Raw genomic sequence first — 115,343 nt, 5'->3', positions numbered from 1 at the left:
CATATCACCTCGAAAGGAAAGCAGTTGCTGGAGCTCGTCCCGGAAGATTTGCAATCGCCGACGCTGACAGCCCAGTGGGAGCTGAAGCTGGGGTCGATCGCCAAAGGCAAGCTGAACAAGCAAGCGTTTATCGGCGAGATGAAGAGCTATGCCAAAACCGTCGTTCAGGAAATCAAGAATAGCGACAAGAAATTCCGCCACGACAACCTGACCCGCAGCAAATGTCCGGAGTGCGGAAAGTTCATGCTGGAGGTAAACGGGAAAAAAGGCAAGATGCTCGTCTGTCAGGACCGGGAATGCGGCCACCGGAAAACAATCGCCAAGGTGACGAATGCGAGATGCCCGCAATGCCACAAAAGGCTGGAGCTGCGGGGCGAGGGAGAAGGCCAGACGTTCGTCTGCGTCTGCGGCCACCGGGAGAAGCTGTCGACCTTTAACGAGCGGCGGAGCAAGGAAAAGAACACCAAGGTGTCCAAGCGGGAGGTAGCGAAGTTTTTGAAGGAGCAGGAAAAGGAAGCCGACGGCATGATGAATACGGCACTCAAAGACGCGCTTGCCAAGCTGAAGCTGGACAATTAATGATTCATTCGCAACGATCGCGATCAGTAATCGTTTGCTATCGGTGATAATGGAGTGGCCTTATGTATTTGTGAGGCCACTTTTTCTGTTTTTTGACGCGGCTTAACAAAACTGAGACGATTCTTCAACACCAGCTTAACAATCGGTTGGTACGATCATCTTGCAACCAATCATTTGATACCGACTGTACGCGGGTTGAGACGAGGAGAAAGCCCCCATACAGGAATAGCGTGGAGAAAAGACAGACCTGGCTTTTGCAGGGATGTTTATCTGTGCTATTGCTGCATGGGGGCATTTTGCGTACAGCCGATGCTGTCACGGAAAGGAGCAGGCGGGAGGCTTTGCTGGACACAACGTTGTTTGATGCGTATTTCTTTGACCTGGATGGGACGGTCTTTCTCGGAGACCGGCTGCTTCCCGGAGCGGCAGAGACACTCGCGGGGCTGCGCGTAAGCGGCAAAAAAGTGATGTTTCTGACCAACACCTCCGTCCAGACGCGGGAGGGCTGTCAGGTGCGCCTGCACAAGCTGGGCGTAGACGCGGAGCTGGAGGAAATCATGACGGCCGCCTATGCCGCAGGCCTGTACTTGAGAGAACAGGAAGCCCGGCCGCGCGTGCTGATCATCGGCGAGTCTGCGCTGAAAGAGGAAGTGGATGGCTTTCAAATTGAGCAGGTGCAAAATCCAGCGGAGGCGACGCATGTACTGGTCGGCATGGACCGCGCGTTTACATATGCGAAGCTGCAGGCCGCGATGGAAGCCGTCAGCAGCGGCGCCCGGCTGATCGTCACCAATCCCGACCCGGTCTGTCCCGTTCCCGGCGGCTCCATTCCCGATACAGGAGCGCTGGCAAAAGCAATTGAGACCGCCAGCGGCAAGAGCGCCTGGGCGATGATCGGCAAGCCTTCCGCCTTTTACGCCGAGAAGGTGCTGGCGAAAGCAGGGCTGTCAGCGGAACGGTGCCTGATGGTAGGGGACCGGCTGGAAACGGACATCCTCCTCGGACGAAAAAGCGGCATGAAAACGGCCCTCGTCTTGACGGGGGTAACGGACAGATGCGCTGCTGAATCCCCAGAAATTGTTCCGGACTACATCCTGCCGACGATTGGGCAGTTGTTTTCGATTGCGGGAACCGGAACGGGAGCCGTTTCATGACGGCTTAACAGGACCTTTACACAAACCAAATTATTCCTTCGCAAGCGATTGCTATGATGGGAGGGGCATGCAGAGAACGATGGAGCACAAGAGCAGAGATAAGGGGGGAGAGACATGGCCGAAGTAGAATTGCGGCGCATTTGCAAAACGTTTGACCGGCAAACGGTCGTCCACGAGGTGAGCGCCCTGATTGAGCCGGGCGAGTTTTTCGTCCTGGTGGGTCCCTCGGGATGCGGCAAGTCGACCACACTGCGCATGATTGCCGGATTGGAGGATATCAGCTCCGGGGAGCTGCTGATCGGGGGAAAACAGATGAATCACGTCCCGCCGAGCGGCCGGAGCATCTCGATGGTGTTTCAAAACTACGCCTTGTACCCGCATTTGACGGTGAAAGAAAATATTTTGTTCGGCCTGAAGGTGCGCAAGGTGGACAAGCAGGAGCAGGCCAAAAGGCTTGCGCATGCAGCAGAAATGCTGGGGATCTCTCAGTTGCTGCAGCGAAAGCCGCGCGAGCTGTCCGGCGGGCAGCGCCAGCGTGTAGCGCTCGGGAGGGCGATCGTCAGCCAGCATCCGATTTGCCTGATGGACGAGCCGCTGTCCAATCTCGATGCCAAGCTGCGGGGCCACATGCGCACGGAAATCCGCCAGTTGCAGCAGGAGCTGGGGATCACGATGATCTACGTTACGCACGACCAGGTGGAGGCAATGACGATGGGGGACCGGATGATGGTGCTCCGCGACGGGCAAGTCCAGCAAATCGGCCGGCCTTTGGACGTGTACAACCAGCCGGCCAATTTGTTCGTCGCCGAATTCACCGGCTCCCCTCCGATGAACACGGTGAACGGAACGTGGGCAGGCGACGGTTCTTGCCAGGGCGTGGTGATCGGGACAGGCAATGAAAAAGCATTTCTCCCGATTGGCTATCGCGAGGGGATCAGGGAGGGCGCTCCGGTGGTCTTGGGCATCCGTCCCGAGGCGCTGCAGCCCTTCGCAGCGGAACCGACCGTCGGCATCCCGGACCATACGGCGAGCGAGCGAGCCGGTCAGGGCAAAGCGGAGCGGGCGGTCCAGGGCATAAGCCAGTTGGCAAGCCTGGCTGCAAATCCGGTTGCAAGCCCGGCGGCAGGCTCGGATGCGAGTGCCGGAGCCATCACTTTGCCCGTCAGGGTGGAGGCTGTCGAGATTCTCGGCTCGGAGACGATCGTCGAGTTCGCTTTGGCAGGCGCCCGCTGGAAGGCCAAATGGAACGGGCAATGGCCTTGCCGGAGGGGAGAAATGGTCCGAGTCGGGTTCTACCCGGGCCAAATTTGCCTGTTTGACCCGCAGTCGGGCAAAAATCTGACTGCTTCGGAGTCAAAGACCATCCACCAAAACGTTTTGCAAATAAACGCCATCTAAAAGACGCGAAAAGGGAGAGAGTAACCGATGCGTACAGTTGTGAAAGGGTTGTTTTCCGTACTGATGAGCATGGCATTGATCACGGGCTGCTCGAGCGGGAATGCCCCGGCGACGGGCAGTCAGGCTGGAGCAGGAGCAGGATCGGAAGCCGCGGCCGGATCGGGAGCGGGCAAGGCAAGCGGGGAAAAAACAGAGCTTACCTTCTTCTATCCGGTAGCGGTCGGCGGTCCGCTGACGAAGATCGTCGACGGCATGGCGGAGGAATTCAACAAGGCGAATCCCGATATTGCCGTGAAACCGGTCTACACCGGAAGCTACCAGGATACGACGACGAAAATCCAGGCCGCCGTCCAAGGGAAGACGCCGCCTGACGTTGCGGTCATGCTCTCGACGGAGCTGTACACGATGCTGGACATGGACGCGATCCTTCCGTTGGACGATTTTATCGCCAAGGATGGCGGCAGCGAGTACGTAAACGACTTTTATCCGGGCTTCATGGCCAACTCGCAAGTAGACGGCAAGACGTACAGCATCCCGTTCCAGCGCAGCACCATCGTCCTTTACTACAACAAGGAAGCGTTCAAAGAAGTCGGCCTTGACCCGGAAAAGCCGCCGCAAAACTGGGATGAGCTGGTGGAGTATGCGACAAAGCTGAAAAAAGACGGGCGCTGGGGTGTCGAAATCCCGACATCCGGGTTTCCGTATTGGATGTTCCAGTCCTTTGCTCTGCAAAACGGCAAAAACCTGATGACCGAAGACGGGAAAAAGGTCTTCTTCGATACGCCGGAAAACGTCGAAGCGCTGCAACTGTGGGTCGATTTGGCGAAAAAGCATCAGGTCATGCCGGAGGGCGTGATTGAGTGGGCGACGGTGCCGTCCGATTTTCTCGAGGGCAAGACGGCGATGATGTACCATACGACCGGAAACCTGACGAACGTGAAAAACAACGCGAAGTTTGACTTTGGGGTAGCGTTTTTGCCCGCGAAAAAGACCTTTGGCAGCCCGACAGGCGGAGGAAACTTCTATATGTTCAAAGGCATCGACGAGAAGAAGCAGGAAGCGGCGTGGAAGTTCATCCGTTTCATGACTGAGCCGGAGAGGGCCGCGCAATGGAGCATCGATACAGGGTACGTAGCCACGCGCAAATCGGCCTACGAAACCGAGAGCATGAAAGAGTACGTCAAAACATTCCCGGTGGCGGCAGTCGCCCGCGACCAGTTGGCATACGGACACGCCGAGCTGTCTACACATAACAACGGGAAGGTGACCAAAGCGCTGAACGACAGTCTGCAAGCCGTGATTACCGGTCAGGCGGAGCCTGCCGCGGCATTGAAAAAAGCGCAGGAGGAAGCGGACAAAATCCTCGCGCCGTTCAACAAATAAAAGCAGCAGATGAATTGGGGGAGCGACAATGGGGTTGGAACATCGCGCAAAATGGAGGATCAACATCTACGCCTGGCTTCTGCTCCTTCCCTCCCTCATCTTCCTTGTTCTGTTTACCTTTTATCCCGTTCTTCAAACGGTTATCCTGAGCTTTTACCAAGCGGATCTGGGTTCCCCGGAGCCGTTTTTTAACGGGGGAGACAACTACAGAATCATGCTGGAAGATGACGTGTTCTGGAAGGTGCTGACCAACAACTTGTGGTTTGCTCTGGGGACGGTGCCGACGAGTATCGCCCTGGGACTTGCGATGGCTTTGTTTGCAAACAAGGCGCTGCGCGGCAAAGGGTTTGTCCGCACTGCCTACTTTTATCCGACGGTCGTCCCGATGATTGCCGTCGCGAATATATGGCTGTTCATTTACACGCCGGAGTACGGGGCTTTGAGCCATGTCATGGAATGGTTCGGCCACGGCGGGATGAACTGGCTGGGAGATCGGACGAACGTCATGTTTGCGATGATCTTCATGGTGATCTGGAAGGAAGCGGGCTACTTCATGATTTTTTATCTGGCCGGCTTGCAAAATATTTCCAAGGAACTGTACGAATCCGCCTCGATGGACGGAGCCAAGCCGTGGACGGTGTTCAGGCGAGTGACGTTTCCGCTGTTGATGCCCACCACGATGTTCGTCTTGATCATTGCGTTTACCAACTCGTTCAAGCTGGTCGACCATCTCGTCATCATGACCAAGGGCGGTCCGGACAACGCCAGCAACCTGTTGCTTTACTACATTTACGAGACGGCGTTTTCCTTCTGGGATCAGGGCATGGCTTCCGCTTTGACAGTCGTCATGGTGGTCATCCTGCTGCTCGTTGCCGCGATTCAATTTTTTGGTCTGGATAAAAAGATTCATTACAACTGAGGGGGAGTCAGATGCTTCGCAAAATAACGGGGGTGGCGATGTACGGGCTGGCCGCCCTCTGGCTGTTTCCGCTTGTGTGGGCCTTCTGGACGGCATTCCGGCCGCGAGAGCTGGCGATCTCCTGGACGCTCAGTCCCGATTTCACGCTGGATAACGTGATCAAGGTATGGAATGCGGCTCCCTTTGCCCAGTATTATCTCAACACATTTCTGATCGTAACGGGCGTGCTCGCCGTGCAAATCGTGACCGCCACGCTGGCTGCCTACGCCTTTGCGAAGCTCCGGTTTTGGGGGCGGGACGCGCTGTTCATCCTGTTTTTGGTGCAACTGATGGTGCCGGCAGACATCCTCATCTTTCCCAATTACAACGTGCTGCGGGACCTGTCCTTGCTGGATACGAAGCTGGGCATCATGATGCCGTATTTCGCCTCGGCGTTCGGCGTTTTTCTCTTGCGGCAGACATTCAAGACGATCCCGCATGAGCTTGAGGAAGCCGCACGTATGGAGGGCTGCTCGTGGTGGCAGATTTTGTGGCGGGTGTACGTTCCGCTGGCCCGGCCGACCTACATCGCGTTTGGACTGGTGTCGGTCAGCTACCACTGGAACAATTTCATGTGGCCGCTCATCGTCACCAATTCGGTGGAAAACCGTCCGTTGACCGTCGGACTCGCCATTTTTGCCCAGTCGTTCGAGACAGGGGCGCAGTGGGCCGAGGTGAGCGCCGCCACAGTGATGGTCATTTTCCCGCTGCTGCTTGCCTTTTTGCTGTTTCAGCGGCAGTTTATCAACAGCTTCATCCATTCCGGTGTGAAATGACGAGGGGGGAAAGCGATGAGTGCAAAAGCTTCTTATGCCATCTCAACGTACGCGCTGTTTGACCAGCCGCTCAGGGAAGCGATCCAGCGGCTTGCCGACGGCGGCTGGACGTCGATCGAAATCATGTGCGAAGCAGGACACAGGGAGCTTCTCGAGTGGTCGGCTGGCGAGCTGAACGATCTGCGGGCGCTGGGCAGCGAAAAGGGGATCGTCTGGTCGATCCACGCGCCTATCGACGGATGCAACCCGGCGGCAGCAGGCGGGCTGAGGGAGCAGACGTCAGATGCGATGAAGCGCTGTCTGGAGGTGGCTGCATTTTTGGATTGCACGCATGTGGTGATGCACGCCGGAGAGGTAGAGGATCGCCTGGATGGGGCGGAGCGCGAGCGGGGAGTGGAGCGGGTCGCGCAGTTTATCGAACCGCTTCTGCCACATATCGGGGATTCGCGTACACGGCTTCTTCTGGAAAACGTGCCTCCCTACCCCAAGGTGCTCGGCTGGACTGTCTCCGATCTGATCGCCATCTGCAAACAAGTGGCTTCGCCATCGGTGGGCATTGTCTACGACATCGGTCACGCTCATCTGATCCGCAAAGGCTACGCTCTGGATGGTCTCCGGGAGGTCTTTCCGTATATGCAGGCCCTTCACCTGAGCGACAACCGGGGGATCAAGGACGATCATCTGGCTGTAGGCGAAGGAACGGTTCCTTTTGCCGCGATATTGTCTCTACTCAAGGAAAAGGGGTTTGCCGGCAGCTGGGTCATTGAGACGACATGCGTCGCGGATGCCGAGCTGAGTATCTCGCGGTTGAGCCAGCAGCGATGAGGGAGGTTGCGAGGGAACAATGTCAGAAGGCGAGGGGATACCGATGGACATAAGGACGTTACTGAAGGCAAATCCGGTCATTGCCGCCACGGAGCAGGACCAGCTTGCAGCGGCGATGGCATCTCCGGTCAGCGCCATTTTGCTGATGTACGCAAAGCTGACCCGGCTGATGGAGGAGACGGAGACTTTCACGCAAGCGGGCAAGCCGATTTTCGTTCACACGGATCTGATGAACGGTCTTTCCAATGACAAGGAATCCTGCCGTTTTTTATCCCGGCACATCCGCCCGGCAGGCATTGTCACAACCAAAGGACCGATGATCCGCGTGGCGAAAAAGGAGGGGCTTTTGACGATTCAGCGCGTCTTCTTGATCGACTCCAGCTCTTTGCAGAATACGATCAGAAATGTGCAGGAAAACCAGCCCGATGCCATCGAAATCATGCCGGGCATCGCGCCTTCGATCATTCCGTATATCAAAGAACAGCTCTCCCAGCCGATTATTTTGGGCGGGTTGATCTGGACCCGGAAGCAGGTGCAGGAAGCGCTTGCCCACGGAGCGGATGCGGTATCGCTCAGCAGGTCGGAGCTGTGGAATTGATTGCAAAAGGACTAACGAATATGCAAATCTTGACGGATCTCAAGTGGATGAATGAACGGAGAATGTTGGCATGATTACCGGAAAAATATCTGTTGACAAAAATAAATATTTGTGTTAAGATTATAATTTATGGAATTGACCTCAACTTTGAAAGTGTGATACATAATATTGTGTAGCTTATAGGAGAATCCATACTTTGACAATCTCCTGCATCCACTTTTACATTGGGGGAATCTTTTTTGAGCAAACAGACTGGTGTAAACATGCTTCATTTGCATGAGAATTCTGTCGGTGGCAGTACCGCATTGCACCCGACCCTGATCTGGGATGACGAGGCAGCTGTCCTGATCGATACCGGTATGCCCGGATCATGGGAGCGAATCCGCACAGCCATGCTGGAAGCGGGTGTTTCTCCTGCCATATTGAAAGCAGTAATTCTGACGCATCAGGATTTCGACCACATCGGCAGCGTACCCGAGATCATCGCTGAGGCGGAGCAAGCAAAAGTGTATGCACACAAGCTCGATCAGCCTTACATCGAGGGGACGCTGCCTCTCATAAAAACGAGTCCCGAAGCAATGGCTCCTTTGCTGGAGATGCTCCCGGAAGAAGAACGCCAGAAGGCGATAGACTTTTTTGGCAATCCGCCGAAGGCCAAGGTGGACCATACTCTTGATGACGGCGACGAATTGCCCTATGGCGGCGGGATTCGCGTCATTCACACACCGGGGCATACCGATGGGCACATCAGCCTTTATCTCGTCCAAAGCAAGACGCTGGTTGCAGGCGATGCCTTGATCTGTGTGAACGGCACTTTGCAAGGTCCTGTAGCCCGGACAACCCTGGACATGGAAGAAGCCCGGCGCTCACTTGCAAAGCTTCTCGATTATGAGATCGAGTCGGTCATTTGCTACCACGGCGGGCGCAGCGATCAAAATGTGAAAGGGCAGTTGGAGCAGCTTGCACAGAGAGACCCTGCCTAGCAGACAGGGGAAGAACAACGGGCTTTCCTAACAGCAAAGATCCGGTAGAAACCTCGACAATATAGAAAATCGCAGCCAATTAAACAAACGAAGCGCCTCCTGATGACAGGAAGGCGCTTTCAGGTTGCAGACAAACTCCCTCGCTGAACGAACAGCAGAGGGAGTTTGTTTAATAATTTGATGAAAATACCGAAGGTGTTTTGATCGTTCACCTTTTGGCGACCTGATTTCCATAGCCAGGTCGCCATTTTTTTCAAGTTCATGGCAGCGAAAACAAGCATCGCCTGCATCGTGACCTTCTCCAGTCCTCGTAAGGTCGTCCAACGCATGCCATGCTTTTCCTTCATATCAGCGAATACACGTTCAATCGTTTCTTTCCGTTTGCTATAGATTTGTTTGTTTTCCTCGGTATGCCGGAGGTGGTCTACCTCTTCGAGGTAATCAGCCCAGATGTGGCGACTCACTCTCTTTGTGTAGTCTTTACTTTCCGTGCATTGTTTCAAGAACGGACAACTTCGGCAAACTTGAGAATTTGATCGATAGATACGGTACCCATCCTTGTTTGTTGTCTCATATGTTAAGATTTGCTCGTTCGGGCAGATGTAGCAGTCGAAATATTCATCATACACATATTCGTGCTTTTTAAAAAAACCTTCTTTGGTGCGTGGTCTTGTGTAGGGCATAACGGGGCGAATCTGGTCATCAAGGAGTGTTTTACTGATGTAAGGCGTCTTGTATCCCGAGTCCACTGCCACAGCTTGAGGCTGTGCAAACGTCTTTCGCACTTGATTCAAAACATCCTCAAAAACCTGACTGTCATGCACATTGCCTGGCGTTACCTTGGCACCAAGCACAAATCCATTTCGATCACATGCTGTATGAAAACTATAAGCAAATACACGTTCCTTTTCCCCTTTTACAAACAATCCGCAATCCGGGTCAGTTGTGCTGACTTTCACCTCCTTCTTCGAAGTTTCTGTCTTTTTTTCAAGGGGCTTCTTTCCATGTGCAATACGATCCTGATTGATTTCTTCGTCCAGCAGCTCTTGATATTTCTTCGCTTGTTCTTCAACGATTTCTTTCACGTATTTATGCTTATTCGCACTGGCTTTTACATGCGTAGCATCAATGAAAAGCACATCAGGCTTCACGAATCCATGATGAACCGCCTCCTCCAATATTCGAAGGAAGATCGACTCGAAGAGTTGAGTATCCCGAAAACGGCGAACATAGTTCTTGCCTAGGGTCGTGAAATGGGGAATGGGCTGACTGAAATCATAGCCAATAAACCACCGATAGGCAACATTGGTTTCGATCTCTTTAATCGTTTGTCGCATGGAACGAATTCCAAAAATATATTGGATGAAAGCAATTTTAACTAAGACTACAGGGTCAACACTGGGTCTGCCATTGTCATGACAGTAGAGGCTTTCCACCAAGTCATAGATGAACGAAAAGTCGATTGCATTTTCAATTTTTCTTACGAGATGATCTTCTGGCACCAACTCATCTAGCGAGAATGCAGATATCTGATAACGCCCTTCGGCCTCTTGCTTATTAAGCATAATGCCACCTCTAAAAAATAACTTTTGAAAACGTAACATGTTCTATATTCAACAAAAAAGCCTGCAGACCCTGTTCCTTACGGAACTTTGTCTACAGGCTGGAAGCGCCTCCTGATGACAGGAAGGCGCTTTTGTTTCGAGATTCCCTTATTACTTACGGAATAATGTACAGCGTCCGGGAAGAAGACAAACCTTTCGCCTGCTTTTCGTCGATTTTGGTCTCAACAAACGGGATTCCCTCCTCCTGCAGCCGGACGCGGTTGGCATTGAAGTGCCGGAAATCGACCAGCACTGGCTGAGTGCTCTGCTTCATCGCCTGCAGCTGCTGTTTGAGCAGCAGATGCGAATAGCTCTGTCCGATAAAATGACCGAAGCCGACCAAAAACGCGTTTGCTATAAGAGCGCAGAGCAAAAGCCTGCTTCCATTTTGAATCCACGCTTTTCCGCTTTCCAGTCCCATCACGGCAATCAGGACGGGAATGATCCAAAGCTGGGGGACATACCGGGCCCACCACGACTCCGGATTGATCAAAACCGTAAACAGCAGGATAGCCATGACGAGGAAAACTGGCCGATGCGCCCGTCTCTTTTGCAGCAGCAGGCCAAAAATGACCAGGCAGCCGAGCAGCACGGCTCCCCCGAAAATGGGACCGAATCCGGCTACCCGCACATCGGGAGAGATGAACGCCGTTATCTCGTACGGCGTGACCGAAAACGGCCATTTGAGCTGACTTTCTCCGTCGTTTCCGACGTTGGCGGTCGTCGCAAACAGAGAAACAAAGAACTTTTCAAACCGGTTTTTGTCCAGAAAATCATGCGGGCTGTTGGTTTTCATGATGTCGACCGCATTTTCGCCAGCCAACGGGTAAAACGGATGGCCCTTCGTCAGCGTATTCGTTACGTACGGATTGTAGCCAACGAGCGCCACGCAGATGAGCAAGCTGGCCGTGAATGCGGCAAGCAGACTTTTCCACCGCCTCTCGCTGTCGTAGAGGAAAAAGAGCAGCAGCAGCCCGCAGCCGAGCAGGACGGCGTAAACAAGGGCGGTAAATTTCACCTCGCCGAGCAGAATGAGCGCCGAGCAAAGCCCGGCAAGCGTCCACGGGTGATACCGTTTGTACAAAAGATAGCCGAGCGCACAGATGCACAAAATGAGCGATGCCAGCTGTCCGTCAATGTAAAAGGTGATCAGCTGCGTTACCACCACAGGATTGCAGGCCAACAGGAGCGAGAGAATAACCGCTCTTTTCGGCTTCGCTGGAAAAGCTGTCAGCATGGCGGCTGCAGACAGAAAAAAAGACGCAAACAGCAGGATGAAGTTGAAGATCTTGCTCACTTCAATCTGATCGGTCACTTTGTAAAGCAGAGAATCGAGGAGCCAAGAGCCTTTGCTGTAGTGGTTGATCCACAGCTCGAACACCGTCAGCAGCTCGCGTCCCTGCAGCTTCGCAAGCTCTGCATCTGTGGGCGCCTCCAGCTGTTCATAGACCGGATTCCATCCATCCTTCAGAAGGATAATCGCTTCCTGGTGATACGTTTGCCCATCCCATGACAGGTCGTAGGTGTGGGCGCTCACATACAAGCTGATTCCCAAAACGAGCGCAAGCCCCGCGAGAGTGGAGAGAAACGCGGCCACTGTGCGGGCAGGAAAGAATGAGCGCGTCATGCCCCACATGCTAAGAAGGCCGAGAGCCAGGGACAGCCAGAGGCTGATGCCGGTAATCGGTATTCCGCATAACAACAGGACCGAAGTGAAAAACAGCATAAAGGCTAAAAAGAGGATCAACGCAATCCCCAGAATAAAGGAATAGTTCCCCAGCTTGTTCATATTTGTTGATTCGTTCATACTTTCTCTTTCTCTCCCATTCCTAGCCAAATAGACTCGGGCTTGCTTGTGAAAGCACGTGCAAAAGCTTCGCAAGCAGCACGCCGAGAACAATCCCTCCTACAATCTCACCTTTGGTATGCCCCATGCTTTCGCGCAGCGGCTTTGCGACGGAAGCAGGCGAATCCGCTGTGACACTCGACTCTGCAGAGACCGACTGGTACGGCGCTGTCGCCATCCGGTTCAGCGCTTCCGCATGCTTGCCGACGGCCCTGCGCAATCCCATCGCGTCAATGATGACGATAAACGTAACCGCAACTCCCAGCCCGAATACAGGATGGTCAAAGCCTTCGCGCAGGCCGATCAGGGCAATGCTGGTGACCATCACAGTCGTATGGGTGCTGGGGAATCCGCCGTTTCCTATTTTTGACCGGGCTTCCTTCCCAAAGCGAAGGTAGTTGATAAAAAATTTGACCGTTCCCGAGACGAGCCATCCGATAAACGGTGCCAACGCGTACAACATGTGAATTCCTCCGATAAGATAAACTGCCAAGCTGCGGGATGTGTCAGGACTGTGCCAGCACAATGACGCCGATGATGATGATCGCAAGGCCCGCCATCCGCGTGGCAGACATCGGCTCCTGAAACAGAAAAACCGACAGGATCGCTACGAGGACATAGCCCAAGGCGGCCATAGGGTAGGCGTAGGAGAGCTGTACCCTTTCGATGGCCGCTATCCAGACAAATGCGGAGACTCCGTACAGGGAAAGTCCGACGACGATCGGTACGTTGGTGATGTACTGCAAGATTTTCAGCAAAAACAGATCGCTCTTTCCCGCCAGAGACGAGGCTCCCAGCTTCATGGCGACCTGCCCGCATGCGCTGAGCAGGATCGAAACAAAAATCAGGACGTGCGCCTGCATACCCTTCATCCACCTATCTGTGCTGTTATTCAAAAAAATACAGGATGCCGGCCACCGTAACCACATACAAGAGCACCGTGATCAGGATCGGCTTGTCCTCCAGCAGCACTTTTTCCGGACTGCCTCCCTTGCCGCTCATCGCAATCAAATAGAGGTAGCGGAAAATGCCAAAAATCACGAACGGAATCGTCCACATCAACTGGATCGTCCGCCCGGATGTGAAGGTGAACAACGAGTAGCTGATGATCGTTGCCGTTGTCACGATCGTATTGAATTGATTCAACAATTCTGTCGAGTAGAACTCCAGTACTTTCCGGTGGGAACCTTTTTCCGCTTGCAGCAGTTGAAGCTCGTGCCGCCGCTTGCTGATGGCCAAGAAGAGAGCCAGCAGCATGGTGCAAAGCAAAAACCACGGGGTCAGCGGGGTTCCGATCGCGAGGCCGCCTCCGATCGCACGGAGGACAAAACCGGCAGAGATAATCATCACATCGAGAATGACTACATGCTTCAGCTTGAGTGAATACGCGCAGTTCAGCAAAAAGTAAACCAGCAGCACAAAACCGAGGAGCGTATTGACAGAGAAGGCGACAGAAAGGGAAACAATCAGCAGCAAAGCACCGAAAGTCAGTGCCAAAAACGGGTTTAATGCCCCCGAAGCCATGGGCCGGAACCGCTTTTCGGGATGGTTCTGGTCGTTTTTGATGTCTACAAAATCATTCAATATATAGACACAGCCGGATACGAAGCAAAAAAGGAAAAAGGCGAGAATAGCTTTGCCGCCAACATCCATATCCACTCGGCGGAAAGAAAACAAAAGGGCAGCAAAAACAAGCAGGTTTTTTGTCCATTGCTGAGGCCGCAGCTGACGAATCAACAAAACCAAAACATTTTGGACAGGTGCTGTTTGCGCTTTTACTTTCACAGAATTCGGCAATCCCATATGACTCTCCAATCTATTTACTATGTAGCATGTTACCAAAGGTAAGACGACAATTACCAACAAATAGTAACATAATTGATCGATTTTTGCTGTTTCGTTCCGAATCCAGTTCACAAAAAAGGAGATAAAGGCAAGGGGCAAATCTTGAAAGTGGATATATGGAATCAAGGAATTGCAAGGAAAATCGCTATCCAAATAAAGGGATGTTTGCAAATAACGCCCAAAATATAAGGCCAATTTGATTATTGGATATATACCCTTAACACAATTTCTACTATTCTAAAAATTAAAAATTGAAAGCGTATACAACGCGGGGGAGGACATATGAAAAGGCTCGTAAGTTTTGGACTCTCTGTATTGATGGCGGCAGCGCTGGCAGCCTGCGGTTCCCAGCAATCGAACGGAAGCTCTCAAGGCCAGGGGGCAGGCGCGTCGCAGGAATTAAAGCTCAAAGTGAGCATTACGGTCTCGGAGAAAGACACCTGGGGAGTTGCGGTGAAGAAGTGGATGGAGGACGTCGAGCAAAAGTCAAATGGCCGGATCAAAATGAAAATGTATGCAAATGAATCTCTCTCCAACGGCAACCAGCCAAAAGGTCTGGAGGCAGTCCAAAACGGGTCGACGGACATTTCTCTCCACTCTACGATTATCTACAACGTACTCGACCCGAAGTTTGCCGCGCCTTCTCTTCCCTGGCTCATACCAAGCTACGAACAGGCTGACAAAGCGATGAACGGAGAAGCCGGGCAAAAATTGATGGAGCTCGTTCGCAGCAAAGGGATCGAGCCTCTCGCATTCGGGGAAAGCGGCTACCGTCAAATTACAAACAGCAAGAGGCCGATTCTCACCCCGGAAGACTTGAACGGACTGAAGATCAGAACGCCTTCCATGGAAGCGATGGTGGCTACGTATAAGGAGTTTGGCGGTGATCCGACGGTTATGAACTTCTCGGAGGTGTTTACCTCCTTGCAGCAAGGTGTGATCGACGGACAGGAAAATCCGCTTCCGATCATTCTCAACTCCAAACTGTACGAGGTGCAAAAGTACTTGACTGTATGGAACTACATGTACGATCCGATTGTTTTTGGCGTCAATAAAAAGCTGTATGACAGTCTGGACGCGGACACGCAAAAGCTGCTGAGAGAAACGGCCCAAGAAGCCGCCAAATACCAGATCGAGCTGAATCGCAAAGAGAACGAAGAAGTGCTGGCGCAGCTCAAGGAAAAAGGGATGGAAGTCGTCGAGCTGACACCTGAGCAGATCAAGGCATTCCAGGAAAAAGTCCAACCGGTTATCGACAAATATGAGGGCATCATCGGCAAGGATCTTTTGGATGCATTCCGCAAGTAAACACGACAGGTGGAAAAAGGGGCGATAAAGCCCCCTTTTTCATCCCAATCGCAGGGCAATTGCTTTTTACGGGGGGATCGTCATGAAATTCTGGGTTCGGCTGGAAGAGTGGATTCTGGCAGTCTTAATGGGCATCATCTGCGTTTTGACAATGGTCAACGTATTATCGAGATATTTTTTCAACAGCTCGCTTTCCATGACGGAAGAACTGACCACCAACATCTTCGCTTTCATCATTTTTATCGGAGCGGCCTTGCTTGCCAGGGAAAACGGGCACCTCGGCTTTGCGCTTTTGACCGATCAGCTTCCCGCCCGCTTCCGGATCGTTTGTACCGTGATTGTCGGCTGTTTGACGACGGTGTTTTTCGTCATTCTGCTTTGGTACGGTTGGGAAATGGTCATGCAGCAGTATCAGTACAACCAGAAGACGCCGGCCATGGGCCTGCCGGAGTGGCTGATGGGTCTGTCGGTGCCGCTCGGTGCGCTGCTGTGCATGTTTCGTTTCTGGGAAGGGTACGTCCTGGAGATACGAAGGCATAAAAGAGAGGAGGCAAACCAATGAGCGCAACAGCGATTTGTCTATTCGGGTCCTTCTTTCTGCTGCTGTTTTTAAACATGCCTATCGCCGTAGCCCTCGGCCTCTCTACCGCGATCACGCTGCTGCTGTTTGATCTGCCCATCCAGTCGCTGCCGCCGACCTTGTATTCATCGTTGACCAAATTTACGCTGCTCGCGATTCCGTTCTTTTTCCTCGCCGGGCTGATCATGGAGAGGGCGGGCATCTCCAAAAGGCTGATCCAGCTAGCTCAGACGCTTACCGGCCATTTCACGGGCGGGCTTGCCATCGTGTCAGTCGTGGCAGCGTGCTTCTTCGCGGCGATTTCCGGTTCCGGTCCCGCTACGATGGCCGCCGTGGGCGCGATTATCATACCGGCCATGGTCAAGCAAGGCTATCGCAAGGATATGTCGGCAGGGCTTCTCGCGACGGCAGGCGGCATCGGCATCATCATTCCGCCCAGCATCGCCTATATCATCTACGGTGTAATCGCGGAGGTTTCCATTGGTAAAATCTTTATGGCGGGGATTGTCCCCGGCCTCTTGATGGGTGCCATACTGGCGCTGACGGGATACATGATCGCCAGGAAAGAAAAGATCCCTACGCTTCCGAAAGCGAGCGCCAGGGACATTGTGGCTGCTCTGAAGGATGCCTCGTGGGGCTTGATGGCCCCTGTGATCATCCTGGGGGGAATCTACACGGGGATTTTCACGCCGACAGAGTCTGCCGTTGTGGCAGTATTCTACGGTTTGTTTGTCGGAATTTTTATCTACAAGGAAATCAAAATCAAACATTTGCCAAGCCTCTTGGTGGAATCTGCGAAAACGACAGCGATGATCATGCTTATCGTCGCCTCGGCCTCCACCTTTGCCTGGCTGATCACGGTTGAGGGGATTGCGGAGGATTTGGCCAATTCCTTGATGAGCATCGCCCCCAACACGATTACGATGCTGCTGATGATCAACCTGGTCCTGCTGATCGCGGGGATGTTTGTGGATGCCATATCCGCATTTTATATTTTCTTGCCGATCTTTTTGCCGATTCTCACCATGATGGACATTGACCCTGTCCATTTTGGCGTCATGATGACGATGAACCTCGCCATTGGTCTGGTCACACCGCCCGTTGGCCTCGATCTTTACGTTGCTTGCGGACTGGCGAAAATTTCGTTGAAGGAGATATCGAAAGGGGTTATTCCGTTTATTGTCGCATCCATACTCGCGTTGCTCGTGATCACTTACATTCCGTCTATTACACTGTGGCTTCCTGAACTGTTGAACATGAAATAAGGAGTGATCTCTTTTGTCAGCGACCCATTGGGATCAAATTGTTCTGGATGCGGTGGAAAAAGAGCCCTTGTACAAGCAAATCTCGCGGCAGATAGAACAAATGGTGCACGAAGGGAAGTTGAAGCCCGGGACGCGGCTGCCTTCCGAGCGGCGGATGGCTGAGCTGTTGAAGGTGAGCAGGATGACGATCACGCTTGCCAATGAAGACATGAAAGCAAGAGGGATCGTCCGCAGCCAGCAGGGGAGCGGCACATATATCATGCGCGGACCGCAGATGGAGCGGACAGAGCAGGTTGTCACCTGGCATGCCGACTTCGCCTATCAGACGGGGAATGTCAATCATGCGATGGAAGAGATCATGCGTTTTGGCCGAGACCCGCGCCTGATCAATTTCGCGGGTGTCGGCACGGCCCCCGAGGTTCACCCGGGAATCGAGCTGAGCCAATACTTTGCCGAGCATTTGCGGAAAAACCCGATCCTGCTCCAGTTGCCCGCACCGACGCAGGGCTATGAGCCTCTGCGGATAGACGCTTGCAAATGGCTGGAGGAGAGCGGCATTCACGCCGACCCGAAAGAGATCATGATCGTCTCCGGAGCGATGCAAGGACTGGATCTCATCAGCAGGCTGTTCCTGGCTCCGGGCGATTACGTCATCATGGAGGACCCCGGATTTCTCGCCGCCTCTGACGCGTTTACGGCGACCGGCGCCAAAATATTGCGCATCACCCTGGATCAGGAAGGGATTCGCATTGACAATCTGGAGAATCTCCTGATGCAGTTTCCGGTGAAGTTTATTTACGTAAACCCGACGTTTCACAATCCGACTGGCGTGACCATGTCCCTGAAACGGAGAAAGGACCTGCTCGTCCTCGCGAAAAAATACAGGGTTCCCATCGTCGAGGACGATCCGTTCAGCTTGATTTATTTCGGCAAAAAACCGGTGCCGCCGCTCAAAGCGCTGGATCAGGACAATTATGTCATCCACCTCCAGTCGTTCTCGAAGTATTTGTTTCCGAGCCTGCGGGTAGCTCTCCTGGTAGCCCCGGAGGGAATCATCTCCAATTTATCCACGATCAAGCAGCGGATCGATCTGCACAGCAACAACCTGACGCAGATTGCCGTTCATGCCTATTTGACGGAAGGGCGCCTGTCGGTCCACGCAGCCAGGCTCCGTCAGGCCTACAGCGCGCGTCTGTCCCTCATCAGGGAAATCGTAAAGGACATGCCTGAAATCCGCTGCAGCATGCCGGAGGGCGGTGTCTTTTTGTGGTGCAGGATCCCCAGCCAGGTCCGGGCGGAGAGACTGCTGCAGACAGCCCTGCGCAAAGGCGTATCGTTTGTGCCGGGGAACTGGATGAGCGGCGTGGGCTTGGGAGAAAATTATCTCCGCCTGGCCTATACACAGCCCTCGCTGGACTTGTTGAAACCCGGATTCGAAATGATTCGTGAGGCCATTTCCGAATATCAGTAAGACCAATCACGGGAATGGTTATATGAAAACGTTTGCACACCCCTTATGCTGATGGTGGGAATTCTCACATCTTACCAGAAGGGGTGTTTTTTGGTGGGTAATAAAGCGATATCGACGGACCTCTTGCAGGATTGGTATTACCACATGCTCTTGATCAGACGCTTTGAAGAGGCGATCAACGAGAAGTTTTTAGCCGGGGACATTCCGGGTTTTGTTCACTTGTACATTGGCGAGGAAGCGACCGGAGTCGGCGTTTGCTCCGCCTTGAACCGCACCGATTACATTACCAGCACACATCGGGGGCACGGCCACACCTTGGCAAAAGGCGCCGAAGCAAAACGGTGCATGGCCGAATTGTACGGGCGCAAGACAGGCTACTGCAAGGGAAAGGGCGGATCGATGCATATTGCTGACTTTGGCATTGGCATGCTCGGGGCAAACGGCGTCGTGGGCGGCGGGTTTAATTTGGCCGTCGGAGCCGCGCTGGCAGTCCAATTGCGCAAAGGCTCAGAGGTAGCCGTCTGCTTTTTCGGCGATGGGGCGAGCAACCGGGGTACCTTTCACGAGGGGCTGAATATGGCAGCCGTCTGGAAGCTGCCCGTCGTATTTGTCTGCGAAAACAACCAGTGGGCATCGACGACGCCGATTCACGAAGCGACGGCCGTCACGGATATTTGCGTAAGAGCGTCGTCCTATGCCATGCCGAGCGCGATGGTGGATGGCAATGATGTTTTTGCCGTGTATGAAGCCGCAGTAGAAGCCGTAGAACGAGCCAGGCGAGGCGAGGGCCCTACACTTGTCGAGTGCAAAACGTACCGGATCAAAGGCCACTTCGTAGGCGATCCGGAGCAGTACCGGACGCGGGAAGAAGTGATGAGCCAGATGGAGAGCAACGACCCGATCAAGAAATTCCTCGAGCGGGTTCTCCCGGAAAAGCTTCTGACCGAAGAGCAGCTCCAAGCAATCGAGCAGCGGGTCGCGGAAGAAATCGAAGAGGCGATCCGCTTTGCCGAGGAGAGCCCTTACCCTGATCCGGAGGAAGCATTTGATGATCTGTACGTAGAGGAGGAGGCCAGCCATGCGTAACATATCCTTTTCTCAGGCAACATTGGAAGCGATGCAGGAAGAAATGCGCCGGGACGAGCGAGTTTTCATCATGGGAGAAGACATCGCAAGCCAGGGCGGCATTTTTGGGCAGTTCAAGGGCTTGCCAAAGGAATTCGGCCTGGAGCGTGTACGCGATACGCCGATTTCGGAAACTGCGCTGGTGGGAGCGGGAATTGGCGCCGCTCTTGCGGGAGCTGTGCCGGTCGTCGATATGCACTTTGCCGATTTTATCGGGGTGACGATGGACGAGGTGCTCAACCAGATGGCCAAAATACGCTACATGTTCGGGGGCCAGGCGACCCTGCCGCTCGTGCTGCGGGCACCTGACGGCGTGACACGCTCAGCGGCGGCGCAGCACTCGCAATCGCTGGAAGCATGGTTTTTGCATATTCCGGGCCTCAAGGTCGTCATTCCGTCCAATCCCGCGGATGCCAAGGGGCTTCTGAAAGCGGCGATTCGCGACCAAAACCCGGTGATCTATTTTGAACACAAAGACTTGTTCAGCAAAAAAGGACCTGTTCCGGACGGCGACTACCTCACCCCGATCGGCAAAGCGGCGGTCGTGCGCGAGGGGAAGGACGTGACCATCGTGTCGTACTCGGCCATGCTGGGGAAATGTCTGGAGGCCGCCGATCAGCTTGGCAGCCTGCACGGACTCGAGGCGGAGGTGATCGATTTGCGGACGATTGTTCCAATGGACATGGAGACGATCTACGAGTCTGTCAAAAAGACACATCGTCTGGTCGTAGCCCATGAGGCGGTCAAAACAGGCGGTGTCGGGGGAGAAATTGCCGCCTCGGTCAGCGAAAACATCCTCGAGTACCTGGACGCCCCCATCATCCGCGTAGGTGCCGCCTTTACCCCGATTCCTTTCAGCCCGCCTCTGGAAAAGCGGGTGATTCCACAAGTGGAATCAATCGTAGAAGCTGTTCTGCGGGCACGCTGGTAAACAAATTGAAGGAAGGGGGGAAATAACATGGCATTCGTAATCACCATGCCCAAGTTCGGTTTGACGATGACAGAGGGGACCGTTTCCGTCTGGTGCAAAGCTGTAGGCGAGCGTGTCGAGAGCGGCGAAGTGCTGTTCGAGGTGGAGACAGACAAGATCACCAATGAAGTGACGGCACCAGGGACCGGGGTTTTGCGCCATATTTTTACGCCCGCAGGCGCAGCGGCACAGGTCGGGGCAGCGCTTGCGATCGTGGCGGAAGAGTCCGAGGATATTAGCGGGTTGCTGGGAGCAGACGGTCAGCAGGGGGCAGGCGAGGGTTCACATCACAAATCCAACGATGCTGTTAGCCGTGATTCGAACGATGCTTCGAGTCTCGAATCAGGCGATCACACCCTTTCTGAGGGGTTTCGCCTCGCGACTCCGCTCGCTCGCAAGCTCGCCAGGGAGAAGGGAATCGATATAGGCCAAGTCAGTGCATCCGGCCCGAGAAGCATCGTTGTCTCCCGCGATGTCGGGGATACTGGGGCAAAGCAGCCGGCTATCTCGCCAGCAGCCAAAAAATATGCGGAGGAGCAAGGTGTGGCCTGGGAGAGGATCGACCAGCGGGGGCGGATCATGCTGCCTGACGTGATTGCCGAACAACTGAAGCAAGCGGGAGGTCAGTGGACGCATCCGCCACGGGAAGCGGAGTCGGCAGCCGCAACCCGCCCGATGACAGGCGCACGCAAGGTGATCGCGGAGCGGATGACCCGAAGCTGGCAGCAGATCCCCCACGTTACACTCACCAGGGAAGTCGATGTAACTCCGCTGCTGGCCGCACATGCCATTCTTTCCGCAGATTTGGCGAGTACGGGGACCAAGCTGACCGTTACCCATTTTCTGGTCAAAATCGTTGCCATGGCTCTGCAAAAGCACCCCAGTCTGAACGCCTGGTGCCAAAATCAGGCGATCACTATCCACCCGGACGTCCATCTCGGCGTGGCTGTCTCTGTCGAAGACGGGCTGCTCGTTCCGGTCATTCCTCACGCGTGCAAACAAGATTTGGGCGAGATAGCGGAAGCCTTGCATAATCTGACGACGCGCGCCCGCGAGCAGCGCCTGACGGTCGATGAAATGCGCGGGGGCACGTTTACGATCAGCAATCTCGGCATGATGGGTGTCGACGGTTTTACGCCGATCATCAATCCGCCAGAAACCGGAATATTGGGGATCGGCAGGATCGTCGAAAAGCCCGTATGGATCGGTGATGACCTCGCTCGACGTTCCATGCTGACGCTGTCCCTCTCTTTTGACCATCGGGCACTCGACGGGGCGGAGGCAGCCGGGTTCCTCCAGACGGTGCATGACTACATCCAGCAGCCGCTGCGGCTGCTTGTAAAGGGGAGGCGGTAGGATGAAAAAAAGGCTGATCGTCATCGGTGGAGGGCCGGGAGGATATACGGCAGCTTTGCGCGCGGGCCAGCTGGGGGCGGACGTCACCCTGATTGAAAAAGGACAGCTCGGCGGCACCTGCCTGAATGTCGGCTGCATCCCGACAAAAAGCCTGCTGGAGTCCTCCCACATATGGGCGAAAAGCAGTCAGTGGTTCCCGGAGAACAAAGCTGGTGAAGTTCCATGGCCGTCCATTCTGGAGCGGAAAGAAAAAGCGGTCATGCAGCTTCGAAAAGGCGTAGAAGGGTTGCTTCGGAAGGGGCAGATCAGGGTCGTAAAAGGGACAGCTTCGCTTGCCGGAGAGAAAAGGGTGGCTGTTGCGGGAGAAGAGCAGTTGTTGCTGGAGGCGGATGCCATTATCCTGGCGACAGGCAGCCGTCCGGTCGTTCCGCCGATTGAAGGCATTGACCTGCCGGGAGTAGTCACAAGCGATGAGCTGCTCTCCGTTGCCGAGCTGCCCAAACGCCTTGCCATCATCGGAGGCGGGGTCATCGGCGTGGAATTTGCGACCGCTTTTTCCGAGCTGGGCGTGGATGTGCATGTCATCGAAGCGGCAGAGCGCATCCTGCCGAATATGGACCCGCAACTGTCCCGGCAGTTGAAAGAGCTGCTGGAAAGACAAGGCATTGCCTTTTGCCTTGGCCAAAAGGTCGTAAAAATCATCAAGAAGGAAACGGAAGGGCTGGAGCTGCAATTGTCGGAAGGCAAATCGGTACAGGCCGACCTGGTGCTGGCGGCGGTGGGCAGAGCAGCCGTTCTGGAACCGCTCGGGCTGGATAAGGCGGGGATTCGGGTAGTGAACGGCAAAATAAAGGCAGATGCGTATCAACAGACGAATCAGCCGGGCATCTACGCCATCGGGGATTGCGCAAGTCCGATCATGCTGGCGCATGTCGCGATGGCAGAAGGCAGGGTAGCGGCTGAACATGCCCTGGGCTTCCCCACACAGCCAGTCAACTTCGACCTCGTCCCTCACTGCGTCTACTCTCATCCGGAAGCGGCTATGGCAGGCCTAACGGCAGAAGAGGCGAGAAACAGGGGATTCGACGTTCAGGAAGGGGTCTTTCCGCTGATGGCAAGCGGCAGAGCCCTGGTTGGGGGAGAGACGGACGGGTTTTTAAAGGTGGTAGCGGACAGAAAGTACGGGCGGCTTCTCGGCATTCATCTGCTGGCTCCGCACGCGACCGAAATGATTGCGGAAGCGTCGCTCGGTCTGACGCTCGAGGCTACGCTCGACGAGCTGGTCAAAACGATCCATCCGCATCCTACGGTCGCGGAAGGCATCCAGGAAGCCGCGATGAGCATCATGGGGCAAGCAATTCACCTCTCCTAGTCCAGGGAGGCTGCGGCTTGCATGCCTGCCAAGAGGCACTGCCGTACACGCCAGGGAAAAGGCTGGTTTGCAGAAACCTAAACAGACAAAAAAAGGCTCCCTTGTCTCGCAGACAAAAGGGGCCTTACTGCGTTGACTGATGTTGTGCCGCAGAGCTTGAGCTCGATCTGTATCGCTGCCAGCGGGTGCGGGCCGGTTCCCACAAAACGGCGATGAAAGCGCCGAGGGACGTATTGGTGATCATATTCGCTACAGCAGGGACCGCAGCGATCGGGCTGATGTGCTCCATGGCAAGAAGCGCAGCCAGGGCCGTATTGCAAATCCCGAATTCATAGACGACGGACCGTCGATCCGCTTCCGGCATCCGGAAACCGGCGCCAAAGCAGTACCCGAGCACCATGGGAACGGTTATTTGCAGAAATACGCAGAGAAACAGCCAGGGGAGCAGGACCAGATTCTCCTGAAGCATAGTCTGCGCACCAGAAACGACAGCGAGATCAACAACGATGAGGGCGGCAGCAGAGAGCAGGGGAATGACTTTCTTGACAGGGGCCAGCCGCGACTCCCATTTCCACTGGATCGCCAGGCCCGCCAAAATCGGCAGGAGGACGACGTACACCATTTGCAAAAACAGCGGCAGAAAAGCTACGGGGACAACGCTGCCGACCGTCGCTTTCATGATCAGCGGGGTCAAAACGGGGCCCACCAGCGTATCCACAGCGGACATCATGATGCTCAAAGCGAGCGTTCCTCCTGCCATAAAGGTGTACAGATTGGCTGATGTCCCGCTGGGCACCGCCCCTGCGAGGATTGTCCCCGCCAAGAGATCAGGCTGATCCCGGAAGAACAGAAACGCGAGCCCGATGGAAATGCCCAGCGTGATCGTCCATTTGCCGGCTACGCCAAGCAAGGCGTTCTTTGGCTGCCGAATGACCCGTCTCAAGCTCTCCTGCGACAAGGTAAGTCCCATGTTAAACAAAATAAAAGCGAGCGCAGGGGCGGTCCAATTTTTCAAGAACAGAAAGTGGCCGGGAAAGTGGTAGGCGAGAAGCGCACAACAGACGATCCACAAGGGCAACAATTTGGTGACGGCGGCTTGGAAAAAGCGAAGCATAGGCGGTCCTCCCGGCTATGTAACTGTCCACCCGCCGCAGACGTTTACGGATTGGCCTGTTATATAGGCAGCGGCGTCGGATGCCAGGAATGAAACGGTTTTTGCTACATCATGCGCGGAGCTGATTCGCCCGAGCGGGATGTTACCGATGTAATTTTGCAGGGACCTTTCGCTGCTTTGGCCAAAGAGAGCGCTCATGTCGTCAGCCATTTTCGCCAACAGCTCTGTTTCCATGGCACCGGGACAAACGGCGTTTACGCGAATGCGTCTTGGGGCAAGGACAATCGATGCAGTTTTTGTCACGCTCAAAACCCCCGCTTTTGAAGCCGCGTAGGCTGCGGAGAGCGGGCGCGGGCTGTTTGCCGCAACCGAGGCGATATTGACGATGGAGCCGCCGTCATGCAGGAATGGAGCGGCGGCTTGTATCATGAAAAAGACAGCCTTCAGGTTGATATTCATCACCAGGTCCCAGTCGGAGCTTGTGACCTGATCCATCGGCTTGACGATATTGACGCCAGCGTTGTTGACCAAAACGTGGAAGGCCCCGTGCTCCTGAACGATCTGGGAGAGCAGGCCTTGGATCGCATCTGTTTCCGCCAGATCGATTTGTTTCCCATCTGCTGTATGACCTTTGGAGCGGAGCGTTTCGACGGCGGCAAGCAGTTTATCCGGATTGCGGTCCAGCAAAACAACGCGGTGACCAGAAGCAGCGAGGTCCTCTGCAATCGCGTAGCCAAGTCCCTGAGCCGCACCGGTAATAACCGCCAGCTTTTTTTCTGAACACATGGGTATCGCCTCCTTCATGATCTTCCTCTCGTCAATACCCACAGTATTGCTTGCAGCCGACGAGCGAGTCTAGAGCCACTTCCACAATTGGCCTTTCGATTGCGGAGGAGAAAAATGGAAAAGCAAGCCGGGCAAGCGCGACAGCTCTCGTTACTGTATAATTTGAAAATGAACGACATATCAGGAAAGGATTAAAGAATGAAGAGAATCAGTTTGTTTATGTTGGCGATCCTGTGGCTTGTCTCGGGCTCCATCGCCTCCGCGGCCGCTCTCCCGGAGCGGAATGGAGTCGTGACCGACCCCGTCGGGTTGTTTTCATCCGATGAAGCCGAGCAGATCAAAGAGAGTACGAAGGACAAAAAGTACGAGCTGCTGCTCCTTACCGCCAGCGGGCTGGATGAGGCGGAAGGAGAGCGCTTGGCCAACGAGGCCTACGACGGCTGGAAGCTCGGAAAAAATCAACTGATGCTGGTCGTGACGGTGAATCCGAATCACGTGCATCTCGTATTCGAAAACAAGGAGCTGGCAAGTCAAGTCGCCCAAAGCGATGCGGGGGATGTAAAGGGGATTCTCGACCTGCAATTCGTACCGCTGGCGCGAGAGGGAAATGTCGCTGCAGGAGTGATTGCGGTCAGCGACTACGTCAATGAGATTTCCGAGTCGGCGTCTGCGGGGAATGCGGGAGTCACTGCGACGACCCCGGCATCGTCTCCGGCAAATGCGACGACGGCACCGTCAGCATCGCCCGCGGCCTCAGGCGCTTCAACGGCACCCTCCGGCAATGCGGCAACATCGAAGCACGCTGCGACTCCGCCGCCATCATCCGCTCCATCCGGTTCGGCTCCTGCACAGGCCAAATCGGCGACATCGGCTCATTCCCAGAACTCCATCGTCTGGGTTCTGCTCTTTCTATGCATCGGAGCGGCTCTGTTTTTCACGATCAGACAGCTTGTCTATCGCTCCCGTCTAAAGAAAATGCTGGACCGGGCTGTAAAGAGCCATGCGAAAGCGACGCCTGCCGTCGACCAGATGATCGTCTCCGGGCTGTTCCGCGAGCTGGAGGTCGGCCTCATCGAGGGGGAAACGAAAAAGCAGGTTGCACAGCTTGAACAAGCCGCCCTCCAACTGCATAAAGAATCGCAGCAGCTGCAGGAGCAGTTGGCGGGACAAAAGGTTTCCTTTTTCTCCGGGGCCAAAACGGAACAGGCCATACAGGACCTTCTGGATACAGTGGAGGAGTATTGCACGAAGATTGAACAAAATCAAGCAAGATTGAAAGAGATTGAAAGGCTGTCCGTCGAGGTAAGGCGTCTCGTCGAGGAGGCCAAAGACAGAGCAAAAGAGACGTCGGCAATCATCGAGGCGCTCGCCGGGGAAACGTCCTTCTCCTTGACCATCATGAGGAAGCAGCTGGAGCAGGCGGAAGCCATTTTGAACAAAGCGGACAGCATGGACGAATTTGATTACTTGCAAGCCGAAGGACCGGCGAAAGAGGTCCACCAGATGTTTGACGGCTTGCTGGCTGCTGTCGATGAGATCAGAGCCCAGATCGAAAAGCACAGAAAGCTTCCTGCCCGAATCAAAGCGAAGGAGGAGGAGCTTCGCCAAGTGGTAGGACGTGAACAACTGCTGCTTGTCGATGCCGACCCCTTTGCCATTTTGAAAGCGGCGGAAGCGGAAGTGCCTCGCCTCGGAGCGCTGATTGAAGCAGGCGACAGCAAGGAAGCAAAAGCATGTGTCGATGGCCTGGAGAATGACTTGCAGCAGGCGAGCGACGTCGTAGCAGAAATGATTCGGCACCGGGACAGGGCAAAGACGACAGTGCGCAGTACGGAACAGCTTCTCGCTGAACTGCGGGAATATGACTCCGCGTACAGTCAGGAGTTCGCGAGACTGCGCGAACGCTTTGCCGAAGTTCATCTCCGTGAGCAGGAAGAGCGTTACGGACAAATCATGGGGGACAAGGAAGAGCTTGAACGGCTTTTGATCGAAATAAAGTCGGCGCTTGACGAGCGCGTGCAAAAATACAGGCTGGCCCACGAACGGAGCGAGCTGTCAGAGCACCTGCTTTCACAGATAAAAAATGTCCGGGAGCAGAGCCTTGGCTATCGCATGGCTCTGGAGGAGCGGGTACAGACGGCAGGCGACCGTTTTCAGCAGTTCCAAAGCCGTTTCTATCAATCAGCGTCTGCTTTTGAGCAGCTTTATGTCAGAATTCCCGAGATTGCCAGGATGATCGCCGAGATAGACAAGGAGATCAACGGGCTGGAGAGCCTGATGAACGGTCAATTGCTCGACGTCTATCAGATCGAGGAGGCGCTGACTTCATTTGAAATGCTTGTCGATCAGCTTGCTCACCGGGTGGAGCTGGTCAAGCAGAAAAAGGAAGAGACGGTGCGCGCTTTCCGGAGGTTCGAGGACGCCTATTCGAGCAGACGCAATCGATACGGCAGAAGAATCCGCCTTTCCCGCTATTCCTCCCAGTACGATCGCTTAAAAGAACAGGTGGAGCTGGCGATCAGGGAGGGGGCCTTTGCCGAGGCCATGCAGGAAATCTCCCGAGGAGAAACGATCCTCAGCGAAATGGATCGGGAGTACCGGCGAGCTTTGGATGAGGAGCGCCGACGCAACAATTCTGGCGGATTTGGAGGCGGCTTCGGAGGAGGTTTTGGCGGCGGCTCGGGAGGAGGACGCTCTTCGGGAAGCTCGAGCTGGGGCGGAGGCGGCCATTCGTCAGGCAGCTCAAGCTGGGGAGGCGGGTCGTCGAACAGCGGGAGATCCTCCGGGTCGTCGCAATGGTAGACAATGTGGTCCGACTACTGCCATACAGCACCGCAAGGAGAAAAAACGGCTGGCTTCCGGCCGTTTTTTCTTTGGCCAACAAAGTTTCGCGAAGCCCATTTTCATAAAGGCAAAAGGGGGCGTCAGGCACTTGATGCCGACATTGCGCCAGTTCCCGGAAGACCTGTGGTATCCTATGGAGTATGAATCAAAATACATAGGGAAGAGAGGGAGCAGGCATGCATCGTTTTTACAGCCAAACACTGAAGCTGCTGGACACGGAGCTGGAACGGATCAGGAAAGCATTGGACCGATTGCCGGAGGAGCGGGTGTGGAAAAAAGTGCGCGGGAGCACCAACAGCGTCGGCAATCTCTGTTTGCATCTGGCCGGAAACGAATATCAAAACATCGTCAGCGGGATCGGCCAAAAGCCGTTCATCCGGGAAAGATCGGCAGAATTTCTCGCGGAAGGCGGCGTCAGTCCGGACGAGCTTTTGGCGCAGCTGACAGGCGTGCGCCAGCAGACGCGGGCGATACTGGAATCGCTCTCGCCAGAAGATATGGAAAGAGAAGTGACGATTGTCTATCCGCCGGACGCGGGAATCGCCTCGTACACCCGTCATTTGCTGGAAATCCTGTACCATACGACTGCCCATTATTCGTATCATACAGGTCAAATTGTCTACATGACCAAGCTTTTACAGGACGGCGATGAGCATTTATTGAGCTGGAAGCATTGATCTATGTCACTTTTTGTGTTACTTTGTCGAAATATAATGGTAATTTTACGACGATCAAAAGATCACGACATGGAGGGGCGTTACGTGAAGAAATCAGCAATGCTAGTTGCAAGCACTCTATTGACTCTATCCCTGGCTCTCGCTGGCTGTGGAAAGCAGGAAGGGGAAAGCGCAGCCGGAGGATCAAACGGGCAGCAGAAGGCGGAAGCCGCTACTGTCCAAATCGGGATGCTCAAGCTGACAAGCTCTGCACCGTTGTTTATCGGGATCGAGAAAGGCTTTTTCAAAGAGGAAAACATTGATGCGCAGGCAAAGTGGTTTGAAGCTGCTCAGCCGATCGCGGTAGCGACAGCTGCAGGAAGCGTGGATGTCGGGGCAACCGGGATTACAGCTAGCCTGTACAATATGGTTTCGGGCGGACAAAAATTGGTGATTGTGGCCGACAAGGGAAGGGAACAGCAGGGCTACTCCTCCTCTGCTTTGTTAGTGCCTGGCGATTCACCACTTAAAAGCATCGAAGAATTAAAGGGAAAGAAAATCGGCATTACACAGACCGGATCGACCTATCATTACATGGCCGGCAGAATGCTCGAAAAGCATGGCCTTGGCCTTGGCGACGTGGAGCTCGTTCCGCTCAACAGCATCAAAGGATTGATGGAAGCGCTCAAGAGCAAGCAGGTGGATGCTGTTCTTTTGAACGAGCCGAATATCTCGACCGTTGTAGACGAGGGCTACGGCAAAGTTATCGCGCAGGTAGGCGACGAGATCGAGTACCAGACTTCGGGCATCTTCTTCTCTCCGAAGCTGGCTGAGAACAAGGATGTGGCCGAACGCTTCCTGAAGGCATACGCAAAAGCGACCCGTTACTACTACGATGCCGTTCTCACAAAGAAAGACGGACAGATCGTCCCTGGCGAGCATTACGATGAAGTCGTCCAAATCATCGCCAAGTACACCGATCAAGAGCCGGACATGATCAAAAAAGGATTGCCTTACATTGACCGCGACGGCAAGCTGCTGGAGTCCGACATCAAGACCCAGGTAGAGTGGTATGCCAAGGAAAAGCTGATCGACAAAGCGATCGATACGAGCGAAATCGTGAATACGCAGCTATTGGAAGATGCTTTGCAAAAGTTAGGGAAGTGATCGCATGAGAATTGTCATCGAAGATGTCGGCAAGACGTTTCTTGATTCAAAAAAACGAGAAGTGACCGCGCTTACGAACATCAATTTTTCCATTGAAGAGCAGGAGTTCGTCGTGCTGGTCGGACCGAGCGGCTGCGGCAAGTCCACGCTGCTCAACATCGTCGGAGGCTTGATGTCGCCCAGCAGCGGGACGGTCTATTTTGAAGGAACCCAGGGGAAAAAGCCCAAACTAGGCATTGTCTTTCAGGAAATTGCCCTGTTTCCGTGGCGGACGGTCTATGAAAATGTCATCTACGGACTGGAAGAGAGCGGCGCCAGCAAACAGGAGCAGCAGGAAAAGGGCAAGCACTACATCGACATGGTCGGCTTGCAGGGCTTTGAAGGGGCGTACCCGAAACAGCTCTCAGGCGGGATGAGGCAGCGGGCCGGGATCGCCAGAGCGCTTGCGGTCGAGCCGGATCTGCTGTTGATGGACGAGCCTTTCTCCGCGCTGGATGCCCAGACGCGCACACTCATGCAGGAGGAGCTGCTGACGATCTGGGACCGGACCAGACTGAGCACGCTGTATGTAACGCACAACATTCAAGAGGCCGTTTACCTGGCTGACCGGGTGATTGTCCTGTCCAGACATCCGGGCCAGATCAAGGAGATTATCCGCATTGACCTTCCGAAAATAGGAAGGGACAAAGAAGAGTACCGCAGCCAGTTCGAGCAATACGCCGATCAAATCTGGCAGCTGATCAAACACGATGCCCAGGAAGCGCTGAAGGAGGGGTGAGCAAGATGAACGAGCAAAGACAAGTCATTACCAACCGCGTCGCCTTTCTGGAGCAAAAAATTCCGGGCTATGCCGCCGCACTGGGGATTGCCGGACTGGTGGCACTGTGGGAAATCGTCTGCCGGATGAACATCGTACCCCCGCTCTTTTTGCCTGCTCCCTCCGCTATTTTGACAGCGGCATGGGACATGCTCGTGAACGGCGAGCTGATCGAGAATCTGCTGGCCAGTATGTACCGGATCGGAGCGGGATACGCCATCGGAGCGATCTGTGGAATCGCGATTGGCCTGATCCTCGGGTTCTCCCGGTGGGCCGATGCCATTTTGACCCCTATCGTTTATTCGATTTATCCGATTCCGAAAATTGCCCTGCTGCCGCTGATCATCCTCTGGTTCGGGATTGGCGAGATGCCCAAGGTCGCAATCATCGCACTCGGGGTGTTCTTCCCGGTCGTGATCAATACGTATTCGGGCGTGAAAACGGTCGATCCCATTTTGATCAAGGCCGCTGTCACCTTTGGCTCCAACCATCTCAATGTCATCCGAAAAGTGATCCTGCCAGGGGCGCTCCCGATGATCTTTGCCGGTCTGAAGCTGGCGGCCGGAACCTCGCTGCTCCTGTTGGTGTCTGCGGAAATGATCGCGGCCCAGCAGGGGATTGGTTCCATGGTGCTGCACTACGGAAACCTGATGATAACGACCAAGCTGATGGTGGGCGTGCTGTTCCTGTCCCTGCTCGGTCTGATTTTCAACCGCACGCTGCAGTGGCTGGAGCGAAAGCTGATTCCGTGGAAGTAATGTGAGGGATGCGGCTTTGGCGAAGGGGCCGGACTCAAAGCAAAAGCGTAAGTCAGGCTGTCAGGAAAGTGAGTCCCCGCCTCCATGCTGCTTGAGAGGAAAACAAAAGCTGACGTTTGCAAGCTAGTTTGCATACGTCAGCTTTTTCCTTTTCCGCTGCAAATGGTTGTACCTGTATAGCAGAAGCTGGACTGGCTGTAGCGGTGTTGTCCAGGTAAGTTGGCTTCGGCGTTATGCTTATAAAGAAAAGTGGCTCCCTTTTATGAAGCGGCCCCATTTATAAAGGGCGGGATACAAACCGCACGGCGCGGCTGATCAAGCCCGGCAGCACCGAAACATGGCCTTCTCCCTCATACTCCTTGTACTCGGTGCGAATCCCGCAGTCTGCCAAGGCGGAAAGACGCTCTGCAAGCTCCTTTGCATTCTCGTTCATGCGGCTCTGGTGGCCCTTCTCCAGCTCTCCTACCGCGATCATGATGCCGATGTCGCCGACTGCCTGCTGCTTTGCAAGGGAAGAGAACTGCTTCTCGGCTTCCAGCAGAAAGGCCTTGTTCCAATGGATGGACGGACTGCCGGCGATATAAGTCTGGAAGGCGTGCGGACGGGTGAACAGGACTTGCAGGACAAAAAGACCGCCAAGAGAGTGCCCAAAGATGGCCTGTCTGCTTTTATCGACAGGGCAGCAGCTTTCAATCCTCGGCTTGAGCTCCTCCTCGATGAAAGTCAGAAAGGCTTCGGCGCCGCCGTGCTCCGGCCACGCGGTCCCATCAGGCCGAGGAGGGAGCTCGGCAAGGGGGCTTGGCATCGTAAAATCATAAAAGCGGGCGGGCGGAAACGGCGCTTCCTCTGGATAGCCGATCCCGACAATAACCGCCGGAAAAACGCCCGTCTTCTCGGAGCGGCGGGACTGAATGCGTACGGCCTCCGCCATCGTGGCGAACAAGGCGTTGGCGTCGAGCAAATAGATCACCGGATACCCCGAGGGTGGCGGAGCCTCGCTTGGCCTGTAAATGAGAATGCGATACTCCCGGCTGCTGACGCTGGAGCGCATGGCGTACTGTTCGGTTTGGGGAAGAAAGACCCCGCCTCCGCCTTCCCACACGTTCACTTCTTCAAGCTCCTTTTGCTGGCTCTCCACTGTATCTACTTCCTCTCGCAGTATTTTTTTCGGACTCAACGGCTTTTTTTTCTGGAAAGCAAAAAGATGAAATAGGGAACACCGATGATCGCAATGACGATTCCGACCGGCAATTCGGCCGGGGCAAAGAGGAGCTTGCCAATCGTGTCAGAGACCAGCACCAGCGCCGCTCCGACCAGTCCGCAAACAGGAATCATGTGCCGGTGGAAATGGCCGACCAGGCGCTTCGCGATGTGGGGAGCCATCAGTCCGATAAAACCGATGCCACCCGACACCGAAACACAGGCGCTCACGATGCCGATGCTGCACAGGATGAGCATTGCCTTTTCTTTTTCCGACGAAACACCGATGCCGATGACGATGTCTTCGTCCAATTTGAACACATCGAGGATGGCCGACTTGCTGACAATGACGGGAATCAGACAGACCAGCCACGGGAGGATGGAGGCGATATATTTCCAGTTGGCGTTGTAAATGCTGCCCGAATTCCAGACGACTGCCATCTCAAAATCGCTCGCGTTCATCTTCAAGGTCAGAAAAAGGGTGAGCGCACCGAGCCCGGAACCGATCGCAATCCCGGTCAAAAGCAGGCGCTGCGGCTCCAGCCGCCCGTCTTTCCAGGCAAAAAGGTAGATCAGGAGGGCCGCCAGAAGACCGCCAGCCAACCCGAAAAGCGGCATGGTCAAAATCGCCGTCCACCCGGTTCCCTTTACCTGTCCCTGATAAAAAAACAGAAAGATCACCATGGCCGCGCTTGCCCCCGCATTGATTCCCAAAATGCCGGGATCTGCCAGGCCGTTTCGCGTAATTCCCTGAATGACCGCTCCGGCAATGCCAAGCCCGATTCCGACCAGCACGGCGATGACGATGCGCGGCAGACGAAACTCAAGGATGACCAAATCATGTTCCGGCTGCGGGTCGATACGCAAAAGCGTCCGAACAATATCCATCACAGTCATATCGAAAGAGCCGTTCGTCAGGCTGATATAAGCAGCGGCCAGAATCACGCCGATCCCGGCGGCCAATACGGCAGCGTAACGGCCTTTGGAAGCATTATGCACGCTTTTCGCCCCCTCTTGTCCGGATCAGATAGAGAAAGAAAGGGACGCCAAGCAAGGAAGTGACCACGCCAATCGGCATCTCGTACGGATAGTTGACAAACCGGCTGAGCACATCGCATAGCGCCAGAAAGATGCCGCCAAGCACCCCGGAGCACGGGATGATCCATCTGTAGTCGGCGCCGGCCAAAAAGCGGGCGATATGGGGAACGATGAGTCCCACAAAGCCGATTTTTCCTGCCAGCGCTACGGATATGCCGGTCAGGATGACCACGCTTCCGGTAGCCATAAACTTGATAGCGGTCGTTTTTTGCCCGAGGTTGACGGCGATCTCCTCTCCGAGAGACAGGACCGAGATGGACTTGGAGAGCCAGATCGCTGCCAGTATGCCGACCACCGCAAACGGGACTGCCAGCTTGACCAGCGTCGGGTCCAACTGGTGAAGCCGGGCGTTGTACCAGAAGCTGATGCTTTGCGACACCTGAAAGTAGGTCGCCACAGCGGTAGCCACGCTGCTCAAAAACGTGCCGATAATCGTCCCCAGAATCGCCATGCGCACCGGGGAGAGCCCCCCCGGCAGCAGGGTGGACAGTGTGTAAACAAGAAAGATGCTGAGGGCCGATCCTATAAAGGAAAAGAGAATCATCTCCATCGAGGACGAGTTGGGCATAAACACCATGCAGATCGTGATGGCAAAAGCCGAACCGTCGGTCACCCCCATAATGGAAGGCGACGCCAGATAATTTCGTGTAATCCCCTGCATGATCGCCCCTGAAATAGCCAGGAAGGCCCCGATCAACAGGGCCCCGATTGCTCTCGGAAATCTGGAGTGCATGATAATCTGGTGATTGACATTGCCCGGATCAAAATGGAACAGCGCATCGCGAATCGTATCCACATCAATCTCCTTGGCCCCATAAAGGACTGACAGCAGGATCGCAAGGACGATGAGAACCGGCGAGCTCCCCAGGATCAGGGCAGATGCAAGCTTGTTTGAACGCATCGTATTCTGCTCACTTTGTCTGCTGGATGCCACTGTCTTTTACCGCCTTGAGGAAGGCCACTTTGCTGTAGGCTGTGCCGCCCTGGGCAACCGGGTCTACGATATTCACGAAGAGATTGCCGTTTTTAACGGCGTTGATGCTCTTCCAGATCGGGTTGTTTTGCAACTCCTCGAAAACCCGGGGGGTGTCTTTGTTTTCGCTCTCGGCAAATTGGACGAACAGATAATCCGGATTCATCTCGGACAGCTTTTCAAGGGAAATGAGATGCTGTGCCTTCGCCTGCTTGACCTCCGCAGGAGCTTCCGCACCGAGGTCGGCGTAAAGGGACGGGTTGAAGAATACGGATTCCGGATAAATAAACGTGCTGCCTGCCCGGACGCGAATGGCCAAAACCTTTTTGTCTTTAAAGATCGGCCCGATTTTTTCCTTGAGCTCCTGCACTTGTTCCTTGTAGGTTTGCAGCACCTGCTTGGCCTTGTCTTGCTTTCCGGCAAGCTCTGCCAAGAGGTTCAGATTGGCTTCCCAGTCTGTCGATATATGGGAGACCGGAATGGTAGTAGCGACTTTGTTCAATTTCTCGATGGTTTCTGCCGGGAATTTGGTGCTGGCCAGAATCACATCCGGCTTCAGCTTCAAGATCGCCTCGATATCCGGCTGTGTTTTCTCCCCGATCCCTACGGTTCCTTCGGTAATCTCGGCGAACACCGGAGCGAACTTGCCTCCGGTCGTCATCGCCCCAACCGGCTTCACGCCAAGCACGAGAGCATCCTCCATTGACTCGACCGATCCGGTGATCACAATCCGGTCGGCGACAGCCGGAACCGTGTAGTCTTTCCCGAGATATTGGATTGTCCTTGATTCGGCGGTAGCGTTTGCCGGATTGGCAGCAGGCTTGCCGCCAGCTTCCTGGGCCACGGCAGGGCTTGTCGATGAACCGTTTGCCGTTGTCGCCGCCTTGTCGGCTCCGCATGCCGCAAGCGCCGCTGCCATCAGGGAAACGAACAGTACCGCACAATATTTTTTGAGCATCGTTGCTTTTCTCCTCTCCAGGAAATGCGTTTGATAATCATTCTCAACAATGAGTATAAACCAGCTCCCGCGAACGGAACATGGACTATATCCGGAAATCATTTGGACGATCTCCATGCAGCCGCATCAAAAGGTCGTCCACCATTCGGTCGCAGGCATAGGCGGAGTATTCTCGCCACGGGTCGGAGGAGATGAGATGCACCCGGTTCTTGCGGACGGCCTTCAAATCCCGCCAAACTGCGGACGATTGCAAATGGTGCCATTCCCCAAGCGATTCCGGCTCCTGGCAAACGTTGACCAAAATATGATCGGGGTCCAGATCGGCCAATTGCTCCACGGAAATGGCTTGCCGGTGTTCGTCAGGACGCGGGCCGGGAATGACGTTCAGCATCAAATCGCGGCGGAGGACATCCATCATCCCGCGAGCCGGAGATACGTAGAAGCTTTTTTTGTAGATACTCATGGCGAGCACTTTGTCATCCTTCAGTTCCCGATGTAGCCGCTCCCTGGCGGACTTTGTCTTTTGGTCGTAGCTGCGCAGCCAGCAGTCGGCTTCATGCTCCGCCCCCAACAACTGGGCCGTCAGCTTCAGTTGATCCCGCCAGTGCATCCCCGCTCCGGGTATGTAGAGGATCTGCGCGATTTGCTCCAGCTCTTCCCGCTCCCTGGTGTGCAGGCTGTCCTTGTCGCACACGATGATATCCGGCTTGGCATGGGCGAGCATTTCCACATTGGATTCCCAGTCCCGGTTGAACCGATAGGCGCTCAGGTGCAGCGGAATATCCGCCCGATACCGCCGATGGTAGTAATGCGTCCATTTCGGGTGGAGGGGTGCGGCGTAGGGCGTGATCTGCAGCGCGAGCAAATGTCCGAGAATGGACGGAGTATAGGCAACGATTTTCCGGCGGCGGTTTTTTATGTAAATGCTGGGGGAAACTCCTACCACTTTCTTGAACTTTCGGCTAAAGTAGAACTCGTCGCTATAGCCTACCTGGTGGGCAAGATCGCGAAGGCGAATATCGGATTGCAGCATGAGCCGTTTGGCGTTGTTGATCCTCACCTCTGTCAGGTAGTCGATGCAGCTTTTTCCGTACGTCTTTTTAAACAGGTCGACAAAGTACTTCGGACTGATGTCGGCCATGCGGGCCAACTGTTCAATCGTCAGATTCTGCTGGTAGTGAGCTTCGATATACGTCTTGATGCTGTCCAGCGTTGTTCGCGGGTCCCGCTCGGGGAGAAGCCGGATCTTTTTCAGCAGCACATACATCAGCTCCAAAAACGCCGATTGCCCGCGAAAATGTTCCAACGGTTGGTCGCTGCGAAAACAAGCGGTAACCAGATCGCACAGCAGCAAAGCCTTGGGCTCGGGGTAAACCGGCACCTCGCCCGCCAAGGGGAAGACAGCAGCGGTCTTTGTGTCTTCCAAAACCGCGAATCTGACCGCATATAGCTCGACTTCCTTTTCAGACTCGGCAAACACCCCGATGGTTTGACCGGGATAAGCGAAATGAATCGCATCCGGACGCAATCGGTAATCGTGAAAATCGATCATCAAACGCCCCTCTCCGGCTTTGGAGACGAAGAGAATATGCGACTCGATGAGCTGTTGTTCCATCCTGCCGACGCGAATCAGTTCGGCGCTCTGCAGCTTCAGCCACAGGTCGTTTAAAATGTTTTGGACAGATTGTGTATGGTCAGGGGTATATTCCAAGCTGGAAACCTCCAAATTTCAATAATGATAATCATTATCACTACCTTACGTTAGCATAGACGCACTTTTATGGTCAATTGCCAGTAGACAGTTTTTGCAAACGAAAAAAATTTTTCGGATACGGTCACAAAGTGCGATCGTTGATTGTTATAGAAGGGCAAAAGGGGGTGAAAAGCTCTTGGATAAAGAGCAAATCGAGCGGCTTGTCGTGGAGATCAAGGCCTCCGGTTCGCTTGAAGGGTTCGGAATGGTCATTGAGCAATTGCAGCAGCCTATTTTCACTTATTGCTATCACATGCTCGGGCATCGGCAGGAGGCGGAGGACGCGGTTCAGGAGGTTTTCATAAAAGCCTATGAAAACCTGGAAAAGTACACGGAAGTGGTTTCCTTTTCCGCATGGGTCTACAAGATTGCCTATCATCACTGTCTCAACCTGATCAAGCGAAAGCGGCTTTACCGCCTGGTTCCCTTTTTGAACAATCGGGTGCCGGCGGATGACCGAGAGGAAGGAGCAGCCCGGGTGGAACAGGGCCAGTTGAGCGCTCCCCTCCATCGGGCGTTATCGACTCTATCCCCGGAGGAACGAAATTTGATCCTTTTACGGGTAATCGAAGAAAAAGGCTATGAGGAGTTATCTGTTCTTTTCCAAGAAAAGCCGGCAACCTTGAGAAAACGATACGAGCGGGCAATGAAAAAGTGCAAAAACCAACTAATTTCGCAGAAAGGTGGGGAAATGAGTGAAGCGTTCAGACTCATTCGATGAAGTCAAACAGCTGATAACGGATACACCAGTTCCCCAGATTGATGTCAAGGATCAGGTGCTGGATCGTTTGCGCGAGCGGCAAAATAAAAAGGAGGAATTTCGAGTGAAAAAAAGAATGGGATTGATCATTGCGGCGTGTATGGTATTCAGTGTGACAACAGCGTATGGGGCGGTAAAAGTGTACGAGTTGAAAAATGAAAAAGGCGAAGTCGTATCGCAGATCACCCACACGACAGCAGAACCGGGAGAGGGTCAGCATAAAACCTACAGCCAATTGTTCAATGAAGTCCGTGAATCTGTCAAACCGGGCAATGCTGCTGCGGTCTATATCGTCCCGGACAATCCGAATAAGATCGTGAGCTTCTTCCAGATCCCGATTACCTCGACTGACCGGGCAGTAATACAGAAGGAGGCGGGAGACAAGTTTACTTTCCCGGCCGAATTGGCAGGCGGTTTCACGTTTAAAGATGGTTCGGTTCAACACGAAGTCATTCGTGACTACAACAAGGAAGACTTTTATAAAGAGGCAGAGGAAACAAAGAAGGATGTCATCGTAAAAGAACTGAAGGTGGAACCGACATTCCAGCTGATAGCAGGTACCTATTCCAATAGCAAAGGTGACGTTACGGTAAGAATCGAGAACTTTGAAAAAGTCAAGTATTCTGCCGCGGAAGCAGGCCCGGACGATACTGTGGAAAATGTAAAAGTAGGCGGCCAGGAGGCCCTTTACCAACTGACTAATCTCAAGGGAGAAAACGGAAGTGTAGTAAGGGTTGACAAGTCCATTCAATTTTACAAGGAAGATAAAAAATTGATGGTCTTTGTATCGACTTCTTCCCCGGACATTGCTAAGGAAGACTTGCTCGCCATCGCGGAAAAGCTCGTGAAATAATCTCTCCTGACCCAAAATTTTTACAAAACCAGTTCGCGATCGTGGACATCATCAAATGGCCAAACAGCGATCTGGAACAATACTGCATGGTCTATCAAAAAACATAGAAAAAAGGGGCTTTCCCTCATGTCTGAAAAGACGAGGGGAGCCCCTGTTTGCGTATCGCATAAAAAAACTGCCTCACAGGTTCGTTGAGGTAGTGGAGGGTATTGCTATAGCCAGTGATAAATTACCGATGAATGGCCTGCATCAATAGGGCGGATGCTTCTTCTGTTGCAATCCCTTTGACGAGTTCTACTTCGCTGATGAATAATTGCTGTGCCTGATCGAGCATAAGCTTGTCTCCTGTGCCGAGCACCTTTGTTCTCGAGATCCAGGTCAGATCGCGGATGACTTCGGCCTCCTCGTAAATATCCCCGCGTTTGATCTTCTCCATATTGATGCGGTGTCTCTGGGCAGCGGTGACGCTCAAGTCAGGCTCTCCCTCGTTCAGGGCGACAAAAGCAGCTTCCAGTGTATGCTCTTCTACAATCGGGCGAATGTTCAGATCGTCCATCTTGTGCAGCGGGACCATGATTTGCAGTTCTCGAAGCAACATGTCCAAAACAAAGTATGGCTGTTTTTCGCCGAGAAATTCTTTCTCAACAATGGCTTCGATCACTCCGGCTCCGTGGATCGGATAAAAAATCTTGTCGCCAATGTGAAACATAACCCCACCCCCGATCTTGTAATACATCTAGTATAACACAAATTTGATATTCGGTAAAAATAAATAATCTTACCACATGAAAATATTTTATGTCAATAATGACTTTGGGTGCTTTCCGAGCCGTTTCTATGAATTTGCCTGTGAATGCGGTAAGATGGGAGAAAATCATGCAGGAAGGGGTGACGGGTATGCTTTCATGGACAGGAGAAAGGATTATCCCCAAGCTGCTAAAGCCGACAAATGGCATGCTGCTGGAGCACATCGCCCGCTATTATTTCGCCACTCCGTACATCCGCGGAAGGGTGTTGGATTTGGCATGCGGCACTGGATATGGCTGTCATATGGTGGCCAAGGACCGAAAGCGCGAAGTCACCGAGATTGTCGGGGTGGATATTGATCCGGAAACGGTCGAGTATGCCAATCGGGAGTACAATCACCAAAAGGTTGTCTATCAGCAGGGCGATGCGCTTGACCCGCACCTGCCGGAAAAGCTCGGGATGTTTGATACGATCCTCAGTTTCGAAACGATTGAGCATGTAGCGGATGACGTTCGGTTCATGGACCAGCTTTATCGTCTGCTGAAGCCGGGCGGGACGCTTGTTTTGTCCAGTCCGTTCGGACGGGGGAGAGGCATGCCGACCAGCGAGCCTTTTCATGTCCATCAGCTGACGCCGGAAGAGTTCCAGGAGCTGTTTGTCCGTTTCTCAGATGTAGACATCTACTATCAGCGGGGTGTTACCTTTGAGAAGCCGAGAAACGGCGTTCGTTATTTTATCGGAGTGGCGGTTTGCACGAAGTGAGGATGTTGGGTTGAGCTTGTCGACAGAGCAGGTTCAAAAGAAGGCTGTAAGACAAGGAAGGATACAGACAACTGGAGGTTTTGCGAACAATGGCAGACAAAGCGAATCAACCGCTGCCAACCAGCCTGGCGGGGCAGCAGCGAAAAAACATATATCCGGGACTTGAGGTCGAGATCGTTCTCAAACAGGATCAACGCACCGGAAAGACGACGCGGGGGATCGTCAAAGATCTTCTGACCAATTCTCCGGCTCACCCGCACGGGATAAAGGTTCGCTTGCAGGATGGGCAGGTCGGCAGAGTGAAGACGATCGTGTCCTCTGAAAAACAATGACAAACGGACGCGGAGGGGCGTTCGTTTTAAAGAGAGGCCGGACGCTTCTCTTTTTTTTTGCCTGGAAGTGACAGAGAGTGTGCCATACAGAGAGCAGACTCATAGGAAAAAAGGGCCGGATCGGTTATAGTACAAGAGAGTGCATCCGTTTTCCCGGCCTTCGACAGAGGCAGAAATAAAAGCAAAAGACAAAAGAGTGACAGGAGGACAAGCCTGATGCTTTTCATCGACAATCAAAACATAACCGACCCCAGGATCAATCTGGCCATCGAAGAATACGCATTGAAATATCTCCCCGCCGATCACGACTACCTGCTTTTCTACATAAATGAACCGTCTATTATCATCGGCAAGAACCAGAATACGGCCGAAGAGATCAATGCCGACTATGTAGCCAAGAACGGCATTCACGTCGTCCGCCGCCTGTCCGGTGGAGGGGCTGTCTACCACGATCTGGGCAATCTCAATTTCAGCTTTATCACCAATGACGACGGGAACTCCTTTCACAACTACCGCAAGTTCACGGAGCCGGTCGTAAAAGCGCTGAACGAGCTGGGCGTCGAAGCTGAACTGACGGGACGCAACGACATTCAGGTAGGGGAGCGGAAAATTTCCGGCAACGCCCAGTTTTCCACCAAAGGGCGCATGTTTACGCACGGGACCCTGCTGTTTGACTCCCAGATGGAAAATGTAGCCTCAGCCTTGAATGTGAACCCGGAAAAGTTCAAATCCAAAGGGGTAAAATCGGTTCGCAGCCGCGTGGCCAACATTTCCGAGTTTTTGCGTGAGCCGATGAGCATCGAACAATTTCGGCAGCACATTCTCAACTCGATTTTTGCCGGATCACAAGTGCAGCAGTATGTACTGACTGAAGCAGACTGGAAACGCATCGACCAGATCTCGGCGGAGCGCTACCGGAACTGGGACTGGAACTACGGCAAGTCGCCGGCTTTCAACGTCAAGCGGGTGAAGCGGCTTGGCTCAGGGACCTTCGATGTCCGTCTGTACGTGGAAAAGGGATTGATCAAATCTGCCTCCGTCTATGGAGACTTCTTTGGCTTGGGCGAAACTTCGGAGTTTACGGACAAGCTGGTGGGTGTAAGGTATGACCGGGAAGCACTGGAGCAGGTGCTGGATACGTTGGATCTCGCGTATTATTTCGGGCCGGTCACCAAAGAGGAATGGCTGGAGATGGTGCTGTAGCGAGGAGGGGCGGCAATAGCCCGAGTCCTGCCGCATGGGTGCTGTATCATACTCGAAGCAAGTGAACGTCTTAAAAAAGCGGAAGGCTCTTTCCCGGCGAAACGTGTGTCGAGGAAAGAGCCTTTTTTGCTTATTGGGCACTTGGAGTTGGTCCCATGCCTTCGGACCGTGTGCCTCAGTTTCTTCCGGCCGGTCTCTCGCAGCAGTCGGTCATACCTGCATCAGCAGAGCATCCAGACGTTCTTTTTGCCGCAGGTGGTGGCGGTAGTGCATCTCTACGATGGCGAACCACTCCGTCGCATTCAAGTGGCCAAAGGCTGGATGGGGAGCCGTAAAGACGGGAGAAATGTCAGCCAAAACCGGCTCCAGCTCGCGCATCTTGCTTAAAACCTGGCGCAATCCTTCTGCAAGCTGCTCCTTGCTCTCCGGCTGCGGAGGCGTATATTCCGGGGAGGCCGGGACACGAATGCGCACAGGAGGGAGGCTGCCTTGGGCAAATACCGCTTGCCCTGCTTCCGTTTTTTCTCCTGGCGTATCTCCGCCTGACAAGGACTCGCTGCCAGCTTCGCCGTTTGCGGCTTCAATCTGCTCGCTCTGCGCTTTGAAGGTATCCACGTGGCGAAGCTGCATGAACAGGGCGGCGCGGATCAAATGCATATACATTTGTCCGAGGGACCATTCGTCTTCACTTGGTTTGCGGGTGAGCTGCTCCATATCATAGCGGTCCAGTTCCCTCACGTACAGCTCCGTGATTTCCTCCATTTTTTTCAATGTCTCTTTCGTATTCATAAGCATATCAGACAGCTCCTCTCGTTTTCTCGATCTACTATCCTTACTATACGAGAGCGCTCCTGACAGCAGTATGTCAGTAGTGTTTCAGCATGTTTTCGATTTCTTTACGCACGTGCAGCCGAAACGATTCCGGCTCGACGACCACCGCTTTGCTTCCCCAGCCGAGCACCCATGGCAGCACTTCCTCGGGCTGCCGGACCCGGAGCGTGACGAGCAGGCCGTCCGGATGGTCTTGAATAGCGTCTATATAATAGAAACGCGATTCCCTTGCCTTGTCGGAAACGTCATGCGCAATGCGGACAGTGATTGTCATAGTTCGGTCATCTGCCGGGGTATAGTCCTGCAGATTGAAATCGGGAGGCCGCACCGCTTTTTCATCCAACAGGGTAAGATCACGCATTCGCTTTACGAGAAAACGGCGGATGTCCGCCCGCAGCTCGCAGTACCCGAGCAGTCCCCATGAGCCGTTTACGAATACCAAGCCATAAGGAGCGACGGTACGGAGGTTTTGGCGATTTCCATCTGCTTCAGGTAGCTTTTTCGTATAGAGAAACCGCACTTTCCTTTCCTCTTGTATTGCTTGACGGAGCAATTGCAGCATCGTCCGGGAATCGGCATCTGCTGCCGATTGGGCGGTGAGCAGTTTCATGCCGGATCGCGTCTTCTCCACTTCCCGCTGTACAGCTTGGGGCAGGATCGCTTCGATTTTTTTGCGCGAGGCTTTCGCTTTGGCGAGATAGAGCGGATCGAGCTGCTGTTCGACGAAGTCGAGTCCGAGCAGCAGGGTTACCGCTTCGTCCGCCGAAAAATGAAGCGGCGGCAAAAAGTAGCCCTCCATCAAGGAATATCCCTGCCCGGGAGCGCCGACAATCGGAACGCCAGCCTCTGACAGCGCCTGGACATCGCGGTAGATGGTTCTTACGCTTGTTTCGAAAATGGCTGCCAGATCTTCGGCACGCAATGTTCCTTTACGCTGCAATTCGAGTACGATGGCGAGCAGGCGGTCCGTCTTGTTCATCGTGTTCAGCTTCCCTCCGCAGGTGATTTTCCTTCACTGTAATCGGTTGGTCGGCATCTGGCAACTGGGGGCTCTTTTCTTTCCAATGGGTATAGCCCGAAAGGGCACTGACCGGACTTTGGTGGAGGAGATGAAAAAGCAGAAAAACGCTCAAGGTTCGGTGGGACACTGCTTGGAAGACTCACTGTCCGGCTCCACTCCAAAAGCGGAACCGCGTCCAAAAGCAGCGACTCGGGGAAGCTCCTCAGAGTTGGACGCTAAAAGCGTGTTCCGCTTTCTCCGCTCCGCCTGGGAGGTGTCCCAAAGACCTTCGCGTTTTTCTGCTTTTTCATCTCTACAGCTTTGGGGTTCGTTTTGACATTTTTTCCGGTTAACCAAAGGGGGAAAAGATAATCGGAAAAAGGAACGGAAAATGAGTCTGAACCTGATTTCAGAGAGGTTACCTAGAAAAGACGTTGGTCGGGCTTTGGTGGAGGAGATGAAAAAGCAGAAAAACGCTCAAGGTTCGGTGGGACACTGCTAGGTGGATTCACTGTCCGGCTCCACTCCAAAAGCGGAACCGCGTCCAAAAGCAGCGACTCAGGGAAGCTCCACAGAGTTGGACGCTGAAAGCGTGTTCCGCTTTCTCCGTTTCGCCTGGGAGGTGTCCCAAAGACCTTCGCGTTTTTCTGCTTTTTCATCTCTACAGCTTTGGGGTTCGTTCAGACATTTTTTCCGGGTAAATCAAAGAGGGAAGGATAAAGGACAGAGGAATAAGAAATGAATTCCGAGTCTGAATCAGAATTGCAACCTTATTCTTATTATGCAAGCGTCCACCTTCTTCGCCATCAGATCATATCTCAACCATCGGATAAGCCGTCATCCTTGAACACTTCAGACTCCCTTCTCATCCTGAGTTTCCTACAAAATCCGTTACCTCCCTTAAGACTCCCCAAGCAAAAACCCGAAGCAAACCCCCTACTCGTCAAAGAAGCATGTTCCCAGACGAACGCCTGTGGAGCCCTGCCCAGCTTCGCAAGCAATCGCGGGGAAACAAAGCGCAACCTATGAATAAGCTTCGAAGCTGCGCGTCGTTTTGCGCTTTCCCGCGATTGCTTGCGAAGCGGACAGTTTAGCTTCCTCGCAGGGCGGAGCCGAAGTGAGTCTGGGAACATGCTTCTTTCCCTGCAGTCCCGTTGCTTATACAGGTTTTCACGACAGCAACGGCTATCCTCATAAAGCAGGTACACACCAGGATAAAGCCAGGATAAAGCCTCAGAATAAATCCCCCATTCCGAATGATAAAGCTGCGCATCGTCTATTATTTGTGTGAAAATACGAATGTTTACTTGCCCGAAGACAAGATCATATGTATAATGAGGACAATGAATATACCTGAACATCGCTCTAGCAGGTGATATCATGAGCCTACTGGACTCGAATGAGAGTAAAAAAAAGCTGAGCCATATCTACAACGAGATCTCCAAGGAATTATTCGGATTTGGCACAACGCTCTTGCGAGTGGAGATTGACAAGCAGATCATTACCTTTCAAGCCAAGCATCGCAGGTCGCCTCGTTCAGCAGCGTTGGAAGGTGAAGCCCCAACGCTCAAGCTGGAAGTCGATTTCCGGATGTCGCTTTTGTACAAAAAGAGACTCCGCGAGCGGCTGGAGGAAGAGATGGGTCTGCGCATTGAGGCAGTCTTGCGGGATTATGATGCACCGACGTTGTGGGCGATCACCAATGTGATTTTGTTGGAGTCGCCATAATCGAATACGTGAAACCGCCAGTGAACGGATTATCCCTTTTGATCTATCTTAAGAGATGACCGGAGCGTGGCTGAAACGGGCGTCACTGTTCTTTGTTTACAAAGAAAAGTGCTCTTGTTAGAAAGCAAGTTTTCTACCAAGGGTACTTTTCTTTTTCTATTTGGCAAAAAAATACAAATGGCAAGGCGGTGAGACTGCAGCGCAAGATAAACAAGCGAAATGAAGCAAAACAAAACGTAGAAAAACGCAGCCGAGCGAACCCAAACACAACTGAAGATTAGCAAACAGGACAATGATAAGCATTATTTTGTTTTTTTTTACTAAAAAACAATTAAAAAAACGAACGTATTTTGATGTTATTATATTAATGTTCGATTTTAGTGAATAACGCAATGGGTGGAGGAATATAGCGATGAAGAAAACGAAACTGTTTGGTGGCTTTCTGACCATTTCCCTGTTGTCCGCGGCTTTGGCCGGATGCGGCGGAGGAAACGGACAAGCGGAAAACGGAGCAGCAGGCGGTTCAAACAAAGGCGAACCGAAAAAGCTGGTTATCTCTACGTGGGGCTTCTCCGAGGACTTTTTCCGCAAAGAAGTGTACGAGCCGTTTGAAAAAGAACACAACGTAAAAATCGTCGTGGAAATCGGAAACAATGCGGAACGACTCAATAAAATCCGCCAGGGCAGCTCGCAAGTAGACGTCATCTACCTCTCCGACTACTATGCTCAGCAGGGCATCGATGCCGGTCTGTTTGAAAAAATCGACCGCAGCAAGATCCCGAACATTGACCAAATCTACGACATCGCCAAAGCGCCGCTGGGCGAGGACTACGGCCCAGCCTATACCATCGGCCAATTTGGCATTGCCTATAATCCGACCGTCATCAAGACCGAGGTGAAATTCTGGAAAGACCTGTGGAATCCGGAGATGGCCGGCAAACTGACACTGCCGAACATCACGTCGACCACCGGTCCAATGCTGCTGGACGCTGCTTCAATTGTAGCGGGCAGCGAAGCATTCAATGAAGACAAGGCGTTTGCCAAGGTAAAAGAAGTGAATCCGGGCGTCGTAAAATACTACGACAAAACTTCCGAATATGTGAACATGTTTAGCCAAGGCGAAATCGCAATCGGTCCGATCATGGAAATGTACTTCAAGGACATCCAGGCTGCCGTACCGGAAGCAAAATTCGTATCCCCTGAGGAAGGCGGCTACGCGGTCATGAACACCGTGAACGTCGTCAAGGGAAGCAAGAACAAAGAGCTGGCCGAAGCGTTCATCAACTGGCAGTTGAGCAAGGAAGTCCAGGAAAAATCGGCGAAAGCCAAAGTCGATTCTCCTGTAAATACGAACGTACAGCTTTCCGACGAGGAAGCAAAAGGCGTCACCTACGGTGCAGAGGTCATCGGCAAGCTGCGCAAGCTGGACATGAAGGCCGTAAACGAGCAATCCAAAGCATGGATTGACCGCTGGAACCGGGAAATCGCCCAATAGATCGCTAAGACGAAAACAAGGGTATATCACACACATATGCCCTTGTTTTTCTGTCAAAAGGACAAGTAAACGCTGGCAATTGTACATGCCAAAGGAGGACCCTGCCGTGAAAGAAAAAGTCATCCTCGATGTCGATACCGGAATTGACGATGCCCTGGGCATCATGCTGGCAGTCAAAAGCAAACGCTTCGATATTCTCGGGATCACGACGGTGAACGGAAATGTGTCGCTGGCAAAAGCGACGGAGAACACCTTGAAGGTACTGGAGTTTTTGGGCGTGGAGAAGGAAATTCCGGTGATCCGTGGAGCAGACCGTCCTGTACTCAGACCGACCTTTTTTGAACACCGGGTCCATGGAGAGGACGGGCTTGGCGGAGTGCTGCAGGACGTTTCCGTGAAGACACAAGCAGCAGTCGGCTTTGCCCCTGACTTCCTGATCGAGAACGTGCTGCGCCATGACGGAGAAATCACCTTGATCATGACGGCGCCGCTGACCAATCTCGCATTGGCGGTGCGGAAATGTCCGGAGATCGTCCGCCATGTAAAAGAAGTGATTGTGATGGGCGGCGTGGTCAAGGATTTCGGAAACGTTACCCCGACGGCGGAGTACAACATCTACGTCGACCCCGAAGCGGCCAAGATCGTCTTTCACGCCGGATTCCAAAGGCTCACACTCGTCGGTCTGGACGTGACGCGCAAAGCGTTGTTGACGGAGGAGCATATCCGCCAGCTTGGAGACACTCCTGTCGGCCAATACGTGAAGACAAGCACGGCTGATTACATGCAGCGCTACTTTGAGAGGAATGGCGTACGTGCATGTGCCCTGCACGACCCGCTCGCAGTCGGGGTCGCGCTGCAAAAAGACCTGGTAGGGACCCGGAAGCTTTTTGTGGACGTGGAGACCCGGAGCGAGCTGTGCGACGGCCAGACAGTATGCGATTTCCAAAACCGCTTGTCCAAAGCGCCGAACATGGACGTTTGCCTTGAGGTAGATTCCAAAGCGTTTCTCGACCTATTTATCCGCACGCTGCAGTCGTAGCGAAATCAGGAACAGGAGTACATGTGATGAAAAAACTGGGTTTGTATTTGTTGCTGCTGCCTGGACTGCTGTTTTTAACGCTGTTTATGGTCATTCCCATTGCAATGACGGTACTGTCTACGTTTTTCCAGGAAGGAAGCTTTACGCTTGAGGGCTATCTGCACTTTCTCGCCGACCCGTACTTCCTGAAGATCTTGTGGACAACCTTGCAGGTAAGCGTGGTAACGACGATTGCATGCATTCTGCTGGGCTTCCCGGCAGCCTACTATATCTCCAAGCTCGGACCGCGGAAAAAGGGAGTTCTGCTCGCGCTGGCGATCTTCCCGCTGCTGACCAGCTCTGTCGTCCGTTCGTTCAGTTGGATGATCATCCTTGGGAAAAAGGGGCTGTTGAACAGCTCGCTGCTTTCGCTGGGGCTGATCGAAAAGCCGCTGGAAATCCTCTATACGCCGAGCGCCATGATGATCGGCCTGATTCACCTGTTTCTCCCGCTGATCATCATCACACTGGTAGGGGTCATGGAAAATATCGATCCAGACCTGCTGAAAGCGGCAGAAAGCCTGGGTGCATCCAAGTTTACGGCGTTTCGCCAGGTGATCGTTCCTTTGAGTGTGCCGGGCTTGATCATCGGCAGCATTCTGGTCTTTGTGGGCAGCCTGACCGCCTACACGACACCGGCGCTTCTCGGAGGGAAGCAGCGGGTGATCTCGACGTTCCTTTATCAAAACGCGATTACCTTGAATGACTGGCATATGGCCTCCGTGATCGCCACGATCATGATTGCAATCACCTTTATCGTGATCGGGCTGATGAACAAACTGGCTACGAAACTAAATCCGAAGGGGTAAGAGGCATGCGGGAGAAAAATCGAGGGCTCGCCCTGTTTACGTTTTTAATCTTTCTCTTTTTGCTCGGGCCGTTGCTGATTATTTCGGTTACCTCATTCGAGCCCGGCACGGTGTTGAAATTTCCGCCTCAGGGTTTCTCGCTGAGATGGTATGAAAACATTTTTGAGGTAGAAATGTTCATGGAGACATTTAAAACCTCCATGATTGTGTCGCTGGCGGGAAATTTGCTGGCTCTGGCTTTGGGCATCCCGGCCGCTTATGCGCTGAGCCGCTTTCAGTTCAAGGGGAAGTCGCTTCTAAACGGCGTCTTCATCTCTCCCGTTCTGATTCCGGGAATCGTCATGGGATTTGCCATGCTCAAATACGTCATCATCACGTACCAACTGCCGATTTACGCGGGCCTTTTGGTCGGGCACACCGTATTGATGCTCCCGTTTATCATCCGGGTTATCGCATCCAGCCTGTCCAACTTTGATTTTGCCATCGAAGAGGCCTCGCTCAGTCTTGGGGCCGGACGGCTGGAAACCTTCTTCAAAGTCGTACTCCCCAACATTCGGTCGGGGATTATCGCGGCGGTCCTGATCGCTTTTCTCGAATCGTTCAACAATGTCGACATTTCCGTGTTCATGACGGGGCCAGGGGTCAGCACACTGCCGATCCAGATGCTGACGTACGTGGAGAACTACTTCGATCCGACGATCGCCGCCATCTCGGTATTGCTCATGATCATTACGGCTATCTTCATGTTCATCATTGAACGTCTCATGGGTTTGTCCTACTTTACCAAACGATAATGGAGGCATCAATTCATGGCATTGCTCACGCTGGAAAACGTATCGGTCGCCTATGAAAATCAGAACATCCTGGACAATTTCAGTTTGAATATCGAAAAGGGCCAGCTCATTTCACTCCTTGGTCCGAGCGGCTGCGGGAAAACGACGACACTGCGGCTGATCGCCGGGTTCCTGGAGGCCAAAGCGGGACGATTCCTGTTCGACGGCAAGGATTATACCCGTGTGCCGGTAAACAAGCGCAACTTCGGCTTTGTCTTCCAGAGCTACGCGCTGTTTCCGCACCTGTCCGTGTTTGACAATGTCGCGTTTGGACTTCGGCTGCGAAAGGTCAATCAAGCCGAAATCGACCAGCGCGTCCGCCACATTCTCGATGTTGTCAGCCTGAACGGTTTTGAAAAGCGCTTCCCCAAGGAGCTTTCCGGGGGGCAAAGGCAGCGTGTGGCGATTGCCCGCGCACTGGTCATACAGCCCGATCTGCTCCTGTTTGACGAGCCGCTGAGCAATCTGGACGCCAATCTGCGGGTAAACATGCGGGTGGAAATCCGCCGCATCCAGCAGGAGCTGGGCATTACGACGGTTTATGTGTCCCATGACCAGGAGGAGTGCTTCTCCATCTCCGACCAGGTGGCGATCATGAACAAGGGGATTATCGAACAGCTTGACGATCCGGCGACTATTTTCAAGTATCCGCGGACGGAGTTCGTCGCCCGGTTCATCGGCTTCAACAACTTCATCGACTTTGGCGAAAGAACGGAGCAGGACGGGGAGATCCATTTGACTGCAGGCAGCCATACGTTCCGGGCTGCCAAAAATCCGGGTACAGCCAACCATTCCGGGAAAAAAGGGGCGATCCGTCCGGACGACCTGGTGGTCAGCGCGGAAGAACCGGCCGATTCGGTACGAAATGTGTTGAAGGGCAAGGTGAAAGTAAGCACGTTTTTGGGCAGAAGCTATCAGTATGTCGTGGAGACCGACCTGGGCGATTTTACGGTCAATCAGGAAATGGATTCCCCTTATAAAGCAGGCCAGCCGGTCTATCTGATGTTTCCCAAAGAAAAGCTGGTTTTGGTCGACTAATCGTCAGCAGACAGGAGGGGTATCCATGCAGGTTGATCTGCTCATCTTGCAGGCAAACGTATACAACAGTTATTTCAAACGGTTCACGAAAGGCAATGTCGCCGTTCTGGACGGACGGTTTCTCTATATCGGGCAGCGCGGCGCGGAAAGCTTTGAAGCCAGGGAAGTGATCGACGCAAAAGGGCGCTACATGATTCCCGGCTTGGTCGATATCCATCTGCATATTGAGAGCACGATGGTGACGCCGGAGACCTTTTCGTTTGGACTGATTCAAAACGGAGTGACGACGATCGTTCCCGAGCCGCATGAGATGGCCAATGTGTTTGGCATCTCTGGCATCCGGGAGATGATCCGGGCAAGTCAGAACTGTATCGTCGATATGTTTTACGCGATTCCCAGCTCGGTGCCGGCGACATCGATGGAGACGACCGGAGGGGCTGTGGAGATCGAGGACATCGACGAGCTGCTTCGTTCCGAGCGGATTATTTGCCTCGGCGAAATCATGAACTACGTCGACGTGATCACCGATCCGGATTGCAAGACCAATCGCATCCTGGAGCATATCCGCAGCCATTACCCGGATCTCGTCATCGAAGGCCACTGTCCGAAGCTGCTCGATCTCGACCTGCACCGCGTCATTTTCGCCGGTGTGGATTCCGATCACACCCACCAGACATTGGAGGGGATGGAGGCCAGAATGGCAGCGGGCATGTTCATCGAGATTCAGGAAAAGTCGATGACGGAGGAAGTAATGAGCTACCTCGTCACAAACGACGTATCCGAGCTGTTTTGCTTCGTCACGGACGATGTGATGACTGATTCGCTCTACCATCGCGGACATCTTAACCACATCGTCAAAAAGGCGATCCAGATGGGGATGGAGCCGGAGAAGGCGATCTATGCCGCCACGTTTACCCCGGCGAGAAGGATGAAGCTGCTCGACCGCGGAGCCATTGCGCCAAACAAGGTAGCCGATTTCATGCTGCTGTCCGATCTGCGCGAGCTGGCGATTGATGAGGTCTACAAGAATGGGAAAAAGGTATACGACAAAAATGAAGCATATCGCCAGCAGGTAGTGCCCAATCAGTTCCCGGCCCATTTTTATCAAAGTGTGCAGCTTTCGCCACTCACCGAGGAAGACTTCAAGGTGCGCATGGATGCGGATGCGGCCGATGGACGATACACCGCCCGGGTCATGCTGGTAAAAGACGGCTCCACCTTCACCGAGGAGCATCACGCCCCGGTCGACATCCGCGGGGGAGAGCTCTGCTGGCAGGAGAGCGGCTACGGTCTGATCGCCGTATTCGAGCGCTACGGCAGGAACGGCAACCGGGGCTACGGCCTGATCGGCGGCGACACCATCAAGCGGGGAGCTGTGGCCACTACCTACTCCCACGACAATCACAATTTGCTCGTAGTTGGGCACAATCCGCAAGACATGGTGATGGCAGCCAATCAAGTCATCCGCAACCAGGGCGGCTTCTGTGTGGTCGACAACGGAGAGGTGCTGGCCAATCTGCATTTGCCTGTAGGCGGGATTTTGACCGAGGAACCGCTGGAGAAGACGGCCAAAGAAGTGGAGGAGCTGCGCAAAGCGATGCTGTCGCTCGGCTATCGACACTACAACCCGATCATGTCCATCAGCACGCATTCCTTGCCGGTCAGTCCGGCCCTCAAGCTTACGGACCTCGGATTGATCGATGTAAACCAGGGCAAGGTTGTTCCGCTGCTGGTCCAGTAAGATTGTCAATACGGAACGAGAACGAATATAAACGGTATAACAAAAAACGGCCGCTGTATAGAAGACAGGGCCGTTTTTTCATGACCAGCTTTCCTTCTTTATATAAAACAACTGGCCAGCTCGTTCCAGTTCCTTGATTTGGACAAAAAAAGAACCGGCAGCGCTCAGATTGCGCCCGGTTCCGACAGGAAGGTGTATACTGCTGCTCGATCTCAGTTAATCGATTTCTTCACATTCATTCTGCTTTGCAACTGGACAATATACTTGTCCAGGCGCTGGCTCAGCTCTATTACTTCCCTATGTGAAAATCCCTTTTCGCAAGCCAGTTCGACCAATTGCCTTCGCAGCATTTCTGTGACCTCTATTAACTCTTTATCTTCTTCCTGGAACCCCTTCTCTTTTGGCTCGATCACCCTGAATATATACTTATCTGAATGGGGTTCAAATGTACTGCTTGTGTACGCTCTCTTGCTTGCAGCTACAGCTATACCAATACCCCCTTTTTTTGTAAGAACAATTATTTTAAATATAATCTGTTATGCGAAAAATGAGGGACTGACAAAAATTGTATAAAAGAAAAAAGCATCCGATTTGGATGCTTTTATTTTCCTACCCCATGATCGTATTGGATTACTGTTGGAGGTTTTTTTATGGTGACTTCTCCAGATACTCCATTGATGCCGATCCCTAACCCCAATACCAAACATACCGACAAAATAAAGCTCTTCATACCTTCCTGCTCCTTTCGTCTACAAGGGTTTGAAATGTTTTCTTTTGCTTGTCCGATGCGTGCTGAAGATGTGTCCAAAACAACCCAATGCATCGTTTGAAATAGTCGAAGTCTTTGGATGCATCGGACAAAACAAGGCAACGTAAGGTTTCGTCCAGGCCTGTGGAGTAATCGCCTTTTTTAAACAAGTATACCACTAATTGGTACAGAAAGTGAAGATGGAGAATTTTATCAACAGCATCTTGGTACTCTTCAAAACGTTTTATGTCTTCTGAAAACCGCTCCAACACAGATTCAACGGGAAAGCCGAACTCATTCGCAGATTTCATGATCGTTACCAGACCAGGAAGCACCTCACTTGGATGTTCAGACAGGAAATCCAAATAATCGGGCAGCACTTCTATACTTCCTGTACTCATGGACAAGGTGTACGAATTAGCCAATGCCCATAATCGCAGTTTTTCAACCTCTGCTTCAGCTTCTTCATCAAGAAGCTCGAACCAGCTCAAATCGGCATAGCCGTTCGTATAATGCTTCGATTCCTCGTACCTTCCCATATTTTTTAATGCTACCGCTTTTAACAGAAAACCTTGTCCATAGTAAACAATCAAAGGGCGTTCCGTTTTTGGCAATTCGCTGGGCCTGTTGTTTTTTCGTCGGCGAAGCTCGTCCTCATAGACGATCATTGCCAGCTCCCTTAGTTCGTCAGCGTACTTCTCAACATCTTTCCACCTTCGTAGGGTGTAACATACATTTGCTAAATGCAGGAGAGCATCCAACTGGTAATCTTCAGCTAACCGCTTGCGATAAGGCTCAAAACGAATGACAGCTTTAAAATCTTCCTCAGAGTTCGTTCCTTCCACCGCTCGGAACAGTCGATATTGGCTGATGACAAACTGATTTGAGTAGCTGTCCTTCTCGTTATCGATGACGAACTCGTAAAAAGGAACGGATTCTCTCCGTTTTCCACTCTCAAATAGCTGCTCTGCTACGGTAAATAGAATCGAAATGTTCTTAGGGTTATCCAGCAGCCGGGAAACAGCAGCATCGATACAATCTTGTCTGCCGATCTCCGCACAACGAACCAGATACGGAATCAAGCGCGGCCGTGAAATTTTCCCTTCGCCCAAACATTCTTCTGGATACAATTCGTACAACCATCCAGGAGGGTAACCAAAAGCCTCAGCCATCTTGTCGAGATGGCATATCGTTAAAGCACGCGGCGGATTGCCGTTTAAAATTTCGCTCAAACTTCCAGGGTTAATACCGGTCAATTCACTGAATTTACTTAGTGTATAGCCATTTTCCTTTAAGTTTTTTTCGATTTCTGACCGCAACGACCGTTTCAATGTCTCTTGCAGCCTCATGAGAAAATACCCCCTACTCCCCAATGGACAGATACTAGGTCCCCTCGCTCCGGTATGGAAAATCTCAATTTTCTAATATCCTTTATATTAACACACTACCCATAAAAAGGTAAAAATTTAAGCTGCAAAAAAAGTGTTAGGCAGCAAGCGATACTTTGGTATATATTGGTGAAGCAAGCCTTTTTACTTACATGGAAAAAATTTCAATAGGGTAAAAGCTCTGGAATTATTGAAGGGCTTGCCATCAGGCGATAAGTCTACGTACTCATAAATTGGGTCTATTTTTTAACAGGAGTAAGACGATCGTTTCGCTGAGGGGAAAGTCATGTTTTCGCTCTACCTTCCAATAGGAGTAAGTAAACGGGTAAACCATCAGTGGGAAAGAAGAGGTGGAAGCAAAAGATAGGAGTGCAGCTATACGGAACCAACTACAGAAAGAGAGAGTGAAACCGCTGTGAAGATAGCCAAAGCCATAAAGGTGGCCATTGTTTTTTTCCTGTTGTTTTCTGTTCTGACCATAGGCAGCCTGTATATGCTGGCCGAATCGATTCAAAAACAGGATCGGGCAGTCGAAATGCAAATGGAAGCAAAGCAGCTCGGTGACGAATTGCTCGACTCCAGCGAATACTTGACCAATGAACTCAGGAACTACGTCCAATCCCGCGATAAAGAAAATTATGATAACTACTGGCGGGAGGTTAACGAGGCCAAGACTCGGGAAAGAGTCCTCGAACGAATGACGGAAATGCACGTTCCGGAATACCTGGTGGACAAGGTAGAACAAGCCAAGCAAAGCTCCGATGTTTTGGTCGGGCTTGAAAAAAGGATATTCCAGCTGACAGAAGCCGGAGAGTATGAGCTGGCACTCAAGGTTTCGTTCGGTGAAGAATACAAACAAAAGAAGCAAATGGTCATCGAGAAGCTGGAGGAATTCCAGCAGGAGCTGGATGCATGGGCCACGGATCTGGCGGACAGCATGACCAATCAAATGTATTTGTTCATGTGGGTAACGATTGCCCTGGTGGTCATTATGGCCCTCAACTCGATAGGAACGATTCTCTATTTGTATCGGAAGGTAAAACCTCTATCGGTCGTAACGGAGACAGCCGATCTCATCGCATCCGGCAACCTTCGCGTACCGGATTTGTCTATTAGCGGAAAAGACGAGGTTGCTCAACTGAGCCAGTCCGTAGGGAAGATGGCGAAAAGCCTGCGGGAAGTCATCAGCGTTGTCAGTGACTCCAGCGATAAAATCGCTTCCTCCTCCAATGACTTGCTGATGAGCTCGGAGCAAACCGCTCAAGTGGCCAACCAGGTAGCGAGCGCCATGCAGGAGATGGCGACCGGTGCCGAGCGTCAAGCGATCGGGGCGCAGACGAGCAGCCAATCGATCTCCGAAATGGCGGAGGGGATCAGACGGATTGCCGAGTCGTCCAACTTCGTATCGGTCTCGTCCCAAGAAGCTTCGGAGCAGGCCGTCGAAGGCAGCAGCTCCGTCGAGAACGTAGTCAACCAGATGAAGCTGATCGATTCGAGTGTGGCTCAGACGGCAGAAATCGTCAAAGAACTGGGTGAGCAGTCCAAGGAAGTCGGGCAAATCGTCGAGGTGATCACGGCGATCTCGACGCAGACCAATCTGTTGGCGCTGAACGCAGCGATTGAGGCGGCCCGCGCAGGCGAGCATGGAAAAGGATTTGCGGTTGTAGCCGATGAGGTACGCAAGCTGGCCGAGGACTCCAAGCAGTCGGCGGAACAGATCGCCATGCTGATCAGCAACATTCAGGCCAGCACGGAACAAGCTGTCCAGCAGATGCAAAAGGTAGCCCGGGTCGTAGAAGACGGTACACTTGTCGCCAATGTCGCGGGAGAGTCCTTTGAGCGCATCCAACGCTCCATTCAAAAGGTGTACGAAGAAATCCACGAGGTATCCAGCTCTGCGGAGCAGCTTTCCGCCAGCTCGGAGCAAGTGGACGAGGCCGTAAAAGAAGTGCTGAATCTGGCAGTCGAAGCGTCGTCTCAAGCCCAAAGCGTAGCCAGCTCCTCTCAGGAGCAATTGGCGACAAATGAGGAGATTGCCGCTTCCACGGCGTCCTTGCATCAGTTGGCCGATGAGCTGAAAAGGACAATGCAAAAATTTGCTTTATAGAAAATAAATGTATGATAAAAGGTGCCCCCAAGCGGTGCACCTTTTTTATCAGCCGGGAGCTGGCGTGCACTTCTTTTCTTTACTATTCCTTACAGCTGTCTCTATAATAACAGTCAGTACGTTTTAAAAATCTGTACTACAAGGATGTTAGACAACCATGCAACAAACGAATACGTTTCAGGAAAAACTCCGTCAGCTTTTCGTAGTGCTGCTGCCGATTCTGGTTACGCAGCTGGCTTTGTTCAGCATGACGTTTTTTGATACGGTCATGTCCGGAAAGGCAAGCCCGGTTGACCTCGCGGGGGTTGCGATCGGCTCCAGCCTGTGGACGCCTGTACAGGCCGGTCTGACAGGAATTTTGCTGGCCGTCACGCCGATGGTGGCGCAGATGGCGGGAGCGATGCGAAAGGATCAAGTGCCGTTTACCGTCATGCAGGCGCTGTATTTGTCTGTTGTCATCGCGATTGGGGTCGTCATACTCGGCGCGCTGCTGCTCGGTCCCATACTGGACGGGATGAGTCTGGAGACGGAAGTTCGCCATATTGCCTACTACTATCTTGTGGCAATCTCGTTTGGCATTATTCCTTTGTTTGTCTATACCGTTCTCAGATGCTATATAGATGCACTGGGCATGACCAGAGTGACCATGGTCATTACACTGATGTCGCTGCCGATCAACGTCGCGCTCAACTACGTCATGATTTTCGGTTACTTCGGTTTTCCGCGGCTGGGCGGTATCGGTGCCGGATTGGCCTCGGCCATTACTTACTGGATCATCGTCTTGATCAGTCTGTACGTGGTGCACCGGGTAGAACCGTTTGTGGAATACGGCATGTTCAGCAAGTTTTACCGCGTCTCGATGGCTGCCTGGAAGGAGCTTCTCAAGCTCGGCGTTCCGATCGGGTTTTCTATCTTCTTCGAGGTCAGCATTTTCGCCGCCGTTACGCTTTTGATGAGCGAATACAGCACGATCACCATTGCCGCCCACCAGGCAGCGATGAACTTTGCCTCCTTCATTTATATGGTGCCGCTCAGCATCTCCATGGCACTGACGATTGTGGTTGGTTTTGAAGTGGGGGCAGAGCGGTTTCGGGATGCGCGTCAGTACAGCTACATGGGCATCACTACAGCCGTGGGAATGGCCTCGCTGTTCGCTGTAGGCCTCTATTTCTTCAGTGAACAAGTGGCAGGGTTCTACACCAATGACCCGAGCGTTCTGGAGCTGGCCCAGCATTTCCTGATGTATTCCATCCTCTTCTTGCTGTCCGATGCGGTAGCCGCACCGATTCAGGGAGTGCTCAGGGGGTACAAGGATGTGACGGTGACGTTTATCGTGGCCCTTGTATCGTATTGGGTAATTGGTCTGCCGCTCGGGTTTGCGCTGGCCCAGCTGACGTCGCTGGGAGCCTTCGGATACTGGATCGGACTCATTACAGGCCTGGCGGCGGGAGCGATCTTCCTGTTTGGCCGTCTCCTGTCATTGCAGAAGCAGAAAATCAGAGGAACCTAGCGAGCTTCATACCGATTTTCGCTTCGGCGGGATGCCTTCTACAAGGCGTTCCGCTTTTTGTATGAAGAAACCGGGGCGCGTTTACAATAGGGAAGGAAGATGTCCCGAAATTTTTCTCCAATTTTTACGAAAAAACGTTTATACTTTCTACAAGGCTTTTCATGTTAGAAAACCTTACATTGACATAGAGAGGAGGAGAATGATGATGGCTTATGATTTTTTGGTGAAACTGGGCATCGCCATGTTTTTAGGCCTGCTGATCGGTGTGGACAGACAGCTCAAGCACAAGCCTCTGGGGGTAAAAACCAGCATGGTTATCTCGGTAGCCAGTTGTCTGATCACGATTGTGTCGATCGAATCCGTTCACCGATTCTCCTTGCCCGGACACACCAATATGGACCCGATGCGCTTGGCTGCACAAATCGTCAGCGGGGTCGGTTTCTTGGGCGCGGGGGTGATTCTGCGGAGAAGCAACGATGTGATCTCCGGCCTCACGACAGCGTCCATGGTATGGGCAGCCTCTGCCCTTGGGATCGCAGTTGGCTCGGGCTTTTACTTTGAAGCCGTTTCGGCCACGATCCTGATCATTTTGGCGATTAATCTGTTTCCGCTCATCTTGAAATGGGTAGGCCCGAGCACGTTGCGGCAAAGGGATCTGGCCGTCAAGATCATCGTTGAGGGGGAAGGAGACCTCGATACGATTTTCAAACAAATCAAGCGTATGAACATGAGTGTGAAGCGGGTAAAGGTCAAGGATGTGGAGCAGGGCCACCAAAAGCTCGAAATGGTGATTTCTGCCGAGGATGATACGTACACGACAGATATTTACCGCTCCCTGAAAGAAGTCGACCATATTGTGTCGGTAGAAGTGGAAAGCAGGGAGTAAAGTGGAAAGCACGAAGTAGAGAAAAAAGTGGACTTTTAAAAACGGCGCGGCTCCTCCAACGAGATGGAGCGAGCAGAACATTTTTAAGCACCCAATGGAGAGGCCTGCAAAATACCTCTTTTGAGGTTTGCGGATCGGGTAACCCACACTATTTTTTACAAAAAAGGACTTTAACGAAAAATGCAGCCCATTCTCCTTTAAGAGGCGGGCTGCATTTTTTCTGCCAATTTTATCATCCGTTTTACATTTACGACGAAAGTCGTAAGTATTGCCTGTATTCGCATACGAAAGAGACCACGGTACTTGGCCTTGGTCATCCCATGATACCTTTTTAATTCAGCATTTTTGTGCTCAATAATCGATCTGCGACGAATACGTTCTTTGAACGTATCGCTGTTTTCAAACTCGATTTGCGCCTTGTAGGTTTCCGCCACGATCCGGATGGAGTAGGTCTTGCTCTTCGCTCCTGGTTTGAAACAGCCTTCCCTAAGTGGGCATGTCTTACATTTCTCCGTATCGAAGTAGAAAACGAGAGAACGACTTTTGCCACTCTTGCTTCCTTGGACAGCCTTTCGGATACTATGTTGTCCTGCCGGACAAATAACAAAGTCTGCATCCTTGTTGTACTCAAAACCTTCTTGCCTTAGCCCTCCGTTATGTACGATTGGGTTTAGTGGGACGACGGGTTGAATCTTCTTGGCTTTCATCTCGTCCAAGTTATCTTTACCCGAATATGCGGTGTCAGCAATCACTTCTTGTACTTCTATTCCTACGTCAAGCGATTGGTTCAAAAGTTGTTTGAATTGTTTTCCGTCATCCGTACTTCCTCCGGTGACCTCCACAGCCGTAATGATTTCTTCTTCGGTCATGGCAATATGCTCTTTGTAGCCAAAAAAGGATTTCGTATTACTCTTCCATCCAAAGCGTGCATCTGGATCAATGGCCGACATAATACCTTTATTGGCGAGGAGACGTTCGTCTTCCACGATGGCCTTGGCGATCTTGACCTTCTCCGAGATGGAACCCTCATGATCGGGTAACAAAGTCTCGACAGTCTCTCCAAGTTCCGCCAAGTAGTGAAGCATGATCTTCTCAGCATCCTCTTGATCTTTCTTCAACTCCGGTAACCGTGGGAGTTTCTTTTCGAGTTTTGGATGCTTTTTCACCACAACACGGAATAAGCGCTTCGCCGCATCCCGCAGTACTTCAAGCGGCTTTTGTTTTTGTGAAGCTGCCAGTGTATGGGTGGAATCCATGATGATCGTCTTTGACTTCACAAGTCCTTTTTCGATGCACTGACGTACAACTGATTTAAGCACCTCATCCACGGCTCCGGCCCCTAACCGATGATTACGAAAGCGGGATAATTGAGAGGGGTCAGGAAGGGGATCTTCTGGATTTAAACCTAAAAACCACTTATAAGCGAGGTTTACCTGCGTTTCCTGAATGATGCGTTCATCCGAAAGATTGTAGAGAACTTGTAAAAACAATAGACGAAACAGGAGTTCGGGTTCGTTAGCAGGTCTTCCGTAATGCTCACAATAAGAGGAACGAACCAACTCATGAATGAATGTGAAATCTACGATTTCATTGATTTTACGTAAAGGGTGATCCGCGGGAATTAGTTTATATAATTCGGCATGGAAGGATGCCGTGATTTGTTTAGAGGGCTGTAGCAATGGTTCCAACTCTTTCGTTTTCTTTTCATTGTACAACAAACCCAGTGTCGAAGGGGCATTGGGTTTCAGCCTGTTGAAAACCTACTGTTTCGGAGGAGAAGCATGTTTCCAGGCGGAGCGACTGGCGGAGTCCAGCCAAGCGGAACAGCGAGCCCGGGGAAACAGAAGCGCAATCTATGAGTAAACCCCGGAGCTGCGCGCCGTTTTGCGCTTCCCCCGGGATCGCTGTGGAGCGGACAGTTTCACATCCTTGCAGGACGTAGACCGGAGCGCAGATCGGAAACATGCTTCTCCCCACTACAGCTACATTCTCGATACTTAAAACCCCAGTACCTAAGGGCACTAGGGTTACGGTTTACAGATATTAGGTGGACTTTTGCAGGACTCTCCCAATGCGGTGCTTTTTTTTCTGGAAGTTCCGACCTTCTCTTGTTTTGTCTCAAACACTTTCTATACACTAATAGAAATAACAGGATAAAAACTCAGAAGAGAAGGTGAATTCTCTTTGTTGCACCAAGCTGAAGAAGTCTTGCAAAACTATTTTGGATACACTGCCTTTCGCGAAGGACAAAAAACGATTGTCGCGAGTCTTCTTTCCGGCCACGACACTTTGGGCATCATGCCGACCGGGGGCGGAAAGTCGATCTGTTATCAGGTGCCGGCCCTCTTGTTTGACGGAGTCACGATTGTCATTTCCCCGTTGATTTCTTTGATGAAGGACCAGGTGGACGCGCTGGTCAGCATGGGGATCGCGGCTGCGGAGATCAACAGCACGCTGGATTCCTCAGAGGTGCGGGACAGGATGAGAAAAGCCCGGGAAGGGACGTACAGGCTGCTGTACGTAGCCCCGGAGCGTTTGGAAACGGAGAGCTTTTTATCCCTTGCAAGCGAGCTGCCCATCTCCATGGTAGCGGTCGATGAGGCGCATTGCGTCTCCCAATGGGGGCATGATTTTCGCCCGAGCTATCTCGCGATTTCCCGCTTCATCCAAGCGCTGCCCGTCCGGCCTGTAGTCGCTGCCCTGACGGCTACGGCTACGCCCGAGGTCACCGAGGACATCAAAAGACTGCTCACGCTGCAGGATGAGCGCGTCTACATCAGCGGGTTTGGCCGGGACAACCTCCACCTTTCCGTGCGAAAGGGGGAAGACAGGCGCCGGTTTATCCTCGATTACCTGGAGGCAAACCGGCAGCAATCCGGGATCGTCTACGCATCTACGCGCAAAGACGTCGATGCGCTGTATGAATTCCTCGATGGGCGGGGCTTTTCCGTCACCAGGTACCACGCCGGTCTGTCCGAGGCGGAAAGGGCCCGCAATCAGGACGCGTTTCTCTTCGACGACGCCAAGGTCATGATCGCCACCAACGCATTTGGCATGGGCATCGACAAGTCCAATGTCCGGTACGTCATTCACTACAGCATGCCGAAAAACCTGGAGGCCTACTACCAGGAGGCGGGCCGCGCCGGACGGGACGGAGAGCCGAGCGAATGCATCCTGCTCTTTCATTCGCAGGATATCCAGACGCAGATGTTCTTCATCGAGCAGAATCCGCTCGGGGAAGAGAGAAAAGAGCACGAATACAAAAAGCTGTACGCCATGATCGATTACTGCCGGACGCCGCGCTGCCTGCAGCAGTACATCGTAAGGTACTTCGGCGACCACTCGGCGCCGGAGTGCGGCAAATGCGGCAACTGCACCAATGACGCTGAGCTGGCCGACGTCACGCTGGAGGCCCAGAAGGTCTTTTCCTGCGTCAAGCGGATGCGCGAGCGTTTCGGGGCTTCACTCGTCGCCCAGGTACTGAAGGGCTCCCGCAACAAAAAGGTGCTGCAATTCGGCTTTGAAAAGCTGCCGACCTACGGCCTGATGAGCGATTACACGGAAAAGCAGATCGTCGACCTGATCGAGCTGTTTATCGCCGAGGGCTACCTGCGCGTGACGGAAAGCAAGTACCCGACCCTCGCCCTGGGCGACAGGGCACTGCCTGTGCTCAGAGGGGAAGAGCAGGTGTGGCAAAAGGTGCTCATCCGTCCGGTCAAGCGTGAGGAGGACGACGAGCTGTTCGAGCGCCTGCGACAGCTTCGCAAAGAAATCTCGCAGAAGGAAGGCGTGCCGCCGTATGTCATTTTCCACGACAGCACCTTAAAGGAGCTGAGCCAGCTTTGTCCGACTGATAGAGAGACGATGCTGACCGTGAAAGGGGTTGGGGCGGCCAAGTTTGAGAAGTACGGCCAGGCTTTTTTGGATTGTCTGCAGGATTATGCGCAAGCAAAGGCGGGAGTAGGTTCGCAATAATTTATTCGCAACAGGCGGGATTGACGGCTATAAGGATATGTTGACTATGAAACTTCAGTAAGAAACAGTGTTAAACATCGTTTCATACTGATCTTTCAATTACAGGATAAAAAACTGCCGTGCAAACGGTAGTTTTTTGTTTTTTAGCGCAGTGAGCCGGAGCAAACCGTGCCGCCTCCAGGCATTCCGGCTTTTCCAAAACCCCGGGTGTCCAGTACTAATCGCAGAGCGAGTTAAGCCATATTTGACAGAGCAAGAGCACGCAAACTTTGTAAAGAACAGGGAAGCCGGTACCACTATAAATTAAAGGATGGAGGGACAGATCAAGCGATAAGGGGAAATATGCCGATAGGGCCGGAGCCAAGCGACCGAGCAAAAAAAGAACGCAGAATAATCTCTGCGTTCAGGCTGTCGAGAAACCCCACAATATGTTGGAGTTTCTTCTTTCATAACAATAAAATTGAGCACGAAGTGCTGGAAGTCTTAGATAGCACCACACCTAACATGCCTTTGCAAGGTGGAGTGCTATCTTTTTTATATTTTGAACGGTTGCTGTCAGCAACGCTTGCTCTTGGACATTTTCACGTCCGCGCAACCTACAATAGCGAAGTCCATGCAGTTCTTTGGCATCTGCAAAACTTCGCTCTATCGTTTGGTATCTCAACCTGTATAGGTATTTTCCTGACTTACTTAAGCGGTTCTGTCGAACCCATTCTTTACTCTCTTCCCATACATGCCTGGTTATCACCTTTTGGTGATTTTTTGACCGTGTACACATAGTGAGCATCGGACATGCCTTACATATTTCTTTATTTGACTTATACATTCTGTATCCGTTACGGTCAGTTGTCGAATAAGCAAGCTCATGTTTTTGGGGGCAAATATAGACATTCTTTTCGGGATCATATTTAAACCGCCATTTGGCGATAAGGCCTTTAACAGGTGAAAAAGCTCGATGGCCAATGACGGCAAAGATATTTAGATCGTGCAGAGCCTTGCAGATTGGAGTAGTTAAATAGCCAGCATCCAATGCAACGGCTTCAATGGTATCTGTAAACCCAAACTTCTCAATTTGGTGTTGTAGCCGATCTACATAAGGAACAGAATCATGAACGTTACCCGCAGTCACGTGTACATCAGTTATGATATTGTACTTATGATCGACTGTCCGATGATCGAGATAGAAAAAGCCTTCAGGCTTTCCGTCACGAACCATGTAACCACTGTCCGGATCAGTAGTACTCACCTTGATTTCCTTTTCTTCCTTCACATCCTCTCTAGGCTTCAATCCTTTTTTCCGTGTGCTTCACGGTCTTCATTAATGGCTGCTTCTAAATCACTAAGGTAGGCTCGACTAGATTTTTCAATAACATGCTTCTTAAATTTACGTTTGTTCGCATTTGCTTTCAGATGAGTGGAATCACTTATCAAAACACGTCCGCCAACCATGCGATGTTGGATAGCAAGGCGAACGATTTCATCAAAAATCTCTTGGAAAACATTTGTGTTTTTAAAACGAGTTCGACGATTCCAACTGATGGTAGTGTGGTCTGGAACTCGATCTGTTAGTGAAAGGCCAAGAAACCAGCGGTAAGCGATATTCGTCTGAATTTCCTTTTCGAGTTGTCTTTCTGACCGGATACCGTAAAGGTATCCAATGAAAATCATTTTAAATAAAACCACCGGATCAATGGCTGGTCTACCGTTATCTTCACAATAGTATTGGCGTACTTTTTCTCGGATGAAAGAGAAGTCTACATGCTTTTGAATAACTCGTAGCAAATGGTCCTCCGGGACCAACTCATCAAGGCATACAAATTCATATTGCATTTGTTGCTTTTTTTCATTAGAGGAAAGCACAATAATCACCCGCCAGTAAATGTAATTACAAGAATATTATAACACATTAACGCGGTGTCGTCATAAAATACAGGGGAATAAAAATGGCTGTCGACTTTCTCGACAGCCTGAACGCAGAATAATCTCTGCGTTCTTCCATGCCAAGCAAGAAGGCGTCCCTACGGAACCGTGTTGATCCACCCTTTTTTCCCTTCAAACGACACCTGGTACCAGCCATCCGCTTCCGTGAGAATCGTGACCGACCCGTTCGCGGGAATCTGGCCGACCTGCTCATACTGTTCGCCAGGACCTGCGTACATCTTGATCGCATTTCCGGCATTTGCGATATCGGGCGGGGCTTCTTCGGCGGCCGGAGAGCCGTCTGATGTTTTGCCGGGCGTCGGCGTTCTGTCTCCCCGGCCCTGATTTTGCGGGTCGTGCCGGGAATCTTGAGGTGTATCTTGCTGCGACTCATCCTGAGCATCGTCTCCGGTTTCCCCCGATGCATTGTCCTCGCCTTCCGCCGTCTCCGACAGGTAATCATCCTTCTTGCCTTCGTACACGAGGCCCTTTTCTTCCAGCTTGAAAAAGGCAATCTCGCCTTCCCCTTCGCCTGTCGGGTTGTCAACGATGATCAGCTCCGGGCTTTCTGCGGCAAAGCCTTCTCCTTCGATTTCAAAGACTTTGGCAAGTCGCGAGCTGAACAAGTCTGGGGCGAACCCTGTGTAAAGGTAGGTGCGCTCCTTCCCTTGGGCCTCCAAAAAGATAAGCGGAGCTTCCTTTTCGCCAAGCGCTTCGGACAGGCTCAGCTTGGATGGCGCAACGCCCGAGCCAACCGATTTCTCCAGATACAGCACATTCCCATCCGGCATTTTGGCCGCGAGGTAAAGCTGCGGATCGTCGTCTTCAGTGAGTCCGACTGCGTAAACCTGCGAACCCCAGAGGCTTTCTCCAGACATGACGAACCGATAGGCCTTGTCCGGGTATTTTTCCCTCAAGAGCCGTACGGGCTCATTGTCCACCCAGCGGCTTTCCGCCTCAGCGATCAGAGTGGAGGTGTCTTCGAGCGCATTCAGCTCCCGATACAGCTCGATCGCTTTCTCGTATTGTCGAGCGTCGACATAGCGCTCCGCCTGACGAAGCTTGCTGCTGATGTAACGGTCGATCTGGTCGAGGGCTTCGGAGCGGGAAGGAAGTACGTCCCGGATCTCTCGATATGCCTTGGCCAGCGCAATGAAGGCAGGCAAATCGTCCTGACGGATGGCCGAGCGTATTTCCTCCTTTGCGTACCGTTCCAGAAGTGCGACCAGCCAATCTGCCTGGATGCTTGCCTGCTTGTAGGCACGCAAGCTGTTCGCCGCGCTTGCCGTCACTTCGGGAAAGCTGCCGGCAGCGGTCAAATGAGCAAACTTCGCTTCATCATAGGAGCGGAACAAGCGGGTCAACTCCCGCTTTTTTTTGTCCGTACCGCCGTAGTATTCGTCGGGGATGGCGGCGAGCGAGGCGATAAACTCCTCGTTGCGGTAACGCTTCTGCACTAGATTGTTCTCCAGTGCGCCCTTTGCCAGCTCCATGGCTTGCAAAAAGTAGCTGTTTATATTCGATTCCAGCGAAAGACGGTTGGATATTGCCTTGAAAAAGGAGACAGTCTGAGGCTCCTGCTGCTTCACATATTTGCTTTTCATGCCATGGTAACCGTCGTATATCGCAAGCATCCGCGCGTCATCCCGTTCCTTTATGGCAGCATCTGCCTGACGGGCAAGCGATTCCAGCTCCAGCCTGATCGTGGTCAGTCCCGACAACGACCGGCTCCAAGCTTCATCTCCGTACCGGATGGAGGTGATGCCATTGGCTTTGGAGAACGTCTCTTCCGCGAGGAGCAGATTGTTTTCCTCATAGTAGCCCCGCGCCTTTTCATACAGGCTGACTTTGTACAGGCTGAACCCGATTTTCCAGACGACCCCGACCGCGGCGATGATGAAAAGAACCAGGAGGGCATTGCGGACCCAGAGCGACTTTCGATAGGAAGAGACAAACATGCCACCAAACTCCTTCACAGCACACCTTTAAAGTCGGGATCAAATGAATAGCGCGTTTCGATCAGGCTGGAGGCAGCTTCGCGCAGACTGCCCCAATTCTCGTCCGGATTCGCTTTGAGCAGCTTGGCCAGACGCAGCAGGCGCTCCCGAGGGATGTACTCCAGCGACTCGGAAATGAAATCCTGGTACATGACGACATAGGATTTCATCCGCAGCGCGGCGCCCGCCACCTGTCCGATCACACGCGTGCCGTTTTCTTCAAGGAAGATGTTCCCCTTGTAGCGGATGACGTAGTCGATGACGGACTTCTTCAACAGCCACGGCTGCACCTTGAGGACCTCGCCGAGATACTCGATGAAATCTCTGTCATACGTAGACGGAATCAGCGTCTCCAGCTCCAGCTCCATGTCCTTGCGCAGGACGAAGCGATTGAGGAGCATGATTTTGCACACCTTGACGGCATCGGAGTGAAACAGACAGCCGACCTCCCTGATCTTTTCGTAGGCGTCCTTGAAACGCTCCGCTTCGACGTCTTCGTTTACTTCGACCAGATTCCGGGTCAGACCGCTCTTGATCTTGCCATGTTCTTTGCTGATCAACTTCATGAAATGGTTTGTTTTTTCGTAAATGGAATATTTTTTCTGCAGAAGCGCATACAACAGCAGGGATACGACTCCGCCAACGGAAGCGGCTGCGAGCTGCCAAAGCGTGTCTGCACTCAGAATGGCCAGACAGATCAGGAGGCCCAGGATCAGCAGCTGCTTCTGAAAATGGCGGCGGCTCAGGATGTGCGAGAGCTGACGGAGAGAAAGGAAGCTGTTTTTTCTGCCGCAGACATCGCACTCCTCATGCTCCAGCACGGTGTACGATTCGCAGTGCTTGCAGTACTTCAAGCGCTCAAAGGCGTGTGTGGTTTTCCGGCTTTTCCTGAACTGGACGCCCAGCTTTTTTTTCATAGGATTCCCTCTCGTCATTCAACAAGGTAAGTAGATGTTGGTCGACTTCCGTTTCAGACAGGTTTTTTCGTTTGTGCAAAAGGAGCACGACGTATCGCGCTGCCAAAACCAGCAGGATCACGGCAAGGATATAATAGGTAAGCATTCTATCATTCTCCCAACTTGGTTTGTCGAGTTATGTAACAAAAAATGAAGTAGCCCGTATAACGTTATATAGGCCGAAGGATTCTTTTTCATCCAAGTTAGTGTAGAATATAGTGGTAATCTTGTCATAATATTGCTTCATTTGCAATACTTCCAAATTCGTTCGGTCTATGAATTCGACAAAAATCTACATAAGCGGAGGTTCTAACAGATGATACGTATGACAGCACTCTTTCGATACATCCTGTGTCTGTGGCTTCTGCTGGGACTGGTGACCTCGGGAGGAACCACGGGCTTTGCGCAAGCGGGCACAGACAAAATGGACGCCGTGCTGGTGGTGGACGTCAGCAACTCCATGTCGGAAAGCGACAAAAACGGCGTCAGCCTGGAAGCGATGAAAATGTTCGTGGATATGACCTCGGCCCAGGGGAACAAGATCGGGGTCGTTGCCTACACGGACAAGATCGAGCGGGAAAAGGCGCTGGTCAATGTCAATTCCGAGCAGGACAAAAAGGATATCAAGACATTTATCGACAGCCTGCAAAAAGGGGCGTATACCGATATCGCGGTCGGAGTGGGCGAAGCGGTAAAAATTTTGGAGGACGGGCACGACCAGGCCCACTCTCCGATCATCGTGCTGCTGGCCGACGGCAACAACTATTTGAACAAGGCCAGCAGCCGTACCCAGCAGAAATCCGACCAGGAGCTGGCGGCGGCAGTCAAGACGGCAAAGGACAAAGGCTATCCCATCTATACGATCGGGCTGAATGCGGATGGCAAGCTGAACCGGGCTCCGCTGCAGCAAATTTCCGCGGAGACGGGCGGCGCGTTTTTTGAAACGAGCACAGCAGACAGTCTGCCGCAAATACTAAGCGAAATTTTTGCCAAACACGCGAAGGTAAAAGTCGTTCCGGTCCAAAACTTCACCTCCAACGGACAGTTCCAGGAGGTACCTATTTCCATTCCGAATGGAAGCGTGCTGGAGGCAAACATCTCGATCACGTCCGGGAAAGCGGTCGAGCTGAAGCTCTTCGACCCCGCAGGAGGGGAGCTGACGATTCCGTCCAATGACATCCTGCTCTCCCGCTCCCGCACGTATTCGCTGCTCAAGCTCGTGCAGCCTGCCCAAGGGGAATGGAAGCTGCAAGTAAAGGGTGCCGACCGGGACAAAATCAACGTCAATCTGATCTTCAACTACGACGTGGGGCTGGAGATGGAGCCGCTCCCGTCCAAGACGTACAAGGCGGGCGATGTGATTCCGATCAAGGCGGCGCTGTCGACCAACGGCCAGCCGGTCAGCCCTGAGCTTTACAAAAAAATGAAGGCCAAGCTGATCGTCCAGGATATGAGCAGCAAGCAGACCAGCGAGATCGATCTGACGAACACCGGCAGCGGGTTTGAAGGCAGCTACACCATCCCGGCCGCAAGCCGGTACGAGATCAAGGTAAGGGCGGAGGAGACCAGCTTTTACCGGGAAACGAAGCCGGTTACCGTAGATGCGTCGCAGGGTGGAGGAAAAGCAACGAGTCCGCAGCCGCCAGCGTCTTCACATACAGAGGAGTCAAGCCCATTTCCGTGGACGGCGGTGATCGTGGGGGCTGTCGGATTGATACTCGTGGCTGCCGGAGCGATCTATCTGCTGTCTGCCTGGAAAAAGGCGAACAAAGGCTTTACGGGCCAGGTCGCCATTGAGATTGTCGATGAGGATACGGGCGAGAAGTCGAGCCCGCAGTACAAAAAACTGAGTGCATTTAAAGGAAAGGTCAAGCTCCACCAGCTCTTGCAGCTCGCACCGGAGTTCCAGGAGACCGAGAAGGTGGTTTTCCTGCCGGGCAAAAACGATACGCTGCTGATTGAGAACCGCTCCGGCTGCCGGATCGAGAAGGCAGGACGCGTCCTCGATGCCAGCAAGGGCAAAGAGCTGAAAAAGAACGACCGCATCAAAATATCACTGACAAGCGTGAACAAGTCCGTTTATGTAGATTACATCGTGTAGGAGTGATCGAAGATGAAAGCAGTAGTGAGAGAACATATCCAACAGTTGGACGTATCGCTTGGCGGAGGAATTGTCAGCGACAAGATTCGTGTCGATACCATCGACAACCCGATGCTCGTCATCGGGATCGGCGGGACGGGGATCGACGCGCTGCTCCGCCTGAAATACCAGGTAAACCGCCGCTTCAAGCTGCCGGTAGACCCGCTCTCCAAGAAGCGGAAGGAAAAGCCGGACAATATCGAGTTCATCGCGTTTGAGACAAACGAGCACGACCGCAACAAGAAGTACAAGGGCATCGGCCTCGATCCGGTCACGGAATTCGTCCTGCTGTCCAATCCGGAGATCGGCGGCGTCCTGCAAAACAGGAGCATTCTGGAGCCGTACATCACAGACTGGCTCTCGCCCGAGCTGACGATCACCGACGGGATCAGCGGCGCGTCCGGGGTCCGTCAGGCTGGCCGCCTGCTTCTGTTTACCAAGATCACGCAGGTCGTGCAGACGATCGAGAAAAAGATCAAAATGCTGTCCGAAGGCACCAACAAAAAGCTGATGGTTTTTCTTTTGACCGGTATTTCCGGCGGAACAGGCAGCGGCTGCTTCCTCGACATCGCCTATATCGTTCGCGGAATTATGGAGCGAGACTTCGGCAGCGCGGGCGTCGACAAGGTCAACACGCTCGGCTATCTGTTCACGCCGGACGTCAACCTGTCCAACAAGAGCCTCAGCTCGCACACCCGCGACTACATCATGAAGAACGGCTACGCCGCCTTGAAAGAGCTGGATTACTGGATGAACGCGGACGAGCGGAATGAGCGCTTCCGCCAGCAGTACGGCAATGTGCTGACCGTCCAGTCGCCAATGCCGCCGTTTAACCTGTGCCATCTGATTTCCGCCACCAACCTGGAAGGCAAGGCGCTGGAAAACGCCTACGACTACTGCATGAACGTGACGGCGGAGAACATCACCAACTTCATGGCCAGCGAGGAAAAACGGTCTGGCGAGGAATTCGCCATTCACGACTATATCAGCAACATTCGCACCAATATCAACCAGATGCCAAAAGCATACGCGGCCAACTACCAGTACAACGTCATCGGCGCATCATCGGCTGTGCTGCCGATCGAAGAGATGACGACCTATCTGGCGTACCGCCTGTTCAAGAAAATGGAGAACATGTTTACCGTCGCTCCGACTCAGGAGGACGCCGAGAAGTTTGCGCGCAAGCTGGGCATTGACGTCGACTCCATTTCCCGCAAGTTCGAGGAGCGCGTGCCCGATCCGCTGCCCGGCTATGAAAACAGCGAACGGCTGAACTACAGCAACGTGATCAGCCAGCAGGTCGTCAGCATCGACCACGAGCTGGAGCAGGGCTATCTGGCCAAAGCGCGCGAGGAGTACATCAAGAGCAAGAAGCAGCTTCCAGGAGAGCTGACCGCCACCTTCGGCGAAATGATCACCCGCGTCTTCCTGCACCCGCAGCAGGGACCGTTTTACGCATCCCGGCTGATCCATTCGGACAAAGGCTACTGCCTTTTGAAAATGATCCAGTCCTACATCGAGACACTGAAGGCAAATCTGGAAAGCTATCCGCGCGAGATCGAGGGCGCCCGAGAGAACGCCAACGAAAAGCTGGGCGACGCCCGCAGCGCCTTTATCTCCAAGGAAAAGAAAAAGAACGCCTACATCGAGGCGAAGATCAATGAATACCAGCTTCTGGCCGACCAGGAAAAGCTGGAGCAAATGATCGAGTTCTACGAAGAGCTGTACCGCCTGCTCAATGACGAGAACAACCGGATTTACAACGTATTTACGGAAATTCTCAACACGCTGAACCAAATTTTCGAAAAGAACGGCGACATCCTGATCAACGGCAGCGAAGAGGTCGACCGCACCGGCAACAAAACGTACTACTGGAATGTCGTCGGCGTTCCCGACATCGCCAAGGTGATCAACAAGATCATGGAGGAGAAAGAGGCGGAGGATTTGATCCGCGACTTCACCAGCGAGCTTTTGAAGCGCTCCGACCAGTGGGTGAAGGAGCAGGAGCTGGACATCGTCAGCGCGATCAGCGAGTTTTTGTCGGAGAAGTTCGGCGACCTGATCACCAAGTCGATGGAAGACTTCCTCGTGATCAAGTACGGCCAGGACGAGACGCTGGACCGCATCGTCGAACGCAAGATTGCCGGCAAGCTGGATGAAGAGGCGATCCCGGTTTTCCATCTGAGCAACAATCTGGGCAACCTGCACTTCCCGTCCTGGGGCTTCGTGTCGGTGCCGGTGAAGGCTCCGGGCATCCTGAAAGGGATCAAGAACTACCAGAACACCTCGATCAGCGGCTCCCGCTTTACGGTAAAGGAAAGCGAGGTCAAAAACCGGATTTTCTGGCTCAACACGAAGAACGGGATCCCGCTGTTTGTCTACACGCCGCTGAAGGTGTACGAGGAGAGCTACGAGCGCACCATTCTGGAAAAAGAGGGCATCGGCCGCCACCTCGTGCAGACGGAGAAAAACAACTGGACCTACCTCCCGTCCCCGATTCCGGAAAAATCCTGGGGAGACGTCTACGTCAACAATCGCGTGCGGGAGTACAACGCGCGAGTGCGGCAGTTGTTCGACCATGCAGTGCGCTACGGCTGCATCCGCGAAAAGGGAACGGGCAGCCAAACAAGCAGCCGATACGAGTGCGTCATCACGAAGCCGTTTGAGCTGAAAGCATTCCTCGCCGGCTGCGGAATGGACGGGGAAGCCAAAAAGGCAAGCCCGGGCGAGATCAAGCGCTGCCTGGCCGAGCTGAAAGGCTTTATGAAGGACGGACTGGAGAAAGAGTACACCAAAGACATCTTCGGCAGCACCAATGAAGAGATGGCGAAGGAAAACTTCATCCGCTACCCGGAATTGATCCGCCTGATGCAGGAGGAAGTCCGCAAATACGAAGAGATCGAGGGGAAAATCGGCGAGCTGGAGAGCATCGTCAGCGCGATGCAGGGCGAAGAAGAGCTGCTCAACCTGTTCATCGAAGCGATGTACACCAGCACGATCTGCAAAAAGGGAGCCTTGTACGTCTACGACAAGGACGAGGAAGAAGAGGCGTGGGAGCCTTTCGTCAATCTGATGAAGGTGAACAAGCACGTGGAGTACGCGATCTACGAGCAGCTCCGCAGTCTGGAGCCGAAACGCCTGACCAGCCTGCAGCGGAAGGCGAGCAAGCGAAGCGACGCCATGACGCTCTCCGAGGATACGCAGGCCCTGATCGGCAAGCTGGATGAGATCGCCGCCACCTTCCAGGAAGTGAAGAACGATCTGGAATACGACCGGGATGAGTACGTCAATGGCGAGGAGCTCTACGATTTTTACAAAAAAGTGTGGGCAAAAGTAAACGACATGCGCAAAACACTGCAATAGCCGGACATGAGGAGGAAGCATGAGGGATTTGATCGAACAGCTCGCAACGCAGTACGCCTCGGACCTCGACACACAACTGGATAGCGGAAACGGACAGCGAAGCATACAAAACCCCGTGCTGTTCCTCTTCATCGGGGATAACAGCCTGGAAGCGCTCCAGGCTGTTTATTCCTTGAATGAACGGCAGTGGAAAAACCACGCAGGGGCGCTCTATTTACACGCGAGCTCAGGCAAAACGCTGTCCGAACCCCGTGTGTACGGTTGCCGGCTGCCCGAGCCGCTCGCAGGCAGGCAAACCTTGCGAAGCGACATATACAGCCAGTTTTACCAGCAGGAGCCGCTGCGCGTCGAGATCAACAAGGTCATGAAGAAAGTCAGCATTCATCTCGCCGAGGCGGGAGGGCATTGCCCATCCGTCCAGCACGTAAACATTGCGGTCGTGACGCGGGCCGATGACCCGGCCAACGTGCTGGTGCCGGAGCTTGTCCTGCTGATGAAAAGCTATTTGTCCGAGGTGTTCAAATACGTCTCTATCGATCTCTACGCCTTGATCCAGGAGAAGAGCAGCGGCGACGATTTCGGATTTTCCGCATCGCTTTCGGTCAGCTTTCTGGAGGAGCTGACGAATTATCAGCGGAGCGATTACCGGTTCAAAGAATCGCTGCAGGTGACGGAGGATCACGTGACCCTTGAGGTGGCTCACGCTGGAAGCCCGCTGTTTTCGCTGATTTATTTGCTCAGCGACAAAAATGAGCGGGGCCTGTTTGCCGAGAACGGCCAAAAGGACAACTACGAAATCATCAGCCGTCTCGTGCTTTTGAACAACAAACCAGCAGAGCCGGAGCTGGGCGAAGGCAACGAGAGCTACAACAAGCACCAGTTTACCCGCAGCATCACCGTGGACAACGTGCAGACAGCCTTTGCCACGGCCGGTTTTTCCAAGGTCAAGCAGCCAAAGGATGCGATCGCCTTGACGGTGCTGTCGCACGTGTACGACGACCTTCTGGAAAGAATGAAGACGTCTCCCCTGCCCGATCCGGCCGGGCTGATGGAACGGCTGGAGCTGGCACCCCGCCACATCCTTCGCAGCGTTCAGTCGATTTTGCCGGACGGCGGCAAGCTTGACGAAATGACGGGCCTGATGGCGACGGGAGTCAGCTACGCCGAGCTTAGGAGCATGACGCTCAGAGAAGCGGAGCATGCCTTGTTTCAAGGGAGCAGCCAAGCGTTTTTCGAGACGCATTTTGAGCAGCGTGCCCGCAAACAGCTGGAGAGCCTGCAAATCAAGGAGAAATTCGCCAGACTGTTTTGGGAAAACGTCGCGGAAGATCCGCGCTGCGGCCCGTATGCGGCCTGTCAGCTCACTTCGGGAAACGAGATGCTCCCCACCATTCGCGGCGAGCTTTTGGCAAGAATCAGGGAGACGGCCCGCCTGCTGGAAGAAACGAGAGCCGAATGGGAGGATTTGTACCGGCAGCGAGTCGAGGAGCAGGATTTTAAAAAGGGCGGGTTTTTCACAAGGGAAAAAGACCGGGTCAGAAATTTCATCCGCCACCTGCTGCCGCTCGTCTACGGAAAACGGTACGAAATGCTCGGACTGGAAATGGAGCTTCGGCTGCTGCGGGACTGCGAGCAGCAGGCAGAAGAGCTGCACCGCCAGCTTGCGGAGGAATGGGGACAGCTCGAAAGACTGCAGAAGCAGCTCCGCGAGCTCGCGCAAAAAAGCGTCAAGGAAGCGACCGACTACCTCGGGAAAAACATCGACCAGTATTACGGCACACTTGTCCGGGAGGCGATCCGCTCTCTCGAAGCAAAGAAAGGGCCCTTGTTTTACTGGGAGGATCGCTATCTTGGACAAAAGGCGAGCATCTTAAACGGCGGACAAACGGAATCGTCGGCTCTGATCGAACGGCTCTCCGCGCTGTGCCGCCAGGAGATTTTAAGCAGCCCGCTGTTTGCCCTGGCGTTCGAAGACGAGCTGTTGGCCCGGGCCAATGTGGCGGTTGCCTACGAGAACAGAGACGTTCTGACCAAGGAAGAGCTGTTCGAGGATCTCGACCGCGCGCTGGAGGAGAGAGCATCGGTGCATGTAGAGGTCTTCCACTTTTCGCAAAAGCACCGCTACGAAGAAAAGTACTTTTTCGCGGACATCGACAGCGACTTTATCCAATACGTGATGCAGAAGGGTCAGGGACTGCGGACCTGCAAGCAGGGGTGTATACACGAAGCGGGCACAAGCGGCATCGAAAAGCTGCACCTGATGGGCGGCTTCGGACTGGGTGACCTGATGTACTACCGCAACAACAAGAAATATTACGACTCCTATGTGGCGAACGGCTTTGTTTTTCACCGCCGGGAAAAGGGGGTATCCATATGAGTCAAAAAAGAATCAGCATGCTGATGGTCTTGCTCAGTACGATTGGCGGTCTCATCGGGTTTGGTGTGGGGGAAATCATTCTGCACCAGCTGTCCGGCGAGATGCCGCAATGGCTGCTGATGGGCCTGTATATCGGACAGTTCGCATTCTTCGTCGGACTGTTTTGTCTGATTGCTGAAATGATTTCACCCAGAGTGAACGGTACGGGCTGGAGGCAGCGCTATGCCGGTTTTTCCTGGAAAATGCTCGTACCGGCAACATTTATCATGCTGGGCGTGGCCGGTCTGCTGTTCCAACTGCTGTACGGCTCCAACATCCAGCGCTCCAGCGGCGCGGACAGCATCGTCATGGTGCTGGACACCTCGGGAAGCATGCGGGAGACCGACCCCGACGGCCAGCTTTTCAAGGCGGCAGCCGATGTCGTAAACCGGATGGACAACGATATGCAGGTCGCCATCATCGGCTTTAACGACGAGGCCAGCGTCCTGCAGCCGATGGTTTCGCTCGGAGACAGCAAGGTTAGGCAAGGCGTGATCGACAAGCTTGAAAATCACGATGGACCAGGCGGCGGCACCAACATTGACGCGGCTCTGGAAACGGCGCTGAATTTGATCCGGGACCCTGCTTCGGGAGCGGGCAACAGCACCGTTGTACTGATGTCGGACGGGTTTAGCAGAGTAGATACGGACAAAACGCTTCCTCCGTTCCGCGACCAGCACATTCCCATCCATACGGTAGGGATGAGTGCGGTCAGCGCTGACGGAACCGGGCTTTTGAAACAGATTGCGACAGAGACCGGCGGTACGTATACCGATGTGCAAAACGCCGAGCAGCTGACTTCGGCTTTCGGCCAGATTTACGAGCTGAACAGGCAGGACCGCAACCTGATGGGTGAGCGGAACGGAAGCGACAGCGGCCGTCTCCTGTACGCGGTAGAACGGGTTCTGCTGTTGACCGCGACTGGCGCGCTGCTCGGGCTCGCACTTGGACTCATATTCGATAACAAGCACATCGCCAAAAGCTTTTCCATCGGCGGCGCGGTCGCCGGACTTTTGGCCGGTCTGGTGCTGGAAATGGGCTTTGCCTCCACCGGCCTGCCTGGTCCGGTGCTGCGGTTGGTTGCGGATATTTTGCTGGCGCTCGTATTGACGCTGTTCACCATAAACATTCCGGCGCCCGTAAGCGGCCAGCTTTCTGACGCGGGAAGCTTTTCGAGGCGGAGGTATTCGCCAAATAGCAGCCTCGATGCGAAAACGCCAGGCCTGAAGCGGTTTGACTAGTAGAGTGGGAGCATGATGCCTGATGATACAAATGGAAGAAACGGATAACCGGCTGATCAAGTCCGTCTCCTGCCAGGTGCAGGGGAGCGAATGCGTCATCAACTGGCATTGGCCAGAGTCGGTTCCCTGTGTCTACGTGCATAAATCGCGGCTGGATGAACCGTTCGATCCCTTTTTGCTCACGCAACGGGATGTAAAGCTGTACACCCGGGAGGAATACAAGGCAAACAGGGGCTACCGGGAGCCAGTCGAAGGAATCGGACGCTACGCCTATCGGATTTTCCCCTGCGAGCTGAGAGATGGCAAGCCGGTCATGCTCATTCCCGCAGGGGAGGATCATATCGGCCGCGTCAGCACGGGAAAGGCGAAAATCTATTATTCCGTAAAGCGCAGGAAGAGCTGGTTTCGCCCGTATCAATCGATTCAGATCCGGATTTTTTCCGAGCTGCCGATCTCCAGGGACGTGCTTTGCTACGTCAAAAAAGAAGGCTCCTACCCGGCAAACAAGGAAGACGGGACGCAGTACGCGTTCATTTCCGACCTGGAGCCCGGAGAGAACCTGATGCCGGAGATCGAAATCGGAAAAAACGACTACATCCGGCTGTTTTTTACCGACGGAAAAAAATACGGGGAACTCTACGAACTGATTCCCGAATAGGAGGGAACGGAGATGCTTACGTTTCTCAAAAACATGTTTGACAAAAAGCCGCCCCAGAAGGAAAGGCTTCCGTTTTACGATATCGTCTGCCCGTACTGCTTTTCCAAGTATTCTCCGGAAGAGGTGGTCTTTCGCGCGGCTCACCACCGCGAGGACGACGAGGACTACGCCCTGCAGGAGGACGTGATCCTCAACCAGTATCGAAACAAGTTCGGCCTGGACGACATCGAGGAGATCGAGGCCGTGATCCACCCCGAGACAATTCCCGAGGAAAACCGGATCGTCGTCGACAACGTGCTGGTCGGCCTGACGGACAAGTACGGTGTCGTCACCAAGCGGAGGCTTTGCCCCAAATGCCACAACGAGCTGCCGATCACGGCCGGCAAAGCCCCCAGCAACATCATCTCCATCGTGGGTGCCTCCCAGGTGGGCAAATCCGTCTACATGACGTCATTGATCCATACCTTGCAAAACACGACGGCCAATCACTTTAACGCCGCCTGCATGCCGCTGAATGCCCAAATCAGCCGGAAGTTCCGGGAAAACTACGAGGCACCGTTGTTCGAACGCGGGCAGCTTCTTGACTCAACGCAAAAAGAGAAGCGGCAGGAGCCGTTTATATTCCAGTTCATCTTCAAGGACAATGAGCGCGCACCGCTGATTCTCGTCTTTTTTGACGTCGCAGGCGAGGGCATGGTCGACCGGGAGTATCTGGAGATTTATGCGGCCCACGTGAAAAATTCCTCGGGCATCCTGTTCCTCGTAGACCCGCTGCAGATCCGGAAGATTCGCGACAAAATCCAGTTGAATGCAGGGGATGAGCCCGGAGAGTTTACCGCCAAGTACGACGAGCCGCGCGAGGTTGTCATCACCATGTTTGAAAACTTCATCGGGTACGAGCAGGAAAGCAAGACGCACATCCCGACGGCAGTCGTGCTGACCAAAAGCGACATGCTGCACCTCCTGAAGGAAGAGGACGGGGAGTACATCAAATCCAACAGCAATGTGTTCCGCAACTATGTTCATGAGAAGCATTTGAATCTGACCGAGTTTGAAAATATCAACGGGGAGATTCGCCGGTTCATCGAAAAAGTGGATCGGCCGTTCAAGGACGCGCTGGATGTCTACTTCACCAATACCGCCTTTTTTGCCGTATCCGCATTGGGAAGCAATCCGGTCAATCAGAAGGTGAGCGGAGTCGTCACGCCTGTCCGGGTAGATGAGCCGTTTATCTGGCTCCTGCACCAACTGGACTACATCGAGGGGAGAGAGTGATTGTGACGCGGCATTTGATCGAGCAGCAATACTACACGCGCGGGCGCCAAGGCATTTTCCGCTCCAACGAGGGGTACGATACCGTCGCCAAATCCCCGGGGCTGGACAATTCGTTTATCAAGAAGACGCTCCACCCGTTCTGCGTATACGACGCCCCGCGGGAGCTCCAGGAGAGAGAAGCGGACCCGCGGGAGTACCCAGATGCGCTGATCTGCTTCCGGGCCGAGACGGGGGAGCTGGTGATCGGTCAAAGCGTGTATGCCGGCGCCGATTTTACCGGACAGCGCAATACGTTTTTTTCCCACAACTACGTGATCCCGGCCCTTCGCCGGGACGAATTTTGCCTGCGCCCCCGCAAAATCTTCGGAATCGAAGGCTTTGACCGCAAGCATGACGAGACGGCGGGGAAGGAGTTGCCATCGCTTGAGGACATTCCGTACCGGGAGGGCGATCCGGGAGACAGGAAGCGGGCACTGGCCCGGCTCGGCGTAGATGAACGGACCTTCAAGCAATTGCTGTACGCCGTCATGATGTCGCTCTCGGCGAAGAAAAAGGTGTTTGTCAGCCTGGACGGGGAGGTTGGAGCGGCGGCCGCTTCCGCGAAGGAACTGATGGAAATCCTCTACGGCTGCCTGCCTTACGAAATGCGCAGGCATATCGGCTTTCTGACCTACAGCAACGAACCGCAAAGCAAGAAGCACATCAACGTCATGTTTGTGCAAAAAGGCAGCATCCGTCCCGGAGCCGGCCACATCGACAAGGAATTTTTGTTCGATCTGCCAAACAAGCGCATCTGGAATGCCGATTTGCAGGAGGGCGAACACGAATATCTCGATTTTGCCTGGACGTATCTGAATGAGCCCCATGTGCTGGCGGATTTTTATCAGTTCGCGGAAGAGGTGCTGGCCGGCGACGAGAGCGGAGCTGGCTTGCGGCTGGCTACCTATTACGAGCTGTGCCCGCTGTTTCTGATCGAAAAGGGCAGAATGGCCGTATACGAAAAGAACCGCGCAGCTGTATGGCAGGTCATCCTGAATTATGTGGAGAATGGCCAACTGAAAAACAAAAAGCGGCTGCAAGAGCTGCTCGTCGGCCTGTTTCGCGAAGAAAAAGCGGCTGTCGCGGCCCGCGTGCTGCCTGCTGGCGAGCTCGTGCGGCTGATCATCCAATCCGGCCGCGTCGTCGAGCCCCGCAGCAAGCAAAAAGAGATGGTATTGTACCTCATGGACGTGCTGCTGAAAGGCAGGCTGATGCAGCCCGGGAAGTACTTAGGCGAGGTGTACAAGCATCTGGCCGCCGAACCGGAGATGTTTTCGCTGGTCATGAGTACGGCGTTGCGGCATGAGCAATTCGTGAAGCCGCTGTTTGAGGAGTATCTGGCCAAACGGCTGGAGGCTGCGCTCCGCATCGAGGACGTATTGAAGGAAATCGGCTTCTGGGCTGAACATGCGCCGGAGGCATTGCGAAACCCGTTCTTCAAGGAGGCGACGCGCAACAAGCTGCTCGCGCAGTTTCGCGGAAGCGGGCAAAAAACTGATGCAGCATCCCAGATCCACCGATTTTTCCGGAAGTCGCGGGAGAGCAGCGACTACGCCCGGGAAACGCTGGACGAGATCGACCGCTGCCTGTTGAAATACGTCAACCTGGAGACGCTGTCCCGCGAAGACTTTGAGGGGATCGTCGAACTGTTGGAGGATAAGCCGCAAACGTTTGCCAGAGAGCTCGATCTGGAAAGCAGGGAAACGTACGATCTGCTGATGAATCTGGCTGCGCTGGAGCAGGCCGAGGTGATTCCGCCCCCCGAGGAGTTTTTCCGCTCCTTTGACCCGGACGAGATCGACAAACAGCAGCGCCTCTTGAGAAGGATCCTGGGGGAAAAGCTGGACCAACGGAGCTTTCCGATGGTATGGCTTGCGTTTTATCAGGCAGACTCCCAGCCGATCCACGATACGCCGTATGACAGAATGCTTTCCTTTGTCCATGAAAAGGGCGGGGAAGAAAGCGTGTATCCGTTTGTCCAGTGGACGATTACGGAACGCAGCTTCTTCCACGGGAAAGCCCTCGCGCCCGGTTACCGAGCGGCGCTAAAGCGGTATTTCCTCGAAGACAAGGGACAAAGGCTGCGCGACAAGGCTTGGCGGAAGAAATGGTACGCCGTTCGAAACGCCGACTTTCGGAGGGTGCTGGACGAGGTGCGAAACGAGAGCTCGAATGGATTGGTGCGCCTCTTCCGGCGGCATACAGGCATCATGGTCATCGGCACGGCCCTGCTTGTAGCCGGAGGCTCTGTCGGCGGTGTTATGCTCTATACGTCAAAACAAACGACGCCAGCCACCGGAGAAGCAGGCCACCCTGCATCTGGAGGCGGGACCGGCAACCCCGGTACAGGCGTGTCCGTGCCGGGCAGCGGTGAGGCAAGCAATCCGCCTGTTCGGATCTACGGACCGATGCTGCCTGCTGGAAATGGTACCCCAGCGGGAGATGCCGGGAATGCTGGAAATACCGGGGATGCCGGAAATGGTGGAAGTACCACCGGAAATTCTGGAAGTACCGGAAATGCTGGAAATAGCGGAAACGCTGAAAACACGGGAAATACCGGTAATACCGAAAATACGAACAGTCCCGGGGATACTGGCAAAACCGGAAGTGCCGGTACTACCAAGGATGAGTCAAATGCCGGAAGCTCCGGCACCGGGGAAAACGGTCCAAATACAAGCCCGACGCCAAAAACAGGCGATGGGCAGTCCTCGCCGTCGCCCCCTTAGGCACTGCCTACAGGCTCCGGATAGCGGTAAACAAACGTACGACGAACAATCCGTCACGAACCGCCGGTACAGCAAATTATACGCAAACAGACGCACCAGCAAACATACCGTACACAAACCAAAGCTGCCCATTTTGACGTGCAAGCTCGAATGGAAGCAGCGCACTACGTCATTGCAAAACCAAATAAACAGCAAGCCAAAAGCCGTGACCAGAACAGTCACGGCTTTCTTTTTGGTGCGCCCAGCATGGGCGATAGCTATAGGGTGAAAGTCCCGAACGGGGGTTGGCTGTACCAACCGTTAGCTCAAGGCAAGGGTGTCGACCGCGAGGTCGAATCTGAAGGAAGCCGGCGGCAAAATCCCGACCTGAGGTACACGAACCCAATTTGAGGCTGTTGTATCCGGGCGAGTCTGCCAAACAAGACAAAGCCCCATACAGCCAAGGGATACAGTAGTAAACTTGGGCAGGTACATGGGATGAAAGTTATCGTTCTTACCTGGGGAGGTCTGCATGAAACGCCTTCAACTGTTGGTAACCGTCTCCGTAAGGAGACGCTGAACATGCAGAAGTCAGCAGAGGCCATAGTACCCGAGTAGAGGACGCTTGAATGGGGAAGGGCCGAACATCAAGTCAGCATGCGATCCATGTCTTTTGATACGGTACGTCGAAGCAGAATTCTGTCAAGGAACTACTTTTGAAGAGCAGGGGTGAAGCCCCGAGGGTACAAAAGAGGGCTGAGTATCGTACAGCAAGCACGGAGTCCGCATGTGCGAAGGAAGGAACATCATTATGGATTTGCTGGAAAAAGTCTTATCACGGGAAAACTTACGGATGGCACTCCAACGAGTGGAGGAAAACAAAGGTGTCGGTGGAGTCGATGGTGTTTCAACCGAACAACTACGCGATTATCTACGTGAACACTGGCAAGCCATCCGCGAGAAGATGGAAAGGGGAACCTATAGACCTTCACCTGTTCGCAGAGTCGAAATCCCGAAACCTGACGGTGGTGTAAGGTTATTAGGCATTCCCACCGTGGTAGACCGCTTTATTCAGCAGGCCATCCTCCAAGTGTTAACGCCGATCTTCGACCCCACCTTCTCGGAATCTAGCTATGGGTTCCGTCCAAAACGTAGCGCTCACATGGCAGTAAGGAAAGCGCAAGCGTATATCTCCGAAGGATATCGTTTCGTGGTGGACATCGATCTAGAGAAATTCTTTGATCGCGTAAATCATGATATTCTAATGAGCCGTGTGGCTCGAAAAGTTCAGGACAAGAGAATTTTAAGACTGATTCGTTCCTACTTGAATGCGGGGATCATGATAAATGGCGTCTGTACAACATCAAGTGAAGGAACACCGCAAGGTGGGCCGTTAAGCCCACTTTTGGCAAATATCCTACTTGATGATTTGGACAAGGAACTCGAAAAGAGAGGCCACCGTTTCTGCCGCTACGCAGACGATTGTAATATCTACGTGAAAACAAAACGGGCAGGGGAACGAGTAAAGAAGAGTATTCAAAACCACTTGGAGAAGGTACTAAGGCTAAAAGTAAATGAGGAGAAAAGCGCGATAGACCGACCATGGAAACGAAAATTCTTGGGCTTTAGTTTTACCTTTGCAAAACAGACAAGGATTCGCATCCACCCCAAATCCCTCCTCAAGCTAAAAGAGAAAATCCGCACGATCACGAATCCGGTGTGGAGCATCTCGATGGAGAAGCGGATTGAAAGAATAAATCAGTACCTCATGGGCTGGATTGGATATTTCGCCCTTGCAGACGCGAAGGGCATTCTACAATCCATTGAGGAATGGACAAGGCGCAGGCTCCGTCTTTGTTTGTGGATGCAGTGGAAACGCGTGAGAACCAGATATCGAGAACTTCGTTCTCTTGGCATATCTCACGTAAAAGCCATTGAAATTGCAAATACCCGCAAGGGTGCATGGCGTACCACAAAATCTCCGCATATACACAAAGCCCTCGGCATTGCCTACTGGCAACAACAAGGGCTGAAAAGCTTAGTGCAACGATATTCTCAAATTCGTCAAGCTTGGTGAACCGCCGTATACCGAACGGTACGTACGGTGGTGTGAGAGGACGGGGGTTAGTCGCCCCCTCCTACTCGATTGTAAAACAGGGATGCACGCTGGCGGCCCTACATCCTCGTTGCCGCCAGCCGTTTGGTCTGCCCGGCCAGATACAGCAGGAACACCAGCAGAACAAGACCCTGGGCAATGATCGCGCCGCTGACGGTTGTGCCGAGATAGATGATGACGTAGTAGATACCCGATCCAACCAGCATGAGCGCGTTCTCGACAAAGTTCTGAATGGCAATCGTTTTTCCCGTACCGACCATCTTCTTTCCTTCCTCCTGCAGGACGGTGTTCATCGGGACGATAAACACGCCGCCCATAAAGCCAACCAGGAGCAAAAACAGGATGGCAACCGCCGTGATATGAAACAGCGGGAACAGCAGGATCAGCACAAACATCAGAAAGCCGTACATGATCGAGCGGTAAAACCGCTGCAGCGGAATCAGCTTGGGAGCGAGAAACGCACCGGCGATAATCCCGATGGATGTCGTTGCCAAAATCAGCGAGACCGCAGAGCTTTTCGGATCGATCCCGAGCGCGATCGGAATCCAGGCGATAACCGCTACGCGAAGGACCGAGGAGCTCATCCAAAAGGCGCCTGTTCCGACAATGGCGAATCCGGTCTCCGGCTTTCTGAGCAGCTGCCGGAAGTGTGCAAAGAACAAACGGGTTTCCGTGCCGTAGCGAATCATCGCGTTTCCGTTGATCCTCGGGATGTTGAACGTCATCAACACGGACAAGCCGTACAGAACCAGACAAATGGCGGACGATACGAGGGTGGGGGTCATGGCGGCAATCGCGCCGCCGCCCCCGATCCCGGTCAAAATGGCGATGATCGTATACGCTTCGATGCGGGCGTTGGCATGGAAGAGCTGGTCTTCATTTTGCGTCAGCTCCGGCAGGATGCCGTACTTGGCGGGAGAGTAGACGACCGCCCCCACCCCGACGGTAAAGTAAGCGAGCATCAGCATCAGGATACTGCTTTGGTCAATAACCAGAAGAATCAGGACACCCAGCACCTTGATCAGATTGCCAACCACCAGCACGAGCGACTTCGGATGCTTGTCGGCGAAAGGCCCCACGAGCGGGGCCAAAGCGATATAAGGAAGAAAGAAGGCCATCGAAACAAGCGCCAGCATCACGGGTGAAAAGCCGTTGTCCTGCAGCAAATTGGCGATGACAAACAGGATCATGTTGTCGGCAAAGGCAGACAGGAACTGGGTAAAGTAGAGGGCCTGCAGCGGTCGCATTCGATTTTTCATCATGCGGGTTCTCCTTTTTCAGCCATTTGTTTCAGCGTGACGTAGTCCGTTTTTCCGCTGCCAAGCAAGGGCAGCGCTTTGGTCCAGCGGATGGAGGACGGGAGCAGCAGGGGAGAGAATTGCTTCTCCGCCAGGTAAGCCCGAAGCCGATCCAGCTTTGCCGTTTCATCTGTCGTGTAGAGGAGAATGCGCTCTCCTTTGCGAGCGTCGCTGATCGTGACGGTGGCAAAATCGGAATGGCCAAAGCACTGGGCAGCCAGCTCCTCCACGAGATTGAGCGAAACCATCTCTCCGCCGATTTTGGCGAAGCGCTTCAGACGCGACTGAATGGTCAAATATCCGTCGGCATCGGCTTCCACGAGGTCGCCTGTGTGGTACCATTCCTCGCAGGGAATAAACCCTTTGCCGTGAATCAGGTAGCCCTTCATGACGTTCGGGCCTTTGACGAGCAGCTCGCCGCCTTGGGTGATGCCTTCTACCTGCTCTAGCTGGTATTCCATGCCGGGCAAGAGACGCCCGACCGTACCCGGCTTGTTGGCCAGCGGCGTGTTCAGCGAGAGGATCGGGGATGTCTCTGTCGCACCGTAGCCTTCGAAAATGCGTACCCCGAATTTGTCCATCCACATCTGCCGTACATCGGGCTTCAGCTTTTCCGCTCCGGCGAAAATATAGCGGAGCGAGTAGAAGTTGTACGGATGAGCATATTTGCCGTAGCCGGCGAGGAATGTCGATGTCCCGAACATGAGCGTGATGTTCTGGTCGTAGCACAGCTCAGAGATGACCTTGTAATGAAGCGGACTCGGATACAGATAGGCCGGAATGCCCGCGATGACTGGCAGCATCGAACCCGCCGTCAGGCCAAAGCTGTGGAACATCGGCAGCGCGTTTAAAATCTTGTCCTGGTTCGTCAGATCGATCACGCTTTTTACCTGCATGATGTTGGCGTACAGGTTGGTATGCGTCAGGACGACGCCCTTCGGCTTGCTTTCGCTGCCGGAGGTAAACAGGATCAGCTCGTTTGTCTCAGCCTTTGACCGCTTGCCGGTCAGGTAGGAGACCAGGGCGGAAAGCTTGTTGCCTGTCGTAGCGGACGCCTTGACATCCTCCAGGTAAACGATGTGTACGCGCCCTTCCAGTCCGTCAATCAGATGCTGCAGCTTTCCTTTTTCAATAAACACGCGGGAGGTCAATACTGTTTTGATCCCGGCCGTTTCGCAGCAATCCAGAAGCGAGCGGATGCCGAGCGAGAAATTCAGGATCGCCGGGGTCACGCCGATCCGGAACAGGGCAAACAGTGTAACCAGATGCCCGACGGATGTCGGCAGGAGCACACCTACCGTCCGCTCGCCTTTCAACAGGTTCTGCATTTTGTCGCCGAGCAGATAGCTGCCGATGAAAAGCGTCCGGTAGTTGATGGACGATGTCATGTCTTTGGCGATGACGAGCTTTTTGCCGTGAATCCTGGAAGCCTCCAGCGCTTCGTTGAACATGTTTACATTCTGTTTCATCCGAGCCTGGAACAGCTCGCGCTGCATCGTGCGCAGGATCAGGTCGCTTCCGGCTGCCTTTTGCTCCCGCATCGAGACGTTTTCCTTTTTATGCATCGTAAATGGAGTGCCGACCGTGATGTCTACCTTCGGGAACCAGACGATGCGCAGCTTGCCTTTCAGATACGAGAATACGGAGCGCTCGAGGCCCTGGATGATGACCGGGTAAACGGTAGCGCCGGTTCGCATCGCCAGATAGCCTACGCCGCTGTAGATCTTCATCAAGCCGCCGGTTGTCGTGATGCGGCCTTCCGGGAAGATGACCAGCGAATCGCCGTTTTTGACGACGCGGATCATATGGCGAATGGAATAAGGATTCATCGGGTCAACGGTGATATGTTTTCGGAAACGCAGGAAAAGTGAAAACTTTTTTGCGATCTCTGTATTGGCTACAAAGGTCGTGTTGGATGGAAGGCAGAAGGACAGGAGCACCGCATCCAACAAAGAGACGTGATTGGGAATGATGATGCCCGGCTGGGAGAGATCCAGCTTGCCGAGGCCATGGACACGCGGGCGAAACCAGAGCATCAGAAGCCATTTGATAAAGGTATAAATGAGAACCATCTGAACCACACCTTTTCTTGTGATAAGGACCGGTCTTGTTAGTTCTCATTCTACGCGGCGCCAGAAGTAAAAAAAGTACCAACTTTCATTGGTACCTGGTCATAAGACTACCGGATAAGGCTGTGAGGAGCTGGAAAGCCGCTCAAAACAGCTTTTTTTGTTTGGCCTTGGCCGCCGCTTCCTTGCTCGTTTTGACGCCCATTTTTTTCAGGATGCGGTTGATGTGGTTTTTGATCGTGCGCTTGGTGATGTGCAGGGTCTGCTCAATCTGGGATTGCGTCTGGCCCTGGTGGATGAGCTGCAGGATGTCCTTTTCCGCCGGAGACAGCAGCTTCTGGTCCTCGCCGCTTTTCAGCCGCATGAATTCGTTTCGAAGCGCGGCGGCGGCGGTGGGATGGATGGCGGACTGGCGCTGATAGGCGGCGCGGATCGCACCGGGTATTTCCTTGAAATTGGACTTGCTGATGTAATTGACGACCGCCGCGGCGGAGAAGGATTCGACGATGACCTCCTCTGCCGTCAGCGAGGTGAGCATGATGATGGCCAGCTCGCGGCCCATCTCCGTCAGCGCCAGCGCGGTTTCGATCCCGTCGAGATTGTTCTCGGTCAGGTTGATGTCCATCAGCACGACGTCGGCTTCGCCGTCCTGAAACCAGGCGAGCGCATCGTCCTTGGCGGCGGCCTCGCCGACGATGGAGAGATCGGCCTCCTTGCTGATGAAATCAATCAATCCCTTTCGCCACACAGGGTCGTCCTCCACGATATAGACGCGGATTTGTTCCATGGGTCTCCCTCCTTTTCACAGGTGCTTTCTTTATTCGACTGACTCCACCCGCTGGTGCGGGAAGTACAAGAAGACATTTGTTCCCTCGTCCTTGACGCTGTAAATTTCCAGGGTGCCCTGGTGTTTTTGCATCACGTTGTAGCAGTAGGAAAGCCCGAGCCCGAAGTTTGTCCCCGTCTTCTTGGTCGAGAAGAAGGGATCGAGTACATGCGGAAGGTTTTCCTTGGCGATCCCTACGCCGGTGTCGGCTACGGCGATGACGAGGTGTTTCTTGGATAAAAACAGGTGCAGCGTTAGCGTGCCGCCCTGCTTCATCGCCTCCAGGGCGTTCATGGTCAGGTTGATCAAAATCTCGCGGACCTGCACAGGATCGCAGCGAAGCAGCCACTGGTCGTCCAGCTCTGTCCGGATATCCACCTGCTGTTGTTCCGCGAGGGGGCGCAAATTTTGCAGGACGTGCTCGATCAAGGCGGCGGGCTGAATCGTTTCCTCGCGCAGGGCAATGTCCCGAAGCTGCCCTTGGATGCGATTGACCATATCAAGCAGGTGGGAAGTGGACTGCTTGATCACTTGTATATCTTCCTGCAGGGCAGGCTGGTTGGTTTTCTCCGCATAATCCTGCATCCGTTCCGTGTAGAGCGAGATTTTTCCCACTTCGTTTTTGATGGTGTGGTTAATGATTTGCGCCCCTGACGTCATCGCCCGGAGTGTGCTGTCCAGACGACGTTTTTCCACGCGCCATTTGACTCCGAGAAAGCCGTACTTGACACTGATCACCAAAATCAGAAGAAACTGAATTCCGACGATCAGACTGTTGTACCTCCAGGCTTCATAGTGGTTTTGCGTCCGCATCACGTAAATGGTAATAAACACCAGAAGCACCGGGAAAATGACGAGAATATTGGTAAACAGCCTGCTCTGTTTCACGAGCGGGTCTTTTTCCTTTTTGTACAGCAAGATGAGGATCAGACTGGCGGCGATAAAATACGGAATCACCCATGCCACCATCAGCCAGTAGTCAAACTGCAGCACCGGGTAGATCGGTGTGATGAGCAGCATGATCAGGGGCGGGAGCAGAGCCGCATACTGGAGAATGGTCTTGGTCTTTTGCCGCAGAAAATCTCCGGAGTGTACGGCGAACATGAGAAACGCGTAAGGCAAGCCCACCTGACAGATAAAGGACGAGACCCTGCTGGCCATGAGCAGCGCGGCGGACAGGGCAGCGGAAAGCGGAAACGAGTCCTTTACGAGCGGCAGGAGCGTCTCGTCGAATACGGCGGACAAGAACCCGCATCCTCCGACGAATGCGGTGGCGCTGGCCCAGCGTGTAGACGTGTTTTTCGGATCCGTGTACAAGACAAAGGCCCCGAAGGCCCATATGGCCAATAAGATGAGAACCATCATGGCGGCTTTTCTCCTGTCATTTGTATAGATTCCATTATACCGTACCGGAGCGGCAGGCGCCTTATTGGCAAGGTTCTCTTTTGCGGAAACTTTTGCTTCGCCCCGTCCAAAATCAAGCGGAAACAAGCATGGCTGACAGAGAAAAGGAAAAGCGCCGGCAAAACGCTTCAAGCTTTCTGATGGACAAATAAAAACAGGCCCCTTTTTCTACATGATAAGTAGAGAAAGGAGCCTTTTCCTTTGCTTCGTGCTTCTCTATTTTTTTACCGGATCTTTCGGAACAAGCTCAAAAATCTCATGCGACTCCATCGTGTCGATGAACCGGGAAAGCCAGTCGTAGTAAGCCAGTGCGTTGTCTATGCGGGTGATGCTTCTCTCCACGCGCGCCTTTAAATCTTCGGAAAGCTCTTCGTTCTGGAGCAGGGATTGGAGCTCCAGCCGGGACTTTTTCATCGCATGCACATTTTGCTCGGAAGCAGCTCTCCATTTCAAGGAGAAGAAATCAATAAAGGTCTGGTGCCAATCCAGATTGACCTCGTAGTGATCCTTCCGTGTGCCTTTTTTCCAGATTTTGTCCACCATCTGCAAATCCATCAAGGTGCGGACACCTGTGCTCATGCTCGTTTTGCTCATGCCGAGCGCTTCGCCCATCTCGTCCAAGGTCATGGCTTTATCCTGAAACAGCATTGTGCCATACAACAGACCAGTAGACATCGTAATCCCATACAGCTCCATGTTCTTGGCTAGTGTCTCGATGACTCGTTCCTGGGCCTTATTCAATTTTTCTTCATGTTTGTCTTCCATTTTGAAAAGAGCAGCTCCTCTGGTCAATTTACCTGTTAACGATTGTACTAATGAAGTTTGCGAAAGTAAATAAACGAATCTTACCGTATATGCTAGATATACTGAGAATACGGAACAAAAAGTACGTAAAGTTTTTTCTGAACAAAGATTACGCTCGAATATGGCCCCTTACCAAATTTGTGGAAACAAAGGGCCGACCGATACAATAAGAGGGTCAGATTCGTGCGAACAATTTATTCGGAGGTGACGTTATGCCAAAAATCAAGGTAGAGCAGTTGACGAAAGTATTCGGGCGTCAGCCGCAGCGCGCCCTTCCTCTTGTAAAGCAGGGTAAAACCAAGCAGGAGATTTTGAAGGAAACCGGTCTGACCGTCGGGGTCAACCAGGCCAGCTTTGAAGTAGAGGCGGGCGAAATCTTTGTCATTATGGGATTGTCCGGGAGCGGGAAGTCGACGCTGGTGCGGCTGTTGAACCGGCTGATTGAGCCTACAGAGGGAAAAGTTCTGATTGACCATGCGGATATCGTGCAGATGAACGAACAGCAGCTGCAAGAGGTCAGAAGAAAAAAACTGGGTATGGTCTTTCAAAAGTTTGCCCTTTTCCCCCACCGGACCGTATTGGAGAACGTAGAGTTCGGTTTGGAAATACAGAATATTCCAAAATCTGAGCGCGAGCCGAAAGCGCGTGAAGCTCTGTCGCTTGTCGGGCTGGCCGGCTGGGAAGACAGCTACCCGGATCAGTTGAGCGGCGGGATGCAGCAGCGGGTGGGACTCGCCAGAGCGCTGGCAAACGATCCGGATGTGCTGTTGATGGACGAAGCGTTCAGTGCGCTTGATCCGCTCATTCGCAAAGACATGCAGGATGAGCTTCTGGAATTGCAGGCGACGATGCAAAAGACGATTATCTTTATTACGCACGATCTGGATGAGGCGCTGAAGATCGGGGACCGGATCGCGCTGATGAAGGACGGGACGATCGTTCAGATCGGAACGCCGGAAGAAATTCTGACCAATCCGGCCAATGAGTACGTGGAGAAATTCGTGGAAGACGTGGACCGCTCCAAGGTTCTTTCTGCCGAGCACGTGATGAAGCGGGCCCAAACGATTACGCTAGACAAGGGGCCGCGGGTCGCCCTGCAGCTTATGAGAGACAGCGGCGTCTCCAGCCTATATGTGGTGGACCGCAAAAAAACGCTGCTTGGCGTAGTGACGGCCGATGCGGTGAATACGGCCAAGCAGGAGTCCTTGACGTTGGAGTCTGTGATGCGAAAAGAGATTCCGACGGTCTCGCCAAAGACATTGCTTCACGAGCTGTTTGACCTGGTCGCTTTTTCAGACATTCCGGTAGCAGTAGTCGGGGAACAAAACCGCCTGCTCGGTGTTGTCGTGAAGGGCAGCGTGTTGGGAGGTCTGGCAGGGAAGGTAAATCCGGAAGTGGGCAGCACTCCCCATGCCGATCAGACTGCCGCTGCGATGGAAGGTGCGAATAGCGGTGAGAATGCAGGGACGAATGCGATGAATCCTGCAAGCTTGAATGCAAGCGCGAATACGCGTGTGAATATCGGTGTGAACAAAAGCGAAAACAAGCAGGCTGCCGCGGACGTGAAAACGGATGAGGATCATGCTTTCGCGGAAGAAAGGCAGGTGAAGTAGGATGGGAGAGCTTTTTCCTAAGTTGCCGGTAGACCGTTGGATAGAAAATGTGGTTGATTTTTTGGATGATCATCTGGGCATCGTCTTTGACATGATTACGACAGTGATCGGCGGTCTTGTCGATTTGTTTGCCCTGTTGTTTTCGGGGTTGCCGTCGTGGCTTTTGATCATCGTCCTGGTGCTGCTCGCTTATCGTGCAGGAAAATGGCCAATCGCCCTGTTCTCGTTTATCGGACTTCTTCTGATCGAAAATCTGGGGTATTGGGAGCACGCCATGGATACCCTGGCATTGGTTATGACTGCTGGTCTTATCTCTGTCATTATCGGTATTCCTGTCGGGATTTGGTGTGCGCGAACGGATAGCGTCCGCAATGTTGTGACGCCTGTTCTGGATTTCATGCAAACGATGCCGGCGTTTGTCTACCTGATTCCGGCGATCTTCTTCTTTGGTCTGGGCAAAGTGCCCGGGGTCATCGCCTCCGTTATTTTTGCGATGCCGCCGACGATCCGGCTGACCAATCTGGGGATCAGACAAGTGCCAGCCGAGCTGATCGAGGCTTCGGATGCATTCGGCTCCACGGCGTGGCAAAAGCTGGTGAAAGTACAGATGCCGCTTGCCAGACCAACCGTTATGGCAGGTATCAACCAAAGCATCATGCTCGCGCTGTCCATGGTCGTGATCGCGTCGATGATTGGTGCCAAAGGACTCGGGGCGGACGTGTACCGCGCCGTTACCCAGATCAAGATCGGTGCAGGCTTCGAAGCCGGTCTGGCAATCGTCATCATGGCCATTTTATTGGATAGGATCACCCAAAGCATGGGGAAAAAGAAAAACGCCTAGGAGGGGTCTTCATGAAAAAGAGATGGAGCACAGGAATCGCAGCCGTATTGGGAATTAGCTTGCTGATGGCAGGCTGCTCGGGAGCGCCATCCGCGGAGCTGCCAAAAGATAGCCAGGGCGGCCAGTCCGCAGAAGGTTCAACCGGCGGTTCCGGCGGTGTCGGAGCCCAGGTCGACTACAAAATCATCGGGATCGATCCGGGTGCTGGCATTATGAAAGCGGCAGAAAAAGCCATCGAGGAATACGACCTGAAGGATTGGGAGCTGGTCGAGGGCTCCGGTGCCGCGATGACCGCCGCTTTGACACAGGCGTACAAGGACAAAAAGCCAATCATCATCACAGGCTGGACACCGCACTGGAAGTTCTCCAAGTATGAGCTGAAATACTTGAAGGACCCGAAAGGCGTGTTCGGAGCAGGTGAAGAGATTCATACGGTTGTGCGTAAAGGGTTGAAGGAGGATCAGCCAAGCGCGTATGCTTTCCTCGACAATTTCCATTGGACGACCGAGGACATGGAAAAAGTGATGCTGGACATTGCAGACGGGAAAAAGCCCGAGGAAGCAGCAGCCGAATGGGTGAAAAACAACGAAGAAAAGGTAAACAAGTGGGTTGAGGGCATTCAGCCTGCGGACGGCAAGAAGATTTCCCTGGCGTATGTAGCGTGGGATTCGGAAATTGCCAGCACGAATGTCGTCAAGACCGTTCTGGAACAAAAGCTGAAGTACCAGGTCGAGCTGAGCCAGGTGGAAGCAGGTCCGATGTGGGCTGGCGTAGCCAATGGCGATGTGGACGGAATGGTAGCGGCATGGCTGCCGACCACTCACGCCGATTACTATGAAAAGCTGGGTAAAGACGTCGAAGACCTGGGCGCGAATCTGGAAGGAACCAAGGTTGGACTCGTCGTTCCTGCTTATATGGACATCGACTCGATTGAGGATTTGAAGAAGTAAGGACAAATCCGGTGAGAAAAGGCTAGGTAAGCGAGCAAGTAGGGAAGCGGATAAGCAAAAAAGCAAATAAGTTAGCGGGTAAGCAAGTAAGAGTGAGCAAGTAAGTGAGTAAGTAAGCAAACAAAGATGCAAGCAAGGTATCTAAAAGAAAGACAGCCCTGTTCCCGATTCATTCGGGTGCAGGGCTGTACTTTTTTGTATTTATAGACCTGGAAGCTGCAGAGGTGAGGAAGCTAAGGAACACGGAACACGACCTACCCGGGTTACTTCGGAAACGCGACCGTGACCTTGAAGTAGTCTCCGTCGATCTCAATCTCCAGACGTCCTCTCTGGAGCTCTACGATGCTTTTGGCAATCGCCAGACCGAGGCCGGAGCCTTCGGTATGCCGTGATTTGTCACCCCGTTTGAACCTCTCGAACAGTTCTTCGGCATCGAAGTCGATCTCGTAGGCGGAGACGTTTTTCATGGTGAGGATGACTTCTGCGTTTTGCTCGGACAGGGAGACGTACACGCGCGTATTCGGCATGGAATACTTCAGCGCATTGACGATCAGGTTTTCCAGCACTCTCCACGTTTTGTTGCCATCCAGCTTGGCAAACATCTGCTGCTGCTCGACCTGCACGCGGAAGGTGAGCGAGGACTCCTCGATCTTGTCACTGAACTCCGCCAGGGCCTGATTCAAAAGCGAAGCCACGTTGACGTTCTCCACCTGCAGCTCCACCGCTCCGCTGGCCATCTTGGACGCCTCGAACAGATCGTCGATCAGCACCTTCAGCCGCTGGGTCTTTCTGTCCAGCACCTCGATATAGCTTGCGACCTCTTCAGGCTTCAGATTTTCCCCTTTTAAGAGATTGACATAGTTGACGATAGAGGTGAGCGGCGTTTTCAAGTCGTGGGAGACATTGGTGATCAGCTCCGACTTGAGCCGTTCGCTTTTTATCTGGCCTTCGACGGATTCCTTGAAGCCTTGCTTGATATTGTTCAGGTTGTCGGCCAGGCGGGACAGGTTTCCTTTTCCTTTGCCTGTCGCGATGATCTGGTGGTCCAGATTTCCGGCTGCCATCTCTTCGGCACCGCGGAAGATTTTGTTCATCAGGCTGATTCTCCTGAGAATGTACGGAAGCACGATAGTGACGTAAAACAGGCAGTAAGCTCCTGAAACCAACAGAAAGAGCTCTTCGCGACGATCAAGGGAAATGAGAGCGACCAATGCGCTCACGGGAAAGGCAAGCGACAGGCCAACCATCAGGATGAGCTTGACCAAGATGTTTCGATTGGCCAATACATCCGTGAGCAGTTCACGGTATTTGACAAACCAGCTTTTCTGCCATTGCCGCTGCCACAGCTCTCGGTCCCGTAGCATCCGAGCGGCCTCTATCAAGCAGAGCGTAACGTAGGCTGCGGCGAACGATTCCAGCCCGAGGATAATGAGCTGCTCGGGACGAAGAGGCAGCGAAAAAAACGAGACGGAGATGGCCAGCACAACCGCGCAGAAGACGGCAAAGAACAGCACGAAGATTCGCAGGTCAACGGGAATGCGCCGCAGCAAGAAGAGCGAGCCTTCGACAAAGGAGAGCTCGGCTGCGCGCTTGCGCAAATACAGGAACAGTCCGACCGCAGCTACAGCGGTGATGACGAGCAGGGCGCATTCCTTGAACAGCCTTTCGCGGATCGCCGCATAATACTGCGCGTTGGAGTGGATCAGGCTGTATCCTTCCACATTTTTCGGGACGTAGATGATCCCTTCCCAGTGATTGGTTTGAAAAAAGTGATTGATCCAACGGAAGCTGTTATCCGTTTCGTTGTCGCTGTTAGGAAAGCGGATGGAATAGACAGAGTTGGATTTCAGTTCTTCCACCGAAGGAGGGGTCGGTACATTGGTGTACACCTCGTCCCTGTTCTTGTTCACGATGTAGTAGCGGAATGACCCGCTCCGCAAAGCGATGCTGTCCTCCAGATCCCTGTATTCCTGGTCCTTTGCGGCAACGGCTTGCTTCACCGCTTGCCGGAACGATTCTTCCTGAGACTGGCGTATCTTTTGCAGTTCCTGGTCTCTTGCCTGTTCCAGCTTGGGGACATTCGCCGCTTTTCCGGAAGCCTCGGCTTCCGCGATCAGTGAAGCGTAATGCTGGTTGATTTCTTCCATTTGCCCCGCAGAGCTGCTCGCGAAATCGCTCTTGAGCTGCTCGTATTGATCTTCTCCGAGCTTCTCCATATCTGTTTTGTCGGGATACCCCCGGTAGTTGAAATGAAGCCTTTTGACCATGTCGATAAACTGGCTGAGCTCCTCCTGGAAGCCATTTGTCTTGTAGTAGCGGTCCTGTTGAAGGTAATCGGTCCGCAAAGCGATGTCCGCCGACGCCAGGAAAGAAAGAGAGGTCATACACAGGAACAGCAGGGAAACCAGAATCAGCCCCAGCTTATTTTTCGATTTTGTATCCAATTCCCCATACCACCTTTAAATATTTCGGTTCCTTCGGGTTGATCTCGATCTTTTCCCTGATTCTTCTCACATGTACAGCCACCGTATTTTCGGCGTTCATGTACGGTTCCTTCCAGACCAGCTCGTATATTTCTTCAATGGAGAAGACACGGCCCTTGTTTTTCATCAGCAGCTCGAGGATTTTGTACTCCGTAGGGGTCAGGCGAACCTCCTCGTCATCGACAAAAACCGTCTTGGAGGTCGTGTTGAGGACCAGCCCCCTGACGTGAATTTCGTCTTCGCTCGCAACATACGTCCCCAGATGGGTATAGCGCCGCAGCTGCGATTTGACCCGCGCTACCAGCTCCATCGGGTTAAACGGCTTCGTTACATAGTCGTCCGCTCCGACGTTAAGCCCGAGGATTTTGTCCGTATCCTCCGATTTTGCCGACAGCATGATGATCGGAATGTTTCGGCTTTCCCGGATGGCAAAGGTCGCTTTGATCCCGTCCATCTGCGGCATCATAATATCCATGATAATGAGGTGCAAATCCTCGCTGTTTAACACTTCCAAAGCTTGAAGTCCGTTCTCCGCTTTGAATACCTTGATGTTTTCGTTCTTGAGATAAATTTCGATCGCGTCGCGGATTTCTGCTTCATCGTCCACGACAAGCACATTATACTTGGACACGCCAGCTTCCCACCTTACGAATCTTTCTTGTGTCTGTTCATTTCCCGAACCGAGGAGATATTTCTATCATACCGGGTACTTTTTACAAAAGGGCTTTGAAAATCCTTACAAAATTCTTACGAAAAGAAATGATAGGCGAAAAAGAAAACAATGACCCGCAAGACAGGGCACCTGGTAAAGTGTCCGGCTTGCGGGTCAAAGCTCAACATTCGGATCATAGCTCAGCAATTTTCCGATGATGCTTTTTTATGGCAAACAATGATCGTGCAGAATTGTGCTGCGTTTTTATCAGCCGTAGCTCGCATAGGCGATAATGCCTTCTTCTTCGTCTAGAACGAGTTCCAGTCTGGCCGAATAAGGATCGCGGTGCATGTACGTCTGCAGCCAATAACGGATCGCTTCAATAATGTTGATTTTGATAAAGATCTGCTTGCGGTCGTTGGCGTACACTTCAGCGGAAAAACCGTAGTCCTCGTCCCACATCAGCTCGACGGCAACCTCTTGCGGCTGAATCTGCTTTTTGCTCGCCACATGCATGCAAATGGCGTTTATAATGTCCTGCTCAAGAATTTTTATCGTTTCCATGTATCCCATTCCTGCTTTTTACGCTGGTTTTTAAAGAGCAAGTAAACCTTCCGGATCACAGCGATCAACACGATGACCGCGAGGATGTTGATCATGAATCCGAGGATGGAGCCGAGTACGCCCAAATCGCTGAACAGGCTGCCAAACAGCAATCCTGCCAGACCGCCGACGAGCAGGCCTTTCATGAAACCGCCTTTGCTCGGTGCAGCAGTAGATGTATTTTTTACCGGTGTTGTGGAATTCGTGGTGTTGTTGTTCGTCGTCGCATTTACATTGGAATCCGCTTTGTTCGGCGTCGTTTTTGTAGGAGCGATAGACTTTTTGCCGGATTTGTAGCCTTTGGCATCGGCGTGATCGGTTACAAAGCCAGTTGGAGCCAGTACAAGGACAAACGCAATGACCAACATCAGTAATTTTTTCATTATAGGAAAAGTCATCTCCTTTTTATTTTCCGTCTATATATAAGTCTATGATTATTTTCCGGCTTATTCAACCGGTATTGATAGTAAATGATGATTTGTCACAGATTGTATGATATTTTTTTGTTCGCAAAATAGTCCTCATTTACTACGCTCAATAGGTTATGAGTATGTTATTATAATTTTGCTATAGTATTTTTAACCTAATTAAAAATTCTGAAAAAGGCAAACCCACTGAAAGGCGGGGACGCAAAGCCACGGGTCTAAGGCTGCATAAAAATGCGGCTACGACAGCCGGGTTGCCAGACCGAAGCAAAGAAGCTGTCGGAATGGCAGTCTTCTTTTTTTTGTGCCCAAAAAAGAAGGCAGGTCGTCGCGTGTAGGGGGATAGGGAGGGATCATATCCATGGGAAACAGTCTCAAGCAAAAACTGATTGTGGTGATGAGCATCCTGCTAATTATCAGTTTGATTTCTGTATCTGTTGCGAGTTACTGGAGCTCCTCGAGTATTCTGGAAACGAGCCTTGACAAGGAAGCCGAGCTGAGCGCAAAAAATCTGTCTGAACAGATTGAAACGTTTTTTAACAGCAAAATTATCATTCTCGAAACGATTTCCAAAATGATCTCGGAAGACAACGATCAGGCAAAGGACCTGAAGCTGATTCAGGACGCCCAGAAGCAACACCCGGAGTTTGAAACCTTCTTCTTTTCCTACGACCTGACCGGAAACCGTGTCATCAACTTCAAAGGCGAAGTGACACAGGTTTCCGACAGGGAGCACTTTCAGGCTGCGGGAAAAGGCGAAGGGAAAGTGATCATCTCGGAGCCGGTCGTCTCCAAGCGTACCGGCAACAATATCGTGACGATCATCGTACCGCTGATGAAAAACAACAAGCAGTACGGGTACATGGGGTCTACCATCCCGATCAACGAAATTCAGACAACCGTTTCCGAGGAAACCTTTGGGCAGACAGGCTACGCTTTCCTCGTCAGTCAAAAAGGAACCTATGTCTGGAATCCAAATGAAGAGTTGATCCTGAAGGAGTCTCTGGCTACTACCGATATTCCGCAGCTGCAGGAGGCTTTCCAAGCGATCCAGAGCGGCGGAGAGGGAACGGTTCAGTACGAGGCGGATGGCAAGGAAATGTTCGCATCCTACGCGTCTACTGACCAACACTGGGGGGTATTTATTGCCGCTCCATCTGAAGAGCTGCATGCCCCTATCGCTGAATTGATGGTGAAGCTGTTGATCATCTCCGGCGTCGCTATCGTTCTCGCTATCGCCGTCGTTTATGCCGTGGCAGTCAGCATGGTCCGGCCTATTCAGCGTCTGAACCAGGTGGTGCAGGTGGTGGCGAAGGGCGACTTGACCAATAGCGTGACCGTGCAAGGAAAAGACGAGATCGCCGTGTTGTCCCGCGATTTCAACCAAACGGTGAATCATTTGAAGGACTTGATCCAGGGTGTCTCCCTGTCTTCGGATGAGGTGCTCTCCTTCACGAAGGAAGTATCTGCCGGGATAGATCAAGCGACCCAGGCAGTAAACCGGATCAGCAGCTCTGTTCAACAAATTGCTGACGGCGCCGCAGCGCAGGCTGGCAGTGCGCAGGAAGTCGCGCTTTCGATGAATGATATGGCCGTCGGCATCGTGAAGATTGCGGAGACATCCTCGCGGGTATCGGAATCTGCGCAGGAGGCGGCCAAACAGGCGGAGCAGGGCGCTACGGTGGTAGATCACGCCGTGCAGCAAATGACGAGTATCGGAGAGGGCACTGCCAAGGTGTCGACAGCCATCGAAAAACTGCATGCGCGGTCCCAGGAAATCGAAAGCATTCTTGACACGATCAGCGGGCTGACCTCACAGATCAATCTCCTCGCCTTGAACGCATCGATTGAAGCGGCACGGGCAGGCGAGCATGGCCGCGGCTTCGCGGTTGTAGCGGGTGAAGTGAAGAGTCTGGCGCATCAGTCTGAAGAATCGGCGGCGAAAATCGCTCAGCTGATCCAGGAAATCCAGCAGGATACCGCGGAAGCAGTCGAGGCGATGGATGCCGGGAATAAAAACGTGAAAGACGGTGTTGAGCTGATCGAGGAAGTGCGAGCCATTTTTGATCGCATCATGAGCGCCTCGCGCAATGTAGCAGACCACATCCTCGAAGTCTCCGCCGCTTCGGAAGAAATGTCGGCCGGTTCGGAAGAGGTAAGCGCATCGGTGGCAGAAATGCACGCCATCGCCAACCATGCATCCGAGGATGCAAAAAATGTGGCGGAAGCGACACATCAACAACTGCGTACGATTGAAGATATTGCCGAATCCGTCGGCAAGCTGCAAGATGTGGTGGATGAAATGCAGAAGAGGCTTGGGAAATTTACGCTGTAGCCATACGCTGTGGCCATTTTGGATATCAGTAGGAAAAGCCTCCTGCGAAAGGGGGGATGCCTCTGGGAGATAGCAGGAAACATCTGGAAAGTGTTGAGGCAGAAACAAAGACAAAAGCATTGGATCTGGAGGAGAAGAAGATGAAAAACTGGAAAAAACTCATGATGGCAAGTACTGTAGCCGCTGCTTTGCTTGCGACAGGCACAGTCGGCAATGCTTCGGCGATGAGCTCTGTCGCGGCGGCCAATCAAAATGCTGTATACGCGAAAAATACCGATCTGAAACAGGAAAATAAAAAGTTTGAGTCCCGCCTCGATGCGATCATTAAGCGGGGGTACATCCTCATCGGCACACCGGGTGACTACAAACCTTTCACATATTTGAATCCGAAGACTGGCGAGTTTGAAGGTTACGATATCGACGCCATGAAAGAGTTTGCGAAAAGTCTGGGCGTAGAAGCCCGCTTCGTCCAAACCTCCTGGCCGACATTGATGGATGACCTTTTGGCTGACAAATTCGATATCGCTGTTGGCGGCGTTACCCGCAATACCGAAAGACAGAAAAAGGCCCACATGAGCGAAGGCTACATCCAATTCGGAAAGGCTCCGCTGATCCGCAAAGAGGATAAAGACAAGTACAAAACCGTTGAAGACATCAACAAGCCGACTGTCCGCATTGGCGTGAATCCAGGCGGAACCAACGAAAAATTTGTTCGCGAGCACCTGACAAACGCGAAGGTGACAGTAGTGGAAAACAACCTCGACATTCCGGGCCTCGTAGCCAACGGCACTTATGATGTGATGATTACGGACACGCTGGAAGCCATGGTTTACCAAAAGGCAGACCCGCGCTTGTATGCGGCTTTGACTGACAATCCTTTCACCAAAAGCGAAAAAGCGTACATGATCCACCGCGGAGATTTTATCTTTGCCAGCTATCTGGATGTATGGATGGATGAAATGAAGCTGCAAGGCAAATTTGATGAGCTGTACAAAAAGTGGCTCCAATAGCCAAATATTGCTATAGTGGAAATATCGCTGCGTGTAGGCACGCAGCGATGTTTGCTAATTGACGAAAATGATGGTATGATATTATCTATGTTAAAAAGACATGAATACCCGGGAACGATTTTGCGGCCTCTCATGAGGTTTCAAGCGGAAACGGTTTTGAGGTTTTCTTGCTTTTTATCAATTGTTTACATGAGGAGGCCACAATCGTGATCGGAAAAGTAAAATGGTTTAATGCAGAAAAGGGCTTTGGTTTCATTGAGCGTGAAGATGGTGACGACGTATTCGTTCACTTCTCCGCGATCCAAGGAAATGGTTTCAAAAGCCTGGAAGAAGGACAAAACGTTGAATTTGACATCGTGGAAGGCAATCGCGGTCCACAAGCTGCAAACGTAAACAAACTGTAAATCCTTCTGATATAGACGCGAAAAGAGGGCTTATTCCATCAACAGGAATACAGCCCTCTTTTTCGGTCATTTTAATTGGTAGGACATTTAGATTTAAGCAAAGGAGATTGACGCGCATTGGCAACATTTTATGATTTTGGGCTCCATCATCTGGTAGCCCGCGCCCTGAGTGACATGGGGTTTGAAGAGGCGACACCGATTCAGGCGGAGACGATCCCCACCGTCCTGCAGGGACAGGATTTAATCGGGCAGGCACAAACCGGTACAGGGAAAACCGCTGCTTTCGGCATCCCGCTCGTGGAAAGAGTGGATAGCGAAAAGGAACAGATCCAGGCGGTAGTCCTCACTCCCACCCGGGAACTGGCTGTTCAGGTAGCTGAAGAACTGAACAAGATTGCCCAGCACAAAAAAGTGACTGCTCTGCCGATCTACGGCGGACAGGATATCCAGCGCCAGATCAGGGCATTGAAAAAGCGCCCTGAAATTATCGTTGCTACTCCGGGCCGGTTCATGGACCATATGAACCGCAAGACGATTCGTCTGCACGGTGTGGAAATGGTCGTACTGGATGAAGCGGATGAAATGCTCAACATGGGCTTTGTCGACGACATCAAGGCTATCTTGCAAGAGATGCCGGAAGAGCGGCAAACCCTGCTGTTCTCGGCGACGATGCCGCGCCCGATCCAGGAAATTGCCCGCAATTTCATGAAAAACCCTGTTACCATTTCGATCAAGGCGAAGGAATTGACCGTTCCCAATATCCAGCAGCAGTATATGGAAGTGCCGGAGAAGCAGAAATTTGATGTTCTGTGCCGTCTCCTGGACATCCATTCGCCTGAGCTGGCGATTATCTTCGGACGGACCAAACGCCGCGTAGACGAGCTGGCAGAGGCTCTGAACAAGCGCGGATACGGTGCGGAAGGCATCCACGGCGACTTGAATCAGGCAAAACGCGACAGCGTGCTTCGCAAGTTCAAGGAAGGCACGATCGAAGTGCTGGTCGCTACCGATGTGGCCGCTCGCGGATTGGATATCAGCGGGGTTACCCACGTGTACAACTTTGACATTCCGCAGGATTCAGAGAGCTATGTCCACCGCATCGGCAGAACCGGGCGTGCGGGTAAAACAGGCTTGGCGATTACGCTGGTCACTCCGAGAGAAACAGACCACCTGCGTTATATCGAGAAGGCTACCAACCGCAAGATGGAAAGAAAGCCTGTTCCGACGCTTGCCGAAGCGATCGAGGGACAACAGCGTCTGACAGTGGACAAACTGATGGAGACGACAGGCAGCGGCGAGCTGAGCATGTACAAGTCGCTGGCTGAGCAGCTTTTGGATGAGGTCGATTCCGTAACGTTGGTAGCCGCTGCATTGAAGCTGCTTACCAAGGAACCCGACACCACTCCTGTCCGTTTGACAGAGGAAGCCCCTCTGCGCGTAGGCAAGAGAAAAATGATGGATCAGTCCAGAGGCAGAGGCCCTCGTACCGGAGCCAAGCGGAGCGGCGGAGGCGGAGGCGGCTTCTCGCGAGCGGGGCATGGAAAAGGAAGACCGGCCCAACACAACAGGAACAGAAGAGACTGGGATCGGGATCGCGACCGTGACCGCAATAGAGACTAGAGCAGCGCCAGAGCAACCTCTGCGCCGGATCTAGGCCACAAAAAGAGCCGCCAAGCGCTGATGCCGGGCGGCTTTGATTATTTGATCCGGAATGTGCAGGAGCTCTACACCCAGCCTCTTGCTCTCATCGCCTCTGCGATGCGTTTGAGAGAGATCATGTAAGCGGCTGTGCGGAAATCCGTTTTGTACTCCTGCGCGATTGAACGAACGGCCCAGTACGACTGGGTCATGACGTCGCGCAGCTTCTGGTTTACTTCGGCTTCGCTCCAGTAGTAATTCATCAGGTTTTGCACCCACTCAAAGTACGAGACGGTCACGCCGCCTGCATTGGCGAGAATGTCGGGGATGACCAAGACGCCGTTTTGGTGCAGCACTTTGTCTGCTTCGGGCGTAGTCGGGCCGTTGGCCGCTTCGGCGATGATGCGCGCTTTGACTTTATGGGCATTTTTCAATGTGATCACGTTTTCCAGCGCAGCGGGGACCAAAATGTCTACATCCAGCTCCAACAGCTCCTCTGGCTGCTGGAGGTGGAAACGGGCGTCGTAATCCAAAATGGTGGACGAATCCTTCAATTTCTCCACCTGGGCCAGATCCAGCCCGGCCGGGTCGTAGAGAGCGCCTTTGGAGTCGCTGACAGCTACGATCTTGCAGCCGAGCCCGGACAGCAGGTCAGCCGCGATGCGCCCTGCATTGCCAAAGCCCTGGATGGCGACGGTCGCTCCCTGCAGCGATTTGCCCATATCCTTCATCGCTTCTTCGATGGTGTATACACAGCCGCGTGCGGTGGCCTCACTGCGTCCTTTCGATCCGCCGATGATCAGGGGCTTGCCGGTAATGACGCCGGGGCTGTAAGAACCTTTGATCCGGCTGTACGTATCCATCATCCACCCCATAATTTGCGGGTTCGTATAAACGTCCGGGGCCGGGATGTCTTTTTCCGGACCGACGATGTCCGCGATCGCTTCCATAAAGCCGCGGCTGATCCGTTCGATTTCCGCTTTGCTGAACTCGTGGGGATCGCAAATAACACCGCCTTTGCCGCCGCCGTAGGGCAGGCTGACGACGCCGCATTTGAACGTCATCCACATCGACAGCGCCTTTACCTCATCCAGGGTCACATCCGGGTGAAAGCGGATGCCCCCTTTTGTCGGTCCGATCGCATCATTGTGTTGGGAGCGAAAGCCTTCGAATACGCGGATACTGCCGTCGTCGAGCTTGACCGGGAAAGAAACGTACAATACCCGTTTCGGTTTTTTCAGTATTTCTACCACGCCGCGCTCCAATCCGAGCAGGGATGCTGCAGTTTCAATTTGGGTCTGCACAATTTCATACGGATTGAGGACTTCACCCGCCGATTGTTGAACCTCCTGGAAAATCGCCATAGTTCTCTCCCTCTTTTTTCTTTATTTTTAAATAATTTTAAATAGAGCAGTAATAGTAATCAGAACAATTCAAAAAAAGATGAACGGAATACAAAAGTATTTTATCTGTAAGGATTAATCGAAACAATATAGAATATAGATGAGATTAATGCCGAAATGAGATGAATAAAAATAGAGAGGGGGAGAACGGTGGAACTGAGGCAGATTCAGTATTTTATCGAGGTAGCCAAACGGGAGCATGTGACGGAAGCTTCCCATGCCCTCCATATCGCGCAATCGGCGGTCAGCAGGCAGATCGTCAATCTGGAGGCAGAATTGGGCGTCAATCTGTTTATCCGCGATGGACGCAACGTACGGCTGACCCCGATCGGAAAAGTGTTTCTGGAGCATATGGAGCAGGCGATGAAGGTGATTGACAAAGCCAAACGGGAGATCGAGGAATTTTTGGACCCGGAGCGCGGGACGATCCGCATCGGATTTCCCAGCAGCTTGGCGGCCTACACATTGCCCACCGTCATTTCCGCTTTTCGCGAACAGCATCCGCATGTGCAGTTTCACCTGCGCCAGGGATCGTACCGGCAATTGATCGATGCGGTGATCAAGGGAGAAATCGATCTGGCTCTCCTTGGACCGGTTCCCAAGGATGAAAAGCAGGTGATTGGCCATACGCTGTTTTTGGAGAAGATCGTGGCGCTGCTTCCTTCCCACCATCGATTGGCAGGGGAGGCTAGGCTGCAGCTCAGTCAGCTTCGCGAGGAAGGGTTCGTCTTGTTCCCGGAGGGGTTCATTTTGCGAGAGCTGGTCGTACAGGCGTGCGGTCAGCTCGGCTTTCGGCCGACCATCTCGTTTGAAGGGGAGGACATTGACGCGATCAAAGGGCTGGTGGCGGCCGGACTGGGGGTCACGCTGCTGCCTGAAATCACGCTGACAGACAATCGGCCCCGCAGCACCGTCATGATCCCGGTGACGGAGCCGACCGTTACCCGCACCGTGGGCGTCATTATCCCGGCTGACCGGGAGCTGCCGCCCACGGAGAAATTGTTCTGTGACTTTCTCAAGCAGTTCTTCAGCGTTTTAGAGGGATTTGATAGTTAGCCGCCGTTTTCTTGCGACGGAAAAAATACGCCGTCAGCAAATACGTCCATATCCAGCAGATCGCAATCAGCGCGAGCTTGTCCAAAAGCGGCGCCGTCTTGCTCAAAATAACGACGGTCATTCCGGCGGTCATCAGCCCGAGCATGGCCAGGCAAAGCCGGAAAGCTGCCCGCTGCCGCTCTTCCGATGCGATCGGCAAAAGCCGGATGGACGGAGGATGCACGATGGTGCGGATATGCTGTGTTACCTGTTTTACGGCAGCAGCGAGGCCAAGCAGGCAAAGCGCGTACAGCAAAAGAGGCGCTTTTGCCCATGCGATCAGGGCGAGCGTCAAGAATGCCAAACGCAGATAAATCGCAAATGTCTCTCCGGTCCGAATGACGTGGCGGACGAGCACATAGAGATACGCATCGCCCTTGTCTCCGGTCAACCGATCAAAAAGGCGGATGGCCCACGTTCTGGGGCGCACCTTTTTCCGTTTATGGGGGACATCGATAAACATATTCAGGATGGTGTAGTACAGGTCGATACGCTTGTTTTCCTTTTCGATCAGGAAAAGCCACGGCAGGTGGTATCGAGCGGCCTTGCTCATCGCCATGGCGGTCAGGATCACCATGAGCACAAGCGCAGCGGCCGCGTACACCCTATTGCTTGTCCAGAAGCCGTACAGAAACAGGGCGGCAATCCCCCATCTGGCGATAAGGAGCAAAAAAGAATCGCGCTCCAGTCGCACGTGCCGCCAGTACAGGTCGCTGCACCACATTTTCAGCAGGATGAGGCTGCCGGCGAGCAGCGCCCATGAGCCCGGAGACAAGGCTGTCCTTTTATACACCGGATAGACGATCGCGGCCAAAAGCAGCATGCCGGCAGCTTGCACCAGCAGACTGTAGACAAACGCAGACCGCAAATAGTGTTTCATCGGGTAAGGAGAAGGCGCCAGCATGGCCAGATCGGCTTTTCGCAAAAAAGTGCGAACGGAGGCCGGAGCCACAAACACAGCGGTCAACAGGCAGGCGGCCAACTGGGTCCAGAAGGTGCCGGTCAGGGACTCGGCAACCCTCATGTACAGGAAAGCGGCCAGAAAATAAAGCACCACCAGGCCGAGCGAGTTGCTTCCGGCTACTGCTCTCTTGGCGTACCTCTGCCCTGTTTGCCAGGCGGCCTGCAGCCTTGTCGCGTAGAGTGGATCAAACGCCATGGCACATCACCCCCGCACCGCAGCCAAAAACAACTGTTCAAGCGTAGCATCCGGCAGCCCCGCCTGCTGGCGCATCTGCTCAAGCGTGCCGTGAAGCGACATATTCCCGCCGTGGACGATGACGAAGCGGTCCACATACGTCTCCGCAAGGCTCAGCACATGTGTCGACAGCAAGATCGCCGTCCCTTCCTGCTTGATTTCTGTAAGCTGGTTCAGCAGTGTCTCGGTTGCAAGCGGGTCCAGGCCGACGAACGGCTCATCCACGACAAGGACATCCGGCTTTACGAGAAAGGCGCAGAGGATCATCACCTTTTGCCGCATGCCTTTGGAAAAGGAGCCGGGAAAATGATGCGCCCTTTTGTCCAGTCTGAATAGCTCCAGCAGCCGTTTGGCCCGTTCCTGAAACTGCTGTTCCTCTAGCCCGTACGCTTTAGCCATGAACTGCAGATGCTCCCACAGAGTCAGCTCTTCGTACAATTCCGGCATTTCCGGTACATAGGCGAGCAGCGGCTGATCTGTGGAGAAGGCGATCGTCCCGGAAGACGGCTGCAAAAACCCGAGGACGTGCTTCAAAATGGTGCTTTTCCCTGCTCCGTTCAAGCCGATCAGTCCGACGATTTCACCGGATTGGACGGAAAAGGAAATATCGTGAATGGCGGGCTTTCCCGTCGAGTAGCCCCCTGTGACTCTCTCCAATGTAAGCATTTGGTTTCACCTCAAAGGCCGTGCTTTTTTCCAATATACGGATAAGGCCCTCTTTATCATATCACGAATGCGGGGGACAAGCAGAATGCCAAAAGAAGGAGGGGATTGCATATGGAAGCCTCTGAATCCGAACAGATTTCGGACAAGGAAGACAGAATCGTAAAGATAGGACTGGTCGGAGCCGGAAATATCGGCCAGACGCATTTGAACGCCTACCGGCAAGTCAGGAGCGCCCGGGTGGTGGCAATCGCGGGGCGCAATCGGGAAAGAGGGGAGCAGATGGCTGAAGAATACGCCTGCCGTTATTATCCTGCTCTGGAGGCTATGCTGGAGCAGGAGGAGATCGACATCATCGACATTTGCCTGCCTACGGATTTGCATGAACAGCATGTCGTACAGGCTGCCCGGGCCGGCAAGCATATCTTGTGTGAAAAGCCGATCACTCTCACGCCCGCTGCGGCTGAACGGATGCTGGAGGAGGTCCGGCAGGCAAATGTACTCTTTATGGTCGCGCAGGTATTGCGCTTTTGGCCGGAGTACGTCGCGATCAAGCAGTGGATCGATGCGGGGCGGCTCGGTCGGCCAGAGATGATCTATGCCCAGCGGCTTTCGCAGCCGCCTGACTGGAGTTCGTGGTTTCAGGACCCGGCGAAGAGCGGCGGGGCTTTATTTGACCTGCATCTGCACGATATCGACTTTTTGATCCACCTGCTGGGGCCGGTCGCTTCGGTATACGCTGTCGGCAAGCAAAGCGAAAATGGAGCCTGGAATCACGTGGTGACCAATCTCGTGTTTGCAAGCGGAAGCAAGGCAGTCGTCGAAGGCTCGCACCTGATGGGGAAGGACTTCCCGTTTTCCGTCGCGATGAGGGTGAATGGACCAGTGGGAACGCTCGACTTTTCCTATACGTCTGACAGAGCTTCCGGGAAAAAACAGAGCCATTTTTTCTGGTATGGCGAGGGGAGCAGACAGCCTGTTGCAATCGAGCCGGGTGACCCCTTTGTCAATCAGCTGCAGTACTTCGTGGACTGTGTCAAAACCGGGGAAAGACCCCAGGTTGTCACTCCCGAGGAGAGTGTTCAGGTTCTCCGGGTCATGACGGCGATCCAGCGGTCGCTGGAGACGGGGGAAGTGCAGCGGATAGACTGGATGCGGTGATTTGGGACGATAAGCAAGAAAAGGGATTTGGAGGAATAAAGGCGCGGGCCGGAGACAAACTATGTGCGTAACAAGCCGTGGAAAGGGGGTAGGAAACATGAAGAAGACGACGACCAGAAGGATGTTGGGCGTGTTGGGGTTGTGCTGCATGATTGCTTTGGCAGGCCAACCAGCTTTCGCGGCGAATGACTCCGGTCGTGTGGACCAGCCTGCCAACCTGGCTCCGGCGCGGCAGCTTATCACCGTAGAGCAGGCCAAGACAATCGCATTGCAGCAGGTAAAGGGACGAGTCGTCCATGTAGAGCTGGAAACGGAAGATGGCGTGCCCGTCTATGAGGTCATCGTGATCAACGAGCAAAATCAGCCGTATGAAGTGGAAATCGATGCGGTGACAGGGAAAGTGCGCAAGGTCGAAAGAGAAGACGTGTGATCGAAAAAGACGGCTTAGGCGAGGGGTTCGCAGCAAGCCGTCTTTTCCGTTTTTGCTCTAAAGCTGCGCCAGGACGTGCCCGCTGATTGCCATCAAGTCACCATGCTCCTTTAGGCGACATCCACATCTACACGAGTACAAACGTCAACACGGAAAGCAAAACGGACGTAATCGCCATGGCGATGAGCGGGCGGGATGCTTTGGTCCGCAGATCGCGCAGGTTGACATTGAGGCCGAGGCCGACCATGGCCATCGTCAAAACAAAAGTAGTGAGGCTGGCGATTCCGCTGCTGAAACCGTAGGAAACGGGAATCTGCTTGCCCAGTACATAGCTGCCAAAGACACTCATGGCGATAAAGCCAATCAGGAACCAGGGAAACTCGATCTTGGCGTTTCCATCTGCTTTGCCTGTCCGCTTCATCCAGTACATGAGGATGAAACAGAGCGGAACGAGCAGGAGAACGCGGCCCAACTTCGCCAAAAGCCCGATCGCCAGACCGTCCTGTCCGGCTGGAGCCGCTGCGAGTGCGACGTGTGCGATTTCATGCAGGCTGACCCCTGACCAGGTGCCGTATTCGATTGGCGACAAAGGCAGAATCGGCCTCAGGATGGTGTAGGTGATAGCGAAAATGGTACCGACGAGTGCGATAATTCCTACACCAATCGCCGTATCCTCGTCCTTAGCCTTGATGATGGGGGACACCGCTGCAATGGCTGCCGCTCCGCATACACCGGTACCCACTCCAAGCATGAGCGACAACGAGGTGTCCGCTTTCAGCCATTTGGCGATCAGCAGGGTCAGGAAGATGGAAAAGACGATAACGCCCGCATCGTATACGAGCAACCCCAAGCCATCCGACATGACGACATCGATATTCAGCTTCAGTCCGTACAAAATGATGGCGAGACGCAGCAGCCGTTTGGCGGAAAATTGGATACCGGGCCGGATCGCTTCGGGGTATCCCCAGATTTGGCGGTAAGCTACCGCGATCAGGATGGCGCATGCCAGTTGGCCCACGCGGTCAAAGCCGGGAACCTGTGCAAGGCCGTATCCGAGCAGGGCCACGATAAAGGTAAAACCCACTCCCGCCAGCCACAGCCAGGCTGCCGGCGCTTTTTTTGCCGCGCCGGGCCTGCCTTTTGCCAAAGCGGCTTCGTCATCCGTGGGCATGCTGTTTTTCAATTGAGTAGACATTGCATCATCTCCGTTACTTTTTTGCAGAAGGAAAAGACAATGGCCCTCGTGCCGCACTCTCCAAAAGAGAGGCTTCCTCCGAACTGTTTTACAACCAACTCCAGCATACGGCAAACCGGTGAATAAGAAAAATAAATCATTATGATAATGATGATAAGCAAAATAGTATAATGGGGCCAAGACACACGAAAACGGGTGGGGGGCAGAATGGATCAGCAGTTGCTTGTTTTTGTAACAGTGGCGGAAAAAGAAAGCTTTTCCCGCGCGGCCGAGCAGCTTCACATGACACAGCCGGCAGTCAGCCAGCATATTCAAGCGCTGGAACGCGAATTCGGCACTCGCTTGCTGGAGCGAAGCAACAAATATGTACGCCTGAACAAAGCGGGAGAGATCGTGTATCACCATGCCAAGGAGATTCTCGGACTTCACACGCGCATGCGCGATCTGGTGGACGATCTGATGAATACGCCAAGCGGCAATTTGATCATCGGTGCGAGCTATACGTTTGGCGAGTATGTGCTTCCCCACGTGGTTGCCCGCCTGCGCGACCGGTACCCCAAAATCAAGCCGACGATCACGATCCACAATACAAAAGAGATTGTCGAGCTCATCGCCGGACGACAGCTCGATGCAGGCATCGTGGAAGGAGAGTGCCGGCATGAAAAGCTGAGCATTGAGCCGTTTGCCGACGACGAAATGCAGATCATCGTCTCGTCCAGCCACAGGCTGGCCAAAAAAGTAAAGGTGACGGTAGAGGAGCTGGAGGAAGAAACGTGGATCGTGCGGGAAGAGGGCTCAGGGACGAGGGAAGCCGCCGAAAAAATGTTTGCCAGACTCGGTCTGTCTCCGGCAAACCTGATGGAATTTGGCAGCACGCAGATCATCAAGGAATCGGTAGAGGCGGGAACGGGCGTCAGCTTGCTTTCCTCCTGGGCGATTCGCAAAGAGCTTACCTTGGGGTCGCTGAGCACCGTAAAGCTATCTGAAACGCCGATCATGCGGAAATTTTCCCTGGTGACGCAAGCGAATCCGTTTCGGACGAAAGCACTCGATATTTTTCTCGATTTGCTGCGGAAAAATGATGTGCTCCCCGATTCTCTGGAGCGGAAGTGATCAGTGTTCCTTCTCCTGCGGTTTGAGTAAGGCGTTATTTTGGGGCAAAAAAAGACCGCTGCTCTCTGAAAAGGCAAACGGTCTGTAAAGCCGTTACGTACGGAAATCACAGGAAAAACGGAAGAAAACGCTTGCATTTTCGGGTGGGCTATAATAAAGTGAAAACACGGGGAGTAAACAGAATTTCCCCACTTCTTTCTTTTTTATGACAAGTGAACAATCAAAGGCAAAGGTGCCAAGAACACGAGGGTTACACCCATGTGTTTCGGCACCTTTTTTGCGTTTTTTGGCAAAGGGTTGGTGCCTTTACCGGAAAGGAGCGTGACTGGCATTGGAAAAACCGATCAGAGCAACGCCACTGGCCGTACGGATGATCCCCAATGTGGATCCCCGGCTGGCCGAGAAGCTGAATGTGGCTCCCCACATCCGAAGCTTGGGGCTGCTTACCTCAACGATCGATGATGTAGGCTACACAGCCATTGATGAAGCGACAAAGAAAGCGGCAGTGGAAGTGGTCTATGCCCGTTCGTTTTACGCGGGTTCGGCCCACGCCTCGGGTCCGTTGTCGGGTGAGTTTATCGGAGTGATCGGAGGCGCTACTCCCTCCGAAGTGGAAAGCGGCCTCGATGCGGCGATTGCTTTCATGGCGAACGGGGCTTGCTTTTATTCGCTCAATGAGGAAGGAACGCACGCATACTACGCTCACGTCGTATCGCGGACAGGAAGCTATCTGTCCCAGGTGGCGGGTATTCCCGAGGGCGAACCGCTGGCCTATCTGATCGCCCCTCCCCTCGAAGCCATGTACGGCATCGACGCCGCACTCAAGGCGGCGGATGTGGAGCTCAAGCAATTCTTTGGCCCGCCTACAGAAACCAACTTCGGGGGAGCGCTCCTGACCGGCAGCCAGTCGGCGTGCAGCGCTGCGGCAGAGGCATTTGCCGAAGCGGTGCGAAGTGTCGCTGCAACGCCAGTAAAACGATAAGCGGGAGGAAACGTAAATGCGTGCTCATGCATATGCGCTCGGCATGATCGAGACGCTGGGCTTTCCGGCACTAGTCGCTGCCGCAGATGCCGCGGCCAAAGCGGCAGATGTCCAGGTAGTAACTTATGAAGGAGCAGATGCCGGAATCGTCACCGTCTACGTCATCGGCGATGTCTCGTCGGTGCAGGCCGCAGTCGACGCGGGTTCGGACGCAGCAAAGCGGGTTGGACGCCTGCTGCATTCCCACGTCATACCGCGCCCGGACGAGTCTGTGCCCCAGATGATCAAAAAGATGTTTAGTCAAAAGGAATCCGCTCCGCAGGCTGCTGCCCAGGAGCAATCGGCTGCAGAAAAGGCGGCGGTCGACAATACCGAAGCTGCAGAGCTTGACGCCATGTCGATCAACGATCTGAGAAAGCTGGCCCGCTCGTATGCGGAATTCCCGCTTTCCCAGCAAGAGATCAACACGGCGAAAAAAGAAGACCTGATTCGCCATCTGGAAGCCAAGCGGAAAGATGGAGGTGAAGACAAATGATGCTGGATGCTGATTTGTACTCGGTGCAGGAAGTAAGGACTTTCCTCGCCAAAGCCAAAGAAGCGCAGGCCAAGCTGGAGAGCTTCAGCCAGGAACAGGTGGATGCCATCGTTGCGGCGATGTCCAAGGCGGGCGAGGAAGCTGCTGAGCGATTGGCTGCGATGGCTGTGGAGGAGACCGGCTTTGGGAATGTGCCGGACAAACGGATGAAAAACCTGTTTGCCGCACAGCGCGTCTACGAAGCGATCAAGGACCGCAAAACGGTAGGGATCATTCGCAAGGACGAGGAGAACAAGGTCTGGGAGGTAGCGCAGCCCGTAGGGATTGTAGCGGGAATCGTTCCTTCCACAAACCCGACCTCGACGGTGATCTTCAAGTCGATGATCGCGCTCAAAGCGCGCAATGCGATCATCTTCAGCCCGCATCCGTCTGCGGCAAAATGCACGCTGGAAGCGGCAAGGCTGATGGCCGAGGCAGCTGTACGCGCAGGGGCCCCAGAAGGGCTGATCCACTGCATTACCAAACCGACTCTGCAGGCGACGAATGAATTGATCAAGCACAAGCTGACTGACGTCATTCTGGCTACAGGCGGAACGGCGATGGTAAAAGCGGCTTACAGCTCGGGCAAGCCCGCCTTTGGCGTCGGACCGGGAAACGTGCCGGTCTACATTCACCACACGGCAGACGTGGCTGCAGCAGCGAAGCATATCGTACAAAGCAAAACGTTTGACTACGGCACGATCTGCGCCTCCGAGCAGGCACTGGTCGTAGACGAGTCGATCAAGCGGCAGGTCATTGCCGCACTGCAGCGGGAAGGCGCCTATTTCCTCAATGAACAGGAAAAAGAAAGAGTGGCCGCTGTCATTATGATCAACGGCTCGCTCAACGCCAAGGTCGTGGGCCGCTCCCCGCAAGCCATCGCAGAGCTGGCGGGAATCTCCATTCCGACGGGCACCCGCGTGCTGATCGGAGAAGAAACACAGGTGGGCAAGGCGTTCCCGCTGTCGGTGGAAAAGCTCTCTCCGATCCTCGGATTTTATACGGTCCAGGACTGGAAAGAAGGGGCGAAGCGCTGCCGGGAGCTGCTGGATTTGGGCGGACTCGGCCATACGCTGGGGATTCACGCCCAAGATGAAGCCGTCATCACGGCATTTGGCCTCGCCCAGCCGGCATCGCGGATCGCGGTCAATACCGGCACCACCTTTGGCGGCATCGGCGCGACGACCGGAATCCAGCCGTCGCTGACGCTCGGATGCGGTTCGTTTGGGAACAACATCACGTCCGACAACATCGGGCCGCAGCATTTGCTCAACGTCAAGCGCGTCGCCTTTGGCATCCGCGAGATGCCCCCGTCCCAGCCAGTAGCGGCAACTGCCGCGACGGAAGCAGCGGCTCTTGAGGCGGTATCGTCTCTCAACGTCGGCCTCAGCCGGGATGAGATCAAAGACATCATCAAGTCGGTGCTGGCGGAAATGACCGCAAAGGCATAAGCGAAGTTAACAAAATCAATATCCATATAAATCCAAAGACAATATCCAAGGAGGAATAGAAAATGGCAGGAGAAATGGCAGCATTGGGCATGGTGGAAACAAAAGGTCTGGTAGGTGCAGTGGAAGCTGCAGACGCAATGGTAAAAGCAGCGAACGTGAAGCTCATCGGCAAGGTGCATGTCGGCGGCGGTCTGGTAACCGTTATGGTCCGCGGCGATGTAGGCGCAGTAAAGGCATCCACTGACGCAGGCGCAGCAGCAGCAGAAAAAGTAGGCGAACTCGTATCCGTTCACGTCATCCCGCGTCCGCACGGCGACATTGAACTGATTCTGCCGAAGCTCGAAGGGTAATGCCGTATGGCGGTCATTACAGAAACATCCTTGCGAGCTATGCATAAAAGCGGTATTCCCAACCCCTTTCTCCTGGAGAAAGGGGACAAATTAACCCCGGCAGCGGCCGATTTTTTAAAGGGAAGAGGGATTGAAGTGAAATCGTCTGAAGAACATCTGCAGCCTGCCGTCCAAAGTCAGCCGGAACGATATATCCCGGTCGG

Annotated in this window: 96 protein-coding genes and 1 riboswitch (2 of these 97 cut by a window edge); of the genes, 62 read left to right on the top strand and 34 right to left on the bottom strand. The window is 53.3% G+C overall.

The window, feature by feature from the left end; all coding sequences use genetic code 11:
* The 9 genes from NSQ24_RS25350 to NSQ24_RS25310 form a co-directional block, all read left to right on the top strand.
* Positions 1 to 579, top strand: partial view of a DNA topoisomerase III gene (locus NSQ24_RS25350; RefSeq protein WP_024983039.1) — the 3' end only. 1,620 nt of this gene lie to the left of the window's left edge; only the last 579 of its 2,199 coding nucleotides appear in the window; its start codon lies off the left edge, out of view; it ends in the stop codon at positions 577 to 579.
* Between the two features lie 341 nt (positions 580 to 920).
* The gene (locus NSQ24_RS25345; RefSeq protein ID WP_024983038.1) at positions 921 to 1,733 is read left to right on the top strand and encodes an HAD-IIA family hydrolase; all 813 of its coding nucleotides are present in this window, start codon (positions 921 to 923) and stop codon (positions 1,731 to 1,733) included.
* 114 nt (positions 1,734 to 1,847) lie between these two features.
* A complete protein-coding gene (locus NSQ24_RS25340; protein ID WP_122958004.1) occupies positions 1,848 to 3,131 on the top strand; it encodes an ABC transporter ATP-binding protein in 1,284 nt (427 codons plus the stop codon).
* A gap of 27 nt (positions 3,132 to 3,158) precedes the next feature.
* On the top strand, positions 3,159 to 4,514 hold the full coding sequence (locus tag NSQ24_RS25335; protein WP_003388712.1) for an ABC transporter substrate-binding protein: 1,356 nt from the start codon (positions 3,159 to 3,161) through the stop codon (positions 4,512 to 4,514).
* A gap of 28 nt (positions 4,515 to 4,542) precedes the next feature.
* Entirely contained in the window at positions 4,543 to 5,433 is an 891-nt protein-coding gene (locus NSQ24_RS25330) for a sugar ABC transporter permease (protein WP_024983036.1), read from the top strand.
* 11 nt (positions 5,434 to 5,444) lie between these two features.
* Positions 5,445 to 6,248 carry a carbohydrate ABC transporter permease gene (locus NSQ24_RS25325; RefSeq protein WP_171506149.1) on the top strand — a complete coding sequence of 268 codons (804 nt, stop codon included), beginning with the start codon at positions 5,445 to 5,447 and terminating at the stop codon, positions 6,246 to 6,248.
* A 15-nt stretch (positions 6,249 to 6,263) separates the two neighbouring features.
* A complete protein-coding gene (locus tag NSQ24_RS25320) occupies positions 6,264 to 7,073 on the top strand; it encodes a sugar phosphate isomerase/epimerase family protein (RefSeq protein ID WP_003388708.1) in 810 nt (269 codons plus the stop codon).
* 43 nt (positions 7,074 to 7,116) lie between these two features.
* Complete coding sequence (locus NSQ24_RS25315) at positions 7,117 to 7,671, top strand: glycerol-3-phosphate responsive antiterminator (protein ID WP_024983034.1); 555 nt, start codon at positions 7,117 to 7,119, stop codon at positions 7,669 to 7,671.
* Positions 7,672 to 7,910: 239 nt separating this feature from the next.
* Complete coding sequence (locus tag NSQ24_RS25310) at positions 7,911 to 8,654, top strand: MBL fold metallo-hydrolase (protein ID WP_003388706.1); 744 nt, start codon at positions 7,911 to 7,913, stop codon at positions 8,652 to 8,654.
* 119 nt (positions 8,655 to 8,773) lie between these two features.
* Here the strand turns inward: NSQ24_RS25310 and NSQ24_RS25305 are convergent, their stop codons facing one another.
* From NSQ24_RS25305 to NSQ24_RS25285, 5 genes are all read right to left on the bottom strand, one after another.
* Positions 8,774 to 10,219 carry an IS1182 family transposase gene (locus NSQ24_RS25305; RefSeq protein ID WP_024985259.1) on the bottom strand — a complete coding sequence of 482 codons (1,446 nt, stop codon included), beginning with the start codon at positions 10,217 to 10,219 and terminating at the stop codon, positions 8,774 to 8,776.
* A 154-nt stretch (positions 10,220 to 10,373) separates the two neighbouring features.
* Positions 10,374 to 12,065, bottom strand: a complete 1,692-nt coding sequence (locus tag NSQ24_RS25300) for a hypothetical protein (RefSeq protein ID WP_024983033.1) — start codon at positions 12,063 to 12,065, stop codon at positions 10,374 to 10,376.
* 22 nt (positions 12,066 to 12,087) lie between these two features.
* The gene (locus NSQ24_RS25295) at positions 12,088 to 12,567 is read right to left on the bottom strand and encodes a divergent PAP2 family protein (protein WP_003388704.1); all 480 of its coding nucleotides are present in this window, start codon (positions 12,565 to 12,567) and stop codon (positions 12,088 to 12,090) included.
* A 43-nt stretch (positions 12,568 to 12,610) separates the two neighbouring features.
* Positions 12,611 to 12,967: an SMR family transporter gene (locus NSQ24_RS25290; protein ID WP_003388703.1), complete on the bottom strand. Its 357-nt coding sequence runs from the start codon at positions 12,965 to 12,967 to the stop codon at positions 12,611 to 12,613.
* A 25-nt stretch (positions 12,968 to 12,992) separates the two neighbouring features.
* On the bottom strand, positions 12,993 to 13,907 hold the full coding sequence (locus NSQ24_RS25285; protein ID WP_003388702.1) for a decaprenyl-phosphate phosphoribosyltransferase: 915 nt from the start codon (positions 13,905 to 13,907) through the stop codon (positions 12,993 to 12,995).
* A 324-nt stretch (positions 13,908 to 14,231) separates the two neighbouring features.
* Here NSQ24_RS25285 and NSQ24_RS25280 point away from each other — a divergent pair, with 324 nt between their 5' ends.
* The 8 genes from NSQ24_RS25280 (at position 14,232) to lpdA (ending at position 23,396) form a co-directional block, all read left to right on the top strand.
* On the top strand, positions 14,232 to 15,257 hold the full coding sequence (locus NSQ24_RS25280; protein ID WP_024983030.1) for a DctP family TRAP transporter solute-binding subunit: 1,026 nt from the start codon (positions 14,232 to 14,234) through the stop codon (positions 15,255 to 15,257).
* A gap of 82 nt (positions 15,258 to 15,339) precedes the next feature.
* Complete coding sequence (locus NSQ24_RS25275; protein WP_003388700.1) at positions 15,340 to 15,819, top strand: TRAP transporter small permease; 480 nt, start codon at positions 15,340 to 15,342, stop codon at positions 15,817 to 15,819.
* Entirely contained in the window at positions 15,816 to 17,102 is a 1,287-nt protein-coding gene (locus NSQ24_RS25270; protein ID WP_003388699.1) for a TRAP transporter large permease, read from the top strand. Before NSQ24_RS25275 ends, NSQ24_RS25270 begins: the two co-directional genes overlap by 4 nt.
* A gap of 13 nt (positions 17,103 to 17,115) precedes the next feature.
* Complete coding sequence (locus NSQ24_RS25265; RefSeq protein ID WP_279041639.1) at positions 17,116 to 18,573, top strand: PLP-dependent aminotransferase family protein; 1,458 nt, start codon at positions 17,116 to 17,118, stop codon at positions 18,571 to 18,573.
* Between the two features lie 90 nt (positions 18,574 to 18,663).
* Positions 18,664 to 19,659, top strand: coding sequence for a thiamine pyrophosphate-dependent dehydrogenase E1 component subunit alpha (locus NSQ24_RS25260; RefSeq protein ID WP_227277652.1), 996 nt, complete (start codon positions 18,664 to 18,666; stop codon positions 19,657 to 19,659).
* Positions 19,652 to 20,629 (top strand): alpha-ketoacid dehydrogenase subunit beta, encoded by a 978-nt coding sequence (locus tag NSQ24_RS25255; RefSeq protein WP_003388696.1) that lies wholly within the window; start codon positions 19,652 to 19,654, stop codon positions 20,627 to 20,629. Before NSQ24_RS25260 ends, NSQ24_RS25255 begins: the two co-directional genes overlap by 8 nt.
* A 27-nt stretch (positions 20,630 to 20,656) precedes the next feature.
* The gene (locus NSQ24_RS25250) at positions 20,657 to 22,024 is read left to right on the top strand and encodes a dihydrolipoamide acetyltransferase family protein (RefSeq protein WP_003388693.1); all 1,368 of its coding nucleotides are present in this window, start codon (positions 20,657 to 20,659) and stop codon (positions 22,022 to 22,024) included.
* Position 22,025: 1 nt separating this feature from the next.
* A complete protein-coding gene (lpdA, locus tag NSQ24_RS25245; protein WP_024983027.1) occupies positions 22,026 to 23,396 on the top strand; it encodes a dihydrolipoyl dehydrogenase in 1,371 nt (456 codons plus the stop codon).
* Positions 23,397 to 23,520: 124 nt separating this feature from the next.
* On the opposite strand, the gene NSQ24_RS25240 is transcribed toward lpdA, so the two are convergent.
* The gene (locus NSQ24_RS25240; protein WP_024983026.1) at positions 23,521 to 24,510 is read right to left on the bottom strand and encodes a bile acid:sodium symporter family protein; all 990 of its coding nucleotides are present in this window, start codon (positions 24,508 to 24,510) and stop codon (positions 23,521 to 23,523) included.
* 15 nt (positions 24,511 to 24,525) lie between these two features.
* Positions 24,526 to 25,296, bottom strand: a complete 771-nt coding sequence (locus tag NSQ24_RS25235; protein WP_003388690.1) for an SDR family NAD(P)-dependent oxidoreductase — start codon at positions 25,294 to 25,296, stop codon at positions 24,526 to 24,528.
* A gap of 198 nt (positions 25,297 to 25,494) precedes the next feature.
* Between NSQ24_RS25235 and NSQ24_RS25230 the strand changes: the two genes are divergently transcribed.
* From NSQ24_RS25230 to NSQ24_RS25210, 5 genes are all read left to right on the top strand, one after another.
* Positions 25,495 to 28,098 (top strand): TPM domain-containing protein, encoded by a 2,604-nt coding sequence (locus NSQ24_RS25230; protein ID WP_172920891.1) that lies wholly within the window; start codon positions 25,495 to 25,497, stop codon positions 28,096 to 28,098.
* Positions 28,099 to 28,316: 218 nt separating this feature from the next.
* The gene (locus tag NSQ24_RS25225; protein ID WP_172920890.1) at positions 28,317 to 28,817 is read left to right on the top strand and encodes a DinB family protein; all 501 of its coding nucleotides are present in this window, start codon (positions 28,317 to 28,319) and stop codon (positions 28,815 to 28,817) included.
* Positions 28,818 to 28,901: 84 nt separating this feature from the next.
* Positions 28,902 to 29,963 carry an ABC transporter substrate-binding protein gene (locus NSQ24_RS25220; protein ID WP_003388687.1) on the top strand — a complete coding sequence of 354 codons (1,062 nt, stop codon included), beginning with the start codon at positions 28,902 to 28,904 and terminating at the stop codon, positions 29,961 to 29,963.
* 4 nt (positions 29,964 to 29,967) lie between these two features.
* A complete protein-coding gene (locus NSQ24_RS25215) occupies positions 29,968 to 30,741 on the top strand; it encodes an ABC transporter ATP-binding protein (protein WP_024983022.1) in 774 nt (257 codons plus the stop codon).
* A gap of 5 nt (positions 30,742 to 30,746) precedes the next feature.
* Positions 30,747 to 31,538: an ABC transporter permease gene (locus NSQ24_RS25210; protein ID WP_279041643.1), complete on the top strand. Its 792-nt coding sequence runs from the start codon at positions 30,747 to 30,749 to the stop codon at positions 31,536 to 31,538.
* Positions 31,539 to 31,815: 277 nt separating this feature from the next.
* Here NSQ24_RS25210 and NSQ24_RS25205 read toward each other — a convergent pair whose 3' ends face one another.
* The 5 genes from NSQ24_RS25205 to NSQ24_RS25185 form a co-directional block, all read right to left on the bottom strand.
* Complete coding sequence (locus NSQ24_RS25205; RefSeq protein WP_338463452.1) at positions 31,816 to 32,646, bottom strand: alpha/beta hydrolase; 831 nt, start codon at positions 32,644 to 32,646, stop codon at positions 31,816 to 31,818.
* 65 nt (positions 32,647 to 32,711) lie between these two features.
* Positions 32,712 to 33,737, bottom strand: coding sequence for an iron ABC transporter permease (locus NSQ24_RS25200; RefSeq protein ID WP_338463127.1), 1,026 nt, complete (start codon positions 33,735 to 33,737; stop codon positions 32,712 to 32,714).
* A complete protein-coding gene (locus NSQ24_RS25195; RefSeq protein ID WP_003388681.1) occupies positions 33,730 to 34,737 on the bottom strand; it encodes an iron ABC transporter permease in 1,008 nt (335 codons plus the stop codon). The genes NSQ24_RS25200 and NSQ24_RS25195 overlap by 8 nt, the downstream gene beginning before the upstream one ends.
* Positions 34,738 to 34,747: 10 nt before the next feature.
* Positions 34,748 to 35,767, bottom strand: coding sequence for an ABC transporter substrate-binding protein (locus tag NSQ24_RS25190; protein WP_024983017.1), 1,020 nt, complete (start codon positions 35,765 to 35,767; stop codon positions 34,748 to 34,750).
* Between the two features lie 85 nt (positions 35,768 to 35,852).
* The gene (locus NSQ24_RS25185) at positions 35,853 to 37,478 is read right to left on the bottom strand and encodes an AraC family transcriptional regulator (protein ID WP_031932498.1); all 1,626 of its coding nucleotides are present in this window, start codon (positions 37,476 to 37,478) and stop codon (positions 35,853 to 35,855) included.
* A gap of 178 nt (positions 37,479 to 37,656) precedes the next feature.
* Here NSQ24_RS25185 and NSQ24_RS25180 point away from each other — a divergent pair, with 178 nt between their 5' ends.
* On the top strand, positions 37,657 to 38,241 hold the full coding sequence (locus NSQ24_RS25180) for an RNA polymerase sigma factor (protein ID WP_251247251.1): 585 nt from the start codon (positions 37,657 to 37,659) through the stop codon (positions 38,239 to 38,241).
* The gene (locus NSQ24_RS25175) at positions 38,216 to 39,133 is read left to right on the top strand and encodes a hypothetical protein (RefSeq protein WP_003388676.1); all 918 of its coding nucleotides are present in this window, start codon (positions 38,216 to 38,218) and stop codon (positions 39,131 to 39,133) included. The genes NSQ24_RS25180 and NSQ24_RS25175 overlap by 26 nt, the downstream gene beginning before the upstream one ends.
* Positions 39,134 to 39,362: 229 nt before the next feature.
* Here NSQ24_RS25175 and NSQ24_RS25170 read toward each other — a convergent pair whose 3' ends face one another.
* On the bottom strand, positions 39,363 to 39,842 hold the full coding sequence (locus NSQ24_RS25170; protein WP_003388675.1) for a CarD family transcriptional regulator: 480 nt from the start codon (positions 39,840 to 39,842) through the stop codon (positions 39,363 to 39,365).
* A gap of 188 nt (positions 39,843 to 40,030) precedes the next feature.
* On the opposite strand from NSQ24_RS25170, the gene NSQ24_RS25165 reads away from it, so the two are divergent.
* The 3 genes from NSQ24_RS25165 (at position 40,031) to NSQ24_RS25155 (ending at position 42,177) form a co-directional block, all read left to right on the top strand.
* On the top strand, positions 40,031 to 40,642 hold the full coding sequence (locus NSQ24_RS25165) for a class I SAM-dependent methyltransferase (protein ID WP_024983015.1): 612 nt from the start codon (positions 40,031 to 40,033) through the stop codon (positions 40,640 to 40,642).
* Positions 40,643 to 40,767: 125 nt separating this feature from the next.
* Positions 40,768 to 40,974, top strand: a complete 207-nt coding sequence (locus tag NSQ24_RS25160; RefSeq protein WP_024983014.1) for a YwbE family protein — start codon at positions 40,768 to 40,770, stop codon at positions 40,972 to 40,974.
* 216 nt (positions 40,975 to 41,190) lie between these two features.
* Positions 41,191 to 42,177 (top strand): lipoate--protein ligase, encoded by a 987-nt coding sequence (locus tag NSQ24_RS25155; RefSeq protein WP_003388672.1) that lies wholly within the window; start codon positions 41,191 to 41,193, stop codon positions 42,175 to 42,177.
* Positions 42,178 to 42,387: 210 nt separating this feature from the next.
* Here the strand turns inward: NSQ24_RS25155 and NSQ24_RS25150 are convergent, their stop codons facing one another.
* Both NSQ24_RS25150 and NSQ24_RS25145 read right to left on the bottom strand, forming a co-directional pair.
* Positions 42,388 to 42,966, bottom strand: a complete 579-nt coding sequence (locus NSQ24_RS25150; protein WP_122958018.1) for a DinB family protein — start codon at positions 42,964 to 42,966, stop codon at positions 42,388 to 42,390.
* A 76-nt stretch (positions 42,967 to 43,042) separates the two neighbouring features.
* Complete coding sequence (locus tag NSQ24_RS25145; RefSeq protein ID WP_171506139.1) at positions 43,043 to 43,987, bottom strand: YafY family protein; 945 nt, start codon at positions 43,985 to 43,987, stop codon at positions 43,043 to 43,045.
* Between the two features lie 1,401 nt (positions 43,988 to 45,388).
* Here NSQ24_RS25145 and NSQ24_RS25140 point away from each other — a divergent pair.
* From NSQ24_RS25140 to NSQ24_RS25110, 7 genes are all read left to right on the top strand, one after another.
* Positions 45,389 to 45,736, top strand: a complete 348-nt coding sequence (locus NSQ24_RS25140; RefSeq protein WP_003388668.1) for a hypothetical protein — start codon at positions 45,389 to 45,391, stop codon at positions 45,734 to 45,736.
* 412 nt (positions 45,737 to 46,148) lie between these two features.
* The gene (locus NSQ24_RS25135; RefSeq protein ID WP_339166858.1) at positions 46,149 to 47,231 is read left to right on the top strand and encodes an ABC transporter substrate-binding protein; all 1,083 of its coding nucleotides are present in this window, start codon (positions 46,149 to 46,151) and stop codon (positions 47,229 to 47,231) included.
* 106 nt (positions 47,232 to 47,337) lie between these two features.
* A complete protein-coding gene (locus NSQ24_RS25130) occupies positions 47,338 to 48,270 on the top strand; it encodes a nucleoside hydrolase (RefSeq protein WP_339166856.1) in 933 nt (310 codons plus the stop codon).
* A 26-nt stretch (positions 48,271 to 48,296) separates the two neighbouring features.
* Positions 48,297 to 49,118, top strand: coding sequence for an ABC transporter permease (locus NSQ24_RS25125; RefSeq protein ID WP_122958016.1), 822 nt, complete (start codon positions 48,297 to 48,299; stop codon positions 49,116 to 49,118).
* Positions 49,119 to 49,123: 5 nt separating this feature from the next.
* Complete coding sequence (locus NSQ24_RS25120) at positions 49,124 to 49,912, top strand: ABC transporter permease (RefSeq protein ID WP_003388662.1); 789 nt, start codon at positions 49,124 to 49,126, stop codon at positions 49,910 to 49,912.
* A gap of 15 nt (positions 49,913 to 49,927) precedes the next feature.
* Entirely contained in the window at positions 49,928 to 50,989 is a 1,062-nt protein-coding gene (locus tag NSQ24_RS25115) for an ABC transporter ATP-binding protein (protein ID WP_024983008.1), read from the top strand.
* Positions 50,990 to 51,014: 25 nt separating this feature from the next.
* Complete coding sequence (locus NSQ24_RS25110) at positions 51,015 to 52,730, top strand: adenine deaminase C-terminal domain-containing protein (RefSeq protein WP_003388660.1); 1,716 nt, start codon at positions 51,015 to 51,017, stop codon at positions 52,728 to 52,730.
* 212 nt (positions 52,731 to 52,942) lie between these two features.
* On the opposite strand, the gene NSQ24_RS25105 is transcribed toward NSQ24_RS25110, so the two are convergent.
* On the bottom strand, positions 52,943 to 53,080 hold the full coding sequence (locus NSQ24_RS25105) for an aspartyl-phosphate phosphatase Spo0E family protein (RefSeq protein WP_122958019.1): 138 nt from the start codon (positions 53,078 to 53,080) through the stop codon (positions 52,943 to 52,945).
* A 376-nt stretch (positions 53,081 to 53,456) separates the two neighbouring features.
* Complete coding sequence (locus NSQ24_RS25100) at positions 53,457 to 54,827, bottom strand: helix-turn-helix transcriptional regulator (RefSeq protein WP_003388658.1); 1,371 nt, start codon at positions 54,825 to 54,827, stop codon at positions 53,457 to 53,459.
* Positions 54,828 to 55,281: 454 nt separating this feature from the next.
* Here NSQ24_RS25100 and NSQ24_RS25095 point away from each other — a divergent pair, with 454 nt between their 5' ends.
* The 3 genes from NSQ24_RS25095 (at position 55,282) to NSQ24_RS25085 (ending at position 59,369) form a co-directional block, all read left to right on the top strand.
* Positions 55,282 to 56,973, top strand: coding sequence for a HAMP domain-containing methyl-accepting chemotaxis protein (locus NSQ24_RS25095; protein ID WP_003388657.1), 1,692 nt, complete (start codon positions 55,282 to 55,284; stop codon positions 56,971 to 56,973).
* A 157-nt stretch (positions 56,974 to 57,130) separates the two neighbouring features.
* On the top strand, positions 57,131 to 58,483 hold the full coding sequence (locus tag NSQ24_RS25090) for an MATE family efflux transporter (protein ID WP_024983004.1): 1,353 nt from the start codon (positions 57,131 to 57,133) through the stop codon (positions 58,481 to 58,483).
* 205 nt (positions 58,484 to 58,688) lie between these two features.
* A complete protein-coding gene (locus NSQ24_RS25085) occupies positions 58,689 to 59,369 on the top strand; it encodes an MgtC/SapB family protein (RefSeq protein WP_003388655.1) in 681 nt (226 codons plus the stop codon).
* Between the two features lie 197 nt (positions 59,370 to 59,566).
* Here the strand turns inward: NSQ24_RS25085 and NSQ24_RS25080 are convergent, their stop codons facing one another.
* A complete protein-coding gene (locus NSQ24_RS25080; RefSeq protein WP_327927883.1) occupies positions 59,567 to 61,027 on the bottom strand; it encodes an IS1182 family transposase in 1,461 nt (486 codons plus the stop codon).
* Between the two features lie 526 nt (positions 61,028 to 61,553).
* Between NSQ24_RS25080 and recQ the strand changes: the two genes are divergently transcribed.
* Positions 61,554 to 63,344 carry a DNA helicase RecQ gene (recQ, locus tag NSQ24_RS25075; RefSeq protein ID WP_024983003.1) on the top strand — a complete coding sequence of 597 codons (1,791 nt, stop codon included), beginning with the start codon at positions 61,554 to 61,556 and terminating at the stop codon, positions 63,342 to 63,344.
* 499 nt (positions 63,345 to 63,843) lie between these two features.
* Here recQ and NSQ24_RS25070 read toward each other — a convergent pair.
* The 3 genes from NSQ24_RS25070 to NSQ24_RS25060 all read right to left on the bottom strand — a co-directional run bounded on the left by NSQ24_RS25070 (position 63,844) and on the right by NSQ24_RS25060 (position 68,178).
* A protein-coding gene (locus NSQ24_RS25070) for an IS1182 family transposase (RefSeq protein WP_122958896.1) occupies positions 63,844 to 65,174 on the bottom strand; the annotation gives its coding sequence in 2 pieces (ribosomal slippage) (positions 63,844 to 64,634 and positions 64,634 to 65,174; 1,332 coding nt in all).
* Positions 65,175 to 65,362: 188 nt separating this feature from the next.
* Positions 65,363 to 67,222 (bottom strand): SH3 domain-containing protein, encoded by a 1,860-nt coding sequence (locus tag NSQ24_RS25065; protein ID WP_339166853.1) that lies wholly within the window; start codon positions 67,220 to 67,222, stop codon positions 65,363 to 65,365.
* Positions 67,223 to 67,236: 14 nt separating this feature from the next.
* Positions 67,237 to 68,178 (bottom strand): hypothetical protein, encoded by a 942-nt coding sequence (locus NSQ24_RS25060; protein WP_003388650.1) that lies wholly within the window; start codon positions 68,176 to 68,178, stop codon positions 67,237 to 67,239.
* Positions 68,179 to 68,533: 355 nt separating this feature from the next.
* Between NSQ24_RS25060 and NSQ24_RS25055 the strand changes: the two genes are divergently transcribed.
* From NSQ24_RS25055 to ltrA, 8 genes are all read left to right on the top strand, one after another.
* On the top strand, positions 68,534 to 70,318 hold the full coding sequence (locus NSQ24_RS25055; protein WP_339166852.1) for a vWA domain-containing protein: 1,785 nt from the start codon (positions 68,534 to 68,536) through the stop codon (positions 70,316 to 70,318).
* 12 nt (positions 70,319 to 70,330) lie between these two features.
* Positions 70,331 to 73,720 carry a tubulin-like doman-containing protein gene (locus NSQ24_RS25050; protein WP_243015012.1) on the top strand — a complete coding sequence of 1,130 codons (3,390 nt, stop codon included), beginning with the start codon at positions 70,331 to 70,333 and terminating at the stop codon, positions 73,718 to 73,720.
* A gap of 19 nt (positions 73,721 to 73,739) precedes the next feature.
* On the top strand, positions 73,740 to 76,097 hold the full coding sequence (locus tag NSQ24_RS25045) for a hypothetical protein (RefSeq protein WP_327969830.1): 2,358 nt from the start codon (positions 73,740 to 73,742) through the stop codon (positions 76,095 to 76,097).
* Positions 76,094 to 77,377: a vWA domain-containing protein gene (locus NSQ24_RS25040; protein WP_003388645.1), complete on the top strand. Its 1,284-nt coding sequence runs from the start codon at positions 76,094 to 76,096 to the stop codon at positions 77,375 to 77,377. The genes NSQ24_RS25045 and NSQ24_RS25040 overlap by 4 nt, the downstream gene beginning before the upstream one ends.
* A 22-nt stretch (positions 77,378 to 77,399) precedes the next feature.
* Positions 77,400 to 78,035: a hypothetical protein gene (locus tag NSQ24_RS25035; protein WP_003388644.1), complete on the top strand. Its 636-nt coding sequence runs from the start codon at positions 77,400 to 77,402 to the stop codon at positions 78,033 to 78,035.
* A 12-nt stretch (positions 78,036 to 78,047) separates the two neighbouring features.
* Entirely contained in the window at positions 78,048 to 79,310 is a 1,263-nt protein-coding gene (locus NSQ24_RS25030; protein ID WP_122958304.1) for a hypothetical protein, read from the top strand.
* A 2-nt stretch (positions 79,311 to 79,312) separates the two neighbouring features.
* The gene (locus NSQ24_RS25025; RefSeq protein WP_339166849.1) at positions 79,313 to 82,075 is read left to right on the top strand and encodes a hypothetical protein; all 2,763 of its coding nucleotides are present in this window, start codon (positions 79,313 to 79,315) and stop codon (positions 82,073 to 82,075) included.
* A 790-nt stretch (positions 82,076 to 82,865) separates the two neighbouring features.
* The gene (gene ltrA / locus NSQ24_RS25020; RefSeq protein WP_024985202.1) at positions 82,866 to 84,131 is read left to right on the top strand and encodes a group II intron reverse transcriptase/maturase; all 1,266 of its coding nucleotides are present in this window, start codon (positions 82,866 to 82,868) and stop codon (positions 84,129 to 84,131) included.
* Positions 84,132 to 84,229: 98 nt separating this feature from the next.
* Here the strand turns inward: ltrA and lplT are convergent, their stop codons facing one another.
* The 5 genes from lplT to NSQ24_RS24995 form a co-directional block, all read right to left on the bottom strand.
* On the bottom strand, positions 84,230 to 85,429 hold the full coding sequence (gene lplT, locus NSQ24_RS25015) for a lysophospholipid transporter LplT (protein WP_122957995.1): 1,200 nt from the start codon (positions 85,427 to 85,429) through the stop codon (positions 84,230 to 84,232).
* Positions 85,429 to 87,540: an AMP-binding protein gene (locus tag NSQ24_RS25010; protein WP_003388637.1), complete on the bottom strand. Its 2,112-nt coding sequence runs from the start codon at positions 87,538 to 87,540 to the stop codon at positions 85,429 to 85,431. The genes lplT and NSQ24_RS25010 overlap by 1 nt, the downstream gene beginning before the upstream one ends.
* Positions 87,541 to 87,682: 142 nt before the next feature.
* Positions 87,683 to 88,324 (bottom strand): response regulator transcription factor, encoded by a 642-nt coding sequence (locus tag NSQ24_RS25005; protein ID WP_003388636.1) that lies wholly within the window; start codon positions 88,322 to 88,324, stop codon positions 87,683 to 87,685.
* Positions 88,325 to 88,354: 30 nt separating this feature from the next.
* Positions 88,355 to 89,728 carry a HAMP domain-containing sensor histidine kinase gene (locus NSQ24_RS25000; RefSeq protein WP_024984501.1) on the bottom strand — a complete coding sequence of 458 codons (1,374 nt, stop codon included), beginning with the start codon at positions 89,726 to 89,728 and terminating at the stop codon, positions 88,355 to 88,357.
* Positions 89,729 to 89,983: 255 nt separating this feature from the next.
* Entirely contained in the window at positions 89,984 to 90,532 is a 549-nt protein-coding gene (locus NSQ24_RS24995; protein ID WP_003388634.1) for a hypothetical protein, read from the bottom strand.
* 251 nt (positions 90,533 to 90,783) lie between these two features.
* Between NSQ24_RS24995 and proV the strand changes: the two genes are divergently transcribed.
* The 3 genes from proV to NSQ24_RS24980 are packed head-to-tail and all read left to right on the top strand — an operon-like array spanning position 90,784 to position 93,975.
* On the top strand, positions 90,784 to 92,184 hold the full coding sequence (gene proV, locus NSQ24_RS24990) for a glycine betaine/L-proline ABC transporter ATP-binding protein ProV (protein ID WP_339166847.1): 1,401 nt from the start codon (positions 90,784 to 90,786) through the stop codon (positions 92,182 to 92,184).
* A gap of 1 nt (position 92,185) precedes the next feature.
* Positions 92,186 to 93,025 (top strand): proline/glycine betaine ABC transporter permease, encoded by an 840-nt coding sequence (locus NSQ24_RS24985; RefSeq protein ID WP_024984499.1) that lies wholly within the window; start codon positions 92,186 to 92,188, stop codon positions 93,023 to 93,025.
* A gap of 11 nt (positions 93,026 to 93,036) precedes the next feature.
* A complete protein-coding gene (locus NSQ24_RS24980; protein WP_003388631.1) occupies positions 93,037 to 93,975 on the top strand; it encodes a glycine betaine ABC transporter substrate-binding protein in 939 nt (312 codons plus the stop codon).
* Between the two features lie 263 nt (positions 93,976 to 94,238).
* Here the strand turns inward: NSQ24_RS24980 and NSQ24_RS24975 are convergent, their stop codons facing one another.
* The 4 genes from NSQ24_RS24975 to NSQ24_RS24960 all read right to left on the bottom strand — a co-directional run bounded on the left by NSQ24_RS24975 (position 94,239) and on the right by NSQ24_RS24960 (position 98,096).
* Positions 94,239 to 96,419 (bottom strand): sensor histidine kinase, encoded by a 2,181-nt coding sequence (locus NSQ24_RS24975; RefSeq protein WP_327926043.1) that lies wholly within the window; start codon positions 96,417 to 96,419, stop codon positions 94,239 to 94,241.
* A complete protein-coding gene (locus NSQ24_RS24970) occupies positions 96,397 to 97,089 on the bottom strand; it encodes a response regulator transcription factor (RefSeq protein ID WP_039071575.1) in 693 nt (230 codons plus the stop codon). The genes NSQ24_RS24975 and NSQ24_RS24970 overlap by 23 nt, the downstream gene beginning before the upstream one ends.
* A 288-nt stretch (positions 97,090 to 97,377) precedes the next feature.
* Complete coding sequence (locus tag NSQ24_RS24965; RefSeq protein WP_003388627.1) at positions 97,378 to 97,674, bottom strand: YxcD family protein; 297 nt, start codon at positions 97,672 to 97,674, stop codon at positions 97,378 to 97,380.
* Positions 97,662 to 98,096 (bottom strand): hypothetical protein, encoded by a 435-nt coding sequence (locus tag NSQ24_RS24960; protein WP_003388625.1) that lies wholly within the window; start codon positions 98,094 to 98,096, stop codon positions 97,662 to 97,664. The genes NSQ24_RS24965 and NSQ24_RS24960 overlap by 13 nt, the downstream gene beginning before the upstream one ends.
* A gap of 211 nt (positions 98,097 to 98,307) precedes the next feature.
* Positions 98,308 to 98,400, top strand: a riboswitch (cyclic di-GMP riboswitch).
* A 99-nt stretch (positions 98,401 to 98,499) separates the two neighbouring features.
* On the opposite strand from NSQ24_RS24960, the gene NSQ24_RS24955 reads away from it, so the two are divergent.
* From NSQ24_RS24955 to NSQ24_RS24940, 4 genes are all read left to right on the top strand, one after another.
* A complete protein-coding gene (locus NSQ24_RS24955) occupies positions 98,500 to 100,473 on the top strand; it encodes a methyl-accepting chemotaxis protein (protein ID WP_003388623.1) in 1,974 nt (657 codons plus the stop codon).
* Between the two features lie 140 nt (positions 100,474 to 100,613).
* Entirely contained in the window at positions 100,614 to 101,483 is an 870-nt protein-coding gene (locus NSQ24_RS24950; protein WP_024984496.1) for a transporter substrate-binding domain-containing protein, read from the top strand.
* 203 nt (positions 101,484 to 101,686) lie between these two features.
* Positions 101,687 to 101,887 carry a cold-shock protein CspD gene (gene cspD / locus NSQ24_RS24945; protein WP_171505950.1) on the top strand — a complete coding sequence of 67 codons (201 nt, stop codon included), beginning with the start codon at positions 101,687 to 101,689 and terminating at the stop codon, positions 101,885 to 101,887.
* 174 nt (positions 101,888 to 102,061) lie between these two features.
* A complete protein-coding gene (locus NSQ24_RS24940; protein ID WP_171505949.1) occupies positions 102,062 to 103,507 on the top strand; it encodes a DEAD/DEAH box helicase in 1,446 nt (481 codons plus the stop codon).
* A 104-nt stretch (positions 103,508 to 103,611) separates the two neighbouring features.
* Here the strand turns inward: NSQ24_RS24940 and NSQ24_RS24935 are convergent, their stop codons facing one another.
* Entirely contained in the window at positions 103,612 to 104,889 is a 1,278-nt protein-coding gene (locus tag NSQ24_RS24935; protein ID WP_003388616.1) for a Glu/Leu/Phe/Val dehydrogenase, read from the bottom strand.
* Between the two features lie 189 nt (positions 104,890 to 105,078).
* On the opposite strand from NSQ24_RS24935, the gene NSQ24_RS24930 reads away from it, so the two are divergent.
* Positions 105,079 to 105,984: a LysR family transcriptional regulator gene (locus NSQ24_RS24930; RefSeq protein ID WP_003388614.1), complete on the top strand. Its 906-nt coding sequence runs from the start codon at positions 105,079 to 105,081 to the stop codon at positions 105,982 to 105,984.
* Here the strand turns inward: NSQ24_RS24930 and NSQ24_RS24925 are convergent.
* Positions 105,956 to 107,182: an ABC transporter permease gene (locus NSQ24_RS24925; protein ID WP_339166842.1), complete on the bottom strand. Its 1,227-nt coding sequence runs from the start codon at positions 107,180 to 107,182 to the stop codon at positions 105,956 to 105,958. The two genes, NSQ24_RS24930 and NSQ24_RS24925, sit on opposite strands and share 29 nt — an antisense overlap.
* Positions 107,183 to 107,188: 6 nt before the next feature.
* Complete coding sequence (locus NSQ24_RS24920; protein WP_003388609.1) at positions 107,189 to 107,887, bottom strand: ABC transporter ATP-binding protein; 699 nt, start codon at positions 107,885 to 107,887, stop codon at positions 107,189 to 107,191.
* A gap of 111 nt (positions 107,888 to 107,998) precedes the next feature.
* On the opposite strand from NSQ24_RS24920, the gene NSQ24_RS24915 reads away from it, so the two are divergent.
* Positions 107,999 to 109,045, top strand: coding sequence for a Gfo/Idh/MocA family oxidoreductase (locus tag NSQ24_RS24915; RefSeq protein WP_339166840.1), 1,047 nt, complete (start codon positions 107,999 to 108,001; stop codon positions 109,043 to 109,045).
* Positions 109,046 to 109,142: 97 nt separating this feature from the next.
* Positions 109,143 to 109,475, top strand: a complete 333-nt coding sequence (locus NSQ24_RS24910; RefSeq protein WP_122957991.1) for a PepSY domain-containing protein — start codon at positions 109,143 to 109,145, stop codon at positions 109,473 to 109,475.
* A 127-nt stretch (positions 109,476 to 109,602) separates the two neighbouring features.
* Here NSQ24_RS24910 and NSQ24_RS24905 read toward each other — a convergent pair whose 3' ends face one another.
* Positions 109,603 to 110,670, bottom strand: a complete 1,068-nt coding sequence (locus NSQ24_RS24905; protein ID WP_122957990.1) for a putative sulfate exporter family transporter — start codon at positions 110,668 to 110,670, stop codon at positions 109,603 to 109,605.
* Between the two features lie 207 nt (positions 110,671 to 110,877).
* Here NSQ24_RS24905 and NSQ24_RS24900 point away from each other — a divergent pair, with 207 nt between their 5' ends.
* From NSQ24_RS24900 to pduL, 6 genes are all read left to right on the top strand, one after another.
* On the top strand, positions 110,878 to 111,783 hold the full coding sequence (locus NSQ24_RS24900) for a LysR family transcriptional regulator (protein ID WP_024984493.1): 906 nt from the start codon (positions 110,878 to 110,880) through the stop codon (positions 111,781 to 111,783).
* A 331-nt stretch (positions 111,784 to 112,114) separates the two neighbouring features.
* Positions 112,115 to 112,765: an ethanolamine utilization microcompartment protein EutL gene (gene eutL / locus NSQ24_RS24895; protein ID WP_003388600.1), complete on the top strand. Its 651-nt coding sequence runs from the start codon at positions 112,115 to 112,117 to the stop codon at positions 112,763 to 112,765.
* A gap of 16 nt (positions 112,766 to 112,781) precedes the next feature.
* Positions 112,782 to 113,300, top strand: a complete 519-nt coding sequence (locus NSQ24_RS24890) for a BMC domain-containing protein (protein ID WP_003388599.1) — start codon at positions 112,782 to 112,784, stop codon at positions 113,298 to 113,300.
* Complete coding sequence (locus tag NSQ24_RS24885; protein WP_024984492.1) at positions 113,297 to 114,790, top strand: acetaldehyde dehydrogenase (acetylating); 1,494 nt, start codon at positions 113,297 to 113,299, stop codon at positions 114,788 to 114,790. Before NSQ24_RS24890 ends, NSQ24_RS24885 begins: the two co-directional genes overlap by 4 nt.
* A 62-nt stretch (positions 114,791 to 114,852) precedes the next feature.
* Positions 114,853 to 115,140, top strand: a complete 288-nt coding sequence (gene eutM, locus NSQ24_RS24880; RefSeq protein ID WP_003388597.1) for an ethanolamine utilization microcompartment protein EutM — start codon at positions 114,853 to 114,855, stop codon at positions 115,138 to 115,140.
* Between the two features lie 6 nt (positions 115,141 to 115,146).
* Positions 115,147 to 115,343: the 5' portion of a phosphate propanoyltransferase gene (pduL, locus tag NSQ24_RS24875; protein ID WP_003388596.1), read on the top strand. 583 nt of this gene lie beyond the right edge of the window; 197 of the gene's 780 nt are visible here — the first part of the coding sequence; it begins with the start codon at positions 115,147 to 115,149; its stop codon lies beyond the right edge, outside the window.

This window comes from Brevibacillus sp. FSL L8-0520, from assembly GCF_037963895.1.
Lineage (GTDB): Bacteria > Bacillota > Bacilli > Brevibacillales > Brevibacillaceae > Brevibacillus > Brevibacillus borstelensis.
This window is presented reverse-complemented; position numbering and strand designations above follow the sequence as displayed.

Bases quoted from the DNA above. Each gene is read 5' to 3' on its own strand.
- NSQ24_RS25035 (WP_003388644.1), top strand. From the start codon at position 77,400: ATGATACAAATGGAAGAAACGGATAACCGGCTGATCAAGTCCGTCTCC.
- NSQ24_RS24910 (WP_122957991.1), top strand. From the start codon at position 109,143: ATGAAGAAGACGACGACCAGAAGGATGTTGGGCGTGTTGGGGTTGTGC.
- NSQ24_RS25055 (WP_339166852.1), top strand. From the start codon at position 68,534: ATGATACGTATGACAGCACTCTTTCGATACATCCTGTGTCTGTGGCTT.
- NSQ24_RS25330 (WP_024983036.1), top strand. From the start codon at position 4,543: ATGGGGTTGGAACATCGCGCAAAATGGAGGATCAACATCTACGCCTGG.
- NSQ24_RS25165 (WP_024983015.1), top strand. From the start codon at position 40,031: ATGCTTTCATGGACAGGAGAAAGGATTATCCCCAAGCTGCTAAAGCCG.
- NSQ24_RS25065 (WP_339166853.1), bottom strand. From the start codon at position 67,222: ATGTTTGTCTCTTCCTATCGAAAGTCGCTCTGGGTCCGCAATGCCCTC.
- NSQ24_RS25005 (WP_003388636.1), bottom strand. From the start codon at position 88,324: ATGGAACAAATCCGCGTCTATATCGTGGAGGACGACCCTGTGTGGCGA.
- NSQ24_RS24890 (WP_003388599.1), top strand. From the start codon at position 112,782: ATGCGTGCTCATGCATATGCGCTCGGCATGATCGAGACGCTGGGCTTT.
- NSQ24_RS24985 (WP_024984499.1), top strand. From the start codon at position 92,186: ATGGGAGAGCTTTTTCCTAAGTTGCCGGTAGACCGTTGGATAGAAAAT.
- NSQ24_RS25090 (WP_024983004.1), top strand. From the start codon at position 57,131: ATGCAACAAACGAATACGTTTCAGGAAAAACTCCGTCAGCTTTTCGTA.
- lplT (WP_122957995.1), bottom strand. From the start codon at position 85,429: ATGAAAAATCGAATGCGACCGCTGCAGGCCCTCTACTTTACCCAGTTC.
- NSQ24_RS25215 (WP_024983022.1), top strand. From the start codon at position 29,968: ATGAGAATTGTCATCGAAGATGTCGGCAAGACGTTTCTTGATTCAAAA.
- NSQ24_RS25235 (WP_003388690.1), bottom strand. From the start codon at position 25,296: ATGTGTTCAGAAAAAAAGCTGGCGGTTATTACCGGTGCGGCTCAGGGA.
- NSQ24_RS25085 (WP_003388655.1), top strand. From the start codon at position 58,689: ATGGCTTATGATTTTTTGGTGAAACTGGGCATCGCCATGTTTTTAGGC.
- NSQ24_RS25110 (WP_003388660.1), top strand. From the start codon at position 51,015: ATGCAGGTTGATCTGCTCATCTTGCAGGCAAACGTATACAACAGTTAT.
- NSQ24_RS25340 (WP_122958004.1), top strand. From the start codon at position 1,848: ATGGCCGAAGTAGAATTGCGGCGCATTTGCAAAACGTTTGACCGGCAA.
- NSQ24_RS25300 (WP_024983033.1), bottom strand. From the start codon at position 12,065: ATGAACGAATCAACAAATATGAACAAGCTGGGGAACTATTCCTTTATT.
- NSQ24_RS24900 (WP_024984493.1), top strand. From the start codon at position 110,878: ATGGATCAGCAGTTGCTTGTTTTTGTAACAGTGGCGGAAAAAGAAAGC.
- NSQ24_RS25100 (WP_003388658.1), bottom strand. From the start codon at position 54,827: ATGAGGCTGCAAGAGACATTGAAACGGTCGTTGCGGTCAGAAATCGAA.
- ltrA (WP_024985202.1), top strand. From the start codon at position 82,866: ATGGATTTGCTGGAAAAAGTCTTATCACGGGAAAACTTACGGATGGCA.
- NSQ24_RS24995 (WP_003388634.1), bottom strand. From the start codon at position 90,532: ATGGAAGACAAACATGAAGAAAAATTGAATAAGGCCCAGGAACGAGTC.
- NSQ24_RS24920 (WP_003388609.1), bottom strand. From the start codon at position 107,887: ATGCTTACATTGGAGAGAGTCACAGGGGGCTACTCGACGGGAAAGCCC.
- NSQ24_RS25230 (WP_172920891.1), top strand. From the start codon at position 25,495: ATGAAGAGAATCAGTTTGTTTATGTTGGCGATCCTGTGGCTTGTCTCG.
- NSQ24_RS25030 (WP_122958304.1), top strand. From the start codon at position 78,048: ATGCTTACGTTTCTCAAAAACATGTTTGACAAAAAGCCGCCCCAGAAG.
- NSQ24_RS24925 (WP_339166842.1), bottom strand. From the start codon at position 107,182: ATGGCGTTTGATCCACTCTACGCGACAAGGCTGCAGGCCGCCTGGCAA.
- NSQ24_RS24980 (WP_003388631.1), top strand. From the start codon at position 93,037: ATGAAAAAGAGATGGAGCACAGGAATCGCAGCCGTATTGGGAATTAGC.
- NSQ24_RS25210 (WP_279041643.1), top strand. From the start codon at position 30,747: ATGAACGAGCAAAGACAAGTCATTACCAACCGCGTCGCCTTTCTGGAG.
- lpdA (WP_024983027.1), top strand. From the start codon at position 22,026: ATGAAAAAAAGGCTGATCGTCATCGGTGGAGGGCCGGGAGGATATACG.
- NSQ24_RS25275 (WP_003388700.1), top strand. From the start codon at position 15,340: ATGAAATTCTGGGTTCGGCTGGAAGAGTGGATTCTGGCAGTCTTAATG.
- NSQ24_RS24965 (WP_003388627.1), bottom strand. From the start codon at position 97,674: ATGGAAACGATAAAAATTCTTGAGCAGGACATTATAAACGCCATTTGC.
- NSQ24_RS25190 (WP_024983017.1), bottom strand. From the start codon at position 35,767: ATGCTCAAAAAATATTGTGCGGTACTGTTCGTTTCCCTGATGGCAGCG.
- NSQ24_RS24915 (WP_339166840.1), top strand. From the start codon at position 107,999: ATGGAAGCCTCTGAATCCGAACAGATTTCGGACAAGGAAGACAGAATC.
- NSQ24_RS25170 (WP_003388675.1), bottom strand. From the start codon at position 39,842: ATGTTTCACATTGGCGACAAGATTTTTTATCCGATCCACGGAGCCGGA.
- NSQ24_RS25140 (WP_003388668.1), top strand. From the start codon at position 45,389: ATGAGCCTACTGGACTCGAATGAGAGTAAAAAAAAGCTGAGCCATATC.
- NSQ24_RS25120 (WP_003388662.1), top strand. From the start codon at position 49,124: ATGCGGGAGAAAAATCGAGGGCTCGCCCTGTTTACGTTTTTAATCTTT.
- NSQ24_RS25325 (WP_171506149.1), top strand. From the start codon at position 5,445: ATGCTTCGCAAAATAACGGGGGTGGCGATGTACGGGCTGGCCGCCCTC.
- NSQ24_RS24905 (WP_122957990.1), bottom strand. From the start codon at position 110,670: ATGTCTACTCAATTGAAAAACAGCATGCCCACGGATGACGAAGCCGCT.
- NSQ24_RS25320 (WP_003388708.1), top strand. From the start codon at position 6,264: ATGAGTGCAAAAGCTTCTTATGCCATCTCAACGTACGCGCTGTTTGAC.
- NSQ24_RS25195 (WP_003388681.1), bottom strand. From the start codon at position 34,737: ATGCGTTCAAACAAGCTTGCATCTGCCCTGATCCTGGGGAGCTCGCCG.
- NSQ24_RS25290 (WP_003388703.1), bottom strand. From the start codon at position 12,967: ATGCAGGCGCACGTCCTGATTTTTGTTTCGATCCTGCTCAGCGCATGC.
- NSQ24_RS25295 (WP_003388704.1), bottom strand. From the start codon at position 12,567: ATGTTGTACGCGTTGGCACCGTTTATCGGATGGCTCGTCTCGGGAACG.
- NSQ24_RS25250 (WP_003388693.1), top strand. From the start codon at position 20,657: ATGGCATTCGTAATCACCATGCCCAAGTTCGGTTTGACGATGACAGAG.
- NSQ24_RS25045 (WP_327969830.1), top strand. From the start codon at position 73,740: ATGAGGGATTTGATCGAACAGCTCGCAACGCAGTACGCCTCGGACCTC.
- NSQ24_RS25040 (WP_003388645.1), top strand. From the start codon at position 76,094: ATGAGTCAAAAAAGAATCAGCATGCTGATGGTCTTGCTCAGTACGATT.
- NSQ24_RS25060 (WP_003388650.1), bottom strand. From the start codon at position 68,178: ATGAAAAAAAAGCTGGGCGTCCAGTTCAGGAAAAGCCGGAAAACCACA.
- NSQ24_RS25050 (WP_243015012.1), top strand. From the start codon at position 70,331: ATGAAAGCAGTAGTGAGAGAACATATCCAACAGTTGGACGTATCGCTT.
- NSQ24_RS25105 (WP_122958019.1), bottom strand. From the start codon at position 53,080: ATGCTGCGAAGGCAATTGGTCGAACTGGCTTGCGAAAAGGGATTTTCA.
- NSQ24_RS25280 (WP_024983030.1), top strand. From the start codon at position 14,232: ATGAAAAGGCTCGTAAGTTTTGGACTCTCTGTATTGATGGCGGCAGCG.
- NSQ24_RS25285 (WP_003388702.1), bottom strand. From the start codon at position 13,907: ATGGGATTGCCGAATTCTGTGAAAGTAAAAGCGCAAACAGCACCTGTC.
- NSQ24_RS24955 (WP_003388623.1), top strand. From the start codon at position 98,500: ATGGGAAACAGTCTCAAGCAAAAACTGATTGTGGTGATGAGCATCCTG.
- NSQ24_RS25335 (WP_003388712.1), top strand. From the start codon at position 3,159: ATGCGTACAGTTGTGAAAGGGTTGTTTTCCGTACTGATGAGCATGGCA.
- NSQ24_RS25270 (WP_003388699.1), top strand. From the start codon at position 15,816: ATGAGCGCAACAGCGATTTGTCTATTCGGGTCCTTCTTTCTGCTGCTG.
- NSQ24_RS25150 (WP_122958018.1), bottom strand. From the start codon at position 42,966: ATGAATACGAAAGAGACATTGAAAAAAATGGAGGAAATCACGGAGCTG.
- NSQ24_RS25145 (WP_171506139.1), bottom strand. From the start codon at position 43,987: ATGAACAAGACGGACCGCCTGCTCGCCATCGTACTCGAATTGCAGCGT.
- eutM (WP_003388597.1), top strand. From the start codon at position 114,853: ATGGCAGGAGAAATGGCAGCATTGGGCATGGTGGAAACAAAAGGTCTG.
- NSQ24_RS24885 (WP_024984492.1), top strand. From the start codon at position 113,297: ATGATGCTGGATGCTGATTTGTACTCGGTGCAGGAAGTAAGGACTTTC.
- NSQ24_RS25305 (WP_024985259.1), bottom strand. From the start codon at position 10,219: ATGCTTAATAAGCAAGAGGCCGAAGGGCGTTATCAGATATCTGCATTC.
- NSQ24_RS24940 (WP_171505949.1), top strand. From the start codon at position 102,062: ATGGGGTTTGAAGAGGCGACACCGATTCAGGCGGAGACGATCCCCACC.
- NSQ24_RS25315 (WP_024983034.1), top strand. From the start codon at position 7,117: ATGGACATAAGGACGTTACTGAAGGCAAATCCGGTCATTGCCGCCACG.
- NSQ24_RS24960 (WP_003388625.1), bottom strand. From the start codon at position 98,096: ATGAAAAAATTACTGATGTTGGTCATTGCGTTTGTCCTTGTACTGGCT.
- NSQ24_RS24935 (WP_003388616.1), bottom strand. From the start codon at position 104,889: ATGGCGATTTTCCAGGAGGTTCAACAATCGGCGGGTGAAGTCCTCAAT.
- NSQ24_RS25225 (WP_172920890.1), top strand. From the start codon at position 28,317: ATGCATCGTTTTTACAGCCAAACACTGAAGCTGCTGGACACGGAGCTG.
- NSQ24_RS25135 (WP_339166858.1), top strand. From the start codon at position 46,149: ATGAAGAAAACGAAACTGTTTGGTGGCTTTCTGACCATTTCCCTGTTG.
- proV (WP_339166847.1), top strand. From the start codon at position 90,784: ATGCCAAAAATCAAGGTAGAGCAGTTGACGAAAGTATTCGGGCGTCAG.
- NSQ24_RS25240 (WP_024983026.1), bottom strand. From the start codon at position 24,510: ATGCTTCGCTTTTTCCAAGCCGCCGTCACCAAATTGTTGCCCTTGTGG.
- NSQ24_RS25155 (WP_003388672.1), top strand. From the start codon at position 41,191: ATGCTTTTCATCGACAATCAAAACATAACCGACCCCAGGATCAATCTG.
- NSQ24_RS25010 (WP_003388637.1), bottom strand. From the start codon at position 87,540: ATGGTTCTCATTTATACCTTTATCAAATGGCTTCTGATGCTCTGGTTT.
- NSQ24_RS24950 (WP_024984496.1), top strand. From the start codon at position 100,614: ATGAAAAACTGGAAAAAACTCATGATGGCAAGTACTGTAGCCGCTGCT.
- NSQ24_RS25115 (WP_024983008.1), top strand. From the start codon at position 49,928: ATGGCATTGCTCACGCTGGAAAACGTATCGGTCGCCTATGAAAATCAG.
- NSQ24_RS25000 (WP_024984501.1), bottom strand. From the start codon at position 89,728: ATGATGGTTCTCATCTTATTGGCCATATGGGCCTTCGGGGCCTTTGTC.
- NSQ24_RS25125 (WP_122958016.1), top strand. From the start codon at position 48,297: ATGAAAAAACTGGGTTTGTATTTGTTGCTGCTGCCTGGACTGCTGTTT.
- NSQ24_RS25255 (WP_003388696.1), top strand. From the start codon at position 19,652: ATGCGTAACATATCCTTTTCTCAGGCAACATTGGAAGCGATGCAGGAA.